General features: G+C 36.7%; 100 protein-coding genes (2 of these 100 cut by a window edge). 56 read left to right on the top strand and 44 right to left on the bottom strand.

Features of this window, described 5'->3' with window-relative positions; translation table 11 throughout:
* Together C9J51_RS00760 and C9J51_RS00755 are read left to right on the top strand one after the other, a co-directional pair.
* Window positions 1-62: the 3' portion of a DNA-3-methyladenine glycosylase I gene (locus tag C9J51_RS00760; protein ID WP_045040128.1), read on the top strand. Its footprint begins 544 nt before the window's first position; 62 of the gene's 606 nt are visible here — the last part of the coding sequence; the start codon falls outside the window, past its left edge; it ends in the stop codon at window positions 60-62.
* A gap of 76 nt (window positions 63-138) precedes the next feature.
* A complete protein-coding gene (locus C9J51_RS00755; protein ID WP_045040129.1) occupies window positions 139-1,071 on the top strand; it encodes a cation diffusion facilitator family transporter in 933 nt (310 codons plus the stop codon).
* A 94-nt stretch (window positions 1,072-1,165) separates the two neighbouring features.
* Here the strand turns inward: C9J51_RS00755 and C9J51_RS00750 are convergent, their stop codons facing one another.
* Both C9J51_RS00750 and C9J51_RS00745 read right to left on the bottom strand, forming a co-directional pair.
* Window positions 1,166-2,185 (bottom strand): lipoate--protein ligase, encoded by a 1,020-nt coding sequence (locus C9J51_RS00750; protein WP_107236502.1) that lies wholly within the window; start codon window positions 2,183-2,185, stop codon window positions 1,166-1,168.
* 789 nt (window positions 2,186-2,974) lie between these two features.
* The gene (locus C9J51_RS00745; protein WP_045036446.1) at window positions 2,975-3,664 is read right to left on the bottom strand and encodes a MaoC family dehydratase; all 690 of its coding nucleotides are present in this window, start codon (window positions 3,662-3,664) and stop codon (window positions 2,975-2,977) included.
* Window positions 3,665-3,994: 330 nt separating this feature from the next.
* On the opposite strand from C9J51_RS00745, the gene astB reads away from it, so the two are divergent.
* Window positions 3,995-5,332, top strand: a complete 1,338-nt coding sequence (gene astB, locus C9J51_RS00740) for an N-succinylarginine dihydrolase (RefSeq protein ID WP_107274784.1) — start codon at window positions 3,995-3,997, stop codon at window positions 5,330-5,332.
* Between the two features lie 48 nt (window positions 5,333-5,380).
* On the opposite strand, the gene C9J51_RS00735 is transcribed toward astB, so the two are convergent.
* Window positions 5,381-5,863 (bottom strand): YidB family protein, encoded by a 483-nt coding sequence (locus tag C9J51_RS00735; RefSeq protein ID WP_045036448.1) that lies wholly within the window; start codon window positions 5,861-5,863, stop codon window positions 5,381-5,383.
* A gap of 391 nt (window positions 5,864-6,254) precedes the next feature.
* Between C9J51_RS00735 and C9J51_RS00730 the strand changes: the two genes are divergently transcribed.
* From C9J51_RS00730 to C9J51_RS00720, 3 genes are all read left to right on the top strand, one after another.
* The gene (locus C9J51_RS00730) at window positions 6,255-6,776 is read left to right on the top strand and encodes a DUF2058 domain-containing protein (RefSeq protein ID WP_045036449.1); all 522 of its coding nucleotides are present in this window, start codon (window positions 6,255-6,257) and stop codon (window positions 6,774-6,776) included.
* A gap of 328 nt (window positions 6,777-7,104) precedes the next feature.
* Window positions 7,105-8,808 carry a phospho-sugar mutase gene (locus tag C9J51_RS00725; RefSeq protein ID WP_045040130.1) on the top strand — a complete coding sequence of 568 codons (1,704 nt, stop codon included), beginning with the start codon at window positions 7,105-7,107 and terminating at the stop codon, window positions 8,806-8,808.
* 96 nt (window positions 8,809-8,904) lie between these two features.
* Complete coding sequence (locus C9J51_RS00720) at window positions 8,905-9,081, top strand: ATPase (protein ID WP_045040131.1); 177 nt, start codon at window positions 8,905-8,907, stop codon at window positions 9,079-9,081.
* 141 nt (window positions 9,082-9,222) lie between these two features.
* Here C9J51_RS00720 and brnQ (C9J51_RS00715) read toward each other — a convergent pair whose 3' ends face one another.
* The 3 genes from brnQ (C9J51_RS00715) to yjjG all read right to left on the bottom strand — a co-directional run bounded on the left by brnQ (C9J51_RS00715) (window position 9,223) and on the right by yjjG (window position 13,534).
* Window positions 9,223-10,557, bottom strand: coding sequence for a branched-chain amino acid transport system II carrier protein (gene brnQ / locus C9J51_RS00715; RefSeq protein WP_045040132.1), 1,335 nt, complete (start codon window positions 10,555-10,557; stop codon window positions 9,223-9,225).
* Window positions 10,558-11,155: 598 nt separating this feature from the next.
* Window positions 11,156-12,475 (bottom strand): branched-chain amino acid transport system II carrier protein, encoded by a 1,320-nt coding sequence (gene brnQ / locus C9J51_RS00710; protein WP_082064157.1) that lies wholly within the window; start codon window positions 12,473-12,475, stop codon window positions 11,156-11,158.
* 381 nt (window positions 12,476-12,856) lie between these two features.
* Window positions 12,857-13,534 carry a pyrimidine 5'-nucleotidase gene (gene yjjG, locus C9J51_RS00705; RefSeq protein WP_107250322.1) on the bottom strand — a complete coding sequence of 226 codons (678 nt, stop codon included), beginning with the start codon at window positions 13,532-13,534 and terminating at the stop codon, window positions 12,857-12,859.
* Between the two features lie 263 nt (window positions 13,535-13,797).
* Between yjjG and C9J51_RS00700 the strand changes: the two genes are divergently transcribed.
* From C9J51_RS00700 to C9J51_RS00690, 3 genes are all read left to right on the top strand, one after another.
* Complete coding sequence (locus C9J51_RS00700) at window positions 13,798-14,046, top strand: GlsB/YeaQ/YmgE family stress response membrane protein (RefSeq protein ID WP_045036454.1); 249 nt, start codon at window positions 13,798-13,800, stop codon at window positions 14,044-14,046.
* Between the two features lie 414 nt (window positions 14,047-14,460).
* Window positions 14,461-16,809, top strand: a complete 2,349-nt coding sequence (locus C9J51_RS00695; protein WP_045036455.1) for a glycosyl hydrolase family 18 protein — start codon at window positions 14,461-14,463, stop codon at window positions 16,807-16,809.
* A gap of 548 nt (window positions 16,810-17,357) precedes the next feature.
* Window positions 17,358-18,389: a sugar-transfer associated ATP-grasp domain-containing protein gene (locus C9J51_RS00690; RefSeq protein ID WP_045040133.1), complete on the top strand. Its 1,032-nt coding sequence runs from the start codon at window positions 17,358-17,360 to the stop codon at window positions 18,387-18,389.
* A gap of 62 nt (window positions 18,390-18,451) precedes the next feature.
* On the opposite strand, the gene C9J51_RS00685 is transcribed toward C9J51_RS00690, so the two are convergent.
* Window positions 18,452-19,231: a RelA/SpoT domain-containing protein gene (locus tag C9J51_RS00685; protein ID WP_045036457.1), complete on the bottom strand. Its 780-nt coding sequence runs from the start codon at window positions 19,229-19,231 to the stop codon at window positions 18,452-18,454.
* Window positions 19,232-19,561: 330 nt separating this feature from the next.
* Between C9J51_RS00685 and C9J51_RS00680 the strand changes: the two genes are divergently transcribed.
* Window positions 19,562-19,891, top strand: coding sequence for a hypothetical protein (locus C9J51_RS00680; protein WP_045036458.1), 330 nt, complete (start codon window positions 19,562-19,564; stop codon window positions 19,889-19,891).
* Window positions 19,892-19,945: 54 nt separating this feature from the next.
* Here the strand turns inward: C9J51_RS00680 and C9J51_RS00675 are convergent, their stop codons facing one another.
* Both C9J51_RS00675 and C9J51_RS00670 read right to left on the bottom strand, forming a co-directional pair.
* The gene (locus C9J51_RS00675) at window positions 19,946-20,305 is read right to left on the bottom strand and encodes a HopJ type III effector protein (RefSeq protein ID WP_107236507.1); all 360 of its coding nucleotides are present in this window, start codon (window positions 20,303-20,305) and stop codon (window positions 19,946-19,948) included.
* Window positions 20,306-20,376: 71 nt separating this feature from the next.
* The gene (locus C9J51_RS00670; RefSeq protein ID WP_045036460.1) at window positions 20,377-20,769 is read right to left on the bottom strand and encodes a DUF2750 domain-containing protein; all 393 of its coding nucleotides are present in this window, start codon (window positions 20,767-20,769) and stop codon (window positions 20,377-20,379) included.
* Between the two features lie 411 nt (window positions 20,770-21,180).
* Between C9J51_RS00670 and C9J51_RS00665 the strand changes: the two genes are divergently transcribed.
* Window positions 21,181-22,527, top strand: a complete 1,347-nt coding sequence (locus tag C9J51_RS00665; protein WP_045036461.1) for a sigma-54-dependent transcriptional regulator — start codon at window positions 21,181-21,183, stop codon at window positions 22,525-22,527.
* Here C9J51_RS00665 and C9J51_RS00660 read toward each other — a convergent pair whose 3' ends face one another.
* Both C9J51_RS00660 and C9J51_RS00655 read right to left on the bottom strand, forming a co-directional pair.
* Entirely contained in the window at window positions 22,528-23,367 is an 840-nt protein-coding gene (locus C9J51_RS00660) for an endonuclease/exonuclease/phosphatase family protein (protein WP_170073302.1), read from the bottom strand. It lies immediately after the preceding gene.
* Between the two features lie 236 nt (window positions 23,368-23,603).
* A complete protein-coding gene (locus C9J51_RS00655) occupies window positions 23,604-24,710 on the bottom strand; it encodes a GGDEF domain-containing protein (RefSeq protein ID WP_045040138.1) in 1,107 nt (368 codons plus the stop codon).
* A 320-nt stretch (window positions 24,711-25,030) separates the two neighbouring features.
* On the opposite strand from C9J51_RS00655, the gene nrdD reads away from it, so the two are divergent.
* The 4 genes from nrdD (at window position 25,031) to C9J51_RS00635 (ending at window position 30,544) form a co-directional block, all read left to right on the top strand.
* Complete coding sequence (gene nrdD / locus C9J51_RS00650; RefSeq protein WP_045040139.1) at window positions 25,031-27,166, top strand: anaerobic ribonucleoside-triphosphate reductase; 2,136 nt, start codon at window positions 25,031-25,033, stop codon at window positions 27,164-27,166.
* Window positions 27,167-27,385: 219 nt separating this feature from the next.
* Window positions 27,386-27,859, top strand: a complete 474-nt coding sequence (nrdG, locus tag C9J51_RS00645) for an anaerobic ribonucleoside-triphosphate reductase-activating protein (RefSeq protein ID WP_045040140.1) — start codon at window positions 27,386-27,388, stop codon at window positions 27,857-27,859.
* A 266-nt stretch (window positions 27,860-28,125) separates the two neighbouring features.
* Complete coding sequence (locus C9J51_RS00640) at window positions 28,126-30,180, top strand: EAL domain-containing protein (protein WP_107274782.1); 2,055 nt, start codon at window positions 28,126-28,128, stop codon at window positions 30,178-30,180.
* A 100-nt stretch (window positions 30,181-30,280) separates the two neighbouring features.
* Window positions 30,281-30,544, top strand: a complete 264-nt coding sequence (locus C9J51_RS00635) for a DUF2960 family protein (RefSeq protein WP_036791038.1) — start codon at window positions 30,281-30,283, stop codon at window positions 30,542-30,544.
* Between the two features lie 71 nt (window positions 30,545-30,615).
* On the opposite strand, the gene C9J51_RS00630 is transcribed toward C9J51_RS00635, so the two are convergent.
* Together C9J51_RS00630 and rarD are read right to left on the bottom strand one after the other, a co-directional pair.
* Window positions 30,616-30,996 carry a nucleotide pyrophosphohydrolase gene (locus tag C9J51_RS00630; RefSeq protein ID WP_107180336.1) on the bottom strand — a complete coding sequence of 127 codons (381 nt, stop codon included), beginning with the start codon at window positions 30,994-30,996 and terminating at the stop codon, window positions 30,616-30,618.
* A 77-nt stretch (window positions 30,997-31,073) separates the two neighbouring features.
* Window positions 31,074-31,979 (bottom strand): EamA family transporter RarD, encoded by a 906-nt coding sequence (gene rarD, locus C9J51_RS00625; RefSeq protein WP_045036469.1) that lies wholly within the window; start codon window positions 31,977-31,979, stop codon window positions 31,074-31,076.
* Between the two features lie 342 nt (window positions 31,980-32,321).
* Here rarD and C9J51_RS00620 point away from each other — a divergent pair, with 342 nt between their 5' ends.
* Complete coding sequence (locus tag C9J51_RS00620; RefSeq protein WP_045036470.1) at window positions 32,322-32,675, top strand: DUF2750 domain-containing protein; 354 nt, start codon at window positions 32,322-32,324, stop codon at window positions 32,673-32,675.
* A gap of 693 nt (window positions 32,676-33,368) precedes the next feature.
* A complete protein-coding gene (locus tag C9J51_RS00615) occupies window positions 33,369-33,728 on the top strand; it encodes an NlpC/P60 family protein (RefSeq protein WP_082064161.1) in 360 nt (119 codons plus the stop codon).
* 64 nt (window positions 33,729-33,792) lie between these two features.
* On the opposite strand, the gene C9J51_RS00610 is transcribed toward C9J51_RS00615, so the two are convergent.
* From C9J51_RS00610 to C9J51_RS00600, 3 genes are all read right to left on the bottom strand, one after another.
* A complete protein-coding gene (locus C9J51_RS00610) occupies window positions 33,793-34,341 on the bottom strand; it encodes a thioredoxin domain-containing protein (protein ID WP_045036471.1) in 549 nt (182 codons plus the stop codon).
* The gene (locus C9J51_RS00605; RefSeq protein ID WP_107250325.1) at window positions 34,341-36,443 is read right to left on the bottom strand and encodes a protein-disulfide reductase DsbD family protein; all 2,103 of its coding nucleotides are present in this window, start codon (window positions 36,441-36,443) and stop codon (window positions 34,341-34,343) included. Before C9J51_RS00605 ends, C9J51_RS00610 begins: the two co-directional genes overlap by 1 nt.
* A gap of 270 nt (window positions 36,444-36,713) precedes the next feature.
* Entirely contained in the window at window positions 36,714-37,265 is a 552-nt protein-coding gene (locus C9J51_RS00600; RefSeq protein ID WP_045036473.1) for a hypothetical protein, read from the bottom strand.
* Between the two features lie 522 nt (window positions 37,266-37,787).
* Between C9J51_RS00600 and C9J51_RS00595 the strand changes: the two genes are divergently transcribed.
* Both C9J51_RS00595 and rimK read left to right on the top strand, forming a co-directional pair.
* Window positions 37,788-38,252, top strand: a complete 465-nt coding sequence (locus C9J51_RS00595) for an ATP-dependent zinc protease family protein (protein ID WP_045036524.1) — start codon at window positions 37,788-37,790, stop codon at window positions 38,250-38,252.
* Between the two features lie 5 nt (window positions 38,253-38,257).
* On the top strand, window positions 38,258-39,160 hold the full coding sequence (rimK, locus tag C9J51_RS00590) for a 30S ribosomal protein S6--L-glutamate ligase (protein ID WP_045036474.1): 903 nt from the start codon (window positions 38,258-38,260) through the stop codon (window positions 39,158-39,160).
* A 98-nt stretch (window positions 39,161-39,258) separates the two neighbouring features.
* On the opposite strand, the gene C9J51_RS00585 is transcribed toward rimK, so the two are convergent.
* Window positions 39,259-40,788: a phospholipase D family protein gene (locus C9J51_RS00585; protein WP_045036475.1), complete on the bottom strand. Its 1,530-nt coding sequence runs from the start codon at window positions 40,786-40,788 to the stop codon at window positions 39,259-39,261.
* Between the two features lie 218 nt (window positions 40,789-41,006).
* On the bottom strand, window positions 41,007-42,080 hold the full coding sequence (locus C9J51_RS00580) for a Preprotein translocase subunit SecY (RefSeq protein ID WP_082064159.1): 1,074 nt from the start codon (window positions 42,078-42,080) through the stop codon (window positions 41,007-41,009).
* 323 nt (window positions 42,081-42,403) lie between these two features.
* On the opposite strand from C9J51_RS00580, the gene C9J51_RS00575 reads away from it, so the two are divergent.
* Window positions 42,404-42,655: a hypothetical protein gene (locus tag C9J51_RS00575; protein ID WP_107274781.1), complete on the top strand. Its 252-nt coding sequence runs from the start codon at window positions 42,404-42,406 to the stop codon at window positions 42,653-42,655.
* 229 nt (window positions 42,656-42,884) lie between these two features.
* Window positions 42,885-43,946 (top strand): L-asparaginase 2, encoded by a 1,062-nt coding sequence (gene ansB / locus C9J51_RS00570; protein ID WP_045036478.1) that lies wholly within the window; start codon window positions 42,885-42,887, stop codon window positions 43,944-43,946.
* A gap of 80 nt (window positions 43,947-44,026) precedes the next feature.
* Here ansB and C9J51_RS00565 read toward each other — a convergent pair whose 3' ends face one another.
* On the bottom strand, window positions 44,027-44,809 hold the full coding sequence (locus C9J51_RS00565; protein ID WP_107236513.1) for a DsbA family protein: 783 nt from the start codon (window positions 44,807-44,809) through the stop codon (window positions 44,027-44,029).
* Between the two features lie 292 nt (window positions 44,810-45,101).
* Here C9J51_RS00565 and aphA point away from each other — a divergent pair, with 292 nt between their 5' ends.
* The 4 genes from aphA (at window position 45,102) to C9J51_RS00545 (ending at window position 48,061) form a co-directional block, all read left to right on the top strand.
* The gene (gene aphA / locus C9J51_RS00560; RefSeq protein WP_045036480.1) at window positions 45,102-45,821 is read left to right on the top strand and encodes an acid phosphatase AphA; all 720 of its coding nucleotides are present in this window, start codon (window positions 45,102-45,104) and stop codon (window positions 45,819-45,821) included.
* Between the two features lie 214 nt (window positions 45,822-46,035).
* Window positions 46,036-46,449, top strand: coding sequence for an alternative ribosome rescue aminoacyl-tRNA hydrolase ArfB (gene arfB / locus C9J51_RS00555; protein ID WP_045036481.1), 414 nt, complete (start codon window positions 46,036-46,038; stop codon window positions 46,447-46,449).
* A gap of 184 nt (window positions 46,450-46,633) precedes the next feature.
* Entirely contained in the window at window positions 46,634-47,083 is a 450-nt protein-coding gene (locus tag C9J51_RS00550; RefSeq protein ID WP_107180337.1) for a hypothetical protein, read from the top strand.
* Between the two features lie 90 nt (window positions 47,084-47,173).
* Complete coding sequence (locus C9J51_RS00545) at window positions 47,174-48,061, top strand: aspartoacylase (protein ID WP_045040144.1); 888 nt, start codon at window positions 47,174-47,176, stop codon at window positions 48,059-48,061.
* Between the two features lie 68 nt (window positions 48,062-48,129).
* On the opposite strand, the gene C9J51_RS00540 is transcribed toward C9J51_RS00545, so the two are convergent.
* From C9J51_RS00540 to C9J51_RS00530, 3 genes are read right to left on the bottom strand one after another with little or no spacing between them, the layout of a single operon-like run.
* Window positions 48,130-48,891 (bottom strand): ABC transporter ATP-binding protein, encoded by a 762-nt coding sequence (locus tag C9J51_RS00540; RefSeq protein ID WP_045040164.1) that lies wholly within the window; start codon window positions 48,889-48,891, stop codon window positions 48,130-48,132.
* Window positions 48,891-49,937 carry a FecCD family ABC transporter permease gene (locus C9J51_RS00535; protein WP_107274780.1) on the bottom strand — a complete coding sequence of 349 codons (1,047 nt, stop codon included), beginning with the start codon at window positions 49,935-49,937 and terminating at the stop codon, window positions 48,891-48,893. The genes C9J51_RS00540 and C9J51_RS00535 overlap by 1 nt, the downstream gene beginning before the upstream one ends.
* The gene (locus C9J51_RS00530; protein ID WP_045036486.1) at window positions 49,937-51,088 is read right to left on the bottom strand and encodes an ABC transporter substrate-binding protein; all 1,152 of its coding nucleotides are present in this window, start codon (window positions 51,086-51,088) and stop codon (window positions 49,937-49,939) included. Before C9J51_RS00530 ends, C9J51_RS00535 begins: the two co-directional genes overlap by 1 nt.
* A 296-nt stretch (window positions 51,089-51,384) precedes the next feature.
* Between C9J51_RS00530 and C9J51_RS00525 the strand changes: the two genes are divergently transcribed.
* From C9J51_RS00525 to C9J51_RS00505, 5 genes are all read left to right on the top strand, one after another.
* A complete protein-coding gene (locus C9J51_RS00525; protein ID WP_045036487.1) occupies window positions 51,385-52,086 on the top strand; it encodes a DNA alkylation repair protein in 702 nt (233 codons plus the stop codon).
* Window positions 52,087-52,215: 129 nt separating this feature from the next.
* Entirely contained in the window at window positions 52,216-52,875 is a 660-nt protein-coding gene (locus tag C9J51_RS00520) for a DNA-methyltransferase (RefSeq protein ID WP_045036525.1), read from the top strand.
* A 54-nt stretch (window positions 52,876-52,929) separates the two neighbouring features.
* Entirely contained in the window at window positions 52,930-53,862 is a 933-nt protein-coding gene (locus tag C9J51_RS00515; protein WP_045040145.1) for a LysR substrate-binding domain-containing protein, read from the top strand.
* A gap of 126 nt (window positions 53,863-53,988) precedes the next feature.
* Entirely contained in the window at window positions 53,989-54,234 is a 246-nt protein-coding gene (locus C9J51_RS00510; RefSeq protein ID WP_045040146.1) for a hypothetical protein, read from the top strand.
* 273 nt (window positions 54,235-54,507) lie between these two features.
* Window positions 54,508-55,185: an SH3 domain-containing protein gene (locus tag C9J51_RS00505; protein WP_052668074.1), complete on the top strand. Its 678-nt coding sequence runs from the start codon at window positions 54,508-54,510 to the stop codon at window positions 55,183-55,185.
* 93 nt (window positions 55,186-55,278) lie between these two features.
* Here the strand turns inward: C9J51_RS00505 and C9J51_RS00500 are convergent, their stop codons facing one another.
* A complete protein-coding gene (locus tag C9J51_RS00500; RefSeq protein ID WP_146144514.1) occupies window positions 55,279-56,412 on the bottom strand; it encodes a hypothetical protein in 1,134 nt (377 codons plus the stop codon).
* A 368-nt stretch (window positions 56,413-56,780) separates the two neighbouring features.
* On the bottom strand, window positions 56,781-57,965 hold the full coding sequence (locus tag C9J51_RS00495) for a hypothetical protein (RefSeq protein WP_080155737.1): 1,185 nt from the start codon (window positions 57,963-57,965) through the stop codon (window positions 56,781-56,783).
* A gap of 271 nt (window positions 57,966-58,236) precedes the next feature.
* On the opposite strand from C9J51_RS00495, the gene C9J51_RS00490 reads away from it, so the two are divergent.
* The gene (locus tag C9J51_RS00490; RefSeq protein ID WP_045040151.1) at window positions 58,237-59,016 is read left to right on the top strand and encodes a TatD family hydrolase; all 780 of its coding nucleotides are present in this window, start codon (window positions 58,237-58,239) and stop codon (window positions 59,014-59,016) included.
* A gap of 102 nt (window positions 59,017-59,118) precedes the next feature.
* A complete protein-coding gene (gene hflX, locus C9J51_RS00485; protein WP_045036493.1) occupies window positions 59,119-60,462 on the top strand; it encodes a GTPase HflX in 1,344 nt (447 codons plus the stop codon).
* Between the two features lie 92 nt (window positions 60,463-60,554).
* Here the strand turns inward: hflX and C9J51_RS00480 are convergent, their stop codons facing one another.
* The 4 genes from C9J51_RS00480 to C9J51_RS00465 form a co-directional block, all read right to left on the bottom strand.
* Entirely contained in the window at window positions 60,555-61,007 is a 453-nt protein-coding gene (locus C9J51_RS00480; RefSeq protein ID WP_045036494.1) for a hypothetical protein, read from the bottom strand.
* 108 nt (window positions 61,008-61,115) lie between these two features.
* A complete protein-coding gene (locus C9J51_RS00475) occupies window positions 61,116-62,024 on the bottom strand; it encodes a DnaJ C-terminal domain-containing protein (RefSeq protein ID WP_045036495.1) in 909 nt (302 codons plus the stop codon).
* A gap of 268 nt (window positions 62,025-62,292) precedes the next feature.
* On the bottom strand, window positions 62,293-64,200 hold the full coding sequence (gene dnaK, locus C9J51_RS00470; protein ID WP_107250334.1) for a molecular chaperone DnaK: 1,908 nt from the start codon (window positions 64,198-64,200) through the stop codon (window positions 62,293-62,295).
* A gap of 261 nt (window positions 64,201-64,461) precedes the next feature.
* Complete coding sequence (locus C9J51_RS00465) at window positions 64,462-64,905, bottom strand: Hsp20 family protein (RefSeq protein WP_045040152.1); 444 nt, start codon at window positions 64,903-64,905, stop codon at window positions 64,462-64,464.
* A 643-nt stretch (window positions 64,906-65,548) separates the two neighbouring features.
* On the opposite strand from C9J51_RS00465, the gene C9J51_RS00460 reads away from it, so the two are divergent.
* The 5 genes from C9J51_RS00460 to C9J51_RS00440 all read left to right on the top strand — a co-directional run bounded on the left by C9J51_RS00460 (window position 65,549) and on the right by C9J51_RS00440 (window position 74,469).
* The gene (locus C9J51_RS00460; RefSeq protein ID WP_045040153.1) at window positions 65,549-67,177 is read left to right on the top strand and encodes a sodium/sugar symporter; all 1,629 of its coding nucleotides are present in this window, start codon (window positions 65,549-65,551) and stop codon (window positions 67,175-67,177) included.
* Between the two features lie 142 nt (window positions 67,178-67,319).
* Window positions 67,320-69,206, top strand: coding sequence for a DUF294 nucleotidyltransferase-like domain-containing protein (locus C9J51_RS00455; protein ID WP_045040165.1), 1,887 nt, complete (start codon window positions 67,320-67,322; stop codon window positions 69,204-69,206).
* A 2-nt stretch (window positions 69,207-69,208) separates the two neighbouring features.
* Window positions 69,209-69,955 (top strand): 3'-5' exonuclease, encoded by a 747-nt coding sequence (locus C9J51_RS00450; RefSeq protein WP_052668079.1) that lies wholly within the window; start codon window positions 69,209-69,211, stop codon window positions 69,953-69,955.
* 185 nt (window positions 69,956-70,140) lie between these two features.
* Complete coding sequence (locus C9J51_RS00445) at window positions 70,141-71,343, top strand: efflux RND transporter periplasmic adaptor subunit (RefSeq protein ID WP_045040154.1); 1,203 nt, start codon at window positions 70,141-70,143, stop codon at window positions 71,341-71,343.
* Between the two features lie 3 nt (window positions 71,344-71,346).
* Window positions 71,347-74,469, top strand: a complete 3,123-nt coding sequence (locus C9J51_RS00440; protein WP_107274779.1) for an efflux RND transporter permease subunit — start codon at window positions 71,347-71,349, stop codon at window positions 74,467-74,469.
* Between the two features lie 8 nt (window positions 74,470-74,477).
* Here C9J51_RS00440 and C9J51_RS00435 read toward each other — a convergent pair whose 3' ends face one another.
* The 3 genes from C9J51_RS00435 to C9J51_RS00425 all read right to left on the bottom strand — a co-directional run bounded on the left by C9J51_RS00435 (window position 74,478) and on the right by C9J51_RS00425 (window position 76,701).
* Window positions 74,478-75,737 (bottom strand): YadA-like family protein, encoded by a 1,260-nt coding sequence (locus C9J51_RS00435; RefSeq protein WP_045040155.1) that lies wholly within the window; start codon window positions 75,735-75,737, stop codon window positions 74,478-74,480.
* A gap of 255 nt (window positions 75,738-75,992) precedes the next feature.
* Window positions 75,993-76,334, bottom strand: a complete 342-nt coding sequence (locus C9J51_RS00430; protein ID WP_170073301.1) for a hypothetical protein — start codon at window positions 76,332-76,334, stop codon at window positions 75,993-75,995.
* 163 nt (window positions 76,335-76,497) lie between these two features.
* Window positions 76,498-76,701, bottom strand: a complete 204-nt coding sequence (locus tag C9J51_RS00425) for a hypothetical protein (protein ID WP_045040157.1) — start codon at window positions 76,699-76,701, stop codon at window positions 76,498-76,500.
* Between the two features lie 369 nt (window positions 76,702-77,070).
* On the opposite strand from C9J51_RS00425, the gene C9J51_RS00420 reads away from it, so the two are divergent.
* The 4 genes from C9J51_RS00420 (at window position 77,071) to C9J51_RS00405 (ending at window position 80,359) form a co-directional block, all read left to right on the top strand.
* Window positions 77,071-77,826, top strand: a complete 756-nt coding sequence (locus C9J51_RS00420) for a ZIP family metal transporter (protein WP_107274778.1) — start codon at window positions 77,071-77,073, stop codon at window positions 77,824-77,826.
* A gap of 244 nt (window positions 77,827-78,070) precedes the next feature.
* The gene (gene pnuC, locus C9J51_RS00415; protein ID WP_045040158.1) at window positions 78,071-78,799 is read left to right on the top strand and encodes a nicotinamide riboside transporter PnuC; all 729 of its coding nucleotides are present in this window, start codon (window positions 78,071-78,073) and stop codon (window positions 78,797-78,799) included.
* Window positions 78,796-79,530 carry a nucleoside phosphorylase gene (locus C9J51_RS00410; protein WP_045040159.1) on the top strand — a complete coding sequence of 245 codons (735 nt, stop codon included), beginning with the start codon at window positions 78,796-78,798 and terminating at the stop codon, window positions 79,528-79,530. The genes pnuC and C9J51_RS00410 overlap by 4 nt, the downstream gene beginning before the upstream one ends.
* Before the next feature lie 133 nt (window positions 79,531-79,663).
* Window positions 79,664-80,359, top strand: coding sequence for a Crp/Fnr family transcriptional regulator (locus C9J51_RS00405; RefSeq protein WP_045040160.1), 696 nt, complete (start codon window positions 79,664-79,666; stop codon window positions 80,357-80,359).
* Between the two features lie 125 nt (window positions 80,360-80,484).
* On the opposite strand, the gene C9J51_RS00400 is transcribed toward C9J51_RS00405, so the two are convergent.
* Window positions 80,485-82,590, bottom strand: a complete 2,106-nt coding sequence (locus C9J51_RS00400; protein WP_244907456.1) for a S9 family peptidase — start codon at window positions 82,588-82,590, stop codon at window positions 80,485-80,487.
* A 386-nt stretch (window positions 82,591-82,976) separates the two neighbouring features.
* On the opposite strand from C9J51_RS00400, the gene C9J51_RS00395 reads away from it, so the two are divergent.
* The 8 genes from C9J51_RS00395 (at window position 82,977) to C9J51_RS00365 (ending at window position 95,656) form a co-directional block, all read left to right on the top strand.
* Window positions 82,977-83,495, top strand: coding sequence for a hypothetical protein (locus C9J51_RS00395; protein WP_107293008.1), 519 nt, complete (start codon window positions 82,977-82,979; stop codon window positions 83,493-83,495).
* A gap of 156 nt (window positions 83,496-83,651) precedes the next feature.
* Complete coding sequence (locus C9J51_RS00390; RefSeq protein WP_107236533.1) at window positions 83,652-85,277, top strand: sulfatase; 1,626 nt, start codon at window positions 83,652-83,654, stop codon at window positions 85,275-85,277.
* 124 nt (window positions 85,278-85,401) lie between these two features.
* Entirely contained in the window at window positions 85,402-86,412 is a 1,011-nt protein-coding gene (locus C9J51_RS00385) for a transposase (RefSeq protein WP_045040161.1), read from the top strand.
* A gap of 335 nt (window positions 86,413-86,747) precedes the next feature.
* Window positions 86,748-86,909: a hypothetical protein gene (locus tag C9J51_RS19420; RefSeq protein WP_164838166.1), complete on the top strand. Its 162-nt coding sequence runs from the start codon at window positions 86,748-86,750 to the stop codon at window positions 86,907-86,909.
* Window positions 86,910-87,318: 409 nt separating this feature from the next.
* Window positions 87,319-88,545, top strand: coding sequence for an acyl-homoserine-lactone synthase (locus tag C9J51_RS00380; protein WP_045040162.1), 1,227 nt, complete (start codon window positions 87,319-87,321; stop codon window positions 88,543-88,545).
* Window positions 88,538-91,468: a hybrid sensor histidine kinase/response regulator gene (locus tag C9J51_RS00375; protein ID WP_107250781.1), complete on the top strand. Its 2,931-nt coding sequence runs from the start codon at window positions 88,538-88,540 to the stop codon at window positions 91,466-91,468. The genes C9J51_RS00380 and C9J51_RS00375 overlap by 8 nt, the downstream gene beginning before the upstream one ends.
* Window positions 91,469-92,110: 642 nt before the next feature.
* Window positions 92,111-93,490, top strand: coding sequence for a D-alanyl-D-alanine carboxypeptidase family protein (locus C9J51_RS00370; RefSeq protein ID WP_045040163.1), 1,380 nt, complete (start codon window positions 92,111-92,113; stop codon window positions 93,488-93,490).
* A gap of 855 nt (window positions 93,491-94,345) precedes the next feature.
* Complete coding sequence (locus C9J51_RS00365; protein WP_045040553.1) at window positions 94,346-95,656, top strand: anti-phage deoxyguanosine triphosphatase; 1,311 nt, start codon at window positions 94,346-94,348, stop codon at window positions 95,654-95,656.
* 236 nt (window positions 95,657-95,892) lie between these two features.
* Here C9J51_RS00365 and C9J51_RS19415 read toward each other — a convergent pair whose 3' ends face one another.
* Window positions 95,893-96,057 (bottom strand): hypothetical protein, encoded by a 165-nt coding sequence (locus C9J51_RS19415; RefSeq protein WP_164838175.1) that lies wholly within the window; start codon window positions 96,055-96,057, stop codon window positions 95,893-95,895.
* Window positions 96,058-96,231: 174 nt separating this feature from the next.
* Here C9J51_RS19415 and C9J51_RS00360 point away from each other — a divergent pair, with 174 nt between their 5' ends.
* Window positions 96,232-97,224, top strand: a complete 993-nt coding sequence (locus C9J51_RS00360) for a DUF4062 domain-containing protein (RefSeq protein ID WP_045040554.1) — start codon at window positions 96,232-96,234, stop codon at window positions 97,222-97,224.
* Between the two features lie 663 nt (window positions 97,225-97,887).
* Here C9J51_RS00360 and C9J51_RS00355 read toward each other — a convergent pair.
* Window positions 97,888-99,768 carry an ABC transporter ATP-binding protein gene (locus C9J51_RS00355; protein ID WP_045040555.1) on the bottom strand — a complete coding sequence of 627 codons (1,881 nt, stop codon included), beginning with the start codon at window positions 99,766-99,768 and terminating at the stop codon, window positions 97,888-97,890.
* A gap of 428 nt (window positions 99,769-100,196) precedes the next feature.
* On the opposite strand from C9J51_RS00355, the gene C9J51_RS00350 reads away from it, so the two are divergent.
* Window positions 100,197-100,736 carry a DUF1294 domain-containing protein gene (locus C9J51_RS00350; protein ID WP_244907455.1) on the top strand — a complete coding sequence of 180 codons (540 nt, stop codon included), beginning with the start codon at window positions 100,197-100,199 and terminating at the stop codon, window positions 100,734-100,736.
* A 111-nt stretch (window positions 100,737-100,847) separates the two neighbouring features.
* Here C9J51_RS00350 and C9J51_RS00345 read toward each other — a convergent pair whose 3' ends face one another.
* A complete protein-coding gene (locus C9J51_RS00345) occupies window positions 100,848-101,180 on the bottom strand; it encodes an SMR family transporter (RefSeq protein WP_181314811.1) in 333 nt (110 codons plus the stop codon).
* A 532-nt stretch (window positions 101,181-101,712) separates the two neighbouring features.
* Between C9J51_RS00345 and C9J51_RS00340 the strand changes: the two genes are divergently transcribed.
* On the top strand, window positions 101,713-102,207 hold the full coding sequence (locus tag C9J51_RS00340; RefSeq protein ID WP_107250787.1) for a septal ring lytic transglycosylase RlpA family protein: 495 nt from the start codon (window positions 101,713-101,715) through the stop codon (window positions 102,205-102,207).
* A 100-nt stretch (window positions 102,208-102,307) separates the two neighbouring features.
* Here the strand turns inward: C9J51_RS00340 and C9J51_RS00335 are convergent, their stop codons facing one another.
* Window positions 102,308-103,093 carry a DUF2076 family protein gene (locus C9J51_RS00335; RefSeq protein WP_045040556.1) on the bottom strand — a complete coding sequence of 262 codons (786 nt, stop codon included), beginning with the start codon at window positions 103,091-103,093 and terminating at the stop codon, window positions 102,308-102,310.
* A gap of 407 nt (window positions 103,094-103,500) precedes the next feature.
* A complete protein-coding gene (locus C9J51_RS00330; RefSeq protein WP_244907454.1) occupies window positions 103,501-104,220 on the bottom strand; it encodes an HAD family hydrolase in 720 nt (239 codons plus the stop codon).
* 236 nt (window positions 104,221-104,456) lie between these two features.
* On the opposite strand from C9J51_RS00330, the gene C9J51_RS00325 reads away from it, so the two are divergent.
* Window positions 104,457-104,795, top strand: coding sequence for a hypothetical protein (locus tag C9J51_RS00325; RefSeq protein WP_045037857.1), 339 nt, complete (start codon window positions 104,457-104,459; stop codon window positions 104,793-104,795).
* A gap of 64 nt (window positions 104,796-104,859) precedes the next feature.
* Here C9J51_RS00325 and C9J51_RS00320 read toward each other — a convergent pair whose 3' ends face one another.
* Window positions 104,860-105,183, bottom strand: a complete 324-nt coding sequence (locus C9J51_RS00320) for a hypothetical protein (RefSeq protein ID WP_045037858.1) — start codon at window positions 105,181-105,183, stop codon at window positions 104,860-104,862.
* A gap of 223 nt (window positions 105,184-105,406) precedes the next feature.
* Here C9J51_RS00320 and C9J51_RS00315 point away from each other — a divergent pair, with 223 nt between their 5' ends.
* A complete protein-coding gene (locus tag C9J51_RS00315) occupies window positions 105,407-107,152 on the top strand; it encodes an amidohydrolase (protein WP_045040557.1) in 1,746 nt (581 codons plus the stop codon).
* A gap of 126 nt (window positions 107,153-107,278) precedes the next feature.
* Here C9J51_RS00315 and C9J51_RS00310 read toward each other — a convergent pair whose 3' ends face one another.
* Both C9J51_RS00310 and C9J51_RS00305 read right to left on the bottom strand, forming a co-directional pair.
* Window positions 107,279-107,785, bottom strand: coding sequence for a hypothetical protein (locus tag C9J51_RS00310; protein WP_045037860.1), 507 nt, complete (start codon window positions 107,783-107,785; stop codon window positions 107,279-107,281).
* A 186-nt stretch (window positions 107,786-107,971) separates the two neighbouring features.
* Window positions 107,972-109,357, bottom strand: coding sequence for a class II fumarate hydratase (locus C9J51_RS00305; RefSeq protein ID WP_107274776.1), 1,386 nt, complete (start codon window positions 109,355-109,357; stop codon window positions 107,972-107,974).
* 312 nt (window positions 109,358-109,669) lie between these two features.
* On the opposite strand from C9J51_RS00305, the gene C9J51_RS00300 reads away from it, so the two are divergent.
* Window positions 109,670-109,969 carry a PepSY domain-containing protein gene (locus C9J51_RS00300; protein ID WP_231579432.1) on the top strand — a complete coding sequence of 100 codons (300 nt, stop codon included), beginning with the start codon at window positions 109,670-109,672 and terminating at the stop codon, window positions 109,967-109,969.
* 52 nt (window positions 109,970-110,021) lie between these two features.
* On the opposite strand, the gene C9J51_RS00295 is transcribed toward C9J51_RS00300, so the two are convergent.
* The 4 genes from C9J51_RS00295 to C9J51_RS00280 form a co-directional block, all read right to left on the bottom strand.
* Window positions 110,022-110,204 carry a hypothetical protein gene (locus tag C9J51_RS00295; protein ID WP_045037862.1) on the bottom strand — a complete coding sequence of 61 codons (183 nt, stop codon included), beginning with the start codon at window positions 110,202-110,204 and terminating at the stop codon, window positions 110,022-110,024.
* A gap of 161 nt (window positions 110,205-110,365) precedes the next feature.
* A complete protein-coding gene (locus C9J51_RS00290) occupies window positions 110,366-111,625 on the bottom strand; it encodes a GGDEF domain-containing protein (RefSeq protein WP_045040558.1) in 1,260 nt (419 codons plus the stop codon).
* Between the two features lie 133 nt (window positions 111,626-111,758).
* Window positions 111,759-112,343: a DUF1415 domain-containing protein gene (locus tag C9J51_RS00285; protein WP_045040590.1), complete on the bottom strand. Its 585-nt coding sequence runs from the start codon at window positions 112,341-112,343 to the stop codon at window positions 111,759-111,761.
* 118 nt (window positions 112,344-112,461) lie between these two features.
* Window positions 112,462-114,474, bottom strand: a complete 2,013-nt coding sequence (locus C9J51_RS00280; protein ID WP_045040559.1) for an exoribonuclease II — start codon at window positions 114,472-114,474, stop codon at window positions 112,462-112,464.
* A 743-nt stretch (window positions 114,475-115,217) separates the two neighbouring features.
* On the opposite strand from C9J51_RS00280, the gene C9J51_RS00275 reads away from it, so the two are divergent.
* Window positions 115,218-115,343: the start of a DEAD/DEAH box helicase gene (locus C9J51_RS00275; protein ID WP_045040560.1), read on the top strand. The gene runs 1,839 nt beyond the window's last position; 126 of the gene's 1,965 nt are visible here — the first part of the coding sequence; the start codon lies at window positions 115,218-115,220; its stop codon lies off the right edge, out of view.

Genomic DNA, 115,343 nt, shown 5'->3' with positions numbered 1-115,343 from the left:
ATCATACGATTAATTGTCATTGTTATCATGGCATTTCAAATGACACAATAAAGTCGTTATAAATATAAAAAAGATCACATTTAATGAGTTAAATTCGTTATCATAATCGAATCCATTTTTCCTTTTTTATGGGGCGTTATGTCTAAAACGGCAGTTAAGTTAATTCAGAAAGTGACCTGGGTTGGGTCTATTGCAAACATTGCTTTAGCATTTATAAAAATTACTATCGGTAAACTTACGGGTAGTCAGGCACTTATTGCCGATGGTGTACACAGTTTTTCTGACTTGGTAACTGATACGGCTATTCTAATTGGATCGCGTTATTGGACAGCACCCGCCGATAAAGAGCACCCTTATGGTCATGGTCGTTTTGAGACGTTAACTAATATTTTTATTGGTTTTATCTTGGCTATTGTAGGTATTGGCATTGGCTGGGATTCATTACATTCAATCAACAGTAAATCACACTCAGAACCGGGTATGTTAGCGTTTAGCGCAGCTGTGATATCTATTGTTGTCAAAGAAGTGCTGTATCGTTGGACAGTTATTCAAGCTAAAAAAATCAATAGTCGAGCTTTATATGCTAATGCGTGGCACCATCGTTCAGACGCATTAAGCTCACTGCCGGTTGCTATTGCAGTGATTGCAAACTACTTTTTCCCCACATTCCATTATTTAGATCAAATTGCCGCTTTAATTGTGACAGCGATGATACTCAAAGCATCATTTGAAATACTATGGCCTGCCATTTTAGAATTGACTGAAGCTAACGCTGATTCTGATATTGAAAAACAAATTCAAGCATATGCAGCTGAAGATAAAGATATTAAAGAAGTTCATGAGATAAGAAGTCGTCGTACAGGCAGTATTATTTTATTAGATTTTCATTTACTGGTTGATCCTGAAATGACAGTTGACCGTGCACATAATATTACCGAAAAATTCACAACACATTTATTAAATGAATTAGATGAAGTTGCCGATATTATTATTCATATTGAGCCATATAATTGTCAAGAGCGAATGCTAAATCCATGTTGCGATGATTGTGGTGATAAAAAGGAATTATAAAATAGGTTTTTTTAATAACAAGACCGATGATTAAAGCGGTCTTGTTATTATGCCATTACAATACAATGATTTTTTTATTGTAATGCTAATAAGATTAATTAACCGTATTTTGTAACCATTTATCAATATCCATCAATACATCATTATGGTACGGATATTCAATGGATAAGTTATTGATAGCTGTTGTAATGGCAGCTGTATTATAAGGCAGATTGAGTAATCGCTGTTCTAATAATTCTAACGGTGCGGGATCAAGACTGTCCGTAAATAGTTTCACTTCAGTGATCACACCTTTATTAACATCAAGGTGTAGCTCTATTCCTCCCCAAGTAAAACGTTCATCTAAGCTATGTGTGAACTGTGGTGTGTTACCAAAATTCCAGTCCCAACGGCTAAACTTAGCAAAGGTTTCATTAAAACCGGCTAATTCAGGCAATGCTTGTGGTGAAATATGTTCAGCTTGAGCATGTTCATTATAGTAATCACAAAACGTCTTAATAATGGCATCACACACCATTTTATGATCAATATTTGCGACTATTTGATTGAGATTTGTTACGCGTGAACGTACTGAGGTGATCCCTTTTGCCGCAAGTTTCTTTTTATCTGGGTTAAGGTAATTTGCCAGTTGAGTTAAATCCGCACTCAATAATAATGTGCCATGGTGAAACCCACGATCCATTGTTTCGCGGTATGCTGAGCCTGAAAACTTACGCTCTCCTTCAATATCTTCTACAACTAAATCATTACGACCCGTTGCTTTTCCTTTTATACCTAATTGTTTTAGCGCGGTAAGTACAATTTCAGTTGATACTGTTTTATTGTAATCAGGCTTTCCTGCCATAAAAGTAAAGTTAGTATTGCCAAGATCATGGAAGACTGTACCACCACCACTTTGGCGACGTGCTAACGTAATGCCATCTTGTTCCATTTTTAGTGTATTACATTCTTTCCATGGGTTTTGTGCTCGACCAATAACAACTGTATTGTCATTGCGCCATAAAAATAACACCCGTTGATGAGGGGACATTGTTCGGAAAATAGCATCTTCAACAGCAAGGTTGAACCATGGGTTAGTTGAGTCTGAAATCAGTACTCTAATTTTTGGCGACATCATGCATACCTGACTAAATGTGGATGCAATGAATTTACCTTGTGATGTGAAAGAGGTAAAGCAGACAATATAAAACAAAAGATGTTGTTGGAAAGCGTTAGTATAAAAAAACCAAATCACATCCTATAAACTGGAACAAATGTGATTTGGTAACATGTTTTTAATTATGGCTCGCCTAGAGAATTTTGTTGTTTTCTAGATCATGAAATGAGAATAGCATCACAAATTTGGAATGAAAACAGCGATAATTGCAAGGTAAGGTTACTATTTGTTGTTGGTTACTGCGATTAATGTAACGAATAAGTAAATGGTTATGGTGAGTTGTGTGGTGTGAGAATAGTAAGGAGGAGGGGAGATGATAAATAATAATCAGTAAGAGCATGGATTGATCACCATGCTACCTCTAATCTATATATGATATGAAAATATTATGTCGAACTAGATTAGTTACTGATTGTTCGTTGTTTGTTCTGTTGGTGTCGGTTGACTTGTTTGGTTAAATACATCATAAGTGATGAAGTAGCCAATCAATAAAATGAGGGGAATAAATTTTATCCACTTGTTCATAATGATACCCAGCCAAAAAATGTTCGGCTACCATACCAGTCTTCTTCTGTAGGTAAATAACCATTAATGAAAAGTTAGGTTTACATTAATGGTGGTTACGATAAGTAAACGAGTTAACCTAATGAATTAAAGGTTGCTTTATGCTCTTATATTTTACTGTTATGAATAAAAAAAGCCGACGTATCGGCTTTTTTTTAATAAGGGGTATTAATTAACAATCAATTAAAAATAAAGGCGCATCACTGATTCAGCAACACAGGCAGGACGACGGCAGCCTTCGATTTCAACGGTAATTTCTTGTACTATTTCTAGGCCACGTTTAATCGGTGTTACGGATTGAATTTTTGTTCTTGCACGAATATTCACGCCAGATTTAACTGGGTAAGGGAATCGAACTTGATTTAAGCCATAATTAACGGTCATTTTTGCAGATGGAAATTTGGGACTTGCAGGATCAACACTTTCTGTTAATACAGAGAGGAGTGAAAGCGTTAAAAAACCATGAGCAATGGTTGTTTTAAAAGGAGATTCTGCCGCTGCTTTTTCTGGATCAGTATGGATCCATTGATGATCGTCTGTCACATTAGCAAAATTATTAATACGTAATTGATCAACAGTTAACCATTCACCAACATGGATTTCTTCACCTAATGATGCAGTGAGTTCATTCATGACTTTGGTTGCTTCAGGATGCATTTCAATCTCAATGGGTTCAGATACTGTGTCACCATTAGATATTGATACAAGGTTATGATCTTTTACCCAAGTTGCAAAGTGGCTGCTATTAGCCTTATTGAGAAATTCGATCCAATAATCACGAATTGATGGTGATAGCCAGTCTTTAAATTCAAACTGGTGATGTGATAACACTTCACGTTTACGTTTGATAAAATCGACTACTTTTACTTTCATAGAGCATAACCTTAGTTTGAAATGCCACACTTTGGTTTGGGGCAGGGCATTGTAGCTATTATTTACAGTAGTACAACTGGTATTTTTTATAACAAATACTTATAAGACTCATCGGATGAGTTAATTTTAAAGGATGTTGATGCTATTACGCAATAATTAAATGGCGTTTTTTTCGATTTTTATAAATCAAGGCAGGTAATCGCAACCAACGTCGCTAAATATTACTTATGATTATAATAAACCATCAGTTCTTAACTGAGGCTGAAATTAATTTAATAGGTACAGGCTATAATAGAAATACTGACCTCATATTGATCATGGAGGAAATAGCTGATGGCATATGAAGCTAATTTTGATGGGTTAGTTGGACCGACACACAATTATAGTGGGTTATCTGCGGGTAATATTGCTTCGCTAGCTCATCAATATCAAGTCTCTAATCCTAAATATGCGGCACTGCAAGGTTTGAATAAAATGCAATCGCTAGCGGATTTAGGACTCATTCAAGGTGTGATCGCGCCACAGATGCGACCTGATATAAAAATGTTACGTCGATTAGGTTTTAGTGGCAGTGATTATTCTGTATTACAACAAGCGTCACAGCAGGCACCTAAGCTATTAACCAGTTGTTATTCAGCATCCAGCATGTGGGCAGCTAACGCAGCAACAGTGTCTCCATCAGCGGATACACAAGATAAGCGTGTACATTTAACGCCTGCGAATTTAGCGAGCCATTTTCATCGTTCAATTGAACATCAAACAACGGCACGTATTTTGGCAGCGATGTTTAATGACGATAATCATTTTTGTCATCATCCACCATTACCAGCATCTGAACAGTTAGGTGATGAAGGTGCGGCTAACCACACCCGTTTTTGTATGCAACATGAAGATCAAGGGCTTGAAATGTTTGTTTTTGGGCGTTATGGCTTTGAGCATAATCAACCATCCCCATCTTGTTATCCTGCAAGGCAAACTTATGAGGCCAGTGCTGCTATTGCGCGATTACATCAGTTAGATCCTCAGCACGTTATTATGGTGCAACAAAATCCATTATTGATTGATCAAGGTGTATTTCATAATGATGTTATTGCAGTTGGTAATCAACAAACGTTACTTTGTCATCAATATGCTTTTTTAAATCAATCTGACGTCTATGCACAACTCCAACAAAAAATGGCAGGGGGGCTTTCTATTATAGAAGTACCCGCTAATAGGGTGAGTGTTAATGATGCGATAAGTAGTTATTTGTTTAATTCGCAATTAGTGACGTTGCCTAATGGTGATGTGAGTTTGATTTTACCGCAGCAATGTCGAGATAACCCTCAAGTGTGGCAATATGTTCAACAGTTACTACAAGCAGATCGTGGCATTAACCGGGTTGATTTATTTGATTTAAGTCAGAGTATGCAAAATGGTGGGGGTCCGGCATGTTTACGTTTAAGAGTGGTACTAACAGAGCAAGAACAGCAAGCGGTTAATCCTGCTGTATTACTGACGGCTACATTATTTAAACGCTTACGAGAATGGGTTTATTTACATTATAGAGATCGATTAGTAGAAGCTGATTTAGTTGACCCATCATTATTATTGGAATCACAAACAGCATTAGATGAACTGACTCGTATTCTTAATTTGGGATCCGTTTATGATTTCCAACGAGAATAATCCGCAGAGTAATTTATAGACTCTCTGCGGATTATAAAGGTAATGGTATTATTTTTTATTAAAGATAGTTGATGCGAAGCTTTTCAGGTTATTGATATCCATTAAATCATCAATACTATGAATTTCTCCCGCTGGCTGCATGAGCAAGGTATGATCAATCTCTCCACCTGGGCTCGCTTGATCGATCATGGTTGGCAAGGCATCTTGAAGGCCAATAATAATATCAGCATCTTCCATATTAAGTTTAGAGGCTAATGTGGTTAGCTTTTCTGTACCAAATAGGGTGGTAATGTTAGTGGCTGAAATATTTGCATTAACGTCATTACTAAGCCATGACGTAGCAATGTGAGATAAATTAGACTGATGGAGATCCTGAATAACAGCTTGAAGATCAATGTGTTGACCTTGAGCATTACCACTTAATAATTCAGAGAGTGCTGAAAAAATACTATTTTCATCGGTAGTTTGAGTATTTGCACGTGATTGATTGAAAAATTGTGCCCCAAGACGAATAATTTCTACCATATTCATACTAAAATCCCTTGCTTGATAAGATTATTATGCAGTTACTAAAAATCGTGATATATAAATGCCTCGCACAAAATCTAATAAGCTCATGTTATATTTTCTATTAAGTCTATTTCTCACGACTATTAATAAGCATGTTATTAATAATAATACAAAAATAAGATTAAATTATCAGCATTTTATGACATTTTAATGTGAGAACAGATTTTTATTGTTATCGAATATTGGATATAGCAACGTTGAGCTAGGCATGTAGTGATAAATTTATTTATAAGAATAATTAAGACAATGTGCGGCAATGCTTGACCTGTTTTAGAGCAAACAGAGATAATGGTAGTCATTAACCAATGAGTGGCAGAATCACTTATTGCAACGAAGAATTGATGGAGTTTCAATGGCAAAGCTAAGCCTACAAGAGCAAATGCTAAAAGCGGGTCTGATTGATAAGAAAAAGCTAAAAAAAGCCGGTAAGACAACGAAGAAATCACGCACACAAGCAAAAGAAGCAAAAGCTGCTGTTGAGGAAAATCGTGTCTCTCAACTTGAGAAAGATAAAGCGCTTAACCGTCAACGTGATGAAGATGCACTGCAAAAAGCATTCATCTCACAAGTAAAACAATTAATTGAAATGAACCGTTTAGATCGTAATAACGGCGATATTGGTTATAACTTTACTGACGGTACTACCGTTAAGAAAATTTATGTTGATAAGTTAATGCAAAAGCAGCTTGTTAATGGTCGTCTTGCGATTGCACGTTACCTTGATGGTTATGAAGTTATTCCAGCCGCCGTTGCTGATAAAATTGCAATGCGTGATCAAGAATCAATTGTGCTTAATAATGTGGTTGATGACAGTATTGTTGATGAAGATGACCCATATGCAGATTTTGTCATTCCAGACGATTTAATGTGGTAAATATTACGCACGATAGAAAAGCCTCTTTTGAGGCTTTTTTTATATTTAAAATATTTGGCAAGAGGATGTTTTAAGTATTATGGTTTTAAGTGTGTCGATAAAAAGTGTTAATACGCTCAGATAAAAGTAATCGTTTGCTCATTAAATGTTGTTTCATGATAGTTGTAATTTAATCCAATAGGGCATATTTTAATGAGAGTATTTATCATTTGCATTGTTGCTGCGGTGATAAATAATAAATAAATATATGATGATAGTGCTGATGAAGATTGTAATTATTCAGGGACTATTATTACGTTGCGATGATAAACGTACTAGGATAACAATAATGAATAATGAAATAACACGTTGGCTGCAACGTGATTCTGACCCTAAATCACGTCAAGAATTACAACAATTAGTGGCTGATAACGCCACGACAGAATTAGCCGATCGCTTTAATGGGCGTTTAGCATTTGGAACAGCAGGCTTGCGTGGCATCGTCGGTGCAGGTCCAAATCGTATGAATCGATTAGTTATTCAAGAAACAGCGACAGGGCTTGGTCAGTATTTACTTCGTACCGATAGCAATGCTGCTCATAAAGGGGTGGTGATTGGTTATGATGGTCGCCCTGATTCGCGTCAATTTGCTCACGACACCGCCGCAGTATTAGCAGGCCAAGGAATTAAGGTTTATCTCACGATTAAAGTGGCGGCAACCCCGATTGTGGCTTTTGGGGTTAAACATTTGCATACCGCTGCCGCTGTTGTTGTTACTGCTAGCCATAATCCGCCCGCTTATAATGGTTTTAAAGTGTATTGGAATAACGGCGCGCAGATTATTCCACCTCATGATGCCGGTATTGCTGTTGAAATAGATAAAGCAACCCAATCTGATTTACATCTTATGGATTTAGCTGAAGCTGAAGCAAAAGGCTTATTGGTATGGCTAGATGATGCTTATTATCAAGATTATCGACAAGCGATAAATGCGACGCCATTATTAAATAATCATCATAACCCACAAGCGATTAGTCTTGCTTATACTGCCATGCACGGTGTCGGTGCAGAGATGGCTGAAACACTACTTGCTGATGCAGGTTTTACTCACGTTTATAGTGTTGCTGCGCAACGAGAGCCTGATGGCGCTTTTCCTACGGTGAAGTTTCCCAATCCTGAAGAGCCCGGCGCAATGGATCTTGTGATAGCAGAGGCGAAACAACATGGGGCTATTTTAGCTTGCGCAAATGATCCTGATGCTGACCGTTTTGCCGTTGCTGCACGTTGTGCTGATGGTGGGTTCCAAATGTTAACGGGTGATCAGGTTGGTACATTATTTGGTTATTATCTACTTAACCATGTGCAAGCATCTGCGCATTTAGTGGGTAATACCATTGTGTCATCAACCTTATTAGGCAAAATAGCCACCGCGCTTGGAGCACAATATTACCAAACATTAACAGGTTTTAAATGGTTAACCAATGTTGCTATGGATCGTCAAACTGATGATCATCAATTCTTATTTGCTTACGAAGAAGCCTTAGGTTACACCATTGGTAATACCGTATGGGATAAAGATGGGTTATCTGCATTAGTAGCCTTTGCGCAATTAACGGCGGAATTAACCACAAAAGGGCAAACAGTTTGGGATCAGCTAGAAGCTATTTATCGTGAATATGGTTTATATCTTAATGCGCAACGTAGTATTGCCCTTGATCCAACAGCAGCTCCTATTGGGGATTCATTGCGTGCAATGCCACCACAAGCGATTGCAGGATTAGCAATTGATAGTACCGAAGATTTTAAAACCTCATTACGTACGTTTGCCGATGGTTCTGTGGAGGCGATTGATTTACCGATCAGTGATGTATTGATCTATCATTTAGAAGATGGTGCACGTGTTGTTGTACGCCCTTCAGGGACTGAGCCTAAATTGAAGTGTTATTATGAAGTGGTAGAACCGATGAGCCAAGAAGAGACATTTGAACATGCTCAACTACGCGCACAAGAAACTATGGATCGATTAATTGCTCAACATCAAGCATCATTGTAATTCAAGTCGTTACAATGTGGTAAAGCTGAACTCTGATTGATTTTCAGTGTATAATCGCAACAGTTTTAATTTGTTTTAGATAACCAAGGGTTTACCATGCACGATCTTAATATATCGTTACCTGATGATTATGAAAAAGAGCCAGAATTACCGATTCCATCAATTGATGATCAAAAGAAAATTGTGGCAGAGCTTAAGCGTTTAGAAGCCGCGGGTGAATTAACCCCTGAAATTTTACACGCATTCATGACAGGTGAGCGTTTACCTGAATAAGATCATGTGATCTTGGCGTAATAAAAAGCCTCTTACTGCTTCAATCATTAATGAAGAGCAGTAAGAGGCTTTTTTATGGATGCTTAATGTGAGATTTAAAGCGCGTTGTGATAACCCCAATTATCATTATGCGCTCTCAAATTAATTGTTTGTTACTGAATCAAAACGGTAATCAACAATATTAAACTTACGTGCGACGATAGGTAATCGTGCCATTATTGTTGTCATGATTAAAATTAATAATGTTGGTAGTAACCAGCTTGCATGCGCTTGGTATAGCGGTAACGTGTCGTTAAATAATTGGTTAAGATCTGCTGGCATTTTACCTAAAATGCTGATGGCATCGATAGTACCAAAGATCATTGCAGTTACTAATACCGAAGTATGCGTTAATGTTGAAACATTCACTGTTGATGCGGTTAATGATGCTAATACTAATGCAATGGCGATCGGACATAGTACCAAGATAGCGGGTAAGCTGACTTTCAAAATATCATTAAGACCGAAATTAGCAATAATACCGGTTAATACCACTATAATTGTTGCTGTAAACCCAAACGAAGCTTTGAACGTTTGCTGGTAGTATTCAGCGCAAGCATTGGTTAAACCAACGGTGGTGGTTAAACATGCCATGATAATAATCGCGGCTAATATCCATTGACCATAAGCGCCAAATTCACCCGCGACATAACGGGTTAAGATCACACTGCCGTTCATGCCATGGGTTGCGATTGAGGTTGACGTAGCACCAACATATCCCATAGCAATATAACAGCCACCCATAAGGACAAAATAGATCATTGCCACTTTAAATGAGATGTTTGCAATGCCTTTTTGTGACACAACGCCTTTCTCTTTAATGGCATGAATGATAACCCAGCCAAAACCAACGGCTGCGATAGCATCCATGGTCATGTAACCTTGGATTAAGCCACTAGTAACAGCACTATGTTGATAGTCTCCATAAGGTGCCGCAGGTACACCAAGTGGAGAAAAGAATGCGGCTAGTCCTAAACCTGCTAAAAGTAAAATCAGTGCAGGCGTCATTACTTTACCGATAAAACTGACTAAATTGCCTGGCTTAAACGCTAAAATTAAGGTTAAAGCTGAAAATATAATAGAGAACGCAACGAGATGATCGGCTTTGAAAAAAGGTTTTAATCCCATTTCATAAGCAACGGTAACTGCTCGTGGCATACCAAACGCAGGGCCAATTGCGGTGAACAATAGCACCCAAAAAGTTGTAGCTAACCATTTAGGTAATGCTTTAGTAAGGTTTTTAGTGCTACCAATACGACCTAGAACAATAATAGTAAAAGCAGGAAGCCCAACAGCGGTGACTAAGAAGCCGCTCATAGCAGATGTTAGTGATGTACCTGCATCTAAGCCCATTGCTGGGGGGAAGATCAGGTTTCCGGCACCTAGAAACAGGGCGAAGGTCATTAGACCAATAGCGAGTAAGTCTTGTGTTTTCAAATGTTATACCTGCATTGTGGTGAATATTGAACAGTAATTAATAACTTAACGGTGTAAGTGTTATTTTGCTGTTTCTTCGTTTAATAATGGTTCCGCAGGATTGCTGAAAGGAAGATATGAAGAGTTGAAACTATCTTCCATCAGCATGGCTGACGGAAGCTTGTCCGCCAGCCTAGCGAATAATCACTAGGATAAAAGCGGAAATAATTCGAGATGTTTTTTTTATCGTTATAGAAGCTGAATCAACCCAAGCGTTAGCCGCCATTGTCGATGCTAAGTGTTTTTGTGTTCTATATTCAAACTGCATTGAATGCATAATTTAGCAACTTCTATTAGTAAATACGTGAATTACGAGTTAAAAATATAAAGAAAACTTAGTGTTGTAAATAACTTTTTTCAAATTTTTTTTTATAGATGTAATAAAAATAAGATTAAAGTGTTTAATATTAATTAGTTAAATGATTATCGTGCATTAGTTTTCATTTTGGTGGCAATATTAATTAGTTTTGTTGTTAGTTGTCGTTATTTTTAATGTGAAATGTAAATGACAGGGTTAGTAATGTACTAACCCTATCAATGATAGGTGGGTGTTAACGGCTTAGTTTACAACAACATTGTTGGTGCTTTTATACTCACGAGAACACAATTTACTAATGACAATAGTAATGCCAACAGGGACTAACCAAGAAGCGTGTGAGCTAAATAATGGTAGCCAGTGTTCGGCAAGTGATACGATTGTTGCGGGCAGTTTGCCTAAAATATTTAGCGCATCAATACTACCAAAGAGTGTTGCTACAATGACTACCGTAGTTTGACTGATAGAGACATGACGTTGTTCTGGTGTTGAATGATTACGGATGAAAAAGGTTGAAATAATTAATGAAATTGAGATCGGACATAAAATTAAAATAGCAGGCAGACTTACTTGAATTATCGTTTCTAAGCCAACATTAGAAATAATTGCCGTAAGTACCATAATAATGGTCGCACTGATTTTAAATTTTACGCCGTAGGTGTTTTTATAATATTCACCATTAGCATTAGTTAAACCTACCGTGGTAGTTAAACACGCCATTAAAGTAATTGTTGCTAATAATAGTTGACCTAATGTTCCAAATTCCCCCGCAGCATAACGTGTCAGAATTTCACCGCCATTGGTAGCTTGTGGTGCGATTTCAGATGATGTTGCGCCTAAATATCCCATAGCAAGGTAACAAAGTGACATAAGAAATGCGTAAATCAGGGCGATGCGAAGCGTGTAGTAAGAAATGGCTTTGTCGCATTTAACACCGGTATTACGAATCGTTTGAATGATAACCCATCCAAAAGCGACAGCAGCGATAGCATCTAATGTCATGTAACCTTGAATAAGTCCATTAACGGTTGGTGCTTTGTGGTAGATTTCAATTGCGGTTGTTGGTGCGCCTAATGGATTGACGATTGCTGAAATGGCCAATAATGCCAACATTGCAATTAATGCGGGTGTCATTACTTTACCAATATAATCAACAAGTTTTCCGGGTTTCAACGCTAAGACTAATGTGAGAGCACAAAAAACAGCAGAGAAAACCATTAATCCATTACCCGAATAAAAAGGTTTTATTCCCATTTCATAGGCAACGGTGACAGCTCGCGGTAATACAAAAGCTGGCCCAAGTGTTGTTAATACTAAAAACCAAAATGAGCGATCCATCCATTTGGGTAATGCTGCCGTTAATTTGTCAGCAGAAGATAAACGCCCAAGAACAACCAGTGTTAATGCGGGTAAACCAACGGCAGTCAATAAAAACCCAGCAATAGCAATCAGCCAGTTTTCACCAGCTTGTTGTGCCATAAGCGGTGGAAATATTAGGTTACCAGCACCGAGAAATAATGCAAAGGTCATAAAACCGATGGCTGCAAGTTCTTTTCTTTTCAAATGACATACCTTAATTCAAATAAAACAATCTGAGTCAGTATGCTGGAAGAGATAATTTAGAAGTGAAATTCATATCCGCCAGCGTTACTGACGAATAAATTAACCGTCAGCGTCAGAGAATGACGACGACGACAGAGTTTAGCGTACAAGCAATCTGTAAGGTTGCTGTAGTTGTAGCATCCAGATTGTTGTTAATGTTATGAGACATAGCTTATACGCTCTAAGAAAGATGAGGCTCAAACTTAATCGGTATTGACGCGCTTGTAAAGCATGATGGGGAAATAAACATTATTTTTTAATCTTGAGTGACCAAATGCTACATAAACAATGGGATTGTCGTCATCATAAAATAGCATCTGGTTGTTTATGTGAGTGCAATTATTATAGATTCAGCAGTTGTGTTTGTAATTCAGTTAATGAAGAAACGGTATAAGTAGGATTAATGCCTTCTGGTCGTGGTTTTTTTTCAGCATTGAGCCAACACGTATCCATACCTGCGTTGATACCACCTAAAATATCTGAATGTGGGTTATCACCAACCATTAGAATATTCTGGCGTTGAGTCATGCTCATTTTTTGACAAGCATAATCAAAAATTCGAATATCTGGTTTTGCTACACCTACTTGTTCTGAAATGATAAGCACATCAAAAAAATCTTTAAATCCGGTACGCTGTAATCGAATCTCCTGTAGTGCAGTAAAACCATTGGTAATAATACCCAATTTTGCATGTGGCTTTAACGCATCAAGGAGTGATTTTGCACCTGTTAATGGCGTACAAATATCAGCCATCGCCATTAAAAAATCATGATTAAGTTGCTCAGTTGATAGAGAAAGGGTTACAGCCCATGATTCAAAACGAATATTTTGTAATTCAGTGGCTGAAATTTTTCCATTTTGATAATCAATCCATAATGGTTTATTAATAGCTTCATAACGTTCGAAATCAGTATTGGTAAAGGTGACATTGTGACGAGAAAACATCAGTTGAAGGCCGCGAAATGCGTCAAAGTGAAACAAAGTTTCATCAGCATCAAATAAAATCCATTGGTACTTCATTAAATGTCACTCTCTATTTTATCGAATAAAAAACATGCGCGATTAACGCTTATTGAGGCGGTTGTAGTTTACTTGAAATATAAAACTATAAGCCAGTAAATCACCGTTAATGTGTTTATAAAATACAATGAATAAGTTTAATCTATGAATTTTTCTTATTGATATAAAATTTTTATTGAACTTAATAGTGTGATATATGTCTACTTATACCATAATCATATCATCTCTTTAAGAGTGAAAACGTAGCCAATTGAGGAAATAAAATGGGCATTTTATCTTGGATTATTTTAGGTTTAATTGCTGGTGCATTAGCGAAATGGTTAATGCCAGGTGAAGATGGTGGCGGTTGGATCGTAACAATGGGACTTGGTATTGGCGGTGCTTTTGTTGGTGGCTTTGTTGGTCAATTTATTGGCCTTGGTCATGCAACGGGTATAAATATTGGCAGTATCATTACTGCAACGCTAGGCGCTTTCATTTTGTTATTTGTTTATAATCGATTTATTCGTTAATAATCATAATATTAGTATTGTTAGTTATCTTGAAAAGCGAATCGTTTCTTACGATTCGCTTTTTTTATGCGTCTATTTTTTGAATATATAAAATATTGTCCTAGAAAACACCTTTTCAACTTTAGAATGATATTTTTATATAAATATTATCTTTGTTGATTTTTTAATATTTATGCGGAAAAGACTATTTTTTTGAATCTTGTGGCTAAAAAGTGATGACATTAACCTTTGGTGTTGCATAAATGTTAGCTGTCGAGCTTAAAGATGTGATTTTTTTTCGCTAAATTAAAAAAGATCGATCACACTGTGTTCAGATTGTTAATGAGTAAAATCATTATTAATCGTTATAAGAATCAGCTGAATTTATAAAAGCTGATATAGCAATTAGCTATTAATCATAACGTGGAGCACAAGATGGAAAAGGGACTTAATAAAACTAAAATAGCGAGCATTATTGCTGGTTTTTTATTAACGAGTGCAGGCGCTCAAGTACAGGCAGCCCCAAGTCATAATAAGAACGTGATCGGTTATTTAACCCAATGGGAGGCATGGAAAGGTACTAATGCTGGTTTTTCGGTAAAAGGTGAAGCGACCCATTTAAACGTAGATATGGATATCTATTCAATTCTTAATTTCTCATTTTTTGGTGTCGCTAAAGACGGAACCTTACACAGTGGTGATTTACGAAATAAGCAGATCTATAAACCAGGTAGTGTGCAAGAGCCGGGACCATTATTACATCCCGATGTATATTCAAGCTGGGATTTCCATATTTTATGGGGTGAATTGGAATATATTCATCAATTCCCTGTTGATGAACCATGGGATGCTGAAAATGCAGAAAAAGTAAAAGCCCAAGGTTTTGTGAAAAGTGGTAATGGTTGGCGTCATACACCAACAGGCATTGAAGGTAATATGCCTATTCCTCTTAAAAAAGAAGGTGGTGCACCGGGTCTGATTGATCTTGCTAATCAAAAAGGCGTTAAGGTCATGGCATCGTTAGGGGGATGGAGCATGTCTAAGCACTTCCCTGAAATGGCGGCAGATCCTGTTAAAAAAGCCCGTTTCCTTAAAGATTTAGATAAGTTAATGGCATTAGGTTTCCATGGTATTGATATTGACTGGGAATATCCTGGTTTTGGTGGCATGAACTTCGCAGGAGATCCAACAGATTTTGCTAATTTTGAACAATTAATGGAAGATATCCGTAAGCGTATTGGTCCTGATAAATTACTGACCGCTGCATTTTCCGCATCAACGGCTAAACTTGAAGGGTTTAATTGGCCACGCCTCGTTAAATCAATGGATTACTTTAACATGATGACGTATGACCTTAACGGGGCATGGTCAAATGTTACCGGTCATAATGCGCCATTGTATCCATACCCAGAAGAAGAATATGCTGGATTAGATTTAGAAACTCTTCGTATTTGGATGGCAGAGCAAGGCATTCCATCAGAAAAAATTAACTTTGGTGCTGCGTTTTATGGCCGAGGGGTTCAAACCACAGAAGCTGAAGCCTATTTAGGCGCACCAACGGATAAGCGTATTTATAATATGTCTGTTGATGGCCCATTACTCAGTGCCGTTGATGTTGATAACTGGAAAGAGTTTGAAGGCTCACCAAATTATAACTACATTGTTAAAACTGCTGGGTGGGAACATAAGTGGGATGCGAATGCAGAAGTCCCTTATGCTGTAAAAGGTAAATATTTCTTAAGTTATGACGATGTACCTTCGATTAAGAAGAAAGCACAATATATTGTTGATAATGATTTAGGTGGCGTAATTGTATGGCAAGTTCATGGTGATATTCAGTGTGAAGGTACTTTTATTAACCATGGCACTAAGTTAAAAGAATGTACTAAGCTTAGTTCCCCGTTAGCAGAAGCGATCGATGACGTCTTTAGTGCCAATACTGTTCCCAATACTGCACCTGAATTAACCGTACCGAGTGCGCAAGTCGCCATGGCTGGTGAGACTATCAGCTTTATTGTTTCAGCAACTGATGCTGATGGTGATCGTTTAAGCTTTAGTTCGAGCGAAGCCCAAGTGGCTGATAACGGCGATGGCACTGCAACGGTTACTTATACAGCGCCTAATTCAGCGATAGACACAGTGACTTCAGTAATGGTTAAGGTAACTGATGGTCGTAAAAGTGCAACGAAATCTGTTGTCATTAATGTGAAAGGTTCTGGTGTTGTTGAAAATACAGCGCCTGAATTAACAGTACCAGCAACGGTTGATGTCGAAAGTGGTCAGAATGTTGTTATTACAGTAACAGCGACAGACGCTGATGGTGATGCATTGACTTATTCTGCATCAACGGGTGAGGTGGCTATTACTGAAGGCGGAGCAAAGATTACTGTTACCGCACCCACAGTTACAACCGACACGACAATGAATGTTGTGATTACCGTTTCTGATGGCAAAGCCTCGACTCAACAAACTGTTGTCGTAAATGTAATTGCGGATGGTGGCGCTATAGGTGATACGTGGAATGCCGATACTATTTATAACAGTGGTGATACCGTGGTTTATAACGGTATTACATATACTGCACAATGGTGGACAAAAGGAGAAGCGCCTGGAACATCATCTGTATGGATAGAAGAAGATACGGGTGAAGTGGGAAGTTGGTCTGCGTCTAAAGTTTATAATGGTGGCGATGAAGTGCTTTTTGATGGAAATAATTACCAAGCCAAATGGTGGACTAAAGGTGATCAACCTGGTAACGCTAATGGCCCTTGGGATCGTATCTAACCTTATTTAATTAACGCTAATAGCGAATTAACAATTAAAGCCCCATAGCGTGATTTATTACTGTATGGGGTTTTCTTTTATATTCATCGTCTGTATTGAAAATATATAATTAATGGCATTGTTGTTTAAACAAAGAAATGCTGTGTAGCTATTAATAAGCGATAATGTTCCTACTATAATTACGTTCACTATTAAGTGAACGTAATTATTTAACTAATAATGTTTCAATATTAATTTTATTTAATCTATAGCGTAGGTGTTATGTGTTAATTAGTGTTTGTATGAATAATAACCATAAAGTCATAGTGAAGTTTAATTTGTATCAAATGTGATAGTTAAAGTGTGTTTATTATGATATTTTATTAAGTATTAATATATAAATATAAAATATATACCTCCATTTTATTGATTTGGATTATCAATATTTAATGAACATAAGTTTATTAAATATTAATGAATTAATTACTAATCAATTTATTAGCAATATATATGATTGTTGCATGATTAGATCTATATGTGGATAAGTTAAAATAGTTAAATGAGGGATTATGAAAAATAGTAAATTACGTCGTATTGTTTTCGAATTAAAAGCAAATCTAAAACATTGTAAATATGGTCTTAAAAATAAAGATTCGTTTAAATGTAGTAATGAGTTAAGTCCTATTACTGGACGGTTCTGGACGCATCAATATCAATTAGCATCAGGTATTCAATCAGATAAGTATTTGTCTGAGACTTATTATCATAATCGTGTTGAAGGTAAGCTTAATAACTATACTGTTGCTGGTTATCTTGATCACAAAGGCTATATTGATACTGTATTAGGTTCACATACAATAAAATGTTTGATTAATAAAATCTCTAATTGTATTTATGATGAAAATAATGAAATAATCACTATTTCTCAAATGGTTGATATTTTAACAGCAGAAGATGGACGTGAATTTGTTGTTAAAGTAAGTTCTGGTACTGGTGGTGGTATTGGGGTAACAATTGGTACATTTGCAAAAGTTAAAACAACGATTGAAAAACTATTAAATAATAAGACTGATTTTATTATTCAACCATTAATCTCTCAGCATCCTGAGCTAAGTAAATTTAATCCGACATCAATTAATACTTTACGATTAATGACAATGCGTTGTCATGGTGAAATTCATTTTGTTTCTGCAATTTTACGTATGGGTAATGGTGGCCGTGTAGATAATGCGTCTAGTGGTGGCATCTCTATTGGTATGGATATTTTTGGGAAATTAAATAAACGTGGATTTAATTATTCGTTAAATAAAATTTTCTATACTCATCCATTTTCAAATATTGATTTTGCTGATGATCATCATGTTCCTCATTTTGATGAGATTGTTGCATTAGCAAAAGAAAAGCATAAGAATTTAAAGAGTCAGGATTTGGTGTCATGGGATTTAACAGTAGATCAAGATGGCGTTATATCTATTGTTGAATATAATATTCTTTGGTCTGATATTAGTTTCCACCAAGCGAATAATGGGCCTGTTTTTGAACCATTTTTTGATTTTATTAAAGAATTAAATACTAAAAATCCAAAGAAAATAACAATTTAATATTGTATTTTATGGTGCTGGAGCCCGTATGATTGATTATCATACGGGCTTTTTTTATGCTTTTATGCAGCTTGTGGTTGAAGGTAACCTAACCAAGCTGTTTGATAAAGTTGGTGTGATTGTTGACGTAGTTGATTAATTTGTGCTGTTTCAAATTCAGACAATGGGCGCTGTTGCTGTTGTGCTAAACGTTCGATATGTTGAATTTTTTCATAAAGATCATGTTCTGAACCATTTTTTATGGTTGATATTTCATCTAAGTGTAGCTGAACTTCAGTAATAATTTGGCTGTGAGGTAAGCGAACTAAGACGTTTAAATCACGGTAACCTGATGGGGTCGGATTTTTAAAACGATTCTTTACACTAACAATTGTCGCTTCTTTTGCGAGTAGTTCATAAGCTTGTACTAGTGCTGGTATATTTTTAGCAACAATAGAGCCTCGTGCAATATCGGTTATTTTATCTGTTTCACCTTGCAACTCGGTCGCGATTTTTTGCTGTGAACGTTGCACTGATTTAATTTCAGGAATAATAATATTTGTTGTTGATGCTAAGCTGACACTCTGCAGTAAGGTTTGTAACTCAATTTGTGCATGAGTTGACGCTAAGTAAAGCGAATCAAAATTACGAAAGGGTTGACGTAAGTTATTATCTTTCCATGATTGAATACTGTATAGACCACTTAAATCACGCTGAAAAGCTTTACGGCTTGCTTGTGTTTGGCGTGTTTGTGATTGATCGTGGGTATTAAAAGCGGGAGCGATCGCTGGAGCCGCTACAACAGTGCGGCTAAGCATGCAAAAAAGAACAAAACTTGTACGTAAAACAGATTTTATGTTCATTAAACAACTCCTAAAAATACTGCAAATGCAATATCGAAACATACTAAAACGGGTAGAGCTAAAAGGTGGTATGTTAGTTGTAATGTGCTATCTGTTTACATGTTAGTAACTTTACCTTGAATGGGACTTGAATACTGTGCTGATATTCATATTTTTGAATTATTTATTACAGTTTATTTACATTATTGATAATCAATAAGCGGATATGTAACAACAGTAACCGTTGTTTTGCATATGACATGTGAGTTTTGTCATAAATGATGTTATCAAATAGAGGTAAAATACGGCATAGTAATGAAATAACTATCCATGTCTTATGAAGGGAATAAAATGCAGGAAAATCTATTAATTGGCTTCGTTGTAATTTGGTTAGGTTTAACTGTCGGGAGTGTGATGTTATTCCAGCGTGGTAATGATGTAGTGAAAAAGCGACGTTTATGGCCAATTTATACTGTGTTTAGTAATGTTGTGATTGGTGGTTTTATTATTTTTATGCAGCCACCAGTGGCATGGATGATTTCAATATTGATCTTACTCGTTCCGGTTACTTTATTGACGATTAGATCAACAAAATTTTGTGATAGTTGTGGTCAAGCAAGCCGTTCTCCTTTTTTTATGAAGCCGCCACAAACGTGTAGTCATTGTAAAAAACCATTATAAATGATGTGATAACATGATAAAAACCACTGTCATGATGATATCAGAGAGTGGTTTTTATACTTCAGTTTTAATCGTAAGTGGAAAGTGATTAAATTGAATTCCCGCTAAGCCTGAGATCATAAATTGACGAATGTTTTGATGATCATTATTTTGTGGGTATTGAAGTACATCATTACGATAAAAGGTACCAAAACAAGCCAACGTTTCAGCTTTTGATAACTGATGCAGTTGTGAAAATGCAAATATTTTACACGATCCTTCGTTAGTACCTGCAATATTAAGAATAGTATTATCTGTTGTGCCATTTATAAATTGAGTAGGTTGATAATAATAGTGTTTATTGATAATGGTTATAATATCTTGAAAATTAATATCATTTGGCATGTTTTTGATTTTTTCAATAATAATATTCATATCCTTCCTTATAATTATAAATGCATAAAAATAAGGCTAGCATAATGGCTAGCCTGTTGAAAAAATATTAATTAACGGCGTTTATTGGCTAATGTTTTTAATTCGTAATCCAGTTCGTCTGGGTAGATAACAAGGCCTTCTTGTTCTGGAATAGGAAAGACAACAAGAGCAAGTTCATCATCTTCTAAGCCATGAGTCCAGCGGCTGTGCCATTTGTTTAATGAAATTGCCTCCGCTTTGCATGTTTCCCATTCGCCTGTTGCCCATGCTTCTGCAAATTCTTTATTTGGCCAAACAGGGACACAATCTTCATCGTCAGTATTGAGCATAACGCATCCATGCTCATCGATAAGAATCCATATTTCACGATTAGCAACAACTTCTTTTACTAAGTGTTTGTAACGTTTTTCAGCATCAAAACTTTGAATTGTTTCAATCATTGCAGCATCTAATGGCGTCGACATACTGTAGTCCTATTTATTATGCATGTTCTTTATAAGCAAGGATAAAACAAAAGTTGAGTAACGTCTTGTGTTATCCGCGATTTTTTCTCTAGTAATAGATGTTGCGGTTATTTTAAAGATGTCTAAATAGTTGTATTTTTATGGGAAGTTTAATGTACAAAAAAACAATAAAATTCAAGATATTATTTTTTTATTTTTTTAAAAGATAAATAAATCATATGAATTTTTTTGAGATGTATTTCATTAATCTAATGAAATATAACAAGTATATAGTTATTAATGTTATTAATTATTTAAAAGTTGACTGTTTTTGTTGCTATTCTTAATGTTGAAACAATGCAAAACACACTGAAATTACCTATATTTTTTAATATAAATTAAACATAGTTATTTTCTTAAAAGGTGACTCTAATGGTGGCTGTAAATGATAAAAAAAAGAGTAATGGACGTCTTGTTGCCATGGGGTGTACTTACGAGCCTTGGATTGCATTATTAGAACAAGCGGGTTGGAAAACACATTGTTGCTATGATTTACGAACGGCTGACGCGATATTAGAAGAATATAGTCCGTGTGTTTGTATCGTTGATTTAAGTAATAATGACTTTAGTTTAAATAGTATTTCTCAACGAGCGAATAAAACTAAACATGTAAAATGGATTGCTATTATTAAAAAAGAACAATTAAGAATTGATTCTATTTGCCAGTTTATAAATAATTTTTGTATTGATTTCTTTTCTACACCAATACCATCAAGTCAATTATTAGATACCGCTGGACATCAATTGGGCATGTTAGAAATTGAATCAACATCTTCAGTTGAGGTTAATCATCAATGTGAAATTGGATTATTTGGTGAATCTAAATCGATTAAGCATTTGAGAGATATGGTAAAACGGGTGTCGATTACCGATGTTAATGTTTTATTGAGTGGTGAACAAGGTGTTGGAAAAGAGCTGATAGCTAAAACGATTCATAATTTAAGTAAACGCCGTAATGATGATATAACCGTCATTAACTGTTCTTCATTATCGGAAGGTGATCACCGAGTTCGTTTTTTAGAACCGATCCAAGATATAGACTATAGCGATGTGATTAAGAACGGAACCGTCTTATTAAATAGTGTCGAAGAACTCTCTAAGCCATTACAGTTGAAGTTACTTAATTATTTACAACAACCAGAAAATGGCAAATTAAATGATCAAGAATATTTTGATGTTAGAGTTATTACATCATCAAGTATTAACTTAGAACATGCTGTGAAAAATGAGATATTTAATGAAGAGCTTTATTATCGATTAAATGTATTTAATGTTGCAGTTCCAACTTTAAGAGAACGTGGTGCGGATATAATATTATTGGCAGAACATTATTTACAACAATTCGCTAAAGAATATAGTACGCGAGCAATGCATTATAGTGAAGATGCCAAGCAATTGTTATTACGATATAACTGGCCTGGAAATGTACGAGAGCTAATTAATCAAGTTAAGCGGGTTTCACTATTAAATGATGGTAATGAAGTGAGTTTAGAACATTTTGATTTACCAAAAAAAAGCAGTAATAAGCAGAGCTTACGCACAATAAAAGATGAGGCTGAAAAAGGTGTTTTGGTGACGATGCTTGAAACACATAAAGGACAAGTTGCATCTGCTGCAAAAGATCTTGGTGTTTCTCGTGCGACGATGTATCGCCTACTTAATAAGCATAATATTATTCCAGATGTGCGTTATTATAATAGTAATTATATGGCTGAATAGTCATGCTTTTTTTAGTGGATTAATCGTCAAAGTAAACAATAGTGGGCAGTGATCACTGAGTGTGAATTTTGAAAGTTGTTGTTTATTATAATTAATTTGATGTTGGCTGAGAGCATTGATATTTGTTGTAGCAAAAAGGTGATCAATCAGTTTTCGGTAAGTGCGATAGCGTGATTTTTTATTCGTTAATGTAACGGTGCAATGAGCATTAATCGGTGCAGATAGCTGATTAATCATAGCTGGGGTGTTGGTTATTTTTTTTATGAAATGTTGGCTGTCGATGATCTGGTGATTAATATCACCTACAATTATTAACGATTGTGATGTTTGTTGTTGAGAATTCATCCATTGCTTAATTAAAGCCAGTTGTTGTGTGAGAGTTTTGCATGCTTTGCTTTTTTGTTTAGAGAGTTGTTTATCAGTAAAACAACCGGATTTAAGGTGAAGGTTAAGTAATGTAATCGGTTGTTGATTAATAACGATTTTTATAATACTGCCATAGCGTAATTTGTTTTTAAAAGGCTTTGGAATACCCATCGCTATTGCTGGAGAACTGAGTTGCGATAAGTCAGTAATATCATCGACTATAATATGATGCTTAACTGCAAATCCTGTGTATTGGTTATTTTTTTTGAAATTATCTTGTGAATTGTTAACACGATCTGAAAAGTAGATTTGGTATTTTTGTGGATCAACCACTTGATGTAAAGCATCAGCATTGTCGACTTCTTGAAATGCAAGAATATCAGGTGAGTAGGTTGTGAATAATTGCCGTAGAGCCTGATAATCAGTAGCAGATCGAACAACCGGCGATGTTGGCTTTGTTGATAGCCACTGCATATTCCAACTCATTAAAGTAAAAGGTTGTGCGTGACTTTTATTTATACTGACAGAAAATACGATGAAGAATAGAGTAGCAAAAGAGAAATAAGACATAGTTATTATGGTCGTTATAATTAATAGAACCTTGACTGTGCCTGATATTATTTAAATACCGCATTATTTATAATTTGTTAACATGATAATGCAATAGTCATTATGTTTAAGTGTAATTATGTCCTTACACATTTCATTTTTTATGTGCTGCTATATTTATTTCGACCTGATTCTTTGGCGTTGTAAAGGTGACTATCAGCGGTATCAATTAATTGGTTTGGACGTTGATTCATTTGCCATGAGGCAATACCTTGGCTAACAGTAACAAAATCATTTATATGCGAGCATGGATGTTCAATAGCTAATGTGGCTAAATTTTGTTGAATACGTTCAGCTACACGACGTGCACCGTTTATATCAGTATTAGGTAATAACACTACAAACTCCTCACCGCCATAACGCGATACAGTATCGTTATGTCTCATTAAGCTATTACGAATTGTTGTCGCGACAGATTTTAAGCAGATATCTCCTTTTACATGCCCTTGTGTATCATTAAAAAGTTTAAAATAGTCAATATCAATTAAAATAATAGACAGTGGAATATTGTGATGTTTAGTGTTAATAATTTGTTTATCAATAGTAAAATCAAAAAATCGACGATTATTTATTTGGGTTAATTGGTCTGTAAACGATAATTTAGCGAGTTGTTTAAGTAAGCGCTTATTATCATGTTCTTGTGTAATGCGTGCAGTAAACCATTTAAAAAGTAGCTGTCTGCCAGATTCTATAATAATCAGGGTAATTGCAAGTTTTGTGAAAGCAAACAATAGGTCAAAGCGAGGGTCTGTAATACTGTACCATGTCGTAAAAATTAATATAGGCAGGGTTGCAAGGTAGACGGCAGCGCGGTAAGTATAAAAACTGAGTAGAACGACAAGAAATAAAAGATTACCGACTATTTCGACAATAACATAGGCATGTCCTAAGTTATTCAGGTTAATAATAGCGCCTCCCCACGTAGTACCAAACAATAATGCATAAATGGATGAGATGATTTTGTAGTGGTTGAGTGTCTTATTATGCGCAAAAAACAGCCAACCAAAGGCAAATAGCAGTCCTTGAATGGCAAAATTTACCGTTGTTAAAAATAAATTGTTATTTTCTTCGTGAACATAATCAATCCAAATAACAATAGTAATTAATAGTAATGTAATTAAAGAAACTTTAGATGCCCAGATAAAGCCAATGCGTAAATTTTTATATATTGTATCGTCAATACGAGTATTTAGTGATGAAAAATACATTCGGTTACATCCATAGTTATTGTGTATAGAATAGTCTCAAGAATTACTCGAAAGGCAAGTGATTTTTTTTAAATTTTCACTGAATGTGATAATAAATTTATTGACAATGAAGTTTACAAATAAGCTTACATTCAAAATTTTGGGGCGGCTCATAATCATCGTTCACAAGACAAACTGCTCGTGATAAAAATTGATCTCGATCAATGTTTCTTTGCGCCAGATCGCGCTTAATACCCCACATCTTGTTGCTGAACACAAATAGAACACTATATTTTGTGGTTATGTGACACTGTAATTTTTTGTTAGATTAGGAGCCTGGTGTGAAGCCTGTAGTAATTAAGCGTGACGGTTGCCGTGTATCTTTTGATGTTTTACGCATTAAAGATGCCATTATTGGGGCAGCAAATTCTATCAGCGATTCTGAATCTCATACTATGGATGAGGCTTACGCAGTATCTGTTGCCAAAGCCGTATTAGTACAATTTGCCGGTACTGATAATGTTGATATTCACGCTATTCAAGAAGCGGTAGAAACACAGCTTATGGCAGGTCCACACAAGATTGTTGCTCGTGCTTATATTGAATATCGTCATGATCGTGATATTTCTCGTGAAAAGAAAAGCCGTCTAAATAATGAAATCCGTGGCCTAATTGAGCAAAGCAATGCTTCATTATTAAATGAGAATGCTAACAAAGACAGCAAAGTAATTCCAACCCAGCGTGATTTATTGGCAGGAATTGTCGCTAAGCACTATGCAACTCAACATTTATTACCTCGTGATATTGTTAAAGCACATGAAAGCGGCGAGATTCACTATCATGATTTAGATTACTCACCGTTTTTCCCAATGTTCAACTGTATGTTAATTGATCTTGATGGCATGTTAACGCATGGCTTTAAGATGGGTAATGCTGAAATTGATACACCTAGATCAATTTCTACGGCAACCGCGGTAACAGCACAAATTATTGCTCAAGTTGCGAGCCATATTTATGGTGGTACAACGATTAACCGTATAGATGAAGTGTTAGCACCTTATGTTACGGTCAGTTATTCTAAGCATTTAGACGTTGCAACCGAATGGGGTATTGCTGATCCTATTGCTTTTGCACAAGCGCGTATTGAAAAAGAATGTTATGACGCATTCCAATCATTAGAATATGAAGTAAATACACTACACACTGCAAACGGTCAAACTCCTTTTGTAACATTCGGCTTTGGTTTAGGCACATCGTGGGAATCGCGTTTAATTCAACAATCTATTCTTAAAAACCGTATTGCAGGTTTAGGCAAAAATCATAAAACAGCAGTATTTCCTAAGCTTGTTTTTGCGATTAAAGATGGTCTGAACCATAAATCTGATGACGCCAATTACGATATTAAGCAATTAGCATTAGAGTGTGCATCTAAGCGTATGTACCCTGATATTCTAAACTATGACAAGTTAGTTGAAGTAACGGGGTCGTTTAAAACCCCAATGGGTTGTCGTAGCTTCCTTGGTCCTTATGAAGAAGATGGTAAAATTATTCATGAAGGTCGAAATAACCTTGGTGTAGTAAGTATCAACTTACCTCGTATTGCGTTAGAAGCGAAAGGTGATGAAGCCCGTTTCTTTGATATTCTAGATGAGCGTTTAGCATTATCTCGTCGTGCGTTAGATACACGTATTACACGTTTAAATGGCGTTAAAGCACGTGTGGCTCCTATCCTTTATATGGAAGGTGCTTGTGGTGTACGTTTAAAAGAAGACGATGATGTATCTGAAATCTTCAAAAATGGCCGTGCATCAATTTCATTAGGATACATTGGTATTCATGAAACCGTGAATGCATTGTATGGCAATGAGACTCATGTTTACGATAGCGAAATGTTACGTGAAAAAGCAGTTGCGATTGTTCAACGTTTACGTGATGCGACAGATGCATGGAAAGAAGAGTCAGGTTATGGCTTTAGTCTTTACAGCACTCCAAGTGAAAATTTATGTAGCCGTTTCTGTGCTCTTGATGCGAAAGAATTTGGTGTGGTTGCTGGCGTAACTGATCGTGGCTTTTATACCAATAGTTTCCATTTAGATGTTGAGAAAAAAGTAAACCCATACGATAAAATTGACTTTGAAATGGCATATCCAGATGTCGCTAATGGTGGTTTTATTTGTTATGGCGAATATCCAAATATTCAACATAACCTTGAAGCGTTAGAAAACGTGTGGGATTACAGCTACACTCGCGTGCCATATTACGGTACTAATACACCGATTGATGAATGTTATGACTGTGGCTTTACCGGTGAATTTGACTGTACGAGCAAAGGCTTTACGTGTCCTAAATGTGGTAATCATGAGCCATCACGCGTATCAGTAACTCGCCGTGTATGTGGTTACTTAGGTAGCCCTGATGCACGTCCGTTTAACTTTGGTAAACAAGAAGAAGTTAAACGTCGCGTTAAGCATATGTAATTATTGGGGGAATACAGTTATGAATAAGTTTAAAAAGTTAATTCTAGTTCTTTCTGTTTTTGTTCCAATGCTTTCATCAAATTCTTTCAATGTTGAAAATTCTTTTAATATTGATATGAATATTATTGGTCCTATGATCTTGATAAATTCAACTATCAATATCATTTAATATAATGGAGCACTATAGGTGCTCCGTTTTTTTGATATAAGTTATTAGATATGAATTACCATAATTACTACCCTGTAGATATCGTTAATGGCCCAGGCACGCGTGTAAGCTTATTTGTTGCTGGTTGTGTTCATCAGTGTAAAGGCTGTTATAACCAAAGCACATGGCGTTTAGATGCTGGTCATCTGTTTACGCAAGAGATGGAAGATAAGATCATTAACGATCTTAACGATACTCGTATTAAACGTCGCGGTTTGTCTTTATCTGGTGGTGATCCATTACATCCTCAAAATGTAGCAGCGGTTTTGAAATTGGTGAAGCGAGTACGTCAAGAATGTGCAGGTAAAGATATCTGGCTATGGAGCGGGTATTTATTATCAGAACTTACTATTGAACAGCAGCAGATCGTTGATATTATTGATGTGTTGGTTGATGGTAAATATGAACAAGCACAGCGAAATCCTTCTTTGGTATGGAAAGGCAGTGAAAATCAGATCATTCATTATTTTAAGCTTAATAACTAAAAGAGACTCATTAAATAAGTAGATCTGCTTGATGCAATGTCACGGGTTGTTTTATATTTGTTTTGTTAATGTTTCTCATTTGTTGCCTTGTTGAACTTATCCACTGTTTCTGTGTATAACTATGGGAAAACATAATAAATAATCATTCGTCTATTTTAATTATTTTATTAAGTGGCTTTGATTTTTAAATTAAAAATCTTTGCTCTTTATTAAAAAAGCATTATATTCAACGCTATTGAATACAATGCTTTTAAAGCCGAATAATTATGCCAATTTTTACAAGGATGTCTCAGTTATCTGTTAATAAATATCTGGTCGCAGCATCAAATGTTTTTTTAATGGCATTACCATTGGTATTAATATCAACATTTTGTGAGTTAATAGCGTTAATTTGTGATTATTTTAGTTTTAGTGATTTTGGAAAAACAGTTCATTATGTAGGCCAAACAACTGGAATGATGATTCCTATTTTGGTTAATTTTTATTTGGCGACTTATTTATCTGCGGTGAAACGTATACCAAAAGGTATTGTTATTGCCACATCATTAACTGTATTCTTTATTGTTTCTTACCAATGGGATTTAATATCACCATTAATACCTCTGCCTAATAGTTTTCCAATATCATTACTTACAGCGTATATATCATGTGAAACCATCGCTCAATTAAAAAAAGTAAGACTATTTAAAGTAAAAACAGATCAGTCTTTTATTGATATTTCTATGAGTATGCTGGCTGGTTCAATTACGACTATTTTTATGGCTTTATCTGTAAGCTTTTTATTTCGTAGTTTATTTGAAAAATTAGCAGCATTAACCTCCTGGTCTTTTATTCCACGATTAGATCCAACATCATTTGTTGATGGGCTTATTTATGAAATATTACGAGGTTTGTTTTGGGCTATAGGTATTAATGGTCATAATATACTGCATTCCTATAAAACAGAACTGTATAATATTACCTTAGTGAATATTACTGAATGGCATAATTATGGTATTGATTTAAATATTTTAAGTACTAATTTTTATGACTTTTTCACGGGGATTGGTGGTAGTGGAAACATGCTAAGCTTAGTGCTTTGTTTGTTATTTTTTGCTAAGAGTAAAGGGTATAAATTATTAGCTAAAGCGGCATTATTACTTTGCTTGTTTAATGTCAACGAGCCTATTTTATATGGCATTCCCGTTATTTTTAACCCGATTATGATTATTCCTTTCTTATTAGTGCCTAGTGTGAGTTTTGTTATTGCTTATGGTGCTATTTATTTGGGAATTGTGCCGCCCTTAAGTGAGGTTCATAGTTGGTTGATGCCACCGTTTGTTAGTGGTTATATGGCGACGGGTGGTGCAATATCTGGTGCGGTATTACAATTATTTTTGGTTTTAATTGGTGTTGCCATCTATCTACCATTTTTTAGGTTGATGGATAAACGTAGTTTAGGTATTGGTGTTTCAGATATATTTTCAAATCGTTTATTTACCAGTGATGAAATTGAAGCCAAAACACGTTTAACTAGTTTTATTCCATCGCTACATAATAATCTTCGCGATCAGCGGGAAATTGAAAAGTTACAAGAAAGCGGTGAGTTTATTCTTTATTATCAGCCTCAAGTTGATATTAAGAATAATTGTATTGTTGGTTGTGAAGCTTTAATCCGTTTTAGGGATAATAAAGGTAAAATATTACCACCGACATTTATTTCTGCTTTTAATCAGTTAGGGTTAATGCCAGAATTAGATTTATGGGTATTAGATAAAGCAGTACAAGCAGCAGAAAAATTCATCATTATTAACCCTAATTTTAAATTGTCTGTTAATATTTCACCTGACACTATTTTATTAAAAAACTTCGTCAACATTGTAAAAGATCGTATTACTAATAGTTCATTGTCTTTTGATCATGTAGAGTTAGAGTTTACAGAAGAATTATTAATTTTAGATGAAGAAAAAGTTGCTAAAATAATGACAGAATTACAAATGTTAGGTATTTCTGTTGCTTTAGATGATTTTGGTACAGGGTATTCATCATTAGCGTATTTATCACGATTTGAATTCGATAAAGTTAAGATTGATCGCTCATTAGTATTAAACATTGATAGCCAACGTGGAAAAGAATTATTTAAAATCGCAGTGCAATTAGGGAAAATAACGCAAGCGGATATTGTTGTTGAAGGGGTGGAAAAACAACAAGAATTAGATTTTATTGCCTCACTCGGTGTGCGCTATATTCAAGGTTTTTATTTTTATAAGCCTATGGCAGAAACTGAATTACTTCTGCGTGGCCTATTAAAGCCGCAACAGTGTGAAGTTGCTGATAATTAAGGCGCTATAAGGTAAATCGTTATCGTAAAGACGGTTCTACTTCCATATTGAGCACTTATACGGTAAATTCGCTCTCCTTTTGTGCTTTATTGGGGACGTTATGTCACGTACTATTGTTTATACCTACAAAGAAGAAGAAAAGCGCTTAATTTTTTCTTTTGATATACACCGTAACATTCATGAAGCGGTAGCTGCTGCTGAAGGTATTGATCTAACGACATTTCTAAAGATGGAGCAGCAAGTTGAAGCGGTCTCTACGTGTAGTAAAGCCGGTCGCGAATACCGAGATAGTTATTTCCGCAAGTTGGGCTTTGGTAAAATAGCGCTTGCGAAAAAAGAAAACCGCGGTGTTGGTGAAAAATAAAATATTCATAAAAAAAGCTGACTTAATGTCAGCTTTTTTATTGTTGTTTATTTATGTTAAGTTAAGTAACGTTAATCTAATTCGTTATATTTTTTAGCAGAGCCATAACACTTACTTATAGGGTATTTGGCGGCATTTTGTTGTATCTTCTCTTGGCACGCCTGCATTACATCAATATCACATTTATCCGCTAATCGAAGTAAATACATCATCACATCAGCGATCTCTTCGCTGGCATGTTGTTTTTTTTGTGGTGGTAATTGCTGGCTTTGTTCTGGCGTTAGCCATTGAAAAATTTCTATTAGTTCACCCACTTCGCCACTTAATGCCATTACGAGGTTTTTAGGTGTATGAAATTGGTCCCAATTTCGTTGTTGAGCAAATTCAGCAAGCGCATCTTGTAATTTTTTTATGTCATTAGCTGAGGTTTCAACCGTAATGGTTGTCGGCATGATTGTTTCCTAAAGAGTGACGGACAATAAACATAATAGCCTAACGACGAGAAAGAATACGTTAGGCTATATATTGATTAATGGCTGGGTAGTATCGCTTTTTTGTGACGAAACATAGCGGGCAGTGCTTCAACTGTACAAAAGATTAACCCTAACCAAATTAAACCAAAACTGATGGCTTTCGTTTGATCAAATACTTCACCAAATAAGAATATGGCCAATAAAAATTGTAAACTTGGTTCAATATATTGCATTAAACCCACCATCGTTAAACTGGTGCGATTCAAGGCGAGGGCAAAAAATATTAGTGGGGCGACCGTAACAGGAGCGGCACCTGCATAAAGTAAGAAAGTAGTCGTACCAGAAGTAAGGGCAACACTATCGCCACTGAAATACAGCCATATCATATAAATAAGGGCAAAAGGGGTGAGTATTGCCGCTTCAATTGTTACAGAGGTAAGCGCATCATATTTAATGTATTTTTTTGTTAAACCATAGACGGCAAAAAAGCTTCCCATAACCAATGATAACCAAGGTAATTGACCGTATTGCCACACTTGGTAACCAATGCCTAAAATCGCGAGGATAACAGCAATAATTTGTGCTTTAGAGAGTGTTTCTTTTAGAAAGAACATCGCCAATGCAATTGCGAATAAAGGGTTTATAAAATAGCCTAAGCTTGCTGCTAATACTTCGCCATGCGTGATTGCCCATGTAAATGCATACCAAGATACGCTCATGATGACACCTGCAAAACCACACATTGCTAATGATTTTTTATCAGCGAGGATGTCTTTGATTGCAGGGATTGGCTGTCGAAGTAATACCATGACAATTAACATTACAGGTACAGAAAAAATAAGCCTTAATGCGAGTAATTCATTAGTATTTGCTTGAGGTAAGTATTGGTAATAAAGTGGTAATATTCCCCAAAGAATGAATGAAAATGCCGCTAGCATATTACCTGCACGACGTGATTGCATGTTGACACCTAAGATTTAAAAGTAGTTGTTGCCTCAATATCATTGCAATATTGAGAAGATTTAATAATGAATGATCAAAATGGCGCTCAGGCCTAAGATACCATCCTCGTGTAAAATAATGACATTCCCTGCCATTTTGTCACTGAATTTTTATAAGTCAATATACGCTATGAAGAAAAAAGATTTATTGATATTGTTCATTTTTTCTTGATACTACATAAAGAACGATGACTAAATAATAATGCTGCTCAGGTGTTTTTTTGGTAAAATACTGAGGTAGGGTAAAGGTTGATATATTTAACCGATAAGGCCATATTATGGCATTTTAATTGAGAGAAAATGATGACTAAATTAACCGCAGATATCCAAGCAAATAAAGCTTTGTTCGTAACAGAAACACAAGCAACACGTGTTGTTTGGAGCCTTCGCAACGAAGAGGGTGACTGGTTATCTGTTGCATCATCTGAATTTGAAGACTCTGAAGTGATGCCTTTTTGGTCAAATGAAGTTGATGCAAAAGTGCAGTGTGCTGATGAATGGTCTGAGTTCCAACCAAGTGAATTACCATTAGATATTTTTCTTGAAGATTGGATGCTTACGCTAGTAGAAGATGGTGTTTTAGTTGGTTTAAACTGGAATGAATCACTTGAAGGTGTTGAATTAGAGCCTTCAGAAGTGGCAAATCTTTACCTATAATTATTGTATTAATTATAAAATACTGACCCTGTGAATAATAATTTTTTATTTTATAGGGTTTTTATCTTATTGATAATAGAGATAATTACATAGTATTGTGAGTTATTCTACATGTTATTAATATTGACTTTAAATATCTCGCTTTTAACACTAAAAGATTTACAGTAGATATCGATGGTATTTCATCATATTTATTTCTTCTATTGTATTAAATTTAGCTTGCACTATGGTGTGAGCTTTTTTTTTGCATTCAATATAATAGTGATAATTTTATTACTATATGTTCGTGCTTTGTTTATTAATATTCACAATATATATTCCTTTTAATAATGTGATCATGTTCATGTTGTATTCTTGAATAGTATAATTCTTCATGTATGATCAAAAGGATATAGATAATAATATATAAAACAATTGAATCAATGCCACAGTTATTCGTTACTGCTTACGCTAGTATGATGAATGTAGCTATAATATTTAGTTAATTGTATTGAATATATTTATCTCCACTGATGGATTGCAGGATAAATCGTGAAGAACGGATTGATTATAAAAAAAACGATATTAATTTTATTAGCCTTGGTATCAATTGTTGGATGTGCATCATCACCAACGGACACCAAGACGACGCTCAAAACGCTAACGCCGACACCTAAGCATGAGATTGCGAAAACATTACCGGTTAATAACGGTATGTTTGATGGTGTTTATCATAATTGGAAGGGGACACCATACCGTTATGGTGGTTCATCTAAAAAAGGAATAGATTGTTCGGCTTTCGTGCAGGTTGGCTATTCTAGTGTTTATCAAAAATTACTACCTCGAACAACCTTGGAATTAGTTAAAAAAGGGAAACAAGTTAAACGTAATAATGCTAAAGAAGGGGATTTAGTCTTTTTTAGGACTGGGCGTAATTCGCGCCATGTAGGGATTTATTTAGGTAATTCAGAATTCTTACATGCATCACAATCTAAAGGCGTTATTATTTCACGTTTAGATAACCCTTATTGGCGACGCCATTTTTGGCAAATACGCCGTTTAGATAAATATTAATAAGTGATCCAGCGACGCATTATTCATTTTCAAGGGAAAGAGAATATGCGTCGCTGGGTGTTTATTATTTCAGATCAACCCATGCTAATCGGGCAAATAATCCTGGTGGTGTTACCAATCCTGCCGTTGTGCTTTGAATTTTACCATTTTTAATCAGTAATATAGTCGGTGCTCGTGATAGTTTCCACTGGCGTGTTAAGGCTCTGGTATTATCATTTACAACTGGAAAGTTATATCCTTTCGTATTCAAATAAGCATGTAAACGACGATCATCACCCGATTGCATGGCAATAGTTACGATTTTAAGATCTGTCCATTGTTGGTTGTTTAGCCAGTTAATAACGGGAGAGACAACTTTACAGCTGCCACACCATGTTGCCCAGATATACACCAGTACGGTTTGATCATAACTGTCTCTAAAGATATCGACTTTTTGATTATCAATCGTAGTATAAGTGGGCTGTGATGTTGATATCTGCATTTTATCTAAATTACGATTGCGCCATGCTTCTAATGCGCTACCTGCAATCATAGCCATAATGATAAGTATAATAATACTTTGAATCCATCGCCATCTTGTATGACGAGGTTTTCTATTGGTATCTGATGACATTATTTACCCGCCTTCTTTAAAGCGTCAAGAACACTATCACTTGATAAAATAACCGGTAACTCAATACCTTTTGGTGCATTAGGACCGTAAACAATATTAAAAGGCACACCAAAACGACCGTGAGATTGGAGGAATCCAGTTACGTAATCTGAAGGTTTAGTCCAATCACCACGCATTAGAACGATATTTTTATTATCCAGTGCTGAATATACCGGTTCTTGTAAAATCACCCCGATTTTATTGGCTTTACAAGTGATACACCATTGCGCTGTTACATCAACAAAAACCGTTTTACCTTGTGCGACGTCAGTTGCTATTTGGGCTGTATCTAATGGGATCCAGTGATGATCTGCCGGAAGTGGTGTTGACCATTTATTGGCGGTTAAGCTACCTGTAAATAAACTAGCACCAGCGCCAAGTAACATGACAGCTAAGGTGATAATAACGGTTTTACGTCCTTTTTTACGGCCTAATAGCCATAAGATAGCCGCTAAGATAACAGCACCTAACCCCCATACAACAGTCGCATTAAAGAAGCTGGTCATTAAGCTTAATAACCATACTGATGTTGCTAACATCATTAAGCCAAATAGCGTTTTAATACGATCCATCCATGCACCCGGTTTTGGCATTAATGTCGCTAATTGTGGGAAAAGAGCAATGAGTAGCCATGGTGCGGCCATTCCGATAGCAAGAGCGGTAAAGATAGCAAATAAGGTGACTAAATTTGCACCTAAGGCAAATGCAACCGCAGTACCTAAGAAAGGAGCACTACAAGGCGTTGCAAGTAATGTTGCAAACATACCTTGAATGAAATGCCCTAGATGTGAACTATCACCTTTAGTAGCTAACCATGTATTGGTATTACTTGAGAGACGAATTTCAAATAACCCCAGCATATTTGTGCCAAATAACACCGTAATCGCGATCATTGCACCAATAAACCATGGGCTTTGGAATTGAATACCCCATCCTAGCGCTTGGCCTGACAGTTTCATTGCTGTTAAAAATGCAGCTAATAACCAGAATGAAACAATGATCCCAGCAGCAGATGCCAAAAATTGAGTTCTAATTTGACGACGCGCCAGTCCTTGAGCTGAAATAACACTGCTTAATTTCATTCCTAAAACAGGTAAGACACACGGCATAATATTAAGAATCAAGCCACCAAGTAAGGCTAGGCCGATGACTTTTAATAAATTACTATTTGTCGTTGGAGTGCTAACCGGAAGATCCGTTGCTGTTGCTGTCATTTCAACCGCGACATCATGGTCACCAATCGTTACATGAAGGGGTTGTCCTACTAATTTAGGCGTACCAAACCAACTTGTCACAGGTAAGGTGGCGTAAAGTGTATCGCCTTTAATGATCGTTGTAGGTTTAAGGAATGAGGTGTCTTTAGCGGCTTGTGTATCGCCATCAATAATAACATCTGGTTGTTGCCAGCCCATGGTGTTAGTTGCAACTACGGTTACTTTTTTTTCTGCTTTATTATAAGAAAGTGTTTTTAACGTGATTAAAGATGATGATTTTGGAACCTGACTTTCCCCTTTATTATACAAAAACATAGCTTCTGTTGATGGTAGTAATTTATTGGGGGTGAAATCAAAGGAAAGTTCGTAATCGGTTAATACACAAATACTTGTACATGATGACATGGTTAGTTTACCAGAGAGAAATACTGGTTTATTCATGTCTTTTACATGGATGGAAAGCGGAAAAATAACATCATGTTTGTAACCCAGCGTTTCAACGCCTAAAAACTCATAACGTTTTGGTAATGGCCATTGCCAATCAACTTTAGCAATATTAGATGACATATCCCAATTGATACTCGGAGCAACACCACCTTCACCCGGTGATCGCCAGTACGTTTTCCAATCAGTATCAAGCTTTACTTCCAGTAAACCTTGAACGGTATGCTTGGCCAGATCTTGTTGACCGGTAAGCATCAGTCTTACTTCAACAGGAGGGTGCTGTGGATTCGTTACCCAGCCCGTACTGTGCTGTGGCGTTGCTGCTGCTATTGATGAAAAGGTAATGCCAAACAAGGTTATGAGTAAGGCAATGGTTAAATAAAAATGCTGGTATAACTTTTTCAATCTAGAGCTCCAAATAAACAACGCACAATGATGATAAATGTCATCGTATCTGACGTTGTTCTATATGTAATTTTCATGTTGGATTAAGGTATTGTCTGCGTTAAAGCGCTAAGTCTTTATAATGTTATGCATGAGACCGACAAGAAGCAGAGTTTATTTCAATAAAGATAAATACAGCTATATTGTCGGTAATTTATGCCATTAGAACAAGTCAGGAGTATGGTAAAGACCACGGTTAATGCTATTTTAAAGTTATAACATATAACGTTGTTATACTTTTCTGAACAGTAGCTTGATACGAGTACGTAATTTTACTTTATTGTGATTTTTTCCTAAGTAGTATGATTGCATAAATTGACATCGCAGCAATTCTAACTTGGGGTTAATCTGTAAAGGTGAGGTGGTTATTTCATTCTCCAAGAGAAGATCACTTTGTGTTTTAGCTTGTTCATTGCTGTAGCTGTAATCAATGCCGGACGCACCTTGTACCATTAGCCATAAATGCGTTAAGGCTAAAAGAGCGTTATGATCTTGATGGGTGAAATTAGCCGCATGATCATGACCTATTGTATTATTAAAAACAGTTTGCATTTTTGTTGCTGCTGTCTGTTGATGTAGCCATTGTTGTTGAGCTTGCTGGTGGTGTAGGGTCATAAACCCAAGCAATAAGTCGATTGTTGTACTATTTGGACGTTGTTGGCAAACATGATCAAAATGTGCTGATGATGCTGTAATAAATTGATCTAGCTGTTTTTTTATTAGTGTATCAATGGGCAAATCAGCCATGCCAAGTAATAATAATTGCTGTTCTAATGTTGACATGTTTATCAGTTCTTATTGAGGAATGATGAAAGAGTAGCATGTTCAGAGATTGCGACAGAAGGATTAAATAAGATTGACTATCAGTTAGTTTTTATTGGAAATAAAATAATCAAATTTGGCTTTTTATGTACGGCTTGTTTGTTGCTATTGTATAAAAAACACTACAGTTAGAGTAATAGTGGTGTGTTAGTGGTATTTATAAGAATAAAAAAGGGATTAACTAATTATATTCCGTTGAAACTTATTGCTTAATGACATTAATAAACAATCTTATATGGTTAGGATGTGGTAATATAAGCAACGATGATACTAAAAAATCATCATCTTACGGTGATTTTACCACCGTTATTGGCACTGATTCAGGTTAATTCAGTGCTCAGTTAGTTAATGATTTCCTTATCTATAGATAACAGTTTAATTTAAGTGATAGTGACTATTTGTAATTGTATCTTACTGATATTTATTGCATTTATGGTGTTTGTTAACATCTGGATTAGCTGTTTAGGACGTTGGGTTATTGTAATGATTAATAAAGAAACAATTGTGAATAAAAATAATAAATTTATTGTTGGTTGGCGTGAAGTCGCCACTTTACCTGATCTTGGTGTTGATAATATCCATGTTAAAATTGATACAGGAGCACGTAGCTCTTGTCTTCATACCTTCAAAATTGAAGAATTTACTCAAGATGATGAATTATGGGTGAAATTTTGGTTACATCCTATCCATAATAATACTGATGTTGAACAGGTTTGTATGGCAAAAGTTGCTGACAAGCGTGTTGTAAGAAATTCTGGTGGCGATGAGCAACTGCGCTACTTTATTGTTTCAACCATTGATTTTAATGGTCAACGATGGCCAATCGAAATATCGTTAACAAGCCGTGATAATATGGCTTTTCGAATGTTGCTTGGACGAACATCTATGCATGGTCGTATTATTGTTGATCCAGAAGCCTCCTACCTAATTCAAAGTAAGGAAAAGTAATAGTAATGAAAATCGGTATCTTATCTCGTAATCAGTCATTGTATTCAACGTCTCGCCTTATTGAAGCGGCAGAGCAACGTGGCCATGAAATCAAGGTGATTGATGCACTTCGTTGCTATATGAACATTAATTCTCAAAAACCATCAATTCACTTTAAGGGTGAAGATTTGGTGGATTTTGATGCCGTTATTCCACGTATCGGTGCATCAGTGACGTTTTACGGAACAGCAGTATTACGCCAATTTGAAATGATGGGTGTTTATACAGTTAACGAATCTGTTGCAATTAGTCGTTCGCGCGATAAATTGCGTTCAATGCAGTTATTATCGCGTAAATGTATTGGTATGCCAGTAACAGGTTTTGCCAGCAAGCCAGATGATGTTAAAGATTTACTTGATATGGTCGGCGGTGCACCAGTAGTGATTAAACTACTTGAAGGTACACAAGGTATTGGTGTTGTACTGGCAGAAACACGTAAAGCGGCTGAAAGTGTTATTGAAGCATTCATGGGCTTAAAAGCAAATATCATGGTGCAAGAATACATTAAAGAAGCGGGCGGTGCTGATATCCGTTGTTTTGTTATTGGTGACAAAGTGATTGCAGCAATGAAACGTCAAGGTGCAGAAGGTGAATTCCGTTCTAATCTTCACCGTGGCGGTAGTGCAGCGTTAGTTAAGATTACTCCTGAAGAGCGTAAGACAGCAGTTGCTGCTGCGAAAATTATGGGATTAAGCGTTGCTGGTGTTGATTTACTGCGTTCTGAGCGTGGTCCACTAGTGATGGAAGTTAACTCATCACCAGGTCTTGAAGGTATCGAGAAAGCAACAGGTAAAGATATTGCCGGTATGATTATCGAATACATTGAAAAGCACGCATCTAAAAAAACAGCACTACGTAGCAAAGGCTAAGTAAGTACTGTTCTTTGTATTATAAAGCCCTTCATGGTGATATCCATGGAGGGCTTTTTTTATAAGTGTTTTTTATAAGTGTTTTTTATAAGTGTTTTTTATAGGTGCTTTTCTATTGGTAATGCGCCAGCAAGCCATGCCCCCATTTTTAGGATTGTGCTGCTGTCTGGCTCTGAGTCAAATTGCTTACCATTGGTATCATCCGTCCAGATAATGTCATTATTGCTATCTAATGATAAACGATAAGCACTTTTTTCTAGAAGTTGATCTAAATCAGCATAAAAAATATCAGAAAATGGTTTTGAATCAACAATCACGCCTAGCTCAGTATTTAGATACGCTGATCGAGGATCAAAATTGAACGAGCCAACAAAGACTTTTTTACGATCAATAATAAATGTTTTAGCATGTAAACTTGAGCGAGAGTTACCTAACCATGAGTGCTTTTTCTTAATATGAGGATCGGTTTTGATTTCATATAATTTGATCCCATTTTCAAGCATTTCTTTACGGTATTTAGCATACCAACCATGCACGGCAAACACATCATTTGACGCTAATGAATTAGTTACAATGGTAATATTTAAGCCACGTTTAGCCGCTTTTACGAGTGCTTTAACACCAGGCTCTGTTGGTACAAAATACGGTGAGATAAGTAAAAAATCCGTTTTTGCTTGGCCAATCATGGTTGATAAATGGTGTAACAATAAATCATCTTGGCTGTGTTTTACTTTGTAAGGGGTGTCATAAACAAGTTCAGCATCAGCCCAATAAAATGGCAATGTTTGATTAGATAATTTTTTTGCCATTGGGTGTTGTTTTAGAGAACGCGCATAATCAGAGGTTAAATATTGCTTTTGCGCTTTTTTCCATTGCTGTAATTGGGCGGTGGTTGGCAAGTGGGCATCAGTGACTAACATTTCAATTGGTGTTGCGGGTTTACTGTTCCAATACTCGTCAAATTGACGTGAAACCTGAGGAATAACTTTCCCCATCATTAATAAATCAAAGTCACCAAATTCAACGTTATTATTAGCAGAGAAATACTCATCACCAATGTTACGTCCACCTGTAATGGCAAATACTCCGTCGGCAATGATCGACTTATTGTGCATACGACGATTTAGGCGATCAAAATCAGTTAAAAAACTTAATGGTTTAAAACTACGATTACCAAAAGTATTAAACAAACGGACTTCGACATTAGGGTGTGCAGATAAATTAGCTAAGAATTGATCATCACGTTTTTGCATATCATCTAAAAGTAGACGTACACGTACTCCGCGTTCTGCTGCTTGATATAAGTACCACGTGAGTAAATGACTAGTGGCGTCATCGCGGTAGATATAATATTGCACGTCCACTGTTTTTTGAGCGCTTTCAATAATAGCTAAACGAGCAAGTAGTGCCGCTTGACCATCACCTAATGGGTAAAAAGCCGTTTTATTCGGGTTAGATTGAATATAAGGTAATGTTTTTTGTAGTAAGGTGGTGTTGTAGTTATCAACGTTACTGTATGTTGCTGTTTTTGTCGTTGATAATGGTTGCGCACAACCGATTAACGTTAAAGTACTTACTGCAATAAATGAATGAGTACAAAATTGCTTGAGATGACGAAAAGTGATCATTAGAAAACATGTTTCTGAAAAAAGTATGTCGATTTTACCTGTAATTATGGTGAAGTGCTTTAGATAAGTTGTAATTTGTAAAACTTTTAAGATGAAAGATAGTTGTATCTGATTATTACTTAGTTATCTGTCAGTGTTGACACTTTTTTAGCTATAGAAAAGTCCAAAACAAAATATCTTGTTTTGGACTCCAATTTTAGTCAAGCGGGTTAGAACGCTTAATTAGCCAGTTGTTGTATGCCATGCCATTGATAATGATTATTAGGCTTTTTGCTCACAATACCTTGATCAAGCAATTGATGAAAAATAGCATCAACTTCATCTGTTGTGAGTTTGAGTAATTTGCTTACAGCACGTTTACTGCAATTAACCTGGTTTTTAGTTAACGCTTCAATCGCTTGTTCATACGCTGTTTTTGGTGGCTCTGGTTCAATTTCTTCTATAATAATTTCGTCAGCATCATCAACATTAGTGATTGATGATGTGCCCACCATTGAGGGATCAAAATGACTTAACAATTGTGGTTGGTCGTGCATGTTATAACCATTAACTGACAATAACTGTTGGCGTTTGAATTGGTAACGGAAGCGATTTTCTTCACCAATTAATCCCACAAAAAATGCCGCAAAGAAATCGAGCAAGACAGACAAGAAAATAACCAGACCAAGTTGCGCGGCTTGATTACTGACATTGAATGTTGTTGCTAGGCTATCAATCAGTCCAAGTACCGAACCTTGACCAACAATCGGTGTTGTATCACGCTCTATCGCAATTTGTTGTTGCTGTTTGCGTAATGCTTCATTTTCTTTTTGGATTCGTGTAACACCAGAAGCGATACGTTCCATTTGGATATATTTTTCAGCCGCAACATTGTTAAGATCAATTTGTTTTTCAATTGCTTGAATTTGCATATTAAATGCATTGATTTTACTTTGCTGTACATTAGCTTCACTGTACGCTTTATTGGTTGCACTGTTAATACCACCAATAGAGCCGCCGATAGAAATGGCAGCTAATACAGCATAAAAGGTAAATGCGGTAAATGTGCCACTGTAGTTGCGTCGTGCTTTACGCTCTCCAACTTCGTACCATGCGAAAAATTTCCCTAATTCAAAAATGACAGCTAAGCCACCAAAAAGGAACTTCATTAAGGGATCATCATCAATAGATAAAAACAACAACAGTGAAAACACAATTGAAGCAAGAATAGCGGCACCTGTGAAGCTGTAAACACTCCACATTGCGAAAATCCCTTTAGGGAAACGAACGGGTATATTTTGGTTGAAATGCATAAAAATATCTAAGTAAGGAGCATTTGTTCAGCTGGTCGCATAATAGCGACAAGCACATAAAAGACTTCTAGGATACAGTAAAATGCTTGTTAACCCCTTATAAAATGTGACTGTTAAAAATTCGGCGATTATAATTTAGTCACTATTAAATTTATCGTTCAAAGAATAGACTAAAAGTGTAAATTTAATAATGCTTATTAATAATTGCTAACATATCAGTGATGATAATGTTTAATTTAAGCACTATAAAATTAATGAAATAGATAAATGCATCGGGATTTATGTCTACACTTACAAGATAATTATTGTATAAGGCATGGGTTATGTTTTTTGTTAGTCAACATCAGCGTCTCGATCAACAACAAAATAATAATAACGGTATTGCTTTTTTTGATCGTGAATTACCCAATAAGATACTGCTGCATTCAACATTTATTTATGAAAATGAAGGGTACTTTCAATGTGTATGGGAAGCTGAAAATAGAGAAATATTATTGCAATATATTAATAAAATAGTTGGTGGTGAGTATCAAACGGATTGCTATGGCATTGATCCTTTTACAGCAATTTCGTAGTTTTCTAGTGATATCGTTACCAAGTTGTGATTATATTTTTTCTAAATCGTATTGTTAGTGTTTTATTTGTGGTTATTTTTTGTTTGCATTAATAGTGAAAGTGTCTTTTGTGTGATTATGGTCACTTTCATTATGCATAAAGAGTGACATTTAGCGCAAAAAAATATCCTATTAATAATATTATCCATACCATAAATAAATATTAATAATATAACTTATGGTGTGAGTGATGAATAAAAATCCTGTCTGTATTGCTATGCTTGTTGCTGGTTTGTGTGTGAGTTCGTTGTCTGTTGCTGCCGATTTACCTAATATCAAAATTTTAGCAACGGGTGGAACCATTGCCGGGGCTGGACAATCAGCAACAGAATCTGCTTATACGTCGGGTCAAGTTGGTATTGAATCATTAATTAAAGCTGTGCCGTCAATGACAAAAATTGCGGATGTCAGTGGTGAGCAAGTGGTGAATATTGGCTCGCAAGATATGAATGATCAAGTGTGGCTTACTTTATCTAAGCGTATCAATGCATTATTAGCGCAAGATGATGTTGATGGTGTTGTTGTCACTCATGGTACTGACACCATGGAGGAAACGGCTTATTTCCTTGATTTGACGATTAAAAGTGATAAACCAGTTGTGCTTGTTGGCTCGATGCGACCATCAACGGCGATGAGTGCTGATGGTCCTGCTAATTTATATAACGCTGTTGTGACGGCTGTTGATAAAGATTCAAAAGGACGCGGTGTATTAGTTGCAATGAATGATACTGTGTTAGATGCGCGTGATGTAACAAAAACCAATACTACAGCGGTTGACACTTTCCGTTCACCTAACTTTGGTTCATTAGGTTATATTCATAATAGTGATGTTATTTATCAACGTGCGCCAGAGCGTCATCATACAACAGCAACACATTTTGATGTATCGAAGCTAACCACCTTACCAAAAGTAGGCATTGTTTATAATTACTCTAATGCGTCAGCGTTACCTGTAACTGCGTTAGTGAATGCTAAATTTGATGGTATTGTCAGTGCGGGCGTGGGTAACGGTAATATGTATAAAGCTATTTTTGATGAATTAGCCAAAGCAAGTAAAGAAGGGACAATGGTTGTGCGTAGTTCACGAGTTCCTACTGGTTCTACGACATTAGCGGCTGAAATTGATGATGCGAAATATGGTTTCGTCGCAGCAGGAACGCTTAATCCACAAAAAGCACGTATTTTATTAATGTTATCGCTAACGCAAACAAAGAACTATAAAGATGTACAGCAGATGTTTCAGTATTACTAATCGTCATATTTAAATAAATGAAAACACAACAAGACATAATATTAAGTCTTGTTGTGCTTTATATTACTATTAAATAATGATTATTTTGTGCTAGCTTGTAGATCGCTGATTGCTTTTTTAAGTGCATCAGGGTTGTAGCCATTAATAATAGTAATATTATCAGTAGTAATGTTTTTACTCGGCATGACGATTAATGCAGGTGTTCCTTGGAAACCTAACTTACCAAATAACTCAAAGTTATTCATAAAGGTATTATTGGCATCAAATTTAGACACATCAACACCAACACTGGTCGCAATAGTATTAACATCTTTCTTGGTTAAGTGACCTTCATCTTTACCTGTTGCAAATACGGCATTATGGTATTTAGCATAAGTTGCGCCGCCTTTTTGTTGGTAAATCCAATTACCCATATCAGCCGCATATTTTGAAGCTTCCCAGCGTGATGCGAAAATAGGGGTTTCTTTAAAGATGAATTTCACATCTGGATTTTTTTCTTCTAATTGCTTAACCGTATCGGCAATTTTAGAACAATACATACATTGATAATCAAAGAATTCAATGACATTCACTTTAGCGTCTTTAGGGCCAATGAAGGGGGTCGTCTTATCATTTATAAGTTGGTCTGCGTTTGCAATGACGACTTTTTTAGCTTCAACCTGTTGAGCTTGCATTTGTTGCTGTTGTAATGTCTGAGAGGCTTTTACTAAAACATCAGGGTGATTGATAATATATTGACTTGCAATTTGTTCAATTTGTGTTTTTTGTTGAGCAGTAAAGTCACTATTATTACTTGCTGTTGTTGTTTCGTTACAGCCTGTAAGTAATGCACCTAGCATAAGGGGTAGAAGTAATTTTTTCATCGTATTCTCAATCACTATAAATGTTTATGGGTTAGAATATTTGTTAGAGTAATAATAGAATAAATTAGTTCAAGTTTTTTCAGCTAAATGTTAATTTTTAATAATTTAAAGTAGTGATTGTTATTAAATTTAGTTAAGTTTCATTTATGTCGTTATATGCTTTTTTTTGCGTTTACTTTTTGTGAAACTTATATTCCATATGAAATAATAATGTAATGTGATAACTATCACTTTATATATAAATATGAATCGTTAGATTATCAATTCAATTTTTTTGATTATTGATTCTAAAATGAAAAAGACATTTACTGCGATTACTATTTCTTCTTTGCTTGCTTTGAGTCTTGTTTCTAGTTCTGTAATGGCTGCACCAAAAGTACCAGCGACTGAAACAGGATATAGCACCATTCAATTAACACAAATGGGACAACCTAAAAGTGTTCATTGGGTGACTGTAGATCAAATTGCTCAACAATTAAAAGGCAAACCACCAATGGCGGTAGGTTTTGATGTTGATGACACTGTATTATTTAGTTCCCCTGGTTTCTATCGTGGCAAACAAGTCTTTTCTCCAAACAATTTTAGCTATTTAAAAGATCAGAAATTCTGGGATAAAATGAATTGTGAGTGGGAAAAATTCAGTATTCCAAAACAAATTGGTAAAGAGTTAATTGCTATGCACCAAAAGCGTGGCGATGATATTTACTTTATCACTGGTCGCGATCCTTCAAAATGTGAAATTACTACGCAATATTTAAAAGATGTGTTTGGTATTAAGCATATGAATAAAGTTATTTTTGCGAGTTCGAGTAAAACAACCAATACTAAAACACCTTACATAAAAGCTGAAAATATCAAAGTATATTACGGTGATGCTGATAGTGATATTACAGCTGCACGTGATGCGGGTGCTGTAGGTATTCGTGTTATGCGTCCTGCTAACTCAACCAACCGTCCTATTGCTAAAAATGGTATCTACGGTGAAGAGGTTATTGTTAACTCTCAATACTAATTGTTACGCATAATATTTGCATTTTACTAAGATAATAATTGCCTGATCTATTATAAAATAGGTCAGGCATTTTTATATTTATATTTTGATGAGTACGAGCAACAAAGTCGTCATTATATTATACGTCGTTGTTTGCTTTGGTTGATGCTGATTACGGTATTGAGTGTGGTAGTATAAAGTAAATATAAAACAGCATTAAAAGAGGTGAATATCAATGCTAGTGATTTCTAATGCTGTGAGTTTGGGTGATTGGGAGATTGAATTAACAGCTATTCGTGCTCAAGGTGCGGGTGGACAAAACGTTAACAAAGTATCAAGTGCGATTCATTTACGGTTTGATATTAATCGATCTTCTTTGCCTGAATTTTATAAAGAACGATTATTGAAGTTATCCGATAGTCGCATAACAAAAGATGGTGTTATTGTCTTAAAAAGCCAACAACATCGTACTCAAGAAATGAACCGAGAAGAAGCTTTATCACGCTTAACACAGTTGATTCAGAGTGTAATGACGGTTCAAAAAGCGCGCCGAGCAACAAAGCCAACCAAAGGCTCTCAAGTGCGAAGAATGGACAAGAAAAATCAACGAGGTAAGACAAAACAATTACGTGGTAAAGTAGATATGTAACTATAAATGTCAGGCTGAATTGTTGCTATATGTACCACTGCATATTTAATGTGATGTTGACTGCATAATTGCGTTTGTTGTTAGTCGTTGTTGTTACTATCTATTAATATCTTACAATATTATACGGTTGGTAAAGCACTCGTTACTAACAGCATTACATAAGCTAATAAGTTGGTGAACAAGGATGTTTGAAAAAAAAACGTTACAATTATTACAGTTGTTTTATCGTGAAACTGAACGTGTACGCTTACTTGATATTGATCATTTACCACCATTAGGTATTGAACATCAGTCTGTAATGAACCAATGGTTAGAAACTAAACGTAATTTTCAGCGCGATGAAATTTATCAACAATACTGGATAAAGACTTGCAGTGCTGGCTATATCACTGAATTACGGTTACATGCTGATGGTACTTTAGATGAATTTACGTTATTTAATCGCCTTCATACGCAAGGACATTGGCAATTAGTTGATGGTGTTATCGAGATAGAAATCATTAAAGGTGATAACTGTTATCGTTGTGCCGTATATGCCAATCGTTACGTTAATATTCATTCCGCCATCGAATATAAAAATGATCAACTTCATTCCTATTTGAAATTGGCACAAACCCGTCCAATTCAGCGATAGATAATCACTTTTTTGTCTAACAAAGAGGCTTCCAATAGTGATTAAAGTCAGTACACTGAAATCAATTACTGAATATATTAGGGCATAAGGATGAGTAAAATAAAAACAGTAGCGATTGTTGGTGGTACACATGGAAATGAATTTAGTGGTATTTATTTATTACGTAAATGGCAGCAACCAACAGCAGTAGTGCGAGATAGTTTTAGTGTTGAAACTGTCTTTGCTAACCCTAAAGCTCACGATGACAATAAACGTTATGTTGACCATGATTTAAACCGTCAATTTAGTTTAACTGACTTAGCCAATAATGATTTGGCAAGTTATGAGCAGAGTCGCGCTAAAGTGATTAATCAACAGATTGGTCCTAAAGGCGATGCCCGCGTTGATTTTATTATCGATTTACATAATACCACCAGTAATATGGGGCCTTGTTTAATTTTATTGCAATCTGATAGTTTTAATCGTCAGATGGGGGCATACGTTAAAATGCAGATGCCTGATGCGGTGGTGGTATTTGAAGATCATACTCCCGTTGAACAAAACCATTTCCTTAGTTCTATTGCACCACAGGGCGTTATTGTTGAAGTTGGGCCGCAGCCGCAATCTGTGATCCGTCAGGATATTCTTGATTGGATGGATGAGATGGCAACCCATATTCTTGATTTCGTGCATTTACATAATACTGGTGAACTCTTATCGTTAATTCCAAGCTATGAAGCCTTCCGTTACCATGAAACGTTATCATTGCCTGTAGATGAGCAAGGACAGCGTATCGGCATGGTACATCGCTTAGTGCAAGATAATGATTTTAAACCGCTAAGTAATGGTGATCCAATCTTTACTTTGTTTGATGGCACTGAAGTGAATTGGCAAGGTGATTACGAGGCTTATCCTCATTTTATCAATGAAGCCGCTTATTATGATAATAATCTAGCGATGTCTTTGGCGAAGAAAATTGTGATGGAAACCCATGGTTAATTTGTTTGGGTGATAGCTAATTAGTAGGTACGATTACGCCTCAGGACACTGAGGCGTAATAAAATGGCTCACTGTGATCTATTTGATGATTTAACAACGACAATCGGCCGCTCATCGATAATGGCAACGTGTGAATCAACATCAAATACCGACCAAATTAAAGATGGTGTAATCGTCGTTATTGGATCGCCATAAGCAAACAATTTTCCTTGGTGCAACGCGGCCACTTTGGTTGAATATTGAATGGCCAAATTAAGATCATGAATCACCATTAATACACAAGCTTGGCTTTCTTGACTGTATTTTCTTACAAAATCAAGAAGCTTCATTTGGTTATGCATATCAAGCGCCGATGTCGGTTCATCAAGTATCAGCACTTTCGGTTGGTTAATAACGGCTTGCGCAAGCCCCACCATTTGGCTTTCACCGCCAGATAATTCAGTACACACTTTATTGGCTAAATGTAAAATTCCCATTTGTTTTAATAATTGTAAACTTTTTTCTGCACTGTTCGCTTTAGCAAATAAAGAATGTGATCCCATATTTAACGTGGTGATCAATAATTCAACCACGGTAATGGTGGCTGAAATACGGTGATCTTGAGGTAAGTAGCCAATATTCTCTAATGTTAACGGGTTTCCATGCAGTAATATTTGATGTGAATGTTGACGTAGATTTTGGGTAATATGACGCAGTAAGGTTGATTTACCAGCACCATTTTTACCGATAATCGCCACCATTTCGCCTAAAGCAATGGAGGGTAGGGATAAGTTATCTAAGATTACGTTATCGTCAAATGTGACTGAAATATCATTAATTTCAAGTGCCATTAAAAACGCCCCCCTTTTTTAATGATCAGATAAATAAAGAAAGGAATACCAATGATCGACATCACCACCGTTAGCGGCAAAATAATACCGGGCATAATGCTTTTACTGGCAATAGAAGCAAGTTCTAGTAATACTGCACCGACAAGGAATGATGCAGGTAGGAAGTAACGTTGATCTTCGCCTAATACCATACGGGCTATATGGGGAGCAACGAGTCCGACAAAGCCAACCGCACCCACAAATGAAACCGCTAGAGATGTGATCACTGATACCAATAATAAGGTTTTAATGCGCAGTCGCTTAACGTTTACTCCCATTGCTTGAGCACGTTCGTGACCGATTTTAAGGGTAGATAACTGCCAAGCATCTTTCATCATAATCAATAATACAATCGGTAACACAATCGCAAGGACGGTGATTTTTGCCCAACTGCCGCGATCAAGTGATCCCATTTGCCAAAATACTAATGTTTGTAGCTGAGTTTCACTGGCAACATATTGCATCATGGTCAGTAAACTGTCGTAGGCAAACATTAACGCAATACCAAATAGCATTACGCCTTCAATTGAAATTCGTTTTACTGATGAAATAGCGGCAATTAAAAAGGTGGTTAGTAAGCACATAATAAATGCCATTAACGCTATTTGATATTGTGGTGGAATGAAGGGAATCGCAATAGCGTTCGTGATCACTAATGATGCCCCAAACCCTGCGGCGGCTGAAACGCCAAAAGTATAGGGATCGGCAAGAGGGTTGTTTAATGTGGTTTGCATTTGTGCGCCAGCTAAGGCTAAAGCACCACCGATTAATGGTGCCATTAATGCCATGGGCATTCGAATATCCCAGACAATAATTTTACTGGCAATATCACTGGTTTGAGGATGAATCAATGCGTGGATCACTTGAGCAAAAGTTAGCCCTTGTGAGCCAATGAAAATATCCGCAATAACACAAATAATACTGAGTACAAAAAAAACAGCTAAGGCGATTTTTTTGTTACGGTTACGAATGTTATGTGTGTTTAACTCAAGTAGGATTGAGGTCATTACTGCATAGCCTTAAAGTTATTCTGACCAAAATCACCACTGATTTTGCGATGACCAAATTGCTTATTCATTTCTTCAAAGGTCTGTTCTGGATTCAGATTTTTAAATACGTTGGGATGGATCCATTTGGCAAAGTATTCCATGGCGACTAAGTTATACGGTGAGTTATAAAATGGCATATAAATCGAATAAACATCTTTGGTTTGATAAGCACTGACAGCTTGTAACCAATTACGATCCATTAATGCTGATGTGGCTATTTTTATCGCGGTGGGATTAGGGGTGTAACCTAATGGAATGCCATGCGTTGGCTGACCCTTATCATTAATCCAGCCAGTGGTTTGCATAATATAAACATCAGGTTGAGCTGTGATCACTGTTTCTGGTGACATTTGCCCAGTTACTGCGCCTTTTAGTGGTTTATCTGCAATATTAATCGCTTTTAAGAACGGAATATAAGCGCCCATATTACCGCCTGCAAATGTGCGACAACAGGAATCGCTGTAACCGGCCGCTCGCTCAATAAAGACCTTTTTGGGCTTCAGGTTGGGGGATTGGGCTAGCGCTTGCTCAATATTGGCAATATGAGTGAGGTAATAATGAGCAAATGCTTGTCCTTGTGCCCCTCGGCCGACGGCTTTCGCTACCGTTTCAACCGATTTTACAGTGTTCTTAATTGGGTTTTCACGAAAATCAACCGCGATAACTTTAATGCCTGCTGCGTTTAATTTTTTTAATAAACCGTTATCTTGCGCTAATTTAATATTAGATAAATCAACGATAAATAAATCAGGTTTCGGTTTTAAATTAATGAACCGTTCAGCATCAAATTCACCTGATTTTATCAATCCAATTTTAGGTACATGCTTGAGTGAAGGATATTGTTTGATGTAGTTGGCATACATACTGGGTGCGGAAAACTGCATATCATCGCGTGCAGCAACAAGGTGTTTGGCTGCATCTTGTTGATAAATAATTTCAAGTAAAGGAAAAATACGGCTAGTTGAGAGGGCAATATTTTGTGGCTGGTGGTCAAAGGTAATAGTACGCCCAGCCACATCAGTAACGGTAACCGGATAAGCAGCTGCAAAAGAGTTTAATGACCAAAAAGTAGCAGCACAAAGTGTAAGGAATTTTAGTTTAGTTCTCATAATGATACCCACAGAGAATGATTTCGTGAATAGTAATGATAATGCTTATCATTTTAAACTAAGATAAATGCAAACTTATACTGCAAAATTGAATGAGTTTGATTGTTATTTGTATTTATACGTGTAAATTGCTTGAAATTGTTAGAAAAGATTTGAGATTTAGGTCGCAGTATGAAAAAGTCGGAATACTTGGTTTTATCAATCAAAAAACATAACAATATTGATTATAATAAAGTTATTAACCATTACATGCCTTAATGTTCAGCAGTAATGAGAGATAACAAAGAGGAACGGCTATGTCATTAGTTATACCAATGGTTATCTTTATGCAGCAACATTTAGTCGCTGAAGGCAGTACACTTGTTGCAAAAAAAATGCAGTATGATCTTAACAGTCGACAACCCTTTTATGGTGTTAGCCTAGAAAAGCGTCATAAAATATTTCAATTAGCGATTACACATACCAGTATTGATAATATCGAAAACTATCACCGCTTATTATTGTGGTTATGGTCGGGGGTTTATCGAGAAGAACGCTATTTAGCCTTAGATGCTGGTGAGTATTATTCTGAATATCAAACGTTAGCCTCTTTTGATGTGTATCTTGAAATGTTAGCAACGGCGGATAATATTGATATTTTAGATCGTCTTGTGTCTAATTTGATCGGTAAGGTGATACTTCAAGAAAAAGACTTAGAACGTTACCTTATACAATGGCGTGAATCTGATAGTGTATGGTTAAAGCGGGCGTCAGTATTAGCGCACTTACACCATAAGCAACAGACGAATGTAGTGCTGTTAACGGAGACTATTTTATATCTTGCCGCTGATAAGTCATTGCTAGTACAGCAAGCGATGGGGCAAGTGTTAAATGCTTATAGTCAAATTGATTTCACTTTTGTTGATAATTTCATCAAAAATAATATGGCATTATTAACGCCACTGTGTCGACGTGAAGCAAGAAAACTCACAATGGTGGTAAATAGCACAGTTGATTAAAATTCCCGATGTTTGATAGTTTGTTGCTATCTATATGGTGTGATTTTTGCTACAACACCTAACGAAATTAACGTCTATTCAATTATGGGTAGGCGTTATTGTTTTTTTATGTTTAGTGTGGGTTTTTCAATGCAATTATATCAACAAGATGCCGTCGAATGGTTGTCTTCATTAGCGGACAATAGTATTGATCTTTTGATCACTGATCCTCCGTATGAGTCGTTAGAGAAGCACCGTAAAATTGGCACAACCACGCGACTAAAAAACAGTAAATCTTCAAGTAACCAGTGGTTTGATATTTTTCCTAATCAACGATTTCAAATGCTATTAGAACAAGCCTATCGTGTTTTAAAGCCAAACAGCCATTTCTATCTTTTTTGTGACCAAGAAACCATGTTTTATATTAAGCCTATTGCAGAGCAAGTTGGGTTTAAGTTTTGGAAACCGATTGTATGGGATAAAGTCGCAATAGGAATGGGATACCATTATCGAGCTCGTTATGAATTTATTCTTTTCTTTGAAAAAGGTAAGCGTAAATTATCTAATTTGTCTATTCCTGATGTGCTTGAATTTAAGCGTGTTTACCGTGGCTATCCAACAGAAAAACCAGTGCCTTTGATCGCAACGTTAATTGAACAAAGCTCAGTTATTGGTGATGTTGTCGCTGATCCCTTTTTTGGTTCGGGTTCAACGTTAGTTGCCGCGCAACAATTACAACGTCAAGCATGGGGTAATGATATATCAGATGCTGCGCACCAACATTTGCGTAGTCGAGTACAGCCAACATGATAGTGGCTGGTTGATTTAGGCGATTGATTTTGGTTGTTGGTAAGGGTGCAGTAAATGAAGAACTTTGATATAAATTTATTACGTATATTAAACGTGTTGTTGGAAGAACAAAGTGTTACAGCTACCGCAGCACGACTTCACCTCAGTCAATCGGCAGTAAGTAAACAGTTAGCAAAATTACGTCAAACCTTTGCAGATCCTTTATTTGAACGGACACCTTATGGTTTACGGCCAACGCCGAAAGCGCTCTCATTGTCTGATTCTGTTTATGACATTTTACAACAAATTAATCAATTAACACGTGCAGAGCTGTTTGATCCAGCACTTAGTCAGCGTCAATTTCATATTGATTTAGTCGAAACGGCATACTCATTAACATACCCTCGATTTATGCCGCAGATGCTACAGCAAGCCCCAGATATTAGTTTAACCAGTAAAACTTGGAATGATGATAGTTTACAGCGATTACTACGCTGTGAAATTGACTTTGGGATTGGTATTTTTGAGTGGGATGAACGTTCATCCAGTCATTATCGTAATGTACCCTCATCGTTAAATTATATTGAGCTAGCACGTGATTATCCAGTGTGCTTAATGCGTAAAGGACATCCGGCATTGAGTGAGCCGTGGAATTTAGATGCCTTTTTAAAATACCGTCATTTACAAGTTAGCATTGGCGGGTTAAAGCGGTGGCTGCTTGATGAAATTTTAGCGCTTGAGAATAAACAACTCGATAATGCGGTTAATATGACGGATTTTTATGCCGCAGCGAAGTTATGTGAGCAAAGTGATTTATTTATGTGTTATCCCTCAGGACCCGCACTTGCGATGATTGAAAATACCGAATTGATCATTCGTCCTATTCCTATTGAATTAGAACCAGGTGGTTATCTGTTATTATGGAATAAACATTTTGATTTAGATCCTAGCCATCAATGGTTACGGCAACTTATCACTAATGGAGCTAACGCCAGCTTGAGAAAATAAAGGATCACAAATGAAAATTCATTGCTCATGTTTTATATATAGAAGAGGCTAGTATATTAACCTTAATGGCGTATCGTATTTAAATATAGCGTAGAGATTATATTTAAATAATAAAGGTTGGTTATTATGTTACCTGAAGATAAAAAACTATTAGATCAAATACTGACTCTTGAAGGTAAGGATCTTTCGCGGTTAACGGCGGCGGAAAAAAAGATTTTTGATACATTTAAAGCGCGTGAGCATGAATTTGGCGTGAGTATTGATGTTGCCACTGAAGCACCTATTGGCGATTTAGGCCAAGGCACATCTGAATATGATATCAATGAGCAAGAAAAGCATTATCCTCGTGAAATTATTATTAAACAAGATTGAATACACCTTCTGTCGTTATAGGTAACGGCAGAATAGTTATTTGAATTTTATAAATATTTAATAGTATTAATAGATTAAATAAAAAACATAAGGCAATGATTGATTTTTAATTAGTTAAATTGCATTTTGAGCTTATTAATCATGATATAAAAATACTATTATTCATTTTGGATTCATCTTTAACGCTTAATATAATAGATATCGAATCTGCTTATTTATAGCCACAGTTTTTAATTTAATTTTAAGTTATGTAAATACGCATAAGAGGTTGATATGAAACGTTTAGCGATGGCAATCACAGGTATTGTAGCCGTTACTTGTCTAAGTACTGCTGCATGGGCTGACACCAGTATCCAAACGATTAAAGTATATGAAAACCCAAGTATTACTTCTCCGGTGGTTGAAACCATAAAGTCTGAGATACCATTAATTACTATTTATCAAAATAATGGTTGGGAAAAAGTGGGTGATACAACTAATGGTAATACGGGTTGGATCCAAAGTGTCGATCGTCAAATGATAGCAAAAGCGAATACTAAGGTTTTACCTGATCAAACGACCAATACTATAAAAACTAAAGATGGTGAGAAGAGTGTAACTAAGGGTGTATTACAAACACCACAAGGTCCATTCCATTATGAAATTGTGCAATTTCAAGGCAACAACCATAATCAAAAGGTAGATAAATCCCTTTTTGATGCGATGCAGAAGCAACAGCTTGACATGAATCAAGCCTTTGCAAATTCTTGGAATACAATGGGTAGTCCAAATAATTTTAATACCATGCAAGCGAATATGGCGAAGTTAATCCATCAGCAACAACAGCAAATGTTAATTATGCAAAAGCAATTTCAGCAAGCTGGAATTACTTCACCAACACAACCTAAACTAAATGTTCATTTAACAACGAAAGCTGCTGTTGCAACACCAGAAGTTGTACCAGCTAAATAATATTTAGTTAATGGTATTAAAAAGCCGTGTATTTATCTCTAAATTTATAAGAGGTAAATAAGCGGCTTTTTATCTATTTTATTTTTATTTATTTTAATGCTGAATATTTAAGGAGAAATCACTATTGAATGGTTTTCCTTTTAAGTTTGTTGTTACACGAATAACATTTTCATGCTCAAGTTTATGACAGCCAATAGTTGTGTTTGCTGCGTAAATATCAGCACCGCTATTCACTGAACATAATAATTGGAATACGTTGACGTCACCTTCTTTTGGTACGTAAGTTTCTGGGAAGGTAATATCATAAATACCTTTTGACTGTTTATTTACTGTTATTTGGCCTTCTGCTATATCTGGGCCTTGAGTAACATTCACATAACTCAGATCGTTATTATATCTAACGTGAACGGTTACTTCATGCGAAGTGCGTGGGTATACTTTTTGTGGCGGTTTTGGTGGGTTTTTTATATTAATGAAGTCGATTGGTTGACTGATATCAATACTTTTTATATAAGCGGTGACATTATTTTTTTCGTCAATTTTAAATCCCATCCAAGGGTAGCGATGAGTAATATCGATACTTTCATTACTGACTTTGGCCAGAACTAAAGGTTGATCTCTTACGAGATCTGCAATTCTGTCTAATGTATAACTAATTTCTTCACCGTATTTGTTACGTTCTTCGTCCGTTGCATTAATGGCCTGATCCCATTCAGTACGTAATACTTGTTGTTCTGCTTCGGTACAGACGGATTGTCCATTAGCATTGATGATTGATTGAGATACGGCTTTATCACCAAAAAGATCATCCATATCATCTAAACTAAACTGATCGCGTTCTATTGTGTATTGCTGTATTTTTTTTGTATTGGGTGATTGTCTTAATATATAACCACCGACTGCTTCATTATATCGGCGGGAAGAAGATAGTTCTACATATCGAGTACCGCTACAATCAGGTGTTTTATAATAAAATGTATTGGCAATGGCACTAATGTCAGCAACCTCTCCCACTATTGGAACGATCTCTCCTTGTCCATTAATAAAGCCATTCCAATTGTCTCGATTAATATTGGCATAACTTCCATTATCAGTCATATATGGAAAAGCATCACCATCTGATGTATAGCCAATAAAATGGCCATTATGGTCTTGATAATAATTACTATTTTCTGCACTTAATGCATGAAGTGAAAAGCTTGCTAAGCTGATATTTATAATAGTCATTAGTATCTGTTTATTTTTTTTCTTCATTATGTGTATTCTTATAGGCTGTTAAAAATAAAGTGTTATAGTCATTTAATGAGCATCGGTACGCATAATTATTATATGTCAATATATTGACGTAGTAGTTGTATTTTACTCTCATTATCTTTCTTTATATTAACAGTGTGACTATTTTTAGTTATCAAATGCTTTAGAATAATAATTAATACGAATACTTATGTGGGGGTAATGGGTTATTAATTACTTTATTGCCTGTCTATAATGAAGATGTTTAGTTGTAATAAATATAAGAAAATTGAAGATTTACTATCTTTAAAACCTCTTACTTTATTTATCTAAATATAATAGTAAGAGGTTTTATTTTTATATTAACGTTGAAGATTTAATGAAAAATCACTATCAAAAGGTTTTCCTTTATAGTTCGTGGTTACACGAATAATATTATTATTATTTAGTTTATGGCAACCGATGGTAGTGTTTGCTGCATAAATATCGGCACCGCTATTAACAGAACATAATACTTGGAAAGTATTTACACTACTTTTTTTCGATAAGTAATTTTCAGGGAATGAAATATCATAGACGCCTGTTGATTCTTTATTTACTGTTATTTGCGATACAAAAATATCAGGACCTTGGGTAATGTTAACATAACTAAGATCGCCAGTATAACGAACGTGAGCTGTAACATTATGAGATGTACGTGGGAATGATAACTCTTCAGGTGGCACTGGTGGTGGTGTCTCTCCGAGAATCAGTTCAATACCATGGCCAAAACGAGCAGCTTTTATATAACCTATAACATTATGATTTTCTTCGATATCAAATCCCATCCAAGGGTAGCGGTTAGTCATATCGATACCATCGTCACTAACTTTTCCTAAGACTAAACGATTATTCATTGCTTCTTCAGGGATTGTGTCAATTATATAATCAACTTTCTCGCGATTCGCTTCTAGTTCTTCTGCTGGCCCATTTTCTACCAAATTTATTGCCCAATCCCACTGATCTCTAAGTTCTTGTTGGTGGGTTTTAGTACAAATAAATTTTCCATTTTCATCGATTTTTGATTGAGATACACCTTTATCACCAAACATATCATCACCCACATTATCCATACTAAAGGGTTCATGTGTGACAGTATATTGGGTTATTTTTTTTGTTGTTGGTGACTCTTTTAATATTTCAGTCTCAAACGGATCTTCGTGATAATAATGATAGAGCTTTAATTTTACATATCGAGTACCAGTACAATCTGAAGTTTGGTAATAAAAGTCATTTGTAGTGTGATCTACGTCTAAATAGTTTCTGAAAGTCATTATCTGGCCTTTTGTATTTATAAAACCATTCCAATCATCTCTAGAAATTTGAGCACGATCACCTACCTCTGTCCATGTTGGAAAAAAGTAAGGATCTGTAGTATACCCAATAAAAACTCCGTCATAATCTTGATAATAATTGCTGCTAGCTTCAAGGCTTAATGCATTAACTGAAAAGCTAGCTAAACTGATATTTATAATATTAATTAATAACTTCTTATTCATTATTTTCATTGCTTATATCCATAAAAGTAATTTAAAATAAACTATAGTTTTGTGTAACTTATATTTAACAAATAGTATATATTAAATTTTACATCAGATGAAGATTAATGCTATTAATTCTTTATTTAACAATGGCTTGGTATTTATTTATCTTATGGTTCAATAGGAGTAAATATTTGTTGTGAATAGTTTTTATTATATTTTTAGAATTAAATTTTAGTAATATATAATGACTAAAATTTTTATTTTTTTGAATAACGCTAGGATATTATTAATTATTATGATCACAGATATTCATTGCCATTTAGAATCGGTTGCACCTGAAAATATAGCTTCTTTTATTGCGGCGGGTAATAAAATAGGAGCGGTATCAATGACACTTAATAGCGCTCAGCAACTATTGAAATTAAAGCGACAATATCCTAATTCGATTGAATTGTTTTTAGGTATACACCCTGAAGTTACACCTGATGAAGCTATGATAGAAGCGGTGATTGCGTTGATCCATCAGCATCATACTTTGTTGAGCGGTATTGGTGAGATTGGTATACCGTTCTTTTATCTTGATGATAAAACAGCAACTGAAAAGCGACATATAAAACAGCAAGGTACACAACTAATGGCTCGGTTTGTTGCTATAGCTGCGGACTATGACCTGCCGGTTAATTTGCATGTGGTGGAAGATGACATTGCGCTAGCACTTCCTATATTGCAGCAATATGATGTTGAAGGCGCTTTATTTCATTGGTACGAAGGTACTACGACACAATTAGCCCTGTTACAGCAACAAGGACATTTTATTTCAGTGAGTCCGTGGATTTTTGTCGATGATCATTATTGGCAATTTGTGCAGAATATACCGCTATCGATGATGTTAGTTGAATCTGATGCGCCATGTAAATATAACGGAGAGGTTGGTGAACCGAGTATGGTGGTTGCTGTGATCGCGGCTTTGGCTAAATACCATCAAATGCCGATAGCACAATTAACAGCAATATTAGCCGCTAATACTCAGTGTTATCTTCGAAAAGAGGGAAAAAAGGTGAAGATGGTTAAGTGATAACCTAAACGACAGTCTATTTTTATATAAAGCTGATTGATAACAGCGTAGGATGAAACAAATATAAAAATAGGGTGCGCGTAGGTGCACGTATAGAAAATTATGCAATTAACAGCAAAAGCCTCACAAAATCGTGCTTTACTTATTTCAATCCAAACACCGCAGTTTAAAGGTGATGAAGCCAAAGCATCACTGGCTGAATTAGCTCGTCTTGTTACCACGCTTGGTTTTAAAGTTGTTGGTACTCAATCACAAAAACTCAGTTCAAACCAACGAATGAATGTGCTTGGTTCAGGTAAGATGGCTGAAATAGCGCATCTTACGGGTAATCAAGGCTTTGTTGACGATTTTGACGATGATGATGACATTGTTGATGAGATGCTTTTTAGCGAACTACCGTCTGAAGATTTACCCTTTGGTAGTGCTGATGTGGTGGTATTTGATTGCGATTTAAGCCCATCACAATTGCGTAATGTTGAAAATCAACTGGGTGTTGAGGTTTTTGATCGCACCGGTATTATTATCGAAATCTTTAGTCGTCATGCGCGTACTCGAACTGCACGACTACAAGTTGAAATTGCACGTCTTAATTATCTAGCGCCACGTTTACGTGAGTCAACCAGTGGTAATAAAGAACGCCAAATGGGTAAGGGTGCGGGTGAAACTACACTTGAACTTGATCGTCGTAAAGTTCGTGATCAATTAGCTGAATTAAGACGTGAATTAGTCAGTGTTCAAGATGAACTTAAAGGCCGACGTACTCAACGTTCTGAGCTTTTCTGTGTCGCATTAGTCGGTTATACCAATGCAGGTAAGTCATCAATGATGCGTGCATTAACGGGCAGTGAAGTGCTGGTTGAAAACAAATTATTTGCCACACTTGATACGACTGTGCGTGCTTTACAACCCATTACTCAACCGCGTATTTTAGTGTCTGATACGGTTGGTTTTATTAAAAAGCTTCCGCACGATTTAGTGGCGTCATTCCATTCAACATTGGCAGAAGCACATGATGCTTCTTTATTGTTATATGTGGTTGATGCATCAGATCCTTCTTTCCGCTCGCAACTTGATGTCGTCCATGAAGTGCTACATGAAGTGGGTGTTGACGATATTCCTAAGCAATTGGTGTTAAATAAATCAGACCAATTGAGTGAGGAGGAGCAACAAGCATTAATGGTTGAGTTTCCTGATGCTGTTATGACATCAACCCGTAATCCTGCTGATATTGCCAAGCTACATCAATATATCGTTAATATTGCACAAGATGAGATGACTGAAGAAGAAATCATCGTGCCATATACTGCAAATGGTATTATCGGTGAAATTCGCTCAAGCATGAGTGTGACAAAGGAAGAGTATGAGTATGAACATATTATTTTCACTGTACGCTCAAACCCAATTAATTTAGCGCGTCTTAAAAAACAGATGCAGAATAAAGACTAAGCCTAAATAATACGGCTAAGTTTTATGTCTTATACCATCATAAAATACGCAGCAAATAATAGGCTGCGTATTTAAAATGAGCGATGATTCGCTCATTTTTTTTCTTTGTGCTCGCCTTTAAAGCCTAAAAAAGATAACTGTTTTTTTGCCGCTTCTGGTGGGGTGTCGTTGTTATCGCTATCATTTTCTTCTGCGGCAGGATGTGTTGAAAGTGGCAGTAATCTAAATATTGCAAATCCACCTTCTTTACGTACAAACGAAATTTGACGGTGTAAAAGGTTATTACTTGTTTTTGTTGCCGCTAAGGTTTTGTCATTGACCAATGCTAATGGGGCAATCATCGCTTGGCAATGATAAAGCTTGTAATTGTAATCATTAAAGAAACGGCAAGGTTGATCAAGCGTAAATGTCTCGCCTTCAAGTAAATGACGACTATTCTCCACTGCGTTATTAATGTCAGTGATGTTAGCGGCAAATGCACAAGCAGTGGTAAAGCTAATGCCCGTAATCACTAATAAGCTAGTGGAAATGATTTTTTTTAGCATAGAGTATTCCTAGTTTAATCTAAGTTGAATGCAAAAAAGCCAATACCGAGGAATAAGGATATTCACTGATATTGGCTTTATTATAAACAGGGTCTGATCTAGCTTAGGTTAAGCTGCTGCAAACTCATTCAGTAATTCTTTTTGGCGATCACTAAGGTTAAGTGGTGTTTCAATGATAAGTTGAACGATCAAATCCCCCGTATTGCCTTTACGATCAGTAACGCCTTTACCTTTTAGACGGAATTTACGACCAGTTTGTGTGCCTTCAGGTATTTTCAAACTGATTGCGCCACCTAATGTATTGACTTCCACTTTACCGCCTAAGGCTGCGGTAACAAAATCAGTGGTTGCTTTACAAAGTAGGTTATTACCTTCGCGAGTGTAGCGTGGGTGTGGACGAATATTCATCTGAATATAAACATCACCCTGAGGACCACCGTTGATACCAGGATGACCTTTACCGCTTAAACGGATACGACCACCTTCTTCGATACCCGCTGGAATTTTGATGTTAAGTTTTTTATTGGTTTGGGTACTGCCTTCAAAAACAGGGAGATCAATAACGCGTGATGCACCACTGATCGCATCTTCAAGATCGATTTCCATTGTGTATTGAAGATCTTCACCTTTTTGAGGGCGGGTTGAATGACGACCACCAAAACCACCTCGGCCACCACGTGCATTGGAGAACATATCGCCAAACGCACCGCCAAACATATCTTCAAAATCCCCATAACCAGCTTGCTGGCCAAAGCCTTGTTGACCACCTCGACCGCCACCCATACCTGGATTTTCAAACGCATCATGACCAAATTGATCGTAAGCTGTGCGTTTTTCTTTATCCATTAGGATCTCATAAGCCGCTTTTACTTCTTTGAATTTATCAGCTGCGGTTGGATCATCAGGGTTTTTATCTGGGTGGAACTTCATTGCTAGCTTTTTGTAAGCTTTTTTAATTTCTTTGTCAGATGCAGTTTTGGCGACACCAAGAACTTCATAAAAATCGCGTTTTGACATTGGTAACACCTCTTATCCCTAGCGGGACAACTATCTGGAACATTCTAAATCATGCAATTAAACATATGATAACGAAAAATGGCATCATACTTAAACAGTTAATGATCTAAAAAGGCACAGATAGTTAGCCTAGTGGGATTATCTCTCTATTGTAATCGTCGAAATGGGCGAGAGATAAAGATCTCTACGCCCATTGTTTTTGTGAAGTTTTTACTTTGTGCGGTCGATTATTGATCTAACAATGTATCGATATAGCAACAATAGTGTCTTACTTCATTTCTTCAAACTCAGCATCTACAACGTCATCATCTTTCGCATTTTGTTGCTGGTTTGCGTCAGATTGTCCTTGAGTATTTGCTTGGGTTTGAGCCTGAGCATGTTCCATTATTTTTTGTGCTGCTGTCATTAACGCTTGAGTTTGGGTATCTATTGCGGACTTATCATCACTAGATTTAACCGCTTCAAGTGCTGTAATAGCAGCTTCAATGTTCGTTTTTTCTGCTTCAGGGAAGCTATCTCCCGCTTCAGCCATCTGTTTCCGAGTGCTATGAATCAATTGATCCGCTTGGTTACGTGCAGTGACTAACTCTTCAAACTGTTTGTCTGCGTCTTTGTTCGCTTCTGCTTCTTGTACCATCTTCTCAATTTCAGCTTCTGTTAAACCGCCAGACGCTTGAATCGTGATCTTTTGTGCTTTGCCTGTTGCTTTATCTGTGGCTGATACATTTAAAATACCATCCGCATCTAAATCAAATGTAACATCAATTTGTGGCATACCACGAGGTGCAGCTTGGATACCTTCAAGGTTAAACTGACCTAATGATTTATTATGTACCGCTTGTTTACGCTCGCCTTGAAGAACATGGATCGTTACTGCATTTTGATTATCTTCAGCAGTAGAGAACACTTGATTCGCTTTCGTCGGAATTGTGGTGTTCTTATCAATCAAGGTTGTCATTACCCCACCCATGGTTTCAATACCAAAGGATAGTGGAGTTACATCAAGCAATAGTACATCTTTTACATCGCCCGCTAACACACCTGCTTGAATGGCTGCGCCCATCGCAACAGCTTCATCTGGGTTAACGTCTTTACGCGGTTCTTTGCCAAAGAAATCAGTTACTACTTTTTGTACCATCGGCATCCGTGTTTGACCACCCACTAAAATCACATCAGTAATGTCATTTATAGTTAGGTTAGCATCTTTTAATGCTGATTTTACAGGGTCTAGTGTGCCTTGTACTAGGTCTTCAACCAGTGATTCCAATTTTGCACGTGTGATCTTAACATTCAAGTGTTTAGGACCGGTCGCATCGGCTGTGACGTAAGGCAGATTAACATCAGTTTGTTGTGCTGACGATAATTCAATCTTCGCTTTTTCAGCGGCTTCTTTTACACGCTGCATTGCTAATGGATCATTTTTAAGATCGATGCCTTGGTCTTTCTTGAACTCGCTTACAAGGTAGTTAATTAAACGGGTATCAAAGTCTTCACCACCAAGATGAGTATCACCATTGGTTGCTAATACTTCAAACGTTTGCTCGCCATCAACGTTATCAATTTCAATAATAGAAATATCAAACGTACCACCCCCTAAGTCATAGACAGCAATAACACTGTCACCAGCTTTTTTATCAAGACCATACGCTAATGCTGCGGCTGTTGGTTCATTGATAATACGCTTAACATCAAGACCTGCAATACGACCTGCATCTTTTGTTGCTTGACGTTGAGCATCGTTAAAGTAAGCCGGAACGGTAATGACTGCACCTGTTACTTTTTCACCTAAGTATTCTTCTGCTGTTTTCTTCATCTTCTTTAAAATTTCAGCAGAAACTTGTGGTGCGGCCATTTTTTGACCTTTTGCTTCAACCCATGCGTCACCATTATCAGCCTTAATAATTTTGTAAGGCATGATATCAAGATCACGTTGGATTTCATCATCTTCAAAACGACGACCGATTAAACGTTTAATCGCAAACAAGGTATTTTCAGGGTTAGTCACGGCCTGACGTTTTGCGGGTTGGCCGACTAAGGTTTCACCATCGGTGTAGGCAATGATTGATGCCGTGGTACGCTCACCTTCCGCATTTTCAATAACACGTGGTGTACCGCCGTCTAAAACAGCAACACAAGAATTCGTTGTACCTAGGTCAATACCGATAATCTTACTCATATTTATTATTTCCTTTGTGCGTTGCATTGATTAGTTTTTCTTATTCGAACGGCGAGTTATAAGTATGCCATTAAGGTCCATGAAAATCGTTCATGTGGGCCTTGGGAATAAGATTAATCAATCCAACTAAATTTTTTGAATAACCCATAATAGGGCTGAATATTGACGGAGCTATTAGCGACCCACATTAATAATGCATGACGAATAAAGCCAATAGCTCAACGTTATTATTACGAGAGGAGCACTTACAACTGATGAGGTTTACTCGGCAGTCGGTGCTACTGATGCTGATTGACCAATTGCAATTTTACGCGGTTGCATTGCTTCTGGTACTTCACGGAAAAGGTCAATATGTAGCAGACCATTTTCAAGATTAGCACCCACAACACTTACGTAATCAGCAAGTTGGAATTTACGTTCAAAGTTACGCTCAGCAATACCCTGGTAAATAAAGTTCTTGTCTTCTTCTGGTGCACGAGTACCAGTCACAACAAGCATATTCTCGTTTTGAGTAAGATCTAAACGTTCTTCAGAGAAACCAGCAACTGCCATAGTGATACGGTAGTTATTCTCATCCGTTTGTTCGATATTGTACGGAGGGTATCCCGTTGCTTGGGTTTTAGTGTTGCTTGCTTCAACAAGGTTAAACAAGCGATCAAAACCAATAGCATGACGGTATAGGGGAGTGAAATCTACATTACGCATAAAAACTATCCTCAATAATAAGCAATAGTCTTAGTTGATTGTTAAGTGTGTCGTTATCGACAGGGCGACTTAACAGCTAACTAAGTGAACCAGTCCGTTACAGGATCTTGATTCGTTATATAAGTGCTAATAAGGTATTCCCTAATAAGGCGAATCTTAGTAGCGGTTTGAACTCCATCTGGCAGTTCATGTAATTAATATATGCTTCCGGTGAGTTACCGTCAACACTTTTTGATTAGTTTTTCTAATATTTTGTTGCGATTTTTACTAACGTACTGATTTTGAAATATTATCAGCACTAAAAAATTGTACTCTGTTTTATTACATAAGAGATAACAGTTGATAATCTAATGTCATTCAACTGTATTTCTGTTCTTGCTCTTATATATATAAGGGCGGAAAACGTATTTTCAAGACTGAATCAAGTAATACGTCGCTTAAATGAAATAACGTTAATTTTCTGTTTTGCTTATCACATGGTGAATAATTAAATAGAGGGGATATGGTTTTTTAACAATGACTGCGAACTACGACACACTATCTATTATCAGTAAATAGTAGAGATCAAAACTGTGACCATTCGCATTATTTATAGCGTGATAACGTTTACAATTGGTTACAGTATTTATCATGGAGTTACATCATGTCGTCTTACTTAGGGTTATCAAGCATAGATATTGCAGTCTTTGTTGTATATGTGTTAATTATTATCGGGGTCGGGTTATTCGTTTCTCGTAATAAAAAAGGTCAGACTAAAACCACGGAAGATTATTTTCTAGCGGGTAAATCTTTACCGTGGTGGGCGGTGGGGTCATCATTGATTGCTGCAAATATTTCAGCCGAACAATTTATTGGAATGTCAGGCTCTGGCTATTCGATTGGACTCGCTATTGCTTCTTATGAATGGATGGCGGCACTGACGTTAATTATTGTGGGTAAATATTTTTTACCTGTCTTTATTAATAAAGGTATTTACACCATTCCTGAATTTGTTGAACAACGCTTTAATAAAAACTTGAAGACTATTTTAGCGGTGTTTTGGATTGCACTGTATGTGTTTGTAAACTTAACCTCGGTATTGTATTTAGGCGGGTTAGCACTACAGACTATTCTGGGTATTCCTTTGATTTACTCTATTTTAGGATTGGCTCTTTTTGCATTGGTTTACTCAATTTATGGTGGTTTATCCGCAGTCGTATGGACTGATGTTATTCAAGTGTTCTTCCTTATTGTCGGTGGTTTAATTACAACCGTGATGGCGGTATTGTATATTGGTGGCGCTGATGGATTATTTGGTGGTTTATCTCGTATGGCTGCCGCAGCTCCTGAACACTTTACAATGATCCTTGATCAAGACAATCCGCAATACATGAATTTACCGGGTATTGCAGTCTTAATTGGTGGCTTATGGGTGGCGAATCTTTATTACTGGGGATTTAACCAATATATTATTCAGCGTACTTTAGCGGCAAAATCTATTGGTGAAGCTCAAAAGGGTATTGTTTTTGCAGCATTTTTAAAACTCATTGTACCGTTCCTTGTGGTTATTCCAGGTATTGCAGCTTACGTTATTACTCATGACAGTGCTTTACTTGCCGGTCTAGGTGATATTGGTCAAACAAATATTCCTAGCTTTGCTCACGCAGATAAAGCATACCCATGGTTAACGCAATTTTTACCGATTGGTCTAAAAGGAATGGTTTTTGCTGCACTTGCTGCTGCGATCGTGTCATCGCTCGCGTCAATGCTGAATTCAACCGCAACTATTTTCACGATGGATATTTATAAAGAATATATTTCACCTAATTCTAGTGATAGCCAATTAGTGAATGTTGGCCGTGGTAGTGCAATTATTGCCTTGGTTATTGCATGTGTCGTTGCGCCAATGCTAGGTGGTATCGGGCAAGCGTTCCAATACATTCAGGAATATACAGGATTAGTTAGCCCAGGTATTTTAGCGGTTTTCTTATTAGGTTTGTTCTGGCATAAAACGAACAGTAAAGGGGCGATTATTGGGGTGTTATTATCAATTCCATTCGCTTTATTCTTGAAGTTCATGCCATTGAATATGCCGTTTCTTGATCAGATGATGTATACCTTATTATTTACTATGGCAGTGATAGTACTGGTAAGTTTAGGTAGTGCAACATCATCATCAGACGATAAAGCAATTGATTTAGATCCAAACATGTTTAAAACCGATAAGATGTTTAATATTGGTGCCTATGCCATTTTAATTATTCTTGCTGTGCTTTATTCTGTGTTCTGGTAATAACATTAGCGTCATGTTAAATAAAGATAGCGAATCATGAGGTTCGCTATCTTTTTAATATCGTTAATGAATACGACACTTATTTTGTTATCGATGGTAACGATTACAAAATAATAGTTAAATGACACGAGTGATTATTGATATGTCTGAAACCTTGATTCCTAATATTGTTGAGTTTATGGGAGCGGTTGATCCGTTTGATAAGCTAAACCCTAAAACATTACGTGATGTCGCGGGAATGATCACTATTCGCTATTTTGGTAAAGGTGAGGTGATTGATTTACAAGAAAGTGATCAACTGTATTTATTGCGAACGGGCGCTGTTGAACAACGCAATCTTGATGGTACGTTACGAGCAAAATTAGCAGCGGAAGATTTTTTTGGTTTTTCTCGATTAACTCAGCAAGAGACCAATACCGCCAGTGATCCTTATACCATTACGGTTATTGAAGATACCCTAATTTATTGCTTGTCTATTAATGCATTATTAACCAAATTAAATGATCAGCCGAATGCTTTAGCACATTTTGCTTCACATGCACAAAGTCGTCTTCGCAGTGGATTAAATGTTGTGTGGTCACAACATGAAAAAGGGCTGTTTTTTAAACCGATTATGGACGTGCTTAATCCTCATATTGTTTTGGTTGAAAGTACTCAAACCATTCAAGCGGTTGCTAAAGCGATGCATGTGAGCACGAATTCATCTTGTGCCTTTGTTATGCAACATAATGAATTTATTGGTCTGATTACAGATAAAGACATGACGAAGCGCGTCGTTGCTGAAGGTATCGCTATCACCGAGAACATTGCCGTCGTTATGACGAAAACGCCTTATAGTGTTAAACGTGAAGATTTGGTGATCACGGCGGCATCGTTGATGATGCAACACGGTATAAAGAATATCCCTGTGGTAGATAATGGCGTTCCAATCGGATTAATTACCCCCTCTGATTTAGTTCAAAACCACCGTATTCAAGCGATCTTTTTAATTGATAAAATTAATAAAATTGAACGTCTTGATCAGCTGGCAAAGCTTGCTATTGAACGACAAGCTATTTTTGAAGCCTTGGTTGAAGCGAAAGTGACTGTTAGTGTTATTGGTCAGGTCATGGCAATGATCATGGATGCTTATAATCGTCGGTTAGTGATGATGGCAGAGGCATATTTAGGGGCCGCACCTTGTGAATATTGTTGGATTGTTGCCGGTTCTCATGCCCGTAATGAAGTTCATATGCTGTCTGATCAAGATAATGCGTTGATTTTAGCAAATGATGCGACTGATACAGATAAAGTCTATTTCCACCATTTAGCGATGTATGTCAGTAAGGGAATGGCGTTGTGTGGGTATGAGCTTTGCAGTGGTCGCTTCATGGCCGTGACGCATAAATGGTGTCAGCCACTCGCAGTATGGAAAGCGCACTATCAAAAATGGGCGGTAAACCCTGAATATGATTTATTATTGGAAATGAGTGTCTTTCTTGATATGCGTTATGTGACGGGTAATCAACAGCTGGTCGATGAGTTACAAGCGTGTATGTGTAAACAGCTGGTTCATAATGCGCGTTTAATCTCAGCCTTGGCTCGTAATACGTTGGTACAGAAAACACCGCTGAGTATTTTTAGAAATTGGGTATTAGTAAAAGAAGGTGAAAATGCCAATACGCTTGATATTAAAAGTGCCGCATTAAGTATTATTGTGAATTTAGTGCGTGTGCAATATTTACAGTTGCTATCACAATTATACAGCGCAGAAGGAAGTGTTGTGTATAAAACCAATACCGAAGAAAGATTACAGGCATTGTTTGAACATAATGTGATAAATAAGGCGACGTTCAAGGATTTATTAGCGGCATTTCAATTTATTAGTCAGATCCGCTATAGCCATCAACTGCAAGCATTACAGCAAGGTAAAATACCTAATAATCATATTAACCCTAATGCGTTTAATAGTTTTGAACGCACACATCTACGGGAAACGTTTAAGTTGATCACCAGCTATCAAGAAGTCATTAAAATGAAATTTTGTTAAGCATGAAGAATAATCATATTTTCAGCCGATCTCCGTGGAGTGTATGGTGGCAGCGCTTATTGGGAAATCCATTAGGTGATTTGGAACAGCGACGAATAACGCTGTTACAACAGCGGCCTGACTTACCTGATTTTATTCAAGCATTGTTTCGTGCGCCGCTACCTCAATCATTAACAGTGATTAATCAATGGCCATTGTTAGCGATTGATTTTGAAACTACGGGCTTTGATGCTCAGCAAGATGATATCTTATCGGTAGGCTATGTTGCTATGCAGATTAATGCGATTGATCTGAGCACCAGTGTCAGTGAATTAATCAATTCAAGTGCAACAATTAAACCTGATAGTGTGGTGATCAATCATATTGATCATGCGCAATTATTACAGGGACAGCCACTTGATGAGGTGATGATGCGATTGCTGGTGGCTTTGACGGGAAAAATAGGTATTGCTCATGGTTGTTTTATGGAACAAGGTTTTATCAGTGCGTATCTACAACATAAATATCAATTAAATGATTGCCCGCTACTGTGGCTAGACACGTTACCTTTGTATCAATCTTTATATAATAATCAAATATCACACCAAGATGCGCGTTTAGGCAGTGCGCGGCATAAGTTAGGTTTACCTGAGTATCAAGCCCATGATGCCTTGTTTGATGCTATCGCATGTGGTGAATTATGTATGGTGTTGGTACATAAAATTTACGGTAATAAATCCCCGACGCTTAGTCAGTTACTTAAACGTTAGTGTTACTTATTTTAAGCTTTAGATCTTAGTTTAAGATTTAGGTGCCTTTCTTTATTCATTCACTGTCGCTGTTATTCTGCATTGATCACTTAATTGCACATCTAAACAACACGCTATGCATAGATGCTCTACACTCAAATTAAAGCAATAGTGTGTTTTGGTTTGCTAGTAAGGGATTGGATAGCATGGGTGTCATTATAAGACGCTATTTACCAGTAGTGATTTTATTGCTGTTTGCAGGATTATCGGCCGGATTATTATTAAATCGGCCTCAGCCTCAGCAAAAATTGATTGAAAATATTGTACCAGTGCTTGATGTGATGCAAGTGAAAAAGCAGCAATTACGTTTTAGTATTCATTCTTATGGAATGGTAAAGCCTAAGCATCAAGCAGAGTTAGTGGCACAAGTCAGTGGCATTGTTAACCGCTTAACGCCTGCTTTTGCTGTTGGGCAATTTGTGCAAAAAGGACAGGTGTTAGCGTATTTAGACGACGATGATTACCACGCTGATCTTGCTCAGGCGCAGGCAACGTTAGCTCAAGCAAAAGCGAAACTTGAACAAGAAATCGCCCATGGGATTGTAGCAAAAAAGAATTTACAGCATGTGGCCGTCGCTAAGCAGTCAGCGTTAGGATTACGCATTCCACAACGAAAACAAGAACAAGCGAACGTTAAATTTGCACAAGCAGCATTAGCCCGTGCCCAACGCAATGTTACCCGTACAAGTATTACCGCGCCCTTTGATGGTTTAATTACAGAGAAAACCGTTAATATTGGCACTCATGTCAATGTTGGCGAGCAACTTGGGCGCATATTTGGTACAGATATCGCTAGAATTCGTCTTCCTGTGACACCACAAGCTTTTTCATTCCTCGATACAAACGCACTCAATACTCACGTTATATTAGCCTCAGAGCGCCTTGGTCAGCCTTATCAACATTGGCAAGCTGACTTTATTGGTACTGAAGGGATCATCGATCAGCAAAGTCGAATGGTTTATCTCATTGTTGATGTGATCGATCCTTATCAATTGCAATTATCTCGTTCGCAACGAACGGATATTCTAAAATTTGGGACGTTTGTTACCGCAAATGTTGCAGCCAAGCCGATTGATAACGCCATTAAATTACAACGTCACATGGTGAGAAATGATCATGTAGTCTTGGTTGATAGCAATGGCTTAACTCAGATGCGGAAAGTCGTTATTGCGCGTACTGATCTTGATCATGCTTATATTAGTGCTGGATTAGATGAAGGTGAATTAGTGTCACGAACTTGGCCTGATAATCATTTAGATGGCACAAAAGTGACGCCAATCTTAAATATTCCTTCATCATCAGTAGCACAAACACAAGCTCATTCTAAAGCTACTGAGAACGGAGAGTAAGGAATGGAATCATCAGGGATCATTGCTTGGTTTACGCGTAATCATGTTGCCGCTAATTTATTGATGCTGCTGGTGATGATCGGTGGTTTATTTTCAATCAATCTTATTAATAAAGAGATATTTCCTGCCTTTGGTACTCATAAAATTACTATTGCCACTCAATATACAGGGGCTGCTGCGGCCGATGTAGAACAAGGGATCATTGTTAAAATTGAACAAGCTATTGATGACCTTGCTGATATTAAGCGGGTGACGGCTGTTGCCAACCAAGGAAGTGGGGTTGTTACGGTTGAACTTGATAATGATGCTGATCTTAATAAAGTTTTAGATGAGGTAAAACAGCGGGTTAATAATATTACGACATTCCCTGCTCAAATGGAGCCGCCCTTGATTCAACGGGCGGAATTTATGAGTAATGTGATGTTTTTATCAATATATGGTGATTTGAGTGATCGACAACTCAAACGTTATGCTCAAGTTGTAAAAGATGAAATTATTCAGCAAACCAGTGCGACAGCGGTGACGGTAAGCGGAATAAGAAATGATGAAATAGCAATTGAAATAGCCGCACACCAACTGCGTGATCATGACGTTACCATTGAGCAAATTGCACAGGTATTACAACAACGCTCATTGGATTTACCCGCTGGTGCAATTAAAGCCCAAGATGGTGATGTATTAGTTCGCACCACAGAACAACTTTATCAAGGCGATCAATTTGCCAATATTGTTTTACGCACGAACGCGGATGGAAGTCGATTACGCCTGTCTGATATCGCTACCGTCATGGATGGTTTTGTTGAGCAATCGGTGCTTAATCGGTTTAATCAACAACGTGCTGCGGTGATACAAATTCGAAATCTTCCTAATCAAGACGCAACGCTCATCTCCCAGCAAATCAGTGATTATGTGACGAATAAAAAGGCGCAATTACCCGCTGGCATTCATATTGATAAATGGGCTGATATGTCACACTACCTTGAAGGGCGGCTTAATATGATGCTGTCTAATATGGTGTATGGCGGATTATTGGTGTTTATTATTCTCGCTATTTTTCTTGAAGTGAGATTAGCGTTTTGGGTAATACTTGGGTTGCCTTTTTGTTTTCTTGGCACGTTACTGTTTATGCCATTTGAGATGATTAATATCTCCATTAACTTATTGTCGTTATTTGGGTTTATTCTCGTACTGGGGATCGTGGTTGATGATGCGATTGTTGTTGGAGAAAGTGTTTATTCAGAAGTAGAACAAAAAGGACAAACGGTTAATCATGTTATTCAAGGGGCGAAGCGAGTCGCTATTCCTGCAACCTTTGGGGTATTAACGACCATGGCTGCATTTGTGCCAATGCTGTTGTCAGATAGCCCTCGCACTGAATTTTTTAAGGCCATTGGATGGGTGGTTATTTTATGTTTAACTTTTTCCCTGATTGAATCTAAATTAATTTTGCCCGCCCACTTAGCTCGATCGCGCTTAGTACAACAACGATCTTGGAACAATCCTATTGTGCGAATGAAACAACGCTTTAATCAGGCGGTAAATAAGTTTATTCATGTTCATTATCGACGTTTTATTGGTTTGGCCATCGTGCATAGATATAGTGTCTTAGCGACATTTGTTGGTGTGTTGTGTTTAGCGTTGGCATTAGTGTTCAGTGGACAATTACGGTGGGTGTTCTTTCCTAAGTTGCCGTCTGATTATATTCAAGTGCGGGTGGAAATGAATGATTCTAATTCAAAAGCAAATAATATTAAGGTTATTAATCAATTAGAACAGGCATTGTATAAAACTGATGAAGAAATTTATCAGCAGCAGGGTGTGCATGTGGTGAAGCATAGCTTTGTTAATATGCGAGATAACAATAATATGTTTGTGTTGGTTGAATTAGAAAAAAGTGAAAGTTTACCGATCACTAGCTTTGAGATTTTAAATAAATGGAAACAATATATTCCACCATTATCTGGTGTTAAAACTATTGCATATGAAGCATCTATTGATCGTCAAAAAAGTGATATTCAATACCGTTTGCAAGGCGAGAATAGTCAGCAACTATTACAAGCGGCTACGCAATTAAAACAGCAACTTGAACGTTACCAAGGGGTATTTAATGTTGAAGATGATTTATCCGCGCCAACACAAGAGATTAATATAAAGTTAACGCCAATTGGGAAAATCTTAGGTTTATCCGTCGCGAATCTGACCAATCAAGTTCGACATGCTTTTCATGGTATTGAGGTTCAACGTATTTTACGCAATAACGAAGAAGTGAAAGTGATGGTACGTTATCCTGCTGATGAGCGTCGTAGTGTCGGTTATTTACAAAATATGAAAGTGGTTTTAGCTAATGGTACGTTGGTGCCATTTTCTGAAGTGGCAACCATTGATTTTATTTCAGCACTAAACAGTATTAATCGGGTAGATAAACGTCGAACATTGATCGTTAGTGCAAATGTTCACAAAGGTAAAGCTTCTCCATCTGAGATATATACCATTATAAATAAAGATTATTTACCGTTATTACGTCAGCAATATCCAACCGTTAACATTCAACTTGATGGGCAAGCAAAAGAAGAGTCTGAAACGAAAGTTAGCCTATTTCGTGATGCGGTATTAGCACTGGTTGCTATTTTTGCATTAATGGCGATTCCATTGCGATCATACAGCCAACCGTTGATCATTATGTCAGTGATCCCCTTTGGTATTATTGGTGCCATTGCTGGGCACTATTTTGCGGATATTTCACTTAATTTACTGAGTGTGTTTGGTATTTTGGCATTGTCTGGTGTAGTGGTGAATGATTCTTTAGTGCTGGTGGTATTTATTAACCGTGCTTTGGAACAAGGTATTCCTCTTTATGATGCCGTTATTGATGCTGGGTGCTGTCGTTTTCGTGCCATTGTACTAACGTCACTAACCACCTTCTTTGGCTTGGCGCCTATTTTACTTGAAACGAGCTTGCAGGCACAGATTGTGATCCCTATGGCAACATCATTGGCATTTGGGATCTTATTTGCAACAGTAGTTACTTTACTATTAGTGCCTGCTCTATATTTAATTTTGAATGACATCAAACAAGCTTGTCGGCGTTTATTACATTACTGGTGGCGTCCACAGCTTGATAAATAATGTCTTTTTTAAAAACCAAAGCCAACTCCAGCGGCAATGCCTGAGTTATGTTGACTATCATCAGAAGCGGCTAAAGTAACAATGGCATGTTGGCCAATATCAAATTTACCACCAATGGCCATTGCTGATTGGTTGCCATAATTTGCGACACCCATACCAAGAGTATAATGATAACCTTGGCGCATTGGGATTGATGTCATCGCCATTGCACTTGCAATACCCGCATTAGCTTGATCGTGTACTTTTTGAATGTCGTGAGTTAGTAAGTTCACTTTTTGATCTGTATATTCATTCGCGGCAGATAACGTAGCCGCTGATTTATTATTGGTATAAGTATTGGCTTGTTGTACTGCGTTAATACTTTGCTGATGGCTGTATTTATTTGCAGTGGTGAGTGTTGTCGCGGATTTATCATTAGTATAACTATTGGCTTGTTTTACCGCATTAACACTTTGTTGCTGGCTATAATTATTCGCAGTGGTGAGTGTTGTTGCAGCTTTATTATCAGTATAAGTATTAGCTTGTTGTATTGCGCTGACACTTTGTTGATGACTATATGTTTTTGCTTCGGTTAGTGTTGAAGCTACTTTTGTATTAGTATAATTTTCTGTTGTTTTTATTCCTTTATTTAATTGACTGACATTAACTGCATCGGTATCGGCGATACCTGCACTTACATGCTCTAAACGACGTTGGATTCGATTATTACCAAAGGAGACTTGACCATCAGTTGATTGTGATTGGTTACCTATTGCAATTGAACCTCGAGTACCTGTGGCATGGGCATAATTACCAATAGCAATATTGGAGGTTGATGAACGAGCGTTTGTACCTAATGCGGTAGAATAGCTACCATTAGCTTGGGCGCCAGAGCCAAAAGCAACGGCTGCATTACCAATCGCATGTGCTGTTGATCCAAAGGCTTCAGCTTGAATGCCTTTAACAATAGCCCCTGAGCCAAAAGAAGATGAACTATTACCGTGAGTATTTGCGTTTGAGCCAAAAGATGCAGATTGATCGCCTACAGCCGTTGCGGCAACACCTATTGCAACCGCAGCATCACCTTGAGCGATAGCTTGATAACCTTCAGAAACACTTGAATTACCCTGAGCACTGGCGTTAGGACCAACTGAAATAGACGTTGTACTGTTTTTCACATTGGCGTCATTACCAATAATGACATTATTTGATTGAGCCGTTGGCGTTTCAGCCATACTTGATGCAGATAAAATAGCAAGTATTAAATAGGCTAAGTGATGTTTTTTCATAATAGAGCCCCTTGTTTCTATATAGAGATAGTAGAGCAAGAGGATGCATGAAAGTTAGTAGCAGAATTTAAATAACAGAAACCAAAACTGAACAAAGCATAATCAATGGTAGAATGTGATTTTTTATGCTTTTAAAAACGGTATAAAATGTATTTAAATGGGTGCTTATGCATTTGTTGTGTGTTGATTTGTAATTTTTTCAGTATCAATAAATATTACTTGTTTCTAATTGTGGCTGTTTAGTGCTCAAGATGACTAATTATTGTTGTTTGTCTTATTGTGATGCTTTTTTTTCGCTGCGTTTTTATGTGATAAACACTCACTATAATCATTAAAGCCTTTTTTCTGGCATTCAATAACCTTTTTTTTCATTTTATTTAGTTCAGTGTTATTACGAACGGAATAAACATTACCGTTGGTACAAGTAATTGAAATTACGCCATTGGGTTCAAAATTATAGCCTTCAACTTCACTACCACAGGGATTAAATCCAATCCCGGCTCTTACACTAACTTTGGTTGGAATTGTACGTACACTTTCGGTTACACACCCTATTAATAATAAAGAAAACAGGCTTGTGATAATAAATTGTTTCATATGGTAAGTGTGCTTTGAGTGAGAATTAATAAGAAATATATTATAAATGAAATGATAATGAATATCTTGTTATGGACAGAGAATTAACAAAAGTAAAACATGCGAATATACTTTTAATTAAGAAAGCGCGTTTTATCCGCATATTTTAGTATTTTAAAAAGAATTATTCTTCGTCACTATTAATGATAGTAACGGGACCATAATAATGATGGTGATGATGCGTTGTATAATGGTGATGGTGTGTTTCTTTATGCGCAGCACCAACACCACCATGGATATGATGTCCATGTGATGGTTCATGTTCACGATATTGTTGGTGATCTTTATCATGTTTGTGTTTTTCATTATCCGCATAATGATGTTTCATTGTTTCATTGTTTCATGCGTTGATTCTTTTGTTTTTTGAGTTGCCATAAATACCTCTATTTTATGATATATCTGGACTCAGTAAGCGTAGTTCATTTTTAAATAGAAAGGGTTGTTTGACTTTTTTTTATGCACTTTTGAGATGTAAATAAAATAATTTTAATTTCATTTTTAACGTAACCAGTTGATTAATATTATTTTTCAAGTTTATTCGTGGTTGTATGGAAAAGAGATAGTTATTCTTTATGATCTAAAAAAGAGCATTAATTAATATTGTTGCTATATGGAATTAATGTTTTACATTCAAATTGTTCGCAGAGTCACACTGTAAGTGCTATAACGTTGGCTGTTTAATGATACGGAATACAACATGAATCTCGATGAATTTAAAATATTATCAGTAGTGCTTATTTTTATTACTACTGTACTTGCGGGATTGTATCCGTTTCTGCGTAAATTTAAAACGACACGACCATTAGAATCACCGGCGGCAGAAGCCTTGGCATCGGGTGTTTTTCTTGGTGCTGGTCTGATTCATATGCTGGGTGATGCCTCAAAATCATTTTTAGATCATGGCATTGAATACCCGATAGCGTTTGTATTAGCCGGCAGTGTATTCTTATTATTATTATGGTTTGAACACTTAGGTCGTCGTTTAGATGAACATGGCGACAGTAATAGCCCTGCGTTTGCTATTCTCGCAATGGTTATTTTATCCATTCATTCGTTACTTGCAGGTACTGTGCTTGGATTAAGTGGCTCTATTACTATGATGGTGATGATTCTCATTGCTATTTTAGCGCATAAATGGGCGGCAAGTTTTTCATTGGCAGTGCAATTAAGTAAAAGTCGACTGTCGTTACGCCAATCTTTAATTATGTTTGCGCTCTTTAGCATAATGTTGCCTATTGGGGTTGGGTTAGGATCGGGGATTTTAGAATATACTGATAATTATCCATTATTAGAGCCGATCTTTTATTCATTAGCTGCGGGCACATTTTTGTACCTTGGTACATTGCATGGCTTAAAACAATCGACGTTGGTTGATAAGTGTTGTGATTTAAGAAACTTTACCTTTGTTGTGATTGGTTTTGCATTAATGGCCGTGGTTGCTATTTGGGCTTAATTTTTTACCATGCGAATATCTTGTCTTATTGTCCGCGTTAGTTCCTTTTAGCTAACGCGGAACAGCCTTTTCTGAGCAATAATCCTACTGTTATTACATAATTACGTACTTGAGTGAAGAACTGATGTGCTAATTATTCAAAAGTTGATCCTCCTCACGTGCAATGGGACAAATGTCCTCATCTTAGATAAATATACCTTTTACAATTGCTTCAAATTATTAATAAGAACAAAAGGATTAACGGATGGACTTTCTTGCTTGGTTTGATATCAATAATACCCTTGTTAATTTTCCAATCGGTGACGGCTATGCAATGTCATGGATTGAAGCCATTGGTACTGTCTTTGGTCTGCTATGTATTTGGTTTGCCAGTAAAGAAAAAACCATAAATTTCTTTTTTGGTCTTATTAATGTCACCTTATTTTGTATTATTTTCTTCCAAATTCAATTGTATGGATTGTTGCTACTACAAGTGTTTTTCTTTGTTGCTAATGTTTATGGGTGGTTTGCATGGACAAGACCAACCAGTGAGGGTGATAACTTAGAAGTTCGGTGGTTAAGTAAGCAAAAATTAGCTATGACAGTGACGTTAAGTGTGATTGCGATTGGGTTGCTAACGGTTTATATTAACCCTGTGTTTTTTGCTTTAGCTAATTTAGCGGTAGATGTGTTAAATGTTTTCGGTGCTAATTTAGCGGCTCCAACATTACAACCTGGCGCGTTCCCATTTTGGGATGCAACTATGACCGTACTGTCTATTGTTGCTCAAATTCTGATGACACGTAAGTATGTTGAAAATTGGATTGTGTGGGTGATTATTAACATCATCAGCGTCGGTTTATATGCCGCACAAGGTGTGTATGCACTTTCTATTCAGTATGCGATTCTGCTCTTTGTTGCTGCGAATGGCGCCCGTTGCTGGATTGCAATTGCTAACAGAAATAAACCACAAGCTAAGAAGGTTATCGCATGAATCAGCAACCACACTTATTAATCAGCCACGGTCAGATTGCCACTGGTATTTTAGTCTGCGGTGAGGCAGATAGGGTTAATCGCATTGCAGAACGTTTCTTAACAAATAGTGTGTTAATTGCTGAAAATCGTGAATACCGTATCATTAATGGCGACTATCAGGGTAAGCCCGTTACATTGTGTAGTACGGGGATGGGCGCACCATCAATGATTATTGCTTTAGAAGAACTCAAACGCTGTGGCGCTGAATATATTATCCGTGTTGGTTCAGCAGGGGCACTGCAATCAAATATTGGTTTAGGTGAACTCATTGTTGCCGAAGGTGCAGTGAGAGATGAAGGTGGCTCTAAAGCGTATATTCCAAGTGAATTTCCGGCTATTGCTGATCATCAATTGGTTCACTTATTAAAAACGGATTTATCGCAACAGAATATCAACTATCATAGTGGCATTGTACGTTCTCACGATAGTTTTTATACCGATGATGAAGACAGTATTTGTGAGTATTGGCATAAAAAAGGCGTATTAGGGGCTGATATGGAGACTTCTGCCTTATTAACGGTGGGTCGTTTACGTCAACTAAAAACAGCCGCAATTTTGAATAACGTGGTGCTTTATCAGCAGAATGTAAGTGAAGGGATTAGTGCTTATGTTAATGAAGCTGAAGATATGATTAAAGGGGAACAGTTAGCTGCCCATACTGCGCTGAATGCTCTTATTAAGGTTGTTTAAGTCTATTTAATCACCAAATTAATAGCCCGATTTTTATAAATTGGGCTATTTTAATGTGCACTATACATTTTCCTATTCAGTGTCATAAAAACCCGCTATCTTGATTTAAAATGAAATAACAGTGATATGCGCAATGCAATTGACTCCTTCCACCTCAATCCGTTTTAGTGATTACCTAACCCAACATTATGCGAGCTTTCGCCAAGCACTATATAAGTGTCAAATTGGCAGTAAACGCTACCAAATCGGCGATGCTATCATGCAGCAAGGCCAGGATATTACTCAGTTAATGATTGTGCCTGTTGGACGAGTGTCGATGCATATTTGTGCTGTTAATGGGCGTCGTTTTCAATTAGGAGAGATGGACTGTAACTATAATGTCTTTGGTGAAATGGAGTTCTTTACTAAAACACCATGCCAATGGTCTGTTGTTGTTGAAGAAGCGATAGAAATTGATATTCTTGATATAAAAAAAGTAGAGAAATTACTGTTAGAATGCCCTGAATTTAGTTTGTTTTTTGCTTCTGCATTGGCGCTGGATTACCAAGACTCGCTTGATATTTACACTTATCGTTTATTACATCCCATTACTTACAATATTGCATTTGATTTACTTCAGCACGCCAGTAATTCGATGACCCTTGGTCGATTTAATAAAGCAGATAAAGAAGCTGAACGGTTTGGTACATCAAGCCGTGCTTATCGACGCGCATTAAAGACATTGATTCAGCAAGGATTAGTTGAGAAACAAGGTTCTGAGCTTATTATTGTGGATTTGGCTGGGTTACAGAAGTTTGTAGATCACTTTGAAGATTATGAATTATCGTAAGTTGTTTCTGAGTTTTTAAAATAACAATGGCGACTGATTAAGCCGCCATTGTTTGATGTTATTACTTGATATTTATGATTACGCATAATGTTATGCGTTGATAACTTATCACGGCTCAGCTAGACCTATTTCTGTTCAGCTAATAGATCAATAAAGAACGCGTATTCTAGTGCATCTTCACGTAATGCTTTAAAACGACCCGATGCGCCACCATGACCTGCTTCCATATCAACTTTAAACAATAGACGGTTATCGTTCGTCTTAACATCACGCAGCTTAGCAACCCATTTCATCGGCTCGAAATACTGTACTTGTGAGTCATGTAAACCCGTAGTCACTAATAGGTGAGGGTAGTCATGAGCGGTAATATTATCGTAGGGTGAATAGCTCAACATATAGTCGTAGTATTCTTTGTGGTTTGGATTACCCCACTCATCATACTCGTTAGTTGTCAGCGGAATTGATTCATCCAGCATGGTGGTAACAATATCAACAAACGGTACATGTGCCGCGATACCGCAGTAAAGCTCAGGTGCTTGGTTGATAATCGCGCCCATTAATAAACCACCCGCAGAGCCACCGACAGCGAAGATCTTGTCTTTAGCGCCATAGCCTTGTTCTACTAATGATCGGGTAACATCAATAAAGTCATTAAAGGTGTTTTGCTTGGTGAGTTTCTTACCATCTTCATACCAAGGGCGGCCCAACATTTCAGAACCACGAATATGCGCAATCGCATACACAAAACCGCGATCTAATAAGCTTAAACGAGTTGATGAAAAGCTTGGGTCAATGATAGCGCCGTATGATCCATAACCATATTGATACAACGGGTTAGTGCCATCTTTTTTAAAGCAATTTTTACGATAAACCAGTGATACCGGAACGGATTTACCGTCGCGAGCAGGCACCATAATACGTTCAGAGTGGTAATTATTCGCATCAAAATCACCGAGGATTTGTGCTTGCTTGAGTACTACATTACTGCCATCGTTAAGATTAAAATCGTAGTGAGTACCTGGTGTGGTCATGCTTGAGTAATACAGGCGTAATTTGTCTGAATCAATCTCTTTATTACCGTAAAGATAAAGTGTGAATGCTTCATCGTTGAAATGTAATTGCTGCTGCTGTTGAGTGTGCAGATCATGCACAGTAATGCGAGTTAAGCCATTCTCACGCTGCTGATATACTAGATAATCATTAAAGATCTCGTAATCTTCTAGCATTGCCCCTTCTTGAGCAGGGATCACGTCTTGCCAATGATCTTTATTGGCGATATCAGTTGTAGCCACTTTCATTAAACGGAAGTTAACCGCTTTATAGTTAGTGTGAATATAGAACCAGTCATCAAGCTTGGAAATGCTGTATTCCAAGCCAACTTCACGATCTAAGAATGAGATCGCTTGCGCATTGGCATCGTTAGCATCAATAAAAGAGACAGCACTGGTTTCTGTGCTTGAATGCCAGATATAGATGAGTGAGTTGTCTTTACTTTTACCAATTGAGGTATAAAAAGTCTGATCGGTTTCTTCAAAAATTAACTGATCATCAGCTTGTGGTGTACCTAAGCGGTGACGATAAACCTGATAACCTAATAAGGTTTGTGGATCTTTGTGAATATAATAAAACGCTTGGTTATCATTTTGCCAAGCAACAGAGCCACAGGTTCCCGTGATTTCATCAGCAAGATATTGACCTGTGGTGATATTTTTAATTCTAATAGTATAAATACGACGGCTTACAGTGTCTTCACCATAAGCTAATAAATTTTCATTAACACTAATACTGACACTGGAAACATCATAGTAATCATGCTCAGATGCGAGTTGGTTAAGATCAAGTAATACTTGTTTATCGGTGCCCGCAAAATCAGTCGCACGTACTGAAATAGGGTATTCATTATCGCCAGAGACTTCACTTGAATAGTAATAACTGCCTTGCTTTACAGGGACGGTATTATCATCTTTAATAATACGTCCTTTTAGTTCATCAAATAATGTCTGCTGTAATGCAGTGGTGTGTGCCATTACTGCATCTGTGTAACTATTTTCAGCATTTAGATGCGCGATGATCTCAGGATCAGTGCGGCTGTCATCTCGCATCCAATAGTAATTATCAATACGCGTATCATTATGGATGCTCATCTCATGGGGGATTTTCTTAGCAACAGGGGCTGTCACGGCCTGAGTGTTGCTATTACCATGAGATGTCGCTGATGTTGTGTCGTTCAAAGTGTTGTCCTTTTGTGGCTACTGGGTGAGATAAACCACTGAGTAAAACCAATAGATACAGCAATATTATTTGCTTTGATGGTAATAATCTTGGGGCTATTGGTGGCTTTTTCAATCCTTCGTTTTACAAAATAGAATGACTAATGGCTACATGAATTGAAGATGCTTATTGAGAGGAGAAAGCAGAACAGTAATTGATGTTTTCATTATTGAGTTATCTAACTGAAGTTATTGGTTTTTATATGATTTATAAAAGAGGGTTACATTTATATTCTTAACATATAAGAATGAATAAAAACGGCTAATCAAGCGTGATAAAGATCACAAAAAATACAGGGTAACTATTTATGATGAAATAAGATTATGATCGAATAAATTGTTATTAAATGAAAAAAAGACGTGTTATTGCAGTAAGTGTACTGATTTTTGCTGGGCTGATTGGTGTAAGAGATCTGTATATGACGTTAGAACCTCAACATGAGGTTAACGTTAATGGTAAAACACTACATTTAGGTCAGGTATATTCTCAACATTTATTGTCGACGGTTGTTATTACGAGTAATGAAGAAACACTGCTAACGGTAACCGCACCGATTACAACGATCGTTAAACAACTCACAACCGAACTCAATAATGATGTAAATGAGGCAAATAAAACGCTTTCTGCTGGTGAAAAAATGCAGTTATCAACAGCGTATTTTAATACTAATATTACTCTTCATTTATCAACCGTAGTGACTTATAACACTCAGCATTATGCGTCAGTTTCAATGCCATTAGAGACGGTAGCCGTTAATTATACCGTTAATGATGCAGTGCAATTTAATGATATTATTGAGTTAGTGCAACGTTATCAAAAGAGTACTCAGAAGATATTTAATAATAATTGTGATTTTATAAACTAGAGAGTTACAAGCAATCATAATAGGAATCAAATACCGTTATTAAATTGATTACCAGTAAAATTGTGATGATCGTTTGATTCTGAAATTTTATGATTGTTTGTTTTTAAAGACCATAGATACTTTCATTTACTTTTGATTTTAATTTAAAGAAAATATATGAAAGTAAGTAGACGTTCATTTATCCATTATGCAGCTTCAATGTCTGTGTCTGCCGCAGCATTAACCAGTATGGGAGTGATGGGGCAACCGATAGCGCCTAAAAAGAATAATGTGTTGTTTATTGCCATTGACGATCTTAATGATTGGATTGGTGCTTTAGGTGCGCATCCACAAGCAAAAACGCCTAATATTGATCGTTTGTTTCATCGTTCAACTGCGTTTATCAATGCTCATTGCCAAGTGCCTGTGTGCGGACCTTCGCGTACAGCTTTATTAACGGGAATGAGCCCAACGACAACAGGGCTATACACCAATAAAGAGCTAGGTATAAAACCATTTTCGCCTGTTGCTGAGTCTGTTTTAGGTAGTTCTCCCGTCTTACCACAGCACTTTAAAAGTAACGGCTATTACACCATGGCATCAGGGAAAATATCTCATCATGGTACTGCGGATTTTCGTCATGCAGAGCAGTGGCATGAAGAAGTGCCACTCTATGTTATCGGCCCTCGTGATGCGCATATTTTTGCCAATGGTTACGGCTATGGTTCATACGGTAAAGATGATCATAAATATTATCCATTCCCTGTAGGTGGGGGACAAATTATTCAATCTGAACACTATGGCCCAGGTACACCGGGAATGTCTTTATGCAGTGGTGCGTTAGAACGACGGGATATTCCTAATGGTGGTGTTATGCCTGATGAATATTTTGCTGATTGGACGGTTGAACGGCTTAAGAAAACCTATGATAAGCCGTTTTTTATGGCGTGTGGCTTTATTCGTCCACATGTACCTTACACTGCCCCAAAAGAGTATTTTGATTTATTCCCACTTGATGATGTGATTGTGCCTGACACAATAAGCAAAGAAATGGCTGATATTCCGTTATACGGTAAAGCGTTAGCATTGGGGATCATTCCAAATGGTGATGCAGCAGCGGTTGAAAAAACAAAGATGCGTAAAGAGCTAGTCCAAGCTTATCTCGCCTGTATTGCTTTTGTTGATGCACAAGTGGGTAAGTTGCTTGATACCCTAGAAGCCAGCCCACATGCAAATAATACCACCGTCATCTTTTGGGGCGATCACGGCCAGAATTTTGGTGAGCACATGAATTATCGCAAGCAAACTTTATGGGGAGAATCAACGCGAGTGCCGCTATTAATCAGCGAAGCAGGGCAGAAGCAAGGGCAAGTATGTCGCCAAGCGGTAAGTTTGCTTGATGTTTATCCAACTCTGGTTGAGATGTGTGGTTTACCGAAAGTTGCCACTAATGAAGGTATTTCACTGGTGCCATTACTTCGAAATCCAAACTTTGATCGTAAAATTCCTGTCGTTACTACTTATGGTTATCAATGCCATGCGATTCGTGATCAGCGTTACACCTATATTCGTTATCGTGATGGTGGTGAAGAACTTTATGATCGCAGCGTTGATGCTGACGAACATCATAATTTAGCCGCCGATAAGCAATACCAAGCGATTAAAACCAAGATGGCGCAGTGGTTACCCAAAAATGAAGTATTACCGTTTGGAATGAAAGACTTTGATAATGAGGGAGGTGATTTTATTACCAAGATCCTCGCTAAATTTGAAAATAACGGTATTCCAGCATACTTGCAGTAATTCCAAGTAATGAAAAGCCACTGTGTTGTTGACGCGGTGGCTTTTTTATTTTGGGACAGCCATAACTTTGCACATCAATAATGAGCTACTACACTTAAGCTTCAAGTTGCTTATGGTGAAATGAATGACAATCTCAAGACGCAAATTGATAGAGCCTCAAATTACGCCTTTTTACCATGTAATTAATCGTTGCGTGCGTCGTGCTTATTTGTGTGGAGATGACCCATACAATGGCAAGAACTATCACCATCGTCGTGGTTGGATAGTAAATAAAATCAAACAATTAGCCTCTGTGTTTTGTATTGATGTTTGTGCTTATGCGGTGATGAGTAACCATTATCATTTAGTGCTAAAAATAGACATAGAACAACAGCAAAAGCTAACCCCTGAAGAGGTAATATCGCGTTGGTTACAGTTATTTAATGGTCATCCTATCGCGGTTGATTTTTTAAAAGAGGGTCAAATTGGCTCGGATAAACAACAAGCACTATCAAATTTAGTGGCTGAATGGCAACAACGATTAGGTAGCATTAGCTGGTTTATGCGTTGTCTTAATGAAGAAATAGCACGAAAAGCCAATAAAGAAGATCAATGTAAAGGAGCTTTTTGGGATGGGCGGTTTAAGTCTCAAGCGCTACTGGATGAACAAGCGTTACTATCTTGCATGATGTATGTTGATTTAAATCCGATAAGGGCGGGTGTTACACCATCATTAGAGCAATCAGATTTCACCTCGTTCCAGCAACGTATTCTTGAATATCAGCAAGTTAAAGCCTCTAGTTCAAAGAAAGAGCCATTAAGTGTTAACCAATTTCAACTATTACCTTTTGTTGGTGCTGAGCATCAAGCTAAAAAAGCAGGCATAAACTTTGCTTTTACTGATTATCTCGAACTTATTGACTGGACTGGTCGGTGTATTCGAAATGATAAAAAAGGCTTTATTGCACCTAATCAACCCAAGATTTTACAGAAAATGGGAATAACACCAGATGCTTGGCTTGAGCACAGTGAACAATTTATGGAACATTATGCCAATGTAAGCGGTAGATGGTCCCGAATGTGTGCATTCAAACAACGTATTGGTGGGCATTGGTGTAAAGGAAAGTCTGCGAGCCATCAGTTACATCCTAATTAAACATAGTTTCTTATAATTAGATGAACATACTGCAATAACCGTCAGGATTGTAGGCGTTGTTGATCTTGAAATATGGGAATAGGGTTGATTTAACAAATAATCATCAATAATGAGCTGTAAGTTTTAGCTTTGGGGTTTATTGCTGGTGGAATGGCTTATTTTTGGATAGATCTGTCTAAGTAAAGATATGGCTGTCCAATTTTTTTCAAGCTAAAACCGCAGGGATAAACTTTGCTTTTGCCGATTATCTCGAACTTATTGATTGGACTGGTCGCTGTATTCGAAATGATAAAAAAGGCTTTATTGCACCTAATCAACCCAAGATTTTACAGAAAATGGGAATAATAGCAGATGCTTGGCTTGAGCATAGTGAACAATTTATGGAACATTATGCCAATGTAAGTGGTAGATGGTCCCGAATGTGTGCCTTCAAACAACGTATTGGTGGGCATTGGTGCAAAGGGAAATCAGCGAGTCATCAGTTACATCCTAGTTAAATACTTTTTATAATCGAAAGAAAAAACTGCAATAACCGTCAGGATTGTGGGTGTTGTCGATCCTGAAATATGGTAATAGGCTTGATTTAACAAATAATTATCAATAATGGGCTGTAAATTTTAGCTTTGAGGGTTTATTGCTGGTGGAATGGCTTATTTTTGGATAGATCTATTTAAGTAAAGATATGGCTGTCCAATTTTTTCGTTTTTTAATATTGAAGGAATAGCACCTTTATAACCTATGAAACCGAGAGTTGAGAGCTGTAATGCAACTGAATTTATATGATTTGAGTCACATTAAATGAAATCGTTTAAGAAACAACAGGATTGGTTAATAAATAAGATTGTCAAAAGAGAAAACATAAATAGAATGAATGCATAATTTTACTTTTTGATATGCATATTAATTATGAGCCTGATTGATTCTTTAATGACTTATTTTCCAATAAAATCAGCTGATTCCCACTCAGTGTCTCAAAAGCAACTTGGGTTAGATTTTATTCATACTTATATTCATCAAAATGGTGAATGTGACATTTTCTCAAAAATCGTATCCCATCGTATGGCACAGATCCAAACCTGTGAAAATTATAGCGGAAATTTACACCAAATATTTACCAGTGATATATCTAATCAAATATGTGGTCATGAGCTCTTAGATGGACTACCTGAAATTTATCTTGATATAGAGAAACTCGCTATTTCTCTATTCGGTAATATTTTATATTGCTGGGCTGAATATGAATCATATAAAATTATTAGCCGTGTACAACAATATCAAAACAACCATATGGCGGCGCTAAATAATGTACATACATGTGCGCCAAATGAGTTTATTTCAGAAATTGTAATGCATATTGAAAAAGATGAACGTCTATTTATGACTCATCATTATAATAAACCGATGCTTCTGTCTGATGCGATTGTTTTAACCAATATTGAAACATTCATAAAAGAGCAGCACTGGTATGAAATGCTGTTCTATTTAGAATTATCACAAAAAGGCCAACATTTTGTTATGTTACAAGGTGATGAAAGCGGTTTAGCAACTATCACTTCGACGGCATTGATTCAAGGTTGGGAACTAAGAGACAATTGGCTGACATTTGATCCATTTTTCCAAAATAGCCGCTGGCAAGTTGATGTAAATGAAAAGAAATTAAATGCACTACGTCAGACAGGAGTTTTTTCTGATGCGCTTAGCTTTACCTTTCATCCATCTAGTATCTTGGAATTTGAATCTCAATTAGTCGATACACTAATTGATTATAAAGCCATTTGCGAGGTATTAAGATTGACGGTTAGTGGACCGTTAGCTAAACGGTCATTCTTTTTGTATCAGTGTCAAAAAATGATAGCTCAAGCTCTTTGTGAACGAGGTTACGATATCGTCTTTACTATTATTGAGCAGCCTACAATGATCTTGTTTTATAATGCATTAAATCAAGACCCTCATCTAATGCCATCTTACATTAATACCGGTTATCAGGATGTTAATGGAAATGGCTGTATTACGTATAAAGGTTTTTGGTTAACAAAATGCATAAACGAAGGTTTTAAGAAAAATAGCTATAAAGATTATAAAAAGAAAATTGTAGCTATGCGTAAAGTGATGAGAGAGACAGTTAATGTCTGATATTTTTTATTTATTTTTATCCATGTCACGAGTCGCATTATTATTTTTTGCAGCTAGTATTGTTTTAGTTTGGATTGGATATTTTGGCTTTACTTTATTTACCTCTCGGTCAGGTGTTAAACAGAGCGTGTATTATCCCTATTTAGCTTATTCTATATTTATCGTCTTATGGATATTGTCTAACGCTTATTTTCAATCAGCATTACTTACTTTTTTTAGTGAAAATACGGCTGTTAAAATGGCGCTTTTTGCTAATTTTACCTCTTTTGCTGCTTTTATCTGTGCTTATATCTTCTCATGTAGTTTGATTTCTATACGCTTTAATAATAAACTTTTATCACACCAGAAATTAATTTGTATACTTGTATCACTTTACTCTTTGATTGTTAATTTATTACCTAACCAGACAGTTATAGATGTAAAGATTATAGCAGCAGGGGATTTTGCAATTACATTTGGCCCACAAGCATCAGTGCTTTTTTTTTGTGGTGGGGGGCTTTTAATATTAACGTTTCGTAATTTTCTAATTTATAATCGCTCTAATTCTGTTCTTATACAGAAAAAATCTCAGTATATGATTATGGGTATGGTCATCTTTATGATAACCACACTGATAGTGCATTCGTTTGTTCCTTTTGCTATTGGTGATTTTTCCCTTGCTTGGCTACCACCGACACTGGCTATTTTTGAAACGCTTCTAATAGGGTATGCGTTGCTGTTTAATCGGTTCTACTCTCTACGTTATATTATATTTCAATGTGTTAGTATATTAAGTAATCTATTTCTTTATTTGTTAACTTATTCATTTTTTTCAACTCTTTTTTTTGGTAACGATCCGCTATTTATTATTTTATTAATCGCCTTAGTAGGATTTAGCTGGCAATTATCATTAGCTCAAATTAAGCGAGGGGTTAATCGATTATTCTACGGAAAGGATGGGAATCCGTCTGAAAATATTCAAAATGTTATTTTTCATTTTCAGCACTCAACTGAGCACGGTATTATTCGTCTAAACGAATTGCTTAATACTAAGAGAGGACAAATTCTAAATATTAATAGCTATTCTGAATTTGCAGCATTTAAAAAATATTTTGCAGGTAATTACTCAGTATTGGTAAAAGATGAATTGGAATTTCAGATTCAGTATGAAACTCATACCGGGCTTAGTAATATTCGCCAGCTTAAACAAGATATGGATGCCAACAATTCAGCATTGGTTTTACCTATTGTGGGTCTAAATAGTGATATAACACATCTCTTTATGGTGTCAAAAAAAGACCATAATAGTTTGTTCTCCAGTGAAGAAATTGAGGCTCTACAAGTTCTATTTGAACAAGCTAATCAATACATCCGCTCAGAAGAACAAGTAAGGAAATCACAAGTATTAGCGGGTTCTATCGCCCATGAGATTAGAAATCCATTATCAAAAATTCAATACCATTTTGAGCGTATTGATACTGATTTATTTAATGTCAGTAATAACTCGGTACATCCTTTTTTAAATGAACAAATGAAAGATTTCTATAAAGAGCTAACTGAAAGTAAAAAAGCGGTTCAGCTTGGTAGCCGATTTATTGATATTATTATTGATGAGATTAAAGGTAATAGCATTAACCCACAGACGTTTAGTGCACATTCAGCTAGTCGATTAATAGAACAAGCGTTGAATGAATATGGCTTCGCTGGAGATTCTCATCAAGCTAGAGTAATAGCTAATACTCAAAATGATTTTCAATTTTTGGTGAATGAGACTCTATTTAGCTTTGTGATATTTAATCTAGTTAAAAATGCAGTTTATTATTTTTCACAATACCCATTGAGTACGCTTTCTATTCATCTTGAATGTGGCGAATTAGAAAACTACATCATTGTTACCGATACGGGACCAGGTATTGCTGATAATGCCATTCCACATATTTTTGACGAATTTTACACCTCAGGAAAAAGTAATGGCACAGGGCTTGGATTAGCATATTGTCGTCGTGTAATGAATGCTTTTGGGGGGAATATTCACTGCCAATCAAAATATGGCAGCTATACTCGCTTTAGATTAACTTTTCCTATTATTAATGAAGAACATATTCCTGAGAATTTGTTTAAGGAACTAAAAGAAGCATTAACTGGCAAACAAGTTCTGGTGATGGGTCAAAAAGAAAATACCACTCTCATATCATCTCTACTTTCTGGCTTTAATATCCTTGTATCTACCTTTGATAACTGGGAGAGTGCAGCTAAACATATTGTTAATAACAAAGTGGATTTTGCGATTTATGATCTTTCTTTATCGCCAACGCAATTTGAAGCATTTAAGAACATCCGTTCGGGTGATTTTGGTAGTAACGTACAGAAAATTCCATTAATTGCATTGTCCTGTGAAAATACAAAAAATACCCATTTTGATACTAATATTTTTCAGGGTGACTTTAAGGTCAGTGACAGTCCGATGTTATTTGCTCAATCATTAAAATTACTGGTCGACAGTGGATCACTCAAACCTCTAGGACATTTGATTGGAAAACGTGTATTAGTTGTCGATGATATGCAAGTTAACCGAATGCTGGTACAAAGCTATTTAACTAAAGAAGGGATCATTGTATTACAGGCTAATAGTGGGAATGATGCATTACGCATCGTCGAGCAAGAATTACCTGATCTCATTTTGATGGATATCCATATGCCAGAAATGGATGGACTGGAAGTGACTCAAATCTTGCGACAAAAGGGCTGTAATATACCTATTATTGCTCTGTCTGGTGAATATTGTAATAAAGTAACGAAAGATATTAATCAATATATGAATGATCATCTGATGAAACCTATTATTCGCCAACAACTGATACAAAAACTTCAGTATTGGATTCCTGAATCAGAGGCCAAGGAAATGATTGTAAAACGAGATGATTGTATTAATCACTCCATATAATGGTGATTTTATATGAATAAGTATGTGAGCTTAAAAATTCACACAAAATAGTCGTCAGTTTTAATCTGCAACGATAGGTTCAAACTACCGTGAATGCCCGCGAGAGCGATAGGGAATCTACCGCCCGCGCGTTGCAGAGTTATTATTTTCATTGGTGCTTGTAACCCTCAAGCTCGCGGTGAATAGATTGTGGGTAGCCATCATTTCTCTATTTCCAAAAATATATGACTGTCCTATGTTTCTAAAAAAATTACTTGCCGAATCTTATACCGCATAAACATCATTACCGTTCAGGTTTCTATAAAGGATCTGCTGGTAAGATGGAAACAGACAATATACAAAAGGCTATAACCAACATGAGGTTCAAATGATCCGCTGAAAAAGCAGGACTTAATCATCATTTGGTTATCGCTATTAACGGGATAAAGGTTACATGTGCATAATGATCGGAACATCATTATATAAATGCGATTTGTAACCAAAGTCATTGCAACACTAATCAAGAACGAAAAAGCACTCACCATTTTTGTGGTAGTGATGGATAGACTCTGCAGGACATTAATTACTCAGCGAAGTCAGTATCCTATCTAGTCGCTTTTTTATACCGCGCTTTTAGTAAGTAACTATAAATAAAATATTCTTATGACAATAATCAAACAGCTTTCATTAGCAGCAACCATCGCTGCATTATTTACCTCTAGTACAGTATTTGCCACACCTAGCAACAATGCAATGAACACTATGCCTAATAGTGATTACTTCGCGGCAACACAATACAAAGCAGCTCAAGCTCCACTCAATAGTTTCGGTGCTATTGATGTAAAAACCAGTATTCCAGAAAATATACAAGTGCCTGCTGCACCAGTAGAAGCTGGTGGCAATAATGGGATCCCAGAAACACTGGTGCAAAAATGGGTTCAGGCAGGAATATTCTCACCTCAAGTTGAAGCACGCGCTTTCATTTTAATGGATGCCAATACGGGACAGATTATTGCCTCTAACGATGCTAACATGCGTATGGCCCCAGCCAGCACCACTAAGTTAATGCTCATGTACATTGTTGAGCAAAAACTGGCCGACGGTGTAATCTCACTCGACTCAAAAGTACAAGTACCAGAAGTCGCGTGGCGCACGGGTGGCTCAAGAATGTTCTTAAAGCCCGGCTCTTTTGTTTCAGTGAAAGATCTTATCTCAGGTATGATTGTTGAATCGGGCAATGATGCCGCTGTAACACTGGCAAATTACATAGCGGGTTCGCAATCTTCATTCGTTGCAATGATGAACGCGACAGCCGTTAAGTTAGGTATGCACAATACCCACTTTACCACTGTCATGGGTCTGCCTGCGCCAGCACATTTCTCAACCGCTTATGATCTTGGGCTGCTCGGACAACACATCATGAACGACTACCCTCAATACTTTCATTTTTTCAGTCAAAAGTATTTTGAATACAATCATATCCGCCAACCAAATTTCAATCGTTTATTGTTCACTTATCAATATGCGACGGGCATGAAAACAGGCAGTACAGAAGCGGCAGGCTACTCGCTGGTAAGCTCTGCTGAGATACCCAATAACCCAATGAAGTTGGTTGGCGTTGTTCTAGGCACCAAATCACTGAATGATGTTGCCGCTCAAAGTAAGGCACTATTCAATTACGGCTTCCATTTCTTCAAGCAAGACACCTTGTATGCGGCAAACAGTAAGCTTTCTGAACAAAAGGTTTGGGGAGGAAAACAAGATATTGTCTCTCTAGGCCTTGATAAGCCACTAACCTTGGTTCTTCCTTCCAGTGTTGATGAGAAAGGTCTGGTAACTAAGCTTCAAATTGACCGTGATATCAAAGCACCGGTTGAGAAGGGTGAGAAATTAGGCGAAATTACCGTAACCTATAAAGATAACGTTATTCAATCAAAGCCACTTGTCGCGCTCAACAGCGTTCAACAAGGCGGCTGGTTCACTCGAACTTGGGCAAGTATCTCATTATATTTCCATAACTTGCTAGCATCTTACGGTCTGTAAACTTTAAAATAACCGCAGCAGCCATCATACAAATAAAGCCAATACTCTTAGTCGAAAGTGAATAAGGTATTGGCTTTTATTTGGATATAACAATGCCTAAAAAATAATGGACACCCATAACTTTTTATCTCGCTGCTGCCATTCTCAACAACACATGCCCGTGTCCAAATGACGTCATTCCCTACAGTGAATGCCCGCGAGGGCGATAGGGAATCTACTACCCGCGCGTTGTAGAGTTATTTTTTCGTTGGCTTCTCTAATGCTTAAATTCGTGTTGAATAGATCACGGTTAGTCCTCAAAAAAATATGGCTGTCCTATGTCTTGTATTCAGGTGAATAACGTTACAGCTGTTATTCTCAAAAACACATGCCCGTATTCAAATGTCGTCATTCCTTACAGTGAATGCCCGTGAGGGCGATAGGGAATCTACCATCCGCGCGTTGTAGAGCTATTATTTTCGTTAGTGTTTGTAATGCTCAAACACGTGCTGAATAGATCACGGTTAGTCCTCAAAAAAACATGGCTGTCCCATATCTTGTATTCAAATTCCGTCATTCCCTACAGTGAATGCCCGCGAGGGCGATAGGGAATCTACTATCCGCGCGTTGTAGAGTTTTATTTTCGTTGGTGTTTGTAATGCTCAAATGTGTGATGAATAGATCACGGTTAGCCCTCAAAAAAATATGGCTGTCCCATGTTTTTCCTCAAAAATACTTTGAAACATATATTTGCAACCAACAGCATGATACTTATGAGTTAAATGGAATATTATTAGCGTAATTTATGAGTGTGTTTTTGCGTAAAAGTAAGGATGCTTATTAATGAATTGTTATATTTACAGAAGGATTTTATATATGTGGCAAGCAAGACGCAGATATTTAGATGGTTATGAAGCAAAGCCATTTAATTCAAATACGGATGATAGTCAGGCTCAAAGAGATAGGGCAAGAATCATTCATTCTTCTTCATTTAGGAGATTACAGTCAAAGACTCAAGTTTTAGGAATTGGTGAAAGTGATTTTTACAGAACACGACTAACTCACTCATTAGAAGTCGCACAGATTGGATCTGGAATCTGCGAGCATTTACGTGAAAAGTATAAGGGTAGAGAAGATTATCTTGAGTGGATTCCAACACTAAGCCAGATTGAAGCAATTTGTTTAGCTCACGATATAGGGCATCCTCCATTTGGGCATGGTGGAGAAGTTGCTTTGAACTTCTATATGAACGATCAAGGTGGTTTTGAAGGTAATGGGCAAACATTAAGAATTGTTAGTAGGCTTGGTGAGTATTCTCCAGATTGTGGTTTAGACTTAACTCGTAGAACAACGTTGGGGTTATTAAAATATCCAGTATTACATAAAGAAGTAGCGGATTACTCCAGTATATGTGGTTGTAAAAATAAGATTAATATTGATGGCTATAAACCACCAAAGTGTATTCATGATGATGATAGTGATATTTTAGATTGGATTCTTGATGGAATTCCTGAAAATGACAAATTGTTATTTAGGACACCAATAACTGATGAGGATGGTGTTTCTGGAGCACAATTTAAAGGTTTTGACACATCAATAATGGAGTTGGCTGATGACATTTCTTATGGAGTTCATGATTTAGAAGATGCATTGGCTCTACAATTGGTAACTTTTAAACAATGGAATGATGAAGTTATAACAAAGATGGGAAGTGATAATATCATACATGGTGATATTGATTTCTTTAATGAAAAACTCTTTTCAGAATCAAATAAAGACCGTAAGCATGCAATTAGTAAGTTAATCGGTTATTTTATACCTAGCATTGAGGTGTATGAAAAGACCGAGTTTGAAACGCCATTGCTTAAATATCAGGTAAAAATGTCTGACGAAGCAAAATCATTGCTTAAACTATTAAAGACGTTTGTATTCAAGAATGTAATAAAAAGACCAGAAGTTCAAACTTTAGAGTATAAAGGGCAACAAATGGTTCTTAGTTTGTTTGAAGTTCTGCAAGAAAATCCCAAGCGTTTACTTCCTGTATCTACTTATAAAAAGTATCAACATTCAACGAATAAAAAACGAGTAATATGTGACTATATTTCAGGTATGACAGATAGTTATGCTACTAAGTTGTATCATAAGCTATTTAGTCCTGATATAGGCTCTATATTTGACCGAATGTAAATAGAAATACTGGGCACCCATAATTTTATCTAGCTGTTGTCATTCACTGTAGGGAATGACAAAGGTTGGACACTGGCAAGTATTGTCGGGAGAGTAACTATACTTGGGCTGGCTTGAGAAAAATGTAAAAATATATAGTACCCATGCTTTTCTTTATTCCTATTCAAAGACATCATCACCGTAAAGTATTCAAAAAAAGCCGCTAAAAAAGCGGCTTCTTTATAGTAATGCTACAACTACATATTCTGATTCAAATCATCAGCGCTGTCAGAAATATCCTGCTCGCCAATAAAGCCACCCGTCTGATGCGCCCATAATTGTGCATAAATTCCATTTTGCTGTAATAACTCAGCATGAGAGCCTTGCTCAATGATTTGACCTTTATCAAGAATGATTAACAAAAAGAATGGAGACCCATAACTTTTATCTCTCTGCTGCCATTATCAACAACACATGTCAGTGTCAAAATATCGTCATAAACCAGATAACTGTTCGTTGTGAATACATTGATTTAATTATAGAATCAGCAAAATTTATATGCATGTAAAGATATATTACCTGAAGGATTAACTGTTATGGCAAGGCCACGAGTTTTCGTTAGCTCAACATACTACGATTTAAAGTATGTTCGTGCCGATCTTCAACGTTTCATTGAAGATCTAGGATATGATCCTGTCTTAAATGAGAAAGGGCATATCCCTTATGGCTCAGATGAAAAATTAGAGACTTACTGTTATAAAGAAATTGAGCTCTGCGATATTGTTATCGGTATTGTAGGTGGTCGATATGGATCTGATTCACATCACAATAAAGGCTACTCAGTTTCTAACGTAGAGCTTCAAAGTGCAATAAAGAAAGGAAAGCAGTTATATGTTTTCATAGATCATCAGGTTATGACTGAATATAGGACCTACCAAGCGAATAAAGATAATGACACGATAAACTATGCTTCTGTCGACGACCCAAAAGTATTCAAATTTATTGATGAACTATTTAACCTTCCAAACAACAATCAGATCCAATCATTTAACTCAGTAATGGATATTACTTGTCACTTAAAAGAGCAATGGGCTGGCTTATTTCAACGGCTTTTAAGTGAAGAATTTAGAAAGCGTGAACTTGATATTATCGATGAAATTAACTATACATCGTCAACTTTGAAGTCACTAGTGACTTATTTAACTGAGGAAAAAGAAAAGGGTAATACGACAATAGAAAATATTCTTTTGAATAATCACCCAGCTTTTGAAGAGTTACGTAAAAAAATATCTTTAGGCCACAGAATTTTTTTCCAAAATAAAAAAGAGCTTAGGGAAATACTTGATACGGTTGGTTACTTTGATTGTGACTTCTTTGGAGAGGGCAATATAGACTATGTAAAGAATGGCATAAATTTAACCATCTCAGATGATATCTTTGACGAGCAACAGAACCTAAAGATTTTCACCCCTGAAAATTGGAAAGATGAGTACATTTCTACCAAGACTTGCTCACCGCCTCCACCTCCGTCAAGAGCACCAAGACCACCAAAACCACCAAAAGCTACAGATGATGATATACCGTTCTGACGGAACTGAGTAGATAAAAGAGATTAAGTGAAAGCTCTTAATTATTAGGGCTTTTACTTTCCAACTGAGTTAAACATTTTTCATAATAAGGAATAGGCACTTTATCCGTTTACGATAAAGTAACGGATATTTTATAATATGTGATGGTTCTTTTTTTGGTTATAAATAATCATTTTTGGATCTACTATCTAATTATATTTATACTCTTTTATATAATATCGTCTCCTCCACGATTTATATAATCTGGATACTGTTAAATATATGAAGTTTTTAGCGTTAGGGGACGAGTATGGGTATTTATGGTTTTAAAATCGTTTCTAGTGAAACATAAAACAACCATATATTGTTGAAAAAATAGAAATAATGGCTACCCGTGATCTATTCACCACACGTTTGAGCTTTACAAACACCAACGAAAATAATAACTCTACAACGCGCTGTGAATAGATTCCCTATCGCCCTCGCAGGCATTCACTGTAGGGAATGACAAAGTTTGGACATTGGCAGGTGTTGTCGGGAGAGTAACTATAGTTGGACAAGCTAGAGAAAAATGAAAAAATATATAACACCCATATTTTTCTCAATTCCAATTCAAAAACATCACCATAAAGCATATAAAAAAAAAGCCGCTAAAAAAGCGGCTTCGTTATAGTGGCACTACAGCTATATATTCTGATTCAAATCATCAGCAGCAACTGAAATATTTTGCTCGCCAATAAACCCACCTGTCTGATGCGCCCATAATTGCGCGTAAATACCGCGTTGCTGTAATAACTCAGCATGAGATCCTTGCTCAATGATTTGACCTTTATCGAGGATAATCAAACGATCCATCGCGGCAATGGTCGATAAACGGTGTGCAATCGCTATGACGGTTTTGCCTTGCATCAATTTATTGAGGCTTTCTTGAATGGCCGCTTCAACCTCAGAATCTAACGCTGATGTAGCTTCATCTAGAATCAATATTGGTGCGTTTTTAAGTAATACTCGTGAAATAGCAATTCGTTGACGTTGACCGCCAGACAGTTTAACGCCACGTTCACCCACTTGAGCATCATAACCGACGTTACCAAAGGAATCGGTGAGCGTTTCAATAAACTCATGGGCATGTGCTTGGTGTGTTGCCGCTAATAAACGTTCTTCACCAGCATCAGGCGCGCCATAGAGAATATTTTCACGAATGGAGCGATGCAGTAATGAAGTGTCTTGGGTGACCATACCTATGTTACAACGTAACGAGTTTTGAGTGACAGAGGTAATGTCTTTGCCATCAATGCGTATTTGTCCGCCTTCAACATCATGGAAGCGCAATAATAGGTTAACTAAGGTTGATTTACCTGCGCCAGAGCGACCGACTAAACCGACTTTTTCACCGGGCTTAATGTTGAGGTTAAGATGGCTGATCACGCCTTTGTTCTCGCCATAATGGAAGCTAACATCATCAAATTCAATGCCACCTTGAGTGACGTTTAATGGTTCAGCATCAGGGGCATCTTCAATCGCAATTGGCTTTGATAAGGTTTTCATGCCATCAACTACCGTACCGATGTTTTCAAATAATGCGCCGACTTCCCACATGATCCACATCGACATGCCGTTGATCCGTAATGCAAGGCTGATAGCTATTGCGATTGCACCCACTTGAATTGCACTGTGCATCCATAAATAAATCGAGATCGCAGAAATGGCAAACAGCAGGGTATAGTTAGTTAATTGAACACAGAAGTTAAACCCTGTTACTAATCGCATTTGTTGATGCACAGTGCTTAAAAAGCCTTTCATGCCTTTTTCAGCATATTCAGTTTCACGTTGATCGTGAGAGAATAATTTAACTGTTGAAATATTGGTGTAGCTATCAACAATTGAGCCCGTCATCGTTGAACGTGCGTCTGCTTGTTCTGCTGCAATGTGTTTAAGTTTAGGTACAAAATAAAGTTGAATACACACATAAGCGGCTAACCAAAACAGCATTGGTAACATTAACAGCCAATCCGCTTGGGCTAAAATAACCAGCGATGAGGTAAAGTAAACCGCAACATAAACAAACACATCAGCAGTTTTCATTACTGTTTCACGTACAGCAAGCGAGGTTTGCATAACCTTGGTCGCGATGCGGCCAGCGAAATCATCTTGGTAGAACGACACACTTTGTTTGAGTAAATAACGGTGCGCGAGCCAGCGAATCGACATTGGGTAGTTACCCAGCAACGATTGGTGGGTGATTAATGATGAAATCAATACCAGTGTTGGCATGACGACTAAAATCACTAATCCTAACCAAAATAGACTGGTACCATTTTGAGCCAGAAAAGTATGTGGATCACTTTCGGTGAGCCAATCAACCAATTTTCCCATGAAGCCGAACAATACCACTTCTAAAATAGCAACCGTTGCACTAAGCATGGCCATTATAATCAATGGCTTTTCAAAACCACGGCTATAGTAGCGACAAAAAGCGATAATACCCTGTGGTGGTTGCTCAGGATCTTGTTTCGGAAATGCTTCTGTGAAATTTTCAAAGCGTTTAAAAAAGCGTTTAAGCATGGTTCACCTAAGTTGATGAAAGGCGCAATAAGCAAATTAACGGAAAGTAGAGATGAGTATTATGCCGTGGTTAACGACGATTATTTAATAACAATAATGGAAGAAAAAGTGTTGTTATTGTATGCATTACTTTAATCGGACTCAACAATTGTGATATTTTTAATGATGAAAGTATTAACTGGATAGCAAAAAAAAGGTTATGGCAATGCAATGTTGTAATAACCACAATTAAATAGAATAACGATTGATAGTCGTTATAATAAAACATTAATAAATCATGGTGTTATTTGTTCTTTATTGTCAATAACGATCCATTCTGTTTACAGTGTAAAACAATAGGTAATATATGAAATATAAAGGCACTGTTGTGCAATGGAATCATCAAAAAGGCTTTGGCTTCATTCAACCTCAAGCGGGGGGGGGAGAATGTGTTTTTTCATATTAGTGCATTGAGTGATCGTCAAAGTCGACCGCGGATGAATGAACGTGTTTCTTATGAGCTAAGCGTTGATAATAAAAATAAAAAGTCAGCGAAATCAGTCATGTTTGTTAAAGCACATTCAGGACTTGATAAATACACCGCGCCAATGAGTAAGGCCCAAGGATTCAGTGTGTTGTTCCTCGGTTTGGTTAGCCTTTGTGTGTGGTTATTTCAGTGCTCGTATTGGGTATTAATTGGTTATGTCTGTTTGAGTATTGTAACCTTTGCTGTATATGCCCATGATAAGCGAGCAGCACAAAAAGAGGCATGGAGAACCAAAGAAGCGAGCTTACATTTATTGGCATTAGTAGGTGGTTGGCCTGGTGCGTTATGGGCGCAGAAAATCCTGCGGCATAAATCGCAAAAACAACCGTTTAAAGCGATTTTATGGTTAACGATTTTTGTCAATATTAGTGTCTTTATTCTTGTATTTACACCGCTAGGACAGCAATGGTTGCATAACTTTATTGCTTCTATCGGGTATTAATGACTACGCTGTTGATGCTTGCAATGTAGGCACTAATAACCAAAGGAGAAGTAACGGCTTCTCCTGTTTAGCTTTAAATGAAAACAACGATAAAGTCTTCATTGGGGATGGTTAGTGCGAAACAGTTTTTGATAAAAGGTTAACCACTAATACACCCGCAATAATTAATCCAATACCAACAATAGCGGGTAAGTCTAAACGCTGACCATAAGCAAAATAGCTAATGGTTGCGACCAGAACAATGCCTGAACCACTCCAGATTGCATATACAATACCCACTGGCATGGTTTTTACGGTGACAGACAATAAAAAGAAGGCAATCGCATAACCAGTAATAATAATCACACTGGGTACGAGTTTCGTAAATTGCTCTGCTTTAGGAATAAATGATGTGGCAATGACTTCAAAAATGATGGCAATGGCTAATGCAACCAGTGGTGGCATTGAGGTTAATAATTTAAACATGTGAAATTTCTGTACTGATTGGAAATACGTATTTTAAAGGGATTTTTTGTATTCGACTAGAGTAAATTTACGTAATTGATATTTGCATTGTTTCAATAATGCGCAGAGATATGCAATGCATTTTGCTATAATAATTGTTTTTTATTAACGGGTAAATATTCCAAAAAAGGATATTAATATATAAATGCAGGATGGAAAGGTATTATTTGGTGATATATATTAATATGTTTTGAGTGTTTGATGTTGGTATATAACTTGCTTTGTATATATTGTCATTGCTTATTTTTACAATGGAAGTAGAAATAAAAGATGGAGCGAGAACAGTATGTTTTATTATTTCCTTTTTGTAGCCGACATTATTAATAATGTCGGTTTTTTTTATTTGAAAATTGTACATTTTTAATTAATTCTATTTTGGTTACATTTAATGATAGAATTTAACAATCATTGGCTGTTTGCTATTGAGGCATATTAAACAGCTAAATTATAATATTCGGTGGAGGTCGTTAGTATGAATGGATCTGTAATACGAAATTTGAGCTTAAGTTCAGTTATGCTGATTGTCGCATCAGGGTGTGCGAGTCCTGAGGTTGCTAAAGAAACCGTAATCGCGGATACGCAACGACCAGTGTTAATTATCAAGCCAGTTGAGTATAAAAAAGAAGTTAAACCTATCTCTGTGCCAACATCAACATCAACGGCAACATCAAAGTCAAAGGTTATTGATGGTAAAGCGTCTTATTATGCCAATATGTTCCAAGGGCGAAAGACAGCCAATGGACAAATTTTTGATCAAGGTAAGCTTACCGCCGCCCACCGTACATTGCCTTTTGGTACCAAAGTAAAAGTAACTAATATCAATAATCATAAAAGCGTCATTGTTACTATTAATGATCGTGGTCCTTTTATTCGTGGACGTATAATTGATCTATCAAGCTCGGCATTTAAGGCTATTGGTAACCCTCGTACTGGTGTATTAAACGTTACTATGGAAATTTTAAAATAAGCGTATTGAGAGATTGATCGCGAGATTGATTATTGAGGCTGAGCCATATAATAAAAAAGAGCGCATGAGCGCTCTTTTTTGTCGAACAGTGATAATGAGATTAGAAATCTTCGTCGTCACCACTGAAATCACCACCAAAGCCGCCGTCGGTATCACCAAAACCGCTATTGTTGGCAAAGGTATCGTCGTTGCCAAAACCACTGTCGTCACCGAAACCTGAGTTACCAAAGCCGTTGTCATCACCGCCGAAGCCTGAATCACCAAACCCACCGTTGTTATCGCCAAACCCTGCATCACCAAAACCACCAGTGTAATCAGAAGCAAAGCTGTTTGAGTCATCATTTAAGAAGCTTTCATTATCAGCTTGTGGATCTGTGGTTGCGTCTGCTGCTGTATCTGTTTGTGCCGTGTCGGTTGCTGCGGTATCTGTTGCCGCATCTGCTGCTGGCGCTGGATCGGCCGCTGCTGTTTCTGCTGGTTTATCATCAAACAGCATATTACTGATCACACTACCTGCAACCATACCCGCCGCGACACCTGCTGCTGTTTGCATGAAACCACCAAAAGCACTTGGTTGGCGAACTGGTTGTTGTGGTGGTTGTGGTGGCGCTTGACGAGAACCACCAAACATACGGCTCATAGTGCCACGGTTTGATTCTTCTTTGTAATATTCAGCGTTTTTCTCTAGGTAATCGTTCTTTTCTTTTAATTGCTTTAATGCCATTTCTTGTACAAGAACAGCTTGTGTTAGTTTGTAAATAGCATCTGGTTGTGCGCCAATTTCAGTGTTAATAAATTGCTCTGCGTCCGCATCTTTTTTGCTTTCAGGGCTTTTTTGAAGCTTAGCAGCAACGCTTTGAATCAGTTCTTTTTCTTGTGGAGTCATGATTATTACCTTCTCAATACCCTGTCATTGGTAGGGCGTACCGTTGCTTGGTCGATAGTTGTTTTGTTAACATCAACCTTGCTAAATAAGATTATTCACAAATTATAGTATTCCCATACCGATGTTGAATAGATGATGAATACACCATCATAATTTGTAAATCGAAATAGAATGCGCGAATACTGTATTACGTTCGCTGTACTACATCTACAGTTTGCTACAAGAAATTTAATTTAGTTTGTTACTATCTGTAAATGGGTACTGAAAAATGTATTATCAAGCGTAATAATACAATTTATTGATTGACAGGTAATAGGCTTTTATCATTGAGCGCTTTGTGTAGTGACCGTGTTGCTTATTATAAAGGCGGATACGGTAAGACAAAGGGGAGGGGGAAGATTGTATTACTAACGAAGAATATTGTTATCGTGACGCCAATCCATGATTGTCCATTCTTGCATTTGGGCATGCATCGCTAGCATGGGATCAGGATTAACGGCAAAGGGTTTATTGACTAAGCTAAGTAAGGGTAAATCATTGATTGAATCACTGTAGCCATAACTGCCTTTGTAACTGTGTTTTTGTTGTTGTAACCATAGCTTTAAACGTTCAACTTTTCCCTCTTTAAAACTTAATATGCCAGTTGTTTTTCCAGTATAGACACCGTTGTTTTGTTCTACTTTAATCGCAATAACATCATCGATGCCAAGGGCTGCGGCTATTGGTTTAACCAGATGTTCGCTCGTTGCTGAAATGATTAAAATATGATCACCTCGTTTTCGATGCCATTCAATACGATCAAGTGCCTGAGGGTATATTGCTGGAGTAATAACCTCATGAATAAAATCATCAACCAGCTGTTTTATTATGTGAGGGGTTTTTCCTTTTAGCGGTTCAAGCGTTGTTGTCATGTAACTCGCCATATCAAGCGTGCCTTTAGCATAGGCAGCTATCATGGCTTGTTCATGAGTCAACAATGAAAGAGGAGCCAGTCCTTTTTTAACAAGAAAATGGATCCATAAGCGAGCTGAGTCTGCGGCGATAAGTGTTTCATCTAAATCAAAAATAGCAAGATAAAATGGCATTGCTACTTTGATGTTCATGGTTGTTTGAGTTGTAAATGACAAATTTAATTCCTTATTTTTCGCGTTGTTATATTTATAGTTAATATGTAATGAGTTTTAGAGTAAAAAATAACGATGACATTTTCATGATGCTTAAATGTTGTTTTTATTACATTCGATGGATAAAGTTATTCGTTAGAAAGTATGGGTTATGCAATATAAAAATGATCTTATGTTCTTTCTATCATTGAGGGTGTACTTTAAATCTTACAATATAGGTCTATTTAAAAGGAATGACGATGAGTAATACCATAGTTACTATTATTGCGAGTTGCATCAATGATCTTGATCTTGCTGTTGAATTGGCAGAGCAGCAGGTTGTTGTTACTGATATTGAGCAAATCCAAATTCAATTAGCGAATAACACTACTGTCGTCTTTCAAAAAGATGCGGCCTTACAGCATTATCTAAATACGCTTTTAGGCACAAATTTAAAGCGTGTGTTTAGAAATAATACTCATCAGCTTAATCACTTAACGGAAAAATCAGTCAATATAGATGGCATATTATTATTATTAAAAGACGATGGTGATTGGTTACGGATGCAATCTGACGGGGGAACGTTAGCAAAGCTTTAATGTGATAAGCGTTATTTGCGGCCAATCTAGAATGAATGCGATAGATTGGTCATTAAATGACATGTTAACTGATCACTTCGCATATACGCTTATTATTGGTGTAATAGTAGCGGTGGTGGCTATCGGGTGTTTTGTCTGCAAACGCTTTATCAATAACATAGGGTGTACCTTTAGCAAATAACCAGATGAATTGCTCAATGGCTTCATCAAATTGCGCTTCAGTCGCGTGCAGAACGGGACGTGAAAATTTAAATTGAGTGATCATTGTTGTATCGACTATTGCACAACGCTCAAAGTCATTAAAGCCAAGTCGTTTGAGATCGGGCTGTGGTATTCCGCCGGGTACCATGTGAGAGGGTACTGTCAAAACAGCTTGAGTAAGATTCATCGTATATTCTTCCTTATAATACCAATCTATCTATATATAATTTTAACTGAGTTTGTGGCTTCTCTCTAGTTTTAAATATAAATAATCGTATTCAATATAGTATGGAACTTATTAATATAAGAGGGGAATGATTAATTGCTAATAATATTTGAAATCAGTTAATTATTCGTTTTTTAGAATGAGTTCGTATATATTCAATGAACGTTAGATTTAAGGATAAATCATGTTTATTAAACAGACTAAAATTGCGTCATCTTTATTATTTTTATCTTCAGTTGTTTCTTCTTCTGCTTTTGCGACTTCATCCGATATACCGACAACAACCCTTTTTTACGGTGGCCCCATTATTACAATGGAAAAGGCACAACCAATAGCAGAGGCTGTTGTCACGAGTCAATATGGCAAGATTGTTTATGTAGGCTCTGAGAAAGAAGCATTAAAACAATACCCTGATTCTAAAAAGATGGATTTGAATGACAAAGTACTAATGCCTGGTTTTATTGAACAACATCTACATCCTTTCTTAAGTGCATTAACATTAAACATGCCAGTTATTGCACCAGAAGAGTGGCAGTTACCCAACAAAACATGGCCAGCAGTAACAAATCATGATGATTATATTGCTGCGCTCATGGAGCAAGAAAAAGCATTAAAAGATCCTAATGAAACATTATGGACATGGGGATTTAATAACTATTTTCATGGTGAATTGTCACGTCAAGAATTGGATAAGATCTCAAAGACCCGTCCAATTGGGGTATGGCATCGCTCTGCCCATGAGTTTTATGTTAATTCAGCTTTTATTGAAAAATATAAGTTAAACCAAGCGGATGTAGATAAGCTTGGTAAAGAAGTTGCCGCTCAAGTTTATTTAGATAAAGGACATTTTTTAGAAGGTGGCGCATTAATTTATTTATTACCACGAATTGGGCGGGATCTTGCGAATAAAGAGCGTTTTACCGCTGGACTAAAGCAGATGGTAACCATGTTACATCAAAAAGGTGTAACGGCTTATAACGAGCCTGGTGCTTTTATTCCTGATTATATGATTGATACTTATCTTGATGTTTTAGGTAGTGAATCAACGCCTATGTATTCATTTTTTACACCTGAAAGTAAAACGCCTTATTTTACAAAAGGGAAAGAGGGTGTCTTAAAAGAAGTTGAGAGGATTACAACGACGCTCCCTGAAACGGGAAAAGTTCGCTATTTTGATAAACAGATTAAATTATTATTTGATGGTGCGATCATTTCACAATTAATGAAAATGAAAGACGGTTATCAAGATGGACATCATGGTGAATGGATTCAAACACCAGAAGATGTTGAAGCGATCACTAAGATCTTCTGGGAAAACGATTATCAAGTATTAGTGCATGTAAATGGTGATCTTGGGGTTGAAAAACTCATTGGCATTTTAGAAAAACGCCAAGCAGAATACCCACGTAAAGATCACCGTTTTACCATTGTTCATTTTGCTAACTCAACCGATGCTCAAGTGAAGAAGCTAAAATCTTTAGGCGTAATTATTAGCGTTAATCCTTATTATGTTACCGGTTTTAGTGAAAAATTTGGAGAGGTCGGTTTAGGTAAAGAGCGTGCTCATGCGATGGTACGTTTAGCAACGATTGAAAAAGAAAACATTCCACTCTCACTTCACTCTGATGCTCCTATGGCTCCATCTGATCCATTGCTGTTGGCGTGGAGTGCAGCTACGCGCATTACCAACTCAGGGAACGTCGTACGCCCTGATTTAGCTTTATCTCGTGATGCAGCATTGCGTGGTATTACGATTGAAGCGGCTTACTCTTGGGGACAAGAACAAAACTTAGGCAGTATCAAAACAGGTAAGATTGCAAACTTTACCATTTTAGAACAAGACCCTTATAAAGTTGAGTTGAAAAATCTAAAAGATATTCCTATTTATGGTACTGTTTTTGAAGGGAAATTATTTCCAATTGATAAATAACTATTAATGAAGAGCTTGAAAGAAGAGCTTTAATTCATAGTGCTTAATAAAAAGTACAGTTATAAATAAAAGTTATAGAAAAACCGCCTTCAAAGAGGCGGTTTTTTATGATTGATGGTCAGATAATTAATCTTTAACCCATTGATCATTTACTTTTTTCATTGATACGGTTTCATTAACAGTATCAACGGTTTGTCCTGCTTTGAAATCACCGTATTTTGCACTGAATGCAACAACCATAACTTCAGCGGCTAGGTTATTTTTTAATGTATGCAAAGCTGATGTCATGTCATCTTTTGCTGTGTCAGCCGTCGTATCTGTAGTCTTTGCTGCTGGCGTTTGTGGTTTAGTCGTTAGTGCTTTCATTGAGCTTTTAAATTCGTCTAAGCTTTTATTTGCAACTAAATCGTAGCTTACTTCTGCTTTGTAGTCTGTTTTAGTATCAAGTAATACTTTAGTAATCTTAAGGTTCTTCACTGCGAAAGGTGTTGTTTTTGCAGTAATACCTAGATTAGGTTGCTCATATTGACTTGTTTGAACAACATTAGTAATTGTGGACTCGTCAACTTTATCACTACAACCCGCTAAAAATAGTGTTGATGCGATAGCTGCGGCTAAAACAAATTTTTTCATTAATAATGCTCTTTGCTTGTAATAGATACCCAGCACAAGGTGTTGAACTGGCGTTTATTTATATTATACGTTACATCCAGTTTTATTATTGGATAAGTAATAATAGCGTTTTATTGCTTAATACTTCTATCATTATACTAATATTTCAAAATTGAACAACGTTTTATATTCTGATGTTGGTAATGTTTATTTTGCGATGCCACCTTGAGTGAGTTTTTTAGGATCTAATAATGATTCAAGCTCGGTGCGACTTAAATCTGTCTCTTGTTCTGCAACATCAATAATTGGGCGCTGTTCTTTATAGGCTTTTTTTGCAATAGCCGCCGCTTTTAAATAGCCAATCACTGGATTTAAGGCTGTGATAAGAATCGGATTTTTACTCAGCGCTTGTTTGAGATGTTCATTCCGGACGGTAAACGTAGCAATGGCTTTATCTGCTAATTGCACCGCAGTTGTGGCTAATAAAGTAATACTTTGCAATAAATTATAGGTAATAACTGGCAGCATTACATTGAGTTGGAAATTGCCAGATTGACCTGCAACGGTAATTGTTGCGTCATTACCGATGACTTGTGCTGCCACCATTGCTGCCGCCTCTGGGATCACGGGATTTACTTTACCGGGCATAATGGATGAACCGGGTTGTAGTGGCTCTAATTCAATTTCACCTAGACCGGCTAATGGGCCAGAATTCATCCAACGTAGATCATTGGATATTTTCATTATGGCAACAGCGAGGGTTTTTAATTGACCAGATAAAGCAACAACAGCATCTTGGCTGCTCATGCTATAAAAGAAATTGCTGCTAGTCGTAAATGGCACGGCGGTTGCAATCGCAATATTTTTAGCAAAAATAGCAGAGAAATGTGGGTGAGTATTGATGCCCGTTCCAACTGCCGTTCCACCTTGAGCTAGTGCGGATACATTTTCTAAAGCTTGCTCAATACCATACCGCGCATGTTCAATTTGACTTTTCCATCCGCCTAATTCCTGTCCAAACGTAATCGGCATCGCATCCATTAAATGGGTACGGCCTGTTTTTACACAGTCGCGGAGTTGCTGACTTTTATTTTCTAATGCTTGTTCTAAATGTTTTAATGCGGGTAATAATTGCTGGTGGCAGGTTATGGCAGCACTTACTTGGATTGCGGTTGGAATAGCATCGTTGCTACTTTGACCTCGGTTTACATCATCATTAGGGCTAATTGTTATGCCTAGTTGTTGTGAGGCTAGGGTTGCAATCACCTCGTTAGCATTCATATTTGAACTGGTACCCGATCCTGTTTGAAAGACATCAATCGGGAATTGATCGTAGTGAGCACCGTCAATGATCAGCTGGCAACTGTCGATAATGGCATGTGCAGTTTTATCATCTATCAATTGTAATTCAAGGTTAGTACGCGCTGCCGCTTGTTTTACATAGGCAAGCGCCTGAATAAAAGCATGGGGCATGGTTAAATTACTCATCGGGAAGTTATTAATTGCACGTTGTGTTTGTGCTTGATAAAGCGCGTCTTGTGGGACTTCAACGTCACCCATGCTATCAGTTTCGATACGATGTAATACGGACATAATGTTATCCTTTAAATTGGTGAAGTTTCATAATAGTAATGGACGTGGATTCGACGCTATTGTTACTTCTTACTATTAGACGATAAGTTATTATAGGCCACTGTTTAAGTGGATTTTTATTTATATCATAGTTTGCTAATACACTGTTATTTGCTGTGATATCAAACTGTTTTTATAATGTATTGTGTGTAGTGCATAATAAATAAAAATAGATATTTTCTGATTCATGGTGCAATTTTTGCTTATTTTAAAAGAGGAAAATATTTCTTTGGTTAATGTTAATACTAGCAATAATGCTATATAGGAGGGGAAATGATCAGACGTGTCAAAGTGCTATTTATTAGTAGTGGTATGTGTTGTTTATTACAAAGCTATGTTGTTCATGCAGATCCAGTAGATACAACCGTGGTTAAAATGTTAAGTGTTCCAAGTGCCATGAAACAACTTGAATCTGATGGTTATTACGATTTTAGAATGATTAAGATTGAACGTAAGCATAATGAAATTGCAGTAAAGGCGCGTAATAGAGTCGGTGATTCAGTTGAGCTAGAAATGGATTTATATTCTGGCATTATTTTACATGAGAAAACACACGGTGAAGAAATACAATAAAGTATGCAATGGATAAGCAAGGGGATTGTGTCCTTACTTATCCATTGTGATGCTATTCTTCGTCGTCAAATATTCGGCCTTCTAGGGAGTATGGATCGTTTTCATCATATAAATTATGATGGCCTCGAATACGTTTAAGTGTCTTTTCAAGAGCCTTAGCTTGTTCAAAATGACCTTCTTGATAGGCAATAGATATTTTTTGTTCCATATCCTCAATTCTATCTTGGTTATTCATTCTAATCCTCCCGTTTAGCGACTATTAAATATAGCGTCTTATTTATCTTATACTAAAATTTCAAATAATGAGTTGGGTGAATGATGAGATTTGATTAGTTGATTAGTCTAATTAAATAAAAGCATTCATATTTAAGCTTGTTTTATTACGTGGTCTTATCGTTAACACAATGTGTCATCATTATTTTCTACAATATAGATTTGTTGTTTTTTCTTATTCTTTTGGCGTGCTGTTTGCAATACATCAATCGCTTGCTGCAATACTGCGGCGGTTGTTTGCTCGGTATTCGCACTACACATCCCTGCGCTAACACTGACTTTGATGGCTTTTTTTCGTGGTTTCTTAACTGTTGTTGCTATTTGTTGTGGCTGAGGTTCGATTATTATGGGTGCTATCGTGTGTTTTTCTGAGGTAATAGCTTGTTGCAGTTGTTCTATTATGGCCTGACAGTCGGCTATTTTTTTATGCTCAAAAATCACAATAAACTGCTGCGCGACAAAATAGAGATGTGGGGATAGTTGAGTTTGCTCCGTTAAGATGGCGGCAATAGAACCTTGTATATCATTAATTGCTTGTGACTGATGCTTGTTAATGATGGTGGTTGGATTATCAATATCGAATACTGCAATGGTGTAATTGGCGGGTAATTGCGTTAACGCTTGTGCTAGTGCTCGGTGGTCTGCCAGTTGCGTTAATGGGTCACGAAAGCTTTGTTGATAGTGAGTATAAGTGAGATCGATTAATAGAAATAGCGCGCAGAGAATAAAGGCACTGCTTGAAATTAACTGGTAATGAAAAAAGATAAAAGTGGTTGTTGTTAATAAGCTACAGATAAAGATATGGCGATCAATTCTACGGTGATATTTAACCGCTAATGCACCAGCAGCACAACACACGGCAAGGTTAAAGATAATTAAAAGTAATGGTAGCGATGAAATGTTGTGGTAAGTGAAGAGGTGGATGTGCTGCCAGTTTGAAAAGTCTTGTTGATAGAAATAACCAATGGTGGCGCCAATAGCACATTGGATCATAAGCAATAACAAGAGGACGCCAGTGCCAACAGACAGTAATTTAGGTAAATGGATAAAACGCAATAAAAAGAGATTAATGGGTAACAAGGTTGCTAAAAGACAAAAGATTAATTTAGTGTCGGTATTCACTAATGATATTTGTAGCCAATAAAGAATAACGCTATAAGCGACCAACATAATAATGGCAATAAACCCGCTTTGAGCTTGAGGTTGCTTATAATTTAAGATAACAACAGCACCCAGTAATATAAAAGGAAGATTGATCCATAACTGTGAATAGGTAACGACAAACGGAGTGAAGAATGGATGAAAAATAATCATCAGAGCGGTGATAAGTAAGGGCAGTATAAAACGTGTATTGGGTGAGTGTAGGCGAGACAATAACAGCATTTAACAGTGAGCCCTAAACAGAAAACGTAATAGGCTATTAAGATAACAAATAAATAACGACAATAATTCGATACTGTCGCCATTTTTTGGTGTTTACACTTGAGCGGTAATGACTTGTAGAGAAAACGGTGTGTTATTTAATGAGGTAAGGAAATAATTGACGCATTTGTTCTGGGGTCAAGTTTTCAACACATTCGATATTACGATCTGGAATGGCTTCTGGGTTAGGGTAGTGCTTAATCACTTTTGCCATGCTTTCTTCACGAATAAGGTGAAATACCGGATAAGGTGAACGGTTAGTCAAGTTTTCTGCATCATCAGGTTCTGCACCATAGAAACAGTAATCAGGGTGGAAACTGGCAATTTGGTAGGTGCCACTTTTACCTAATTGAACCACTAGCCCTTCAATAAGATCAAGGAATTGATTGTAGTCATCAAATTCTTTAAATAAATAAGGAGCAACCACTAAAATCGTTTCAAGGGTTTCTGGTGGGGTTTCGTCTAACTCTTTGAACTGCATATAAATGGTTTCAAGCAGATCATTTTCATTATCGTCTTCGCTGACAAATATTCTGATTTGTTTATTGCGATTAGGCTTGGCGGCAAAAGGGCATAAATTAAGTCCGATGACGACATCTTCAAGCCATTGTTTTACTTGTTGCTCAATAAGTTGACAATTTTCTGATGTGTTGTTTATTTGATTATTGTTTTCAGGCATATTATTTGACATTGAGGGCTGACTTCTATTAATTATTTATATTGGAATAATAGTGTGCAAGGTGTAAAAAAGGCCAGCATTAACTGGCCTTGTATTGCAGTAAAGCCGATTTACAGCGTTATGCTTTTTCTGGTGCGTCTGTAGCTTTTTCCGGCACTGGTGTGACTTGTGGTGCTGGATATTGTTGTACAGGCTTTGCTACTAATTGACGTGTAGCCGCGCGAACTTCCGTTAGCTTCACATCAAATGTATCACCTAGTTGGTATTCTTTAACACCATCAATATTGATAATGCCAAGCTCACCGCTACATACAATACGTTCTTTGTTATCAACAATTAGCGAACCTGGAATAAATGCCGCTGCGCCATTTTCAAGTAGGCGTACACGCATACCTGCACGGTTAATATCAAAGATTTCAGCTTTAAAGACAGTTTCGTTTTTCACTGCATCTTTAAGTAAACGTACGTATAGCCAATCAGATACATCACGTTCTGCCATACGATGACGACGACGGTGATTAGCAATCTCATCACCTACGTTATCATCTGGTTTCTGTGTTGGCTCATTGCCTGTGATTAATGCTTTAAGTAAACGGTGATTGATCATATCGCCGTATTTACGAATAGGTGATGTCCATGTTGCGTAAACATCTAGACCCATTGCATAGTGCGGTGCTGGTATATTAGCCACTTCACTATAAGCTTGGAATTTACGTAAACGGTTATCAAGATAAGTGCTATCTAGTGTATTTAACCAACGACGTAATGCACTAAAACCTTCTAAAGTAACAATTTCTTCTTTAGTAAATGGTGCTTCTGCGTTAGTAATAAATTCCATTGCAGTATCAAGTTTTTCTTGATGAAAACCGCTATGAACGTTAAATACACCCGTTGCAAATTTTTCTTGTAAAGCACGACCTGCACAAATGTTGGCAGTGATCATCGCTTCTTCGATCATGCGATTAGCAATACGACGTAAATCGGTATGAATCGCGACTACGTCGTTATCTTCACTTAACTCAAAACGGTAATCTGGACGATCTGGGAATACCACCGCATTTGCCATACGCCAATCAGCACGTAATGTTGCAAAACCTTGTAGAGCAACAATTTGTTGTTCTATCGCTGCGTTTGGCATCCAATTATCACAATGCCCATTTTCAAGGAAGTCAGAAACATTGTCATAAGATAAGCGGCCTTGAGATTTGATCCATGCACCAAAGAACGTGATGTCATTCTGAATAACACCCGTATTATCGATAGAAACACGGCAGCATAGAACTGGGCGTTTTTCATTTTCGATAAGCGAACATAATTCGTCACTTAGCTCGCGTGGCAGCATTGGAATGTTACGGCCAGGAAGATAAATGGTAAACCCACGTTCACGTGCTTCATCGTCCATCTTATCGCCAACGGCAATGTAAGAGGTAGGATCAGCAATCGCAATGGTGATTTCATAGCTACCGTCATCTTTAGCGACAGTATATAAGGCATCATCCATGTCTTTAGTTGATTCGCCATCAATAGTAATGAAAGGTAAATCTGTTAAATCTTGGCGCTCAATACCGTCATCAAGCATGGTCCAACTATCTTGAGGTGCAGGTTCTGCATTCGGTAGTTGATGACGTGCAAGAGTGACCCACCAAGGTGCAATTTTGTCATTACTGTCAGTGATTTTTTGATTCACTTCGCAGAAAAATGGTTGATTGCTACCTGCTAGAGGGTGTTGAGTAAGCTTAGCAACAACCCAATCACCTTCTTTTAATGTTTCAGGATTAAGGCCTTTTATGGCACGTGCTTTAATCGCTTCTTTTAATTGAGGGTGATCTGGAATGACATGTAGGCGATTACGGATCAGTTTCACACGCCCAATAAAGCGTGTAATCGCTTGTTCAACAAGCTCTTGTGGTTCAGCAACTTCACGCTCTTTTTCAGTACGAAGAACGGCAATAACACGATCACCGTGCATAACGTTTTTCATATATGTTGGCGGAATGAAGATGCTTTCTTTGTTATCAGTTTCTAGAAAGCCAAAGCCACGATCCGTTGCTTTGATGTAACCTTCCTTTTTAGGAAGTGTTTCTTGTATTTGCTTTTTTAGCTGTGCTAACAGCGGGTTATCTTGAAACATTATGTCTGGTCTCAGATTATCGACATAGACACTATACGTTTTTGGACATATAAAACCAAGATTTGACTGTTTTAATTTTCATCTTGTATCATGATTTATCTTACAATCAATGAGTTATATTTTATATTTTGCATTTTGTGTCATAAAGTAAATATTTAATGACAACATATGATAATAAATATAAATAATAAAGAAAATATCAACTAGAAACAGAAAATAACCTTAAAACGGCATATATAGCTTTTTTACGTTTTGGTAGCACTAAATTCACATAAATCAATGTTGATTTGTTTGTTTAAAATCATTATAAAACAATAGGTAATAGTGTCTATTGTCGATAAATGATCGCGAAGGGTAAAAAATCAAAAAAAACACTTATATAAAGAAGGAACAAAAAAAGCGGTAATATAAAAACGCTAATAAAAGATTACCCTAATCTAATGTCAAAATTAAGTTTAATAGATTAAGTTTGGCAGCAGGGTTAACTATTGCTCTTATTTTCAACAACATAGTCATTTGATAATCTGTATAAAATTAAAAAATGTTTGTCAGATATACTATTTGTTCAATAAATAGGTGTTTGTGAGTTATTTTGTGACGTTGTTCAATTTTTTCTGGCTTTTTATCAAGTATTAGCCCACAATACGCCACTATTAGTCGAGGCCCGTGCTAGTGGTTGCTGTTGCAGAACCCTCTGTAGCAAAGGGGCCCCGTTTTTAAGTTGATCATATATTGGGATCCCAATGCAAGAAACTGTTACAGAATTTCGCCAACTAGATTTGGCCGACACACTATTATCCGCACTAGACTCTATGGGTTTCGTTTCGCCTACACCTATCCAGGCGGCGTCAATACCTCTACTTCTAACT

The organism is Photobacterium iliopiscarium (assembly GCF_003026395.1).
Lineage (GTDB): Bacteria > Pseudomonadota > Gammaproteobacteria > Enterobacterales > Vibrionaceae > Photobacterium > Photobacterium iliopiscarium.
Note: the sequence above shows the minus strand (reverse complement) of the source record. Positions and strands in the feature narration are given on the sequence as shown.

Bases quoted from the DNA above. Each gene is read 5' to 3' on its own strand.
- C9J51_RS00360 (WP_045040554.1), top strand. From the start codon at position 96,232: ATGGCAAGGCCACGAGTTTTCGTTAGCTCAACATACTACGATTTAAAG.
- C9J51_RS19420 (WP_164838166.1), top strand. From the start codon at position 86,748: ATGGGAATAATAGCAGATGCTTGGCTTGAGCATAGTGAACAATTTATG.
- C9J51_RS00685 (WP_045036457.1), bottom strand. From the start codon at position 19,231: ATGAACATAAAATCTGTTTTACGTACAAGTTTTGTTCTTTTTTGCATG.
- C9J51_RS00290 (WP_045040558.1), bottom strand. From the start codon at position 111,625: ATGCTGTTATTGTCTCGCCTACACTCACCCAATACACGTTTTATACTG.
- C9J51_RS00745 (WP_045036446.1), bottom strand. From the start codon at position 3,664: ATGAAAGTAAAAGTAGTCGATTTTATCAAACGTAAACGTGAAGTGTTA.
- C9J51_RS00310 (WP_045037860.1), bottom strand. From the start codon at position 107,785: ATGAAAAAATTTGTTTTAGCCGCAGCTATCGCATCAACACTATTTTTA.
- C9J51_RS00385 (WP_045040161.1), top strand. From the start codon at position 85,402: ATGACAATCTCAAGACGCAAATTGATAGAGCCTCAAATTACGCCTTTT.
- C9J51_RS00580 (WP_082064159.1), bottom strand. From the start codon at position 42,080: ATGCATTTCAACCAAAATATACCCGTTCGTTTCCCTAAAGGGATTTTC.
- C9J51_RS00505 (WP_052668074.1), top strand. From the start codon at position 54,508: ATGAAACGTTTAGCGATGGCAATCACAGGTATTGTAGCCGTTACTTGT.
- C9J51_RS00575 (WP_107274781.1), top strand. From the start codon at position 42,404: ATGTTTTTTGTTAGTCAACATCAGCGTCTCGATCAACAACAAAATAAT.
- C9J51_RS00305 (WP_107274776.1), bottom strand. From the start codon at position 109,357: ATGTCCGTATTACATCGTATCGAAACTGATAGCATGGGTGACGTTGAA.
- C9J51_RS00365 (WP_045040553.1), top strand. From the start codon at position 94,346: ATGTGGCAAGCAAGACGCAGATATTTAGATGGTTATGAAGCAAAGCCA.
- C9J51_RS00355 (WP_045040555.1), bottom strand. From the start codon at position 99,768: ATGCTTAAACGCTTTTTTAAACGCTTTGAAAATTTCACAGAAGCATTT.
- C9J51_RS00340 (WP_107250787.1), top strand. From the start codon at position 101,713: ATGAATGGATCTGTAATACGAAATTTGAGCTTAAGTTCAGTTATGCTG.
- C9J51_RS00520 (WP_045036525.1), top strand. From the start codon at position 52,216: ATGCAATTATATCAACAAGATGCCGTCGAATGGTTGTCTTCATTAGCG.
- C9J51_RS00405 (WP_045040160.1), top strand. From the start codon at position 79,664: ATGCAATTGACTCCTTCCACCTCAATCCGTTTTAGTGATTACCTAACC.
- C9J51_RS00450 (WP_052668079.1), top strand. From the start codon at position 69,209: ATGAAGAATAATCATATTTTCAGCCGATCTCCGTGGAGTGTATGGTGG.
- C9J51_RS00545 (WP_045040144.1), top strand. From the start codon at position 47,174: ATGAGTAAAATAAAAACAGTAGCGATTGTTGGTGGTACACATGGAAAT.
- C9J51_RS00425 (WP_045040157.1), bottom strand. From the start codon at position 76,701: ATGAAACATCATTATGCGGATAATGAAAAACACAAACATGATAAAGAT.
- C9J51_RS00390 (WP_107236533.1), top strand. From the start codon at position 83,652: ATGAAAGTAAGTAGACGTTCATTTATCCATTATGCAGCTTCAATGTCT.
- C9J51_RS00660 (WP_170073302.1), bottom strand. From the start codon at position 23,367: ATGCAGTGGCTATCAACAAAGCCAACATCGCCGGTTGTTCGATCTGCT.
- C9J51_RS00680 (WP_045036458.1), top strand. From the start codon at position 19,562: ATGCAGGAAAATCTATTAATTGGCTTCGTTGTAATTTGGTTAGGTTTA.
- yjjG (WP_107250322.1), bottom strand. From the start codon at position 13,534: ATGAAGTACCAATGGATTTTATTTGATGCTGATGAAACTTTGTTTCAC.
- C9J51_RS00695 (WP_045036455.1), top strand. From the start codon at position 14,461: ATGGAAAAGGGACTTAATAAAACTAAAATAGCGAGCATTATTGCTGGT.
- C9J51_RS00535 (WP_107274780.1), bottom strand. From the start codon at position 49,937: ATGACCTCAATCCTACTTGAGTTAAACACACATAACATTCGTAACCGT.
- C9J51_RS00635 (WP_036791038.1), top strand. From the start codon at position 30,281: ATGTCACGTACTATTGTTTATACCTACAAAGAAGAAGAAAAGCGCTTA.
- C9J51_RS00600 (WP_045036473.1), bottom strand. From the start codon at position 37,265: ATGTCAACATTAGAACAGCAATTATTATTACTTGGCATGGCTGATTTG.
- C9J51_RS00420 (WP_107274778.1), top strand. From the start codon at position 77,071: ATGAATCTCGATGAATTTAAAATATTATCAGTAGTGCTTATTTTTATT.
- C9J51_RS00585 (WP_045036475.1), bottom strand. From the start codon at position 40,788: ATGATCACTTTTCGTCATCTCAAGCAATTTTGTACTCATTCATTTATT.
- C9J51_RS00465 (WP_045040152.1), bottom strand. From the start codon at position 64,905: ATGCGTAATGTAGATTTCACTCCCCTATACCGTCATGCTATTGGTTTT.
- C9J51_RS00530 (WP_045036486.1), bottom strand. From the start codon at position 51,088: ATGAGAACTAAACTAAAATTCCTTACACTTTGTGCTGCTACTTTTTGG.
- C9J51_RS00690 (WP_045040133.1), top strand. From the start codon at position 17,358: ATGAAAAATAGTAAATTACGTCGTATTGTTTTCGAATTAAAAGCAAAT.
- C9J51_RS00475 (WP_045036495.1), bottom strand. From the start codon at position 62,024: ATGTCAAAACGCGATTTTTATGAAGTTCTTGGTGTCGCCAAAACTGCA.
- C9J51_RS00615 (WP_082064161.1), top strand. From the start codon at position 33,369: ATGTTTGATGGTGTTTATCATAATTGGAAGGGGACACCATACCGTTAT.
- rarD (WP_045036469.1), bottom strand. From the start codon at position 31,979: ATGCAATCACGTCGTGCAGGTAATATGCTAGCGGCATTTTCATTCATT.
- C9J51_RS00320 (WP_045037858.1), bottom strand. From the start codon at position 105,183: ATGAATCTTACTCAAGCTGTTTTGACAGTACCCTCTCACATGGTACCC.
- C9J51_RS00595 (WP_045036524.1), top strand. From the start codon at position 37,788: ATGATTAATAAAGAAACAATTGTGAATAAAAATAATAAATTTATTGTT.
- C9J51_RS00620 (WP_045036470.1), top strand. From the start codon at position 32,322: ATGACTAAATTAACCGCAGATATCCAAGCAAATAAAGCTTTGTTCGTA.
- ansB (WP_045036478.1), top strand. From the start codon at position 42,885: ATGAATAAAAATCCTGTCTGTATTGCTATGCTTGTTGCTGGTTTGTGT.
- C9J51_RS00700 (WP_045036454.1), top strand. From the start codon at position 13,798: ATGGGCATTTTATCTTGGATTATTTTAGGTTTAATTGCTGGTGCATTA.
- C9J51_RS00735 (WP_045036448.1), bottom strand. From the start codon at position 5,863: ATGAATATGGTAGAAATTATTCGTCTTGGGGCACAATTTTTCAATCAA.
- aphA (WP_045036480.1), top strand. From the start codon at position 45,102: ATGAAAAAGACATTTACTGCGATTACTATTTCTTCTTTGCTTGCTTTG.
- C9J51_RS00480 (WP_045036494.1), bottom strand. From the start codon at position 61,007: ATGCTAAAAAAAATCATTTCCACTAGCTTATTAGTGATTACGGGCATT.
- C9J51_RS00525 (WP_045036487.1), top strand. From the start codon at position 51,385: ATGTCATTAGTTATACCAATGGTTATCTTTATGCAGCAACATTTAGTC.
- C9J51_RS00300 (WP_231579432.1), top strand. From the start codon at position 109,670: ATGATCAGACGTGTCAAAGTGCTATTTATTAGTAGTGGTATGTGTTGT.
- C9J51_RS00445 (WP_045040154.1), top strand. From the start codon at position 70,141: ATGGGTGTCATTATAAGACGCTATTTACCAGTAGTGATTTTATTGCTG.
- hflX (WP_045036493.1), top strand. From the start codon at position 59,119: ATGCAATTAACAGCAAAAGCCTCACAAAATCGTGCTTTACTTATTTCA.
- C9J51_RS00430 (WP_170073301.1), bottom strand. From the start codon at position 76,334: ATGAAACAATTTATTATCACAAGCCTGTTTTCTTTATTATTAATAGGG.
- C9J51_RS00295 (WP_045037862.1), bottom strand. From the start codon at position 110,204: ATGAATAACCAAGATAGAATTGAGGATATGGAACAAAAAATATCTATT.
- C9J51_RS00515 (WP_045040145.1), top strand. From the start codon at position 52,930: ATGAAGAACTTTGATATAAATTTATTACGTATATTAAACGTGTTGTTG.
- rimK (WP_045036474.1), top strand. From the start codon at position 38,258: ATGAAAATCGGTATCTTATCTCGTAATCAGTCATTGTATTCAACGTCT.
- C9J51_RS00380 (WP_045040162.1), top strand. From the start codon at position 87,319: ATGAGCCTGATTGATTCTTTAATGACTTATTTTCCAATAAAATCAGCT.
- C9J51_RS00730 (WP_045036449.1), top strand. From the start codon at position 6,255: ATGGCAAAGCTAAGCCTACAAGAGCAAATGCTAAAAGCGGGTCTGATT.
- C9J51_RS00395 (WP_107293008.1), top strand. From the start codon at position 82,977: ATGAAAAAAAGACGTGTTATTGCAGTAAGTGTACTGATTTTTGCTGGG.
- C9J51_RS00720 (WP_045040131.1), top strand. From the start codon at position 8,905: ATGCACGATCTTAATATATCGTTACCTGATGATTATGAAAAAGAGCCA.
- C9J51_RS00410 (WP_045040159.1), top strand. From the start codon at position 78,796: ATGAATCAGCAACCACACTTATTAATCAGCCACGGTCAGATTGCCACT.
- C9J51_RS00455 (WP_045040165.1), top strand. From the start codon at position 67,320: ATGTCTGAAACCTTGATTCCTAATATTGTTGAGTTTATGGGAGCGGTT.
- C9J51_RS00285 (WP_045040590.1), bottom strand. From the start codon at position 112,343: ATGCCTGAAAACAATAATCAAATAAACAACACATCAGAAAATTGTCAA.
- C9J51_RS00610 (WP_045036471.1), bottom strand. From the start codon at position 34,341: ATGTCATCAGATACCAATAGAAAACCTCGTCATACAAGATGGCGATGG.
- C9J51_RS00375 (WP_107250781.1), top strand. From the start codon at position 88,538: ATGTCTGATATTTTTTATTTATTTTTATCCATGTCACGAGTCGCATTA.
- C9J51_RS00440 (WP_107274779.1), top strand. From the start codon at position 71,347: ATGGAATCATCAGGGATCATTGCTTGGTTTACGCGTAATCATGTTGCC.
- C9J51_RS00630 (WP_107180336.1), bottom strand. From the start codon at position 30,996: ATGCCGACAACCATTACGGTTGAAACCTCAGCTAATGACATAAAAAAA.
- C9J51_RS00665 (WP_045036461.1), top strand. From the start codon at position 21,181: ATGGTGGCTGTAAATGATAAAAAAAAGAGTAATGGACGTCTTGTTGCC.
- C9J51_RS00325 (WP_045037857.1), top strand. From the start codon at position 104,457: ATGAGTAATACCATAGTTACTATTATTGCGAGTTGCATCAATGATCTT.
- C9J51_RS00490 (WP_045040151.1), top strand. From the start codon at position 58,237: ATGATCACAGATATTCATTGCCATTTAGAATCGGTTGCACCTGAAAAT.
- C9J51_RS00315 (WP_045040557.1), top strand. From the start codon at position 105,407: ATGTTTATTAAACAGACTAAAATTGCGTCATCTTTATTATTTTTATCT.
- C9J51_RS00335 (WP_045040556.1), bottom strand. From the start codon at position 103,093: ATGACTCCACAAGAAAAAGAACTGATTCAAAGCGTTGCTGCTAAGCTT.
- C9J51_RS00750 (WP_107236502.1), bottom strand. From the start codon at position 2,185: ATGTCGCCAAAAATTAGAGTACTGATTTCAGACTCAACTAACCCATGG.
- C9J51_RS00670 (WP_045036460.1), bottom strand. From the start codon at position 20,769: ATGTCGACGCCATTAGATGCTGCAATGATTGAAACAATTCAAAGTTTT.
- dnaK (WP_107250334.1), bottom strand. From the start codon at position 64,200: ATGAGTAAGATTATCGGTATTGACCTAGGTACAACGAATTCTTGTGTT.
- C9J51_RS00280 (WP_045040559.1), bottom strand. From the start codon at position 114,474: ATGTTTCAAGATAACCCGCTGTTAGCACAGCTAAAAAAGCAAATACAA.
- C9J51_RS00510 (WP_045040146.1), top strand. From the start codon at position 53,989: ATGTTACCTGAAGATAAAAAACTATTAGATCAAATACTGACTCTTGAA.
- arfB (WP_045036481.1), top strand. From the start codon at position 46,036: ATGCTAGTGATTTCTAATGCTGTGAGTTTGGGTGATTGGGAGATTGAA.
- C9J51_RS00460 (WP_045040153.1), top strand. From the start codon at position 65,549: ATGTCGTCTTACTTAGGGTTATCAAGCATAGATATTGCAGTCTTTGTT.
- C9J51_RS00435 (WP_045040155.1), bottom strand. From the start codon at position 75,737: ATGAAAAAACATCACTTAGCCTATTTAATACTTGCTATTTTATCTGCA.
- C9J51_RS00640 (WP_107274782.1), top strand. From the start codon at position 28,126: ATGCCAATTTTTACAAGGATGTCTCAGTTATCTGTTAATAAATATCTG.
- C9J51_RS00500 (WP_146144514.1), bottom strand. From the start codon at position 56,412: ATGACTATTATAAATATCAGCTTAGCAAGCTTTTCACTTCATGCATTA.
- C9J51_RS00655 (WP_045040138.1), bottom strand. From the start codon at position 24,710: ATGTATTTTTCATCACTAAATACTCGTATTGACGATACAATATATAAA.
- C9J51_RS00345 (WP_181314811.1), bottom strand. From the start codon at position 101,180: ATGCCACCACTGGTTGCATTAGCCATTGCCATCATTTTTGAAGTCATT.
- C9J51_RS00565 (WP_107236513.1), bottom strand. From the start codon at position 44,809: ATGAAAAAATTACTTCTACCCCTTATGCTAGGTGCATTACTTACAGGC.
- C9J51_RS00495 (WP_080155737.1), bottom strand. From the start codon at position 57,965: ATGAAAATAATGAATAAGAAGTTATTAATTAATATTATAAATATCAGT.
- nrdG (WP_045040140.1), top strand. From the start codon at position 27,386: ATGAATTACCATAATTACTACCCTGTAGATATCGTTAATGGCCCAGGC.
- C9J51_RS00675 (WP_107236507.1), bottom strand. From the start codon at position 20,305: ATGAATATTATTATTGAAAAAATCAAAAACATGCCAAATGATATTAAT.
- C9J51_RS00725 (WP_045040130.1), top strand. From the start codon at position 7,105: ATGAATAATGAAATAACACGTTGGCTGCAACGTGATTCTGACCCTAAA.
- C9J51_RS00370 (WP_045040163.1), top strand. From the start codon at position 92,111: ATGACAATAATCAAACAGCTTTCATTAGCAGCAACCATCGCTGCATTA.
- C9J51_RS00540 (WP_045040164.1), bottom strand. From the start codon at position 48,891: ATGGCACTTGAAATTAATGATATTTCAGTCACATTTGACGATAACGTA.
- C9J51_RS00550 (WP_107180337.1), top strand. From the start codon at position 46,634: ATGTTTGAAAAAAAAACGTTACAATTATTACAGTTGTTTTATCGTGAA.
- pnuC (WP_045040158.1), top strand. From the start codon at position 78,071: ATGGACTTTCTTGCTTGGTTTGATATCAATAATACCCTTGTTAATTTT.
- C9J51_RS00755 (WP_045040129.1), top strand. From the start codon at position 139: ATGTCTAAAACGGCAGTTAAGTTAATTCAGAAAGTGACCTGGGTTGGG.